General features: G+C 63.2%; 123 protein-coding genes, 1 tRNA gene and 1 pseudogene (2 of these 125 cut by a window edge). 50 read left to right on the forward strand and 75 right to left on the reverse strand.

Translation table 11 applies throughout. The annotated features are described in order from the left end of the window. The 3 genes from QUH67_RS33945 to QUH67_RS33955 all read left to right on the forward strand — a co-directional run. Positions 1-965, forward strand: partial view of a TonB-dependent receptor domain-containing protein gene (locus tag QUH67_RS33945; RefSeq protein ID WP_300944368.1) — the 3' end only. It extends 1,321 nt beyond the left edge of the window; 965 of the gene's 2,286 nt are visible here — the last part of the coding sequence; its start codon lies off the left edge, out of view; it ends in the stop codon at positions 963-965. A 279-nt stretch (positions 966-1,244) separates the two neighbouring features. Continuing rightward, on the forward strand, positions 1,245-1,481 hold the full coding sequence (locus QUH67_RS33950) for a hypothetical protein (protein ID WP_300944370.1): 237 nt from the start codon (positions 1,245-1,247) through the stop codon (positions 1,479-1,481). Positions 1,482-1,487: 6 nt separating this feature from the next. Then, on the forward strand, positions 1,488-1,778 hold the full coding sequence (locus QUH67_RS33955; protein ID WP_300944372.1) for a hypothetical protein: 291 nt from the start codon (positions 1,488-1,490) through the stop codon (positions 1,776-1,778). A gap of 102 nt (positions 1,779-1,880) precedes the next feature. Here the strand turns inward: QUH67_RS33955 and QUH67_RS33960 are convergent, their stop codons facing one another. Then, positions 1,881-2,123 carry a hypothetical protein gene (locus QUH67_RS33960; protein ID WP_300944374.1) on the reverse strand — a complete coding sequence of 81 codons (243 nt, stop codon included), beginning with the start codon at positions 2,121-2,123 and terminating at the stop codon, positions 1,881-1,883. A 105-nt stretch (positions 2,124-2,228) separates the two neighbouring features. Here QUH67_RS33960 and QUH67_RS33965 point away from each other — a divergent pair, with 105 nt between their 5' ends. After that, positions 2,229-2,447, forward strand: a complete 219-nt coding sequence (locus QUH67_RS33965) for a hypothetical protein (RefSeq protein ID WP_300948320.1) — start codon at positions 2,229-2,231, stop codon at positions 2,445-2,447. 37 nt (positions 2,448-2,484) lie between these two features. Here the strand turns inward: QUH67_RS33965 and QUH67_RS33970 are convergent, their stop codons facing one another. Then, positions 2,485-3,378: a TauD/TfdA dioxygenase family protein gene (locus QUH67_RS33970; protein WP_300944376.1), complete on the reverse strand. Its 894-nt coding sequence runs from the start codon at positions 3,376-3,378 to the stop codon at positions 2,485-2,487. A 209-nt stretch (positions 3,379-3,587) separates the two neighbouring features. Continuing rightward, a complete protein-coding gene (gene ispG / locus QUH67_RS33975; protein ID WP_300944378.1) occupies positions 3,588-4,874 on the reverse strand; it encodes a flavodoxin-dependent (E)-4-hydroxy-3-methylbut-2-enyl-diphosphate synthase in 1,287 nt (428 codons plus the stop codon). Between the two features lie 265 nt (positions 4,875-5,139). Between ispG and QUH67_RS33980 the strand changes: the two genes are divergently transcribed. Continuing rightward, complete coding sequence (locus QUH67_RS33980) at positions 5,140-6,015, forward strand: sulfurtransferase (RefSeq protein ID WP_300944380.1); 876 nt, start codon at positions 5,140-5,142, stop codon at positions 6,013-6,015. A gap of 47 nt (positions 6,016-6,062) precedes the next feature. Here QUH67_RS33980 and QUH67_RS33985 read toward each other — a convergent pair whose 3' ends face one another. Both QUH67_RS33985 and QUH67_RS33990 read right to left on the reverse strand, forming a co-directional pair. Further along, positions 6,063-6,989 carry a DMT family transporter gene (locus QUH67_RS33985; protein WP_300944382.1) on the reverse strand — a complete coding sequence of 309 codons (927 nt, stop codon included), beginning with the start codon at positions 6,987-6,989 and terminating at the stop codon, positions 6,063-6,065. Between the two features lie 31 nt (positions 6,990-7,020). Further along, positions 7,021-7,506, reverse strand: coding sequence for a Fur family transcriptional regulator (locus QUH67_RS33990; protein WP_300944384.1), 486 nt, complete (start codon positions 7,504-7,506; stop codon positions 7,021-7,023). Positions 7,507-7,654: 148 nt separating this feature from the next. On the opposite strand from QUH67_RS33990, the gene QUH67_RS33995 reads away from it, so the two are divergent. From QUH67_RS33995 to QUH67_RS34005, 3 genes are read left to right on the forward strand one after another with little or no spacing between them, the layout of a single operon-like run. After that, positions 7,655-8,149: a MarR family winged helix-turn-helix transcriptional regulator gene (locus QUH67_RS33995; protein WP_300944386.1), complete on the forward strand. Its 495-nt coding sequence runs from the start codon at positions 7,655-7,657 to the stop codon at positions 8,147-8,149. Then, positions 8,142-9,299, forward strand: a complete 1,158-nt coding sequence (locus QUH67_RS34000) for an HlyD family secretion protein (protein ID WP_300944387.1) — start codon at positions 8,142-8,144, stop codon at positions 9,297-9,299. The genes QUH67_RS33995 and QUH67_RS34000 overlap by 8 nt, the downstream gene beginning before the upstream one ends. A gap of 5 nt (positions 9,300-9,304) precedes the next feature. Further along, complete coding sequence (locus tag QUH67_RS34005; RefSeq protein ID WP_300944389.1) at positions 9,305-10,864, forward strand: MDR family MFS transporter; 1,560 nt, start codon at positions 9,305-9,307, stop codon at positions 10,862-10,864. Positions 10,865-10,867: 3 nt separating this feature from the next. Here QUH67_RS34005 and QUH67_RS34010 read toward each other — a convergent pair whose 3' ends face one another. From QUH67_RS34010 to pcaF, 4 genes are all read right to left on the reverse strand, one after another. Next, entirely contained in the window at positions 10,868-11,728 is an 861-nt protein-coding gene (locus QUH67_RS34010) for a shikimate dehydrogenase (protein ID WP_300944390.1), read from the reverse strand. A gap of 191 nt (positions 11,729-11,919) precedes the next feature. Continuing rightward, positions 11,920-12,522: a protocatechuate 3,4-dioxygenase subunit alpha gene (gene pcaG, locus QUH67_RS34015; RefSeq protein ID WP_300944391.1), complete on the reverse strand. Its 603-nt coding sequence runs from the start codon at positions 12,520-12,522 to the stop codon at positions 11,920-11,922. Beyond that, on the reverse strand, positions 12,523-13,224 hold the full coding sequence (gene pcaH, locus QUH67_RS34020) for a protocatechuate 3,4-dioxygenase subunit beta (RefSeq protein WP_300944392.1): 702 nt from the start codon (positions 13,222-13,224) through the stop codon (positions 12,523-12,525). It lies immediately after the preceding gene. A 212-nt stretch (positions 13,225-13,436) separates the two neighbouring features. Then, positions 13,437-14,645 carry a 3-oxoadipyl-CoA thiolase gene (gene pcaF / locus QUH67_RS34025; protein WP_300944393.1) on the reverse strand — a complete coding sequence of 403 codons (1,209 nt, stop codon included), beginning with the start codon at positions 14,643-14,645 and terminating at the stop codon, positions 13,437-13,439. A gap of 236 nt (positions 14,646-14,881) precedes the next feature. On the opposite strand from pcaF, the gene mutS reads away from it, so the two are divergent. Further along, positions 14,882-17,617, forward strand: a complete 2,736-nt coding sequence (mutS, locus tag QUH67_RS34030) for a DNA mismatch repair protein MutS (RefSeq protein ID WP_300944394.1) — start codon at positions 14,882-14,884, stop codon at positions 17,615-17,617. Between the two features lie 16 nt (positions 17,618-17,633). Here the strand turns inward: mutS and QUH67_RS34035 are convergent, their stop codons facing one another. From QUH67_RS34035 to QUH67_RS34060, 6 genes are all read right to left on the reverse strand, one after another. Then, complete coding sequence (locus QUH67_RS34035) at positions 17,634-18,341, reverse strand: hypothetical protein (RefSeq protein ID WP_300944396.1); 708 nt, start codon at positions 18,339-18,341, stop codon at positions 17,634-17,636. A gap of 56 nt (positions 18,342-18,397) precedes the next feature. Next, positions 18,398-19,207, reverse strand: a complete 810-nt coding sequence (locus QUH67_RS34040) for a hypothetical protein (RefSeq protein ID WP_300944397.1) — start codon at positions 19,205-19,207, stop codon at positions 18,398-18,400. Positions 19,208-19,347: 140 nt separating this feature from the next. Further along, positions 19,348-19,860, reverse strand: coding sequence for an OsmC family protein (locus QUH67_RS34045; protein ID WP_300944398.1), 513 nt, complete (start codon positions 19,858-19,860; stop codon positions 19,348-19,350). Positions 19,861-19,917: 57 nt separating this feature from the next. Next, entirely contained in the window at positions 19,918-20,703 is a 786-nt protein-coding gene (locus QUH67_RS34050) for an ABC transporter ATP-binding protein (RefSeq protein WP_300944400.1), read from the reverse strand. Then, positions 20,703-21,554 (reverse strand): ABC transporter permease, encoded by an 852-nt coding sequence (locus QUH67_RS34055; RefSeq protein ID WP_300944401.1) that lies wholly within the window; start codon positions 21,552-21,554, stop codon positions 20,703-20,705. The genes QUH67_RS34050 and QUH67_RS34055 overlap by 1 nt, the downstream gene beginning before the upstream one ends. 193 nt (positions 21,555-21,747) lie before the next feature. Beyond that, positions 21,748-22,722 carry an aliphatic sulfonate ABC transporter substrate-binding protein gene (locus tag QUH67_RS34060; protein WP_300944403.1) on the reverse strand — a complete coding sequence of 325 codons (975 nt, stop codon included), beginning with the start codon at positions 22,720-22,722 and terminating at the stop codon, positions 21,748-21,750. Positions 22,723-22,917: 195 nt separating this feature from the next. Here QUH67_RS34060 and QUH67_RS34065 point away from each other — a divergent pair, with 195 nt between their 5' ends. Next, positions 22,918-25,713 (forward strand): [protein-PII] uridylyltransferase, encoded by a 2,796-nt coding sequence (locus QUH67_RS34065; RefSeq protein WP_300944405.1) that lies wholly within the window; start codon positions 22,918-22,920, stop codon positions 25,711-25,713. Between the two features lie 58 nt (positions 25,714-25,771). On the opposite strand, the gene QUH67_RS34070 is transcribed toward QUH67_RS34065, so the two are convergent. Then, positions 25,772-26,281, reverse strand: coding sequence for a methylated-DNA--[protein]-cysteine S-methyltransferase (locus QUH67_RS34070; RefSeq protein WP_300944406.1), 510 nt, complete (start codon positions 26,279-26,281; stop codon positions 25,772-25,774). Between the two features lie 261 nt (positions 26,282-26,542). On the opposite strand from QUH67_RS34070, the gene QUH67_RS34075 reads away from it, so the two are divergent. The 3 genes from QUH67_RS34075 to QUH67_RS34085 all read left to right on the forward strand — a co-directional run bounded on the left by QUH67_RS34075 (position 26,543) and on the right by QUH67_RS34085 (position 31,188). Next, complete coding sequence (locus tag QUH67_RS34075; RefSeq protein WP_300944407.1) at positions 26,543-27,769, forward strand: ABC transporter substrate-binding protein; 1,227 nt, start codon at positions 26,543-26,545, stop codon at positions 27,767-27,769. A 243-nt stretch (positions 27,770-28,012) separates the two neighbouring features. Next, positions 28,013-29,710, forward strand: coding sequence for a hypothetical protein (locus QUH67_RS34080; RefSeq protein ID WP_300944408.1), 1,698 nt, complete (start codon positions 28,013-28,015; stop codon positions 29,708-29,710). 251 nt (positions 29,711-29,961) lie between these two features. Further along, complete coding sequence (locus tag QUH67_RS34085; RefSeq protein WP_300944409.1) at positions 29,962-31,188, forward strand: ABC transporter substrate-binding protein; 1,227 nt, start codon at positions 29,962-29,964, stop codon at positions 31,186-31,188. A gap of 162 nt (positions 31,189-31,350) precedes the next feature. On the opposite strand, the gene QUH67_RS34090 is transcribed toward QUH67_RS34085, so the two are convergent. Then, entirely contained in the window at positions 31,351-31,776 is a 426-nt protein-coding gene (locus tag QUH67_RS34090) for a DUF1330 domain-containing protein (RefSeq protein ID WP_300944411.1), read from the reverse strand. Between the two features lie 146 nt (positions 31,777-31,922). Between QUH67_RS34090 and QUH67_RS34095 the strand changes: the two genes are divergently transcribed. Beyond that, positions 31,923-34,160: a transglycosylase domain-containing protein gene (locus tag QUH67_RS34095; protein WP_300948274.1), complete on the forward strand. Its 2,238-nt coding sequence runs from the start codon at positions 31,923-31,925 to the stop codon at positions 34,158-34,160. Between the two features lie 25 nt (positions 34,161-34,185). Here the strand turns inward: QUH67_RS34095 and QUH67_RS34100 are convergent, their stop codons facing one another. From QUH67_RS34100 to QUH67_RS34120, 5 genes are all read right to left on the reverse strand, one after another. Further along, positions 34,186-36,975, reverse strand: coding sequence for a bifunctional diguanylate cyclase/phosphodiesterase (locus QUH67_RS34100; protein ID WP_300944413.1), 2,790 nt, complete (start codon positions 36,973-36,975; stop codon positions 34,186-34,188). Between the two features lie 285 nt (positions 36,976-37,260). Continuing rightward, positions 37,261-38,082, reverse strand: coding sequence for a M48 family metallopeptidase (locus tag QUH67_RS34105; RefSeq protein WP_407080383.1), 822 nt, complete (start codon positions 38,080-38,082; stop codon positions 37,261-37,263). A gap of 226 nt (positions 38,083-38,308) precedes the next feature. Further along, a complete protein-coding gene (locus QUH67_RS34110; protein ID WP_300944415.1) occupies positions 38,309-39,637 on the reverse strand; it encodes a polyhydroxyalkanoate depolymerase in 1,329 nt (442 codons plus the stop codon). Positions 39,638-39,762: 125 nt separating this feature from the next. Then, positions 39,763-40,593 (reverse strand): ABC transporter permease, encoded by an 831-nt coding sequence (locus QUH67_RS34115; RefSeq protein ID WP_300944417.1) that lies wholly within the window; start codon positions 40,591-40,593, stop codon positions 39,763-39,765. Beyond that, positions 40,590-41,384 carry an ABC transporter ATP-binding protein gene (locus QUH67_RS34120; protein WP_300944419.1) on the reverse strand — a complete coding sequence of 265 codons (795 nt, stop codon included), beginning with the start codon at positions 41,382-41,384 and terminating at the stop codon, positions 40,590-40,592. The genes QUH67_RS34115 and QUH67_RS34120 overlap by 4 nt, the downstream gene beginning before the upstream one ends. 228 nt (positions 41,385-41,612) lie before the next feature. On the opposite strand from QUH67_RS34120, the gene QUH67_RS34125 reads away from it, so the two are divergent. Together QUH67_RS34125 and QUH67_RS34130 are read left to right on the forward strand one after the other, a co-directional pair. Next, positions 41,613-42,938, forward strand: coding sequence for an ActS/PrrB/RegB family redox-sensitive histidine kinase (locus tag QUH67_RS34125; RefSeq protein ID WP_300944421.1), 1,326 nt, complete (start codon positions 41,613-41,615; stop codon positions 42,936-42,938). Between the two features lie 98 nt (positions 42,939-43,036). Continuing rightward, positions 43,037-43,591, forward strand: coding sequence for an ActR/PrrA/RegA family redox response regulator transcription factor (locus QUH67_RS34130; RefSeq protein WP_300944423.1), 555 nt, complete (start codon positions 43,037-43,039; stop codon positions 43,589-43,591). A gap of 236 nt (positions 43,592-43,827) precedes the next feature. Here QUH67_RS34130 and QUH67_RS34135 read toward each other — a convergent pair whose 3' ends face one another. Further along, positions 43,828-44,313: an MmcB family DNA repair protein gene (locus QUH67_RS34135; protein ID WP_300944424.1), complete on the reverse strand. Its 486-nt coding sequence runs from the start codon at positions 44,311-44,313 to the stop codon at positions 43,828-43,830. A gap of 168 nt (positions 44,314-44,481) precedes the next feature. Here QUH67_RS34135 and QUH67_RS34140 point away from each other — a divergent pair, with 168 nt between their 5' ends. After that, positions 44,482-45,606 carry a vWA domain-containing protein gene (locus QUH67_RS34140; RefSeq protein WP_300944426.1) on the forward strand — a complete coding sequence of 375 codons (1,125 nt, stop codon included), beginning with the start codon at positions 44,482-44,484 and terminating at the stop codon, positions 45,604-45,606. A gap of 76 nt (positions 45,607-45,682) precedes the next feature. On the opposite strand, the gene QUH67_RS34145 is transcribed toward QUH67_RS34140, so the two are convergent. Continuing rightward, positions 45,683-46,513, reverse strand: coding sequence for an RMD1 family protein (locus QUH67_RS34145; RefSeq protein ID WP_300944428.1), 831 nt, complete (start codon positions 46,511-46,513; stop codon positions 45,683-45,685). 157 nt (positions 46,514-46,670) lie between these two features. Here QUH67_RS34145 and QUH67_RS34150 point away from each other — a divergent pair, with 157 nt between their 5' ends. Continuing rightward, positions 46,671-47,351 (forward strand): MBL fold metallo-hydrolase, encoded by a 681-nt coding sequence (locus QUH67_RS34150; protein WP_300944429.1) that lies wholly within the window; start codon positions 46,671-46,673, stop codon positions 47,349-47,351. A 35-nt stretch (positions 47,352-47,386) separates the two neighbouring features. Here QUH67_RS34150 and QUH67_RS34155 read toward each other — a convergent pair whose 3' ends face one another. Both QUH67_RS34155 and QUH67_RS34160 read right to left on the reverse strand, forming a co-directional pair. Beyond that, positions 47,387-48,604, reverse strand: coding sequence for an extracellular catalytic domain type 1 short-chain-length polyhydroxyalkanoate depolymerase (locus tag QUH67_RS34155; protein WP_300944431.1), 1,218 nt, complete (start codon positions 48,602-48,604; stop codon positions 47,387-47,389). A 183-nt stretch (positions 48,605-48,787) separates the two neighbouring features. Beyond that, positions 48,788-49,492: a VOC family protein gene (locus QUH67_RS34160; protein ID WP_300944433.1), complete on the reverse strand. Its 705-nt coding sequence runs from the start codon at positions 49,490-49,492 to the stop codon at positions 48,788-48,790. Positions 49,493-49,660: 168 nt separating this feature from the next. On the opposite strand from QUH67_RS34160, the gene QUH67_RS34165 reads away from it, so the two are divergent. The 4 genes from QUH67_RS34165 (at position 49,661) to QUH67_RS34180 (ending at position 55,992) form a co-directional block, all read left to right on the forward strand. Continuing rightward, positions 49,661-50,902, forward strand: coding sequence for an LLM class flavin-dependent oxidoreductase (locus QUH67_RS34165; RefSeq protein ID WP_300944434.1), 1,242 nt, complete (start codon positions 49,661-49,663; stop codon positions 50,900-50,902). A 303-nt stretch (positions 50,903-51,205) separates the two neighbouring features. Beyond that, positions 51,206-52,582, forward strand: coding sequence for a cytochrome P450 (locus tag QUH67_RS34170; RefSeq protein ID WP_300944436.1), 1,377 nt, complete (start codon positions 51,206-51,208; stop codon positions 52,580-52,582). Positions 52,583-53,031: 449 nt separating this feature from the next. Beyond that, positions 53,032-53,994: a sensor histidine kinase gene (locus QUH67_RS34175; RefSeq protein ID WP_300944438.1), complete on the forward strand. Its 963-nt coding sequence runs from the start codon at positions 53,032-53,034 to the stop codon at positions 53,992-53,994. A gap of 219 nt (positions 53,995-54,213) precedes the next feature. Beyond that, positions 54,214-55,992, forward strand: coding sequence for a putative bifunctional diguanylate cyclase/phosphodiesterase (locus QUH67_RS34180; RefSeq protein ID WP_300944439.1), 1,779 nt, complete (start codon positions 54,214-54,216; stop codon positions 55,990-55,992). Positions 55,993-56,124: 132 nt separating this feature from the next. On the opposite strand, the gene QUH67_RS34185 is transcribed toward QUH67_RS34180, so the two are convergent. Together QUH67_RS34185 and QUH67_RS34190 are read right to left on the reverse strand one after the other, a co-directional pair. After that, positions 56,125-57,990 carry a patatin-like phospholipase family protein gene (locus QUH67_RS34185; RefSeq protein ID WP_300944441.1) on the reverse strand — a complete coding sequence of 622 codons (1,866 nt, stop codon included), beginning with the start codon at positions 57,988-57,990 and terminating at the stop codon, positions 56,125-56,127. Between the two features lie 176 nt (positions 57,991-58,166). Continuing rightward, positions 58,167-59,246 (reverse strand): LLM class flavin-dependent oxidoreductase, encoded by a 1,080-nt coding sequence (locus QUH67_RS34190; protein ID WP_300944443.1) that lies wholly within the window; start codon positions 59,244-59,246, stop codon positions 58,167-58,169. Positions 59,247-59,418: 172 nt separating this feature from the next. On the opposite strand from QUH67_RS34190, the gene QUH67_RS34195 reads away from it, so the two are divergent. Further along, complete coding sequence (locus tag QUH67_RS34195) at positions 59,419-59,826, forward strand: YccF domain-containing protein (RefSeq protein ID WP_300944445.1); 408 nt, start codon at positions 59,419-59,421, stop codon at positions 59,824-59,826. Between the two features lie 18 nt (positions 59,827-59,844). Here the strand turns inward: QUH67_RS34195 and QUH67_RS34200 are convergent, their stop codons facing one another. Then, a complete protein-coding gene (locus QUH67_RS34200; RefSeq protein ID WP_300944447.1) occupies positions 59,845-60,315 on the reverse strand; it encodes a universal stress protein in 471 nt (156 codons plus the stop codon). Between the two features lie 171 nt (positions 60,316-60,486). Between QUH67_RS34200 and QUH67_RS34205 the strand changes: the two genes are divergently transcribed. From QUH67_RS34205 to ygfZ, 3 genes are all read left to right on the forward strand, one after another. Further along, a tRNA-Arg gene (locus QUH67_RS34205) sits at positions 60,487-60,563 on the forward strand. A 580-nt stretch (positions 60,564-61,143) separates the two neighbouring features. Continuing rightward, positions 61,144-61,896 carry a hypothetical protein gene (locus tag QUH67_RS34210; protein ID WP_300944449.1) on the forward strand — a complete coding sequence of 251 codons (753 nt, stop codon included), beginning with the start codon at positions 61,144-61,146 and terminating at the stop codon, positions 61,894-61,896. A gap of 28 nt (positions 61,897-61,924) precedes the next feature. After that, positions 61,925-62,830: a CAF17-like 4Fe-4S cluster assembly/insertion protein YgfZ gene (gene ygfZ / locus QUH67_RS34215; protein WP_300944450.1), complete on the forward strand. Its 906-nt coding sequence runs from the start codon at positions 61,925-61,927 to the stop codon at positions 62,828-62,830. Here the strand turns inward: ygfZ and QUH67_RS34220 are convergent. Next, positions 62,827-63,177: an antibiotic biosynthesis monooxygenase family protein gene (locus QUH67_RS34220; RefSeq protein WP_300944452.1), complete on the reverse strand. Its 351-nt coding sequence runs from the start codon at positions 63,175-63,177 to the stop codon at positions 62,827-62,829. The two genes, ygfZ and QUH67_RS34220, sit on opposite strands and share 4 nt — an antisense overlap. A 21-nt stretch (positions 63,178-63,198) precedes the next feature. Then, positions 63,199-64,131 carry a ModD protein gene (gene modD, locus QUH67_RS34225; RefSeq protein WP_300944454.1) on the reverse strand — a complete coding sequence of 311 codons (933 nt, stop codon included), beginning with the start codon at positions 64,129-64,131 and terminating at the stop codon, positions 63,199-63,201. Between the two features lie 200 nt (positions 64,132-64,331). On the opposite strand from modD, the gene modA reads away from it, so the two are divergent. The 6 genes and pseudogenes from modA to QUH67_RS34255 all read left to right on the forward strand — a co-directional run bounded on the left by modA (position 64,332) and on the right by QUH67_RS34255 (position 69,186). Then, entirely contained in the window at positions 64,332-65,093 is a 762-nt protein-coding gene (gene modA, locus QUH67_RS34230; protein ID WP_300944456.1) for a molybdate ABC transporter substrate-binding protein, read from the forward strand. Between the two features lie 5 nt (positions 65,094-65,098). Then, positions 65,099-65,785, forward strand: coding sequence for a molybdate ABC transporter permease subunit (modB, locus tag QUH67_RS34235; protein WP_300944458.1), 687 nt, complete (start codon positions 65,099-65,101; stop codon positions 65,783-65,785). After that, positions 65,782-66,897: pseudogene (gene modC, locus QUH67_RS34240) on the forward strand (molybdenum ABC transporter ATP-binding protein); the annotation flags it as partial. The gene modB and the pseudogene modC, both read left to right, overlap by 4 nt. A 147-nt stretch (positions 66,898-67,044) precedes the next feature. Next, positions 67,045-67,662 (forward strand): DUF2478 domain-containing protein, encoded by a 618-nt coding sequence (locus QUH67_RS34245; RefSeq protein WP_300948275.1) that lies wholly within the window; start codon positions 67,045-67,047, stop codon positions 67,660-67,662. Positions 67,663-68,079: 417 nt separating this feature from the next. Then, positions 68,080-68,634 (forward strand): peroxiredoxin, encoded by a 555-nt coding sequence (locus QUH67_RS34250; RefSeq protein WP_300944459.1) that lies wholly within the window; start codon positions 68,080-68,082, stop codon positions 68,632-68,634. 6 nt (positions 68,635-68,640) lie between these two features. Next, entirely contained in the window at positions 68,641-69,186 is a 546-nt protein-coding gene (locus QUH67_RS34255) for a carboxymuconolactone decarboxylase family protein (protein ID WP_300944461.1), read from the forward strand. A 54-nt stretch (positions 69,187-69,240) separates the two neighbouring features. Here the strand turns inward: QUH67_RS34255 and QUH67_RS35080 are convergent, their stop codons facing one another. The 11 genes from QUH67_RS35080 to nifH all read right to left on the reverse strand — a co-directional run bounded on the left by QUH67_RS35080 (position 69,241) and on the right by nifH (position 78,337). Further along, complete coding sequence (locus tag QUH67_RS35080) at positions 69,241-69,486, reverse strand: (2Fe-2S)-binding protein (RefSeq protein WP_407080384.1); 246 nt, start codon at positions 69,484-69,486, stop codon at positions 69,241-69,243. 133 nt (positions 69,487-69,619) lie between these two features. Then, the gene (locus QUH67_RS34265; RefSeq protein ID WP_300944463.1) at positions 69,620-69,916 is read right to left on the reverse strand and encodes a ferredoxin family protein; all 297 of its coding nucleotides are present in this window, start codon (positions 69,914-69,916) and stop codon (positions 69,620-69,622) included. A 46-nt stretch (positions 69,917-69,962) separates the two neighbouring features. Then, positions 69,963-71,270, reverse strand: a complete 1,308-nt coding sequence (locus QUH67_RS34270) for an FAD-dependent oxidoreductase (RefSeq protein ID WP_300944465.1) — start codon at positions 71,268-71,270, stop codon at positions 69,963-69,965. An 11-nt stretch (positions 71,271-71,281) separates the two neighbouring features. Then, the gene (locus tag QUH67_RS34275; RefSeq protein WP_300944467.1) at positions 71,282-72,385 is read right to left on the reverse strand and encodes an electron transfer flavoprotein subunit alpha/FixB family protein; all 1,104 of its coding nucleotides are present in this window, start codon (positions 72,383-72,385) and stop codon (positions 71,282-71,284) included. A gap of 24 nt (positions 72,386-72,409) precedes the next feature. Beyond that, positions 72,410-73,255, reverse strand: a complete 846-nt coding sequence (locus QUH67_RS34280) for an electron transfer flavoprotein subunit beta/FixA family protein (RefSeq protein ID WP_300944469.1) — start codon at positions 73,253-73,255, stop codon at positions 72,410-72,412. 279 nt (positions 73,256-73,534) lie between these two features. Further along, positions 73,535-73,867, reverse strand: coding sequence for a nitrogenase stabilizing/protective protein NifW (gene nifW / locus QUH67_RS34285; RefSeq protein WP_300944470.1), 333 nt, complete (start codon positions 73,865-73,867; stop codon positions 73,535-73,537). Positions 73,868-73,878: 11 nt separating this feature from the next. Next, a complete protein-coding gene (gene cysE / locus QUH67_RS34290; protein ID WP_300944472.1) occupies positions 73,879-74,667 on the reverse strand; it encodes a serine O-acetyltransferase in 789 nt (262 codons plus the stop codon). Positions 74,668-74,675: 8 nt separating this feature from the next. Further along, positions 74,676-75,836 carry a homocitrate synthase gene (gene nifV, locus QUH67_RS34295; RefSeq protein ID WP_300944474.1) on the reverse strand — a complete coding sequence of 387 codons (1,161 nt, stop codon included), beginning with the start codon at positions 75,834-75,836 and terminating at the stop codon, positions 74,676-74,678. A gap of 195 nt (positions 75,837-76,031) precedes the next feature. Further along, positions 76,032-76,535 carry a Fur family transcriptional regulator Irr gene (irr, locus tag QUH67_RS34300; RefSeq protein WP_300944476.1) on the reverse strand — a complete coding sequence of 168 codons (504 nt, stop codon included), beginning with the start codon at positions 76,533-76,535 and terminating at the stop codon, positions 76,032-76,034. Beyond that, positions 76,526-77,221, reverse strand: coding sequence for a nitrogen fixation protein NifQ (locus tag QUH67_RS34305; protein WP_300948276.1), 696 nt, complete (start codon positions 77,219-77,221; stop codon positions 76,526-76,528). Before QUH67_RS34305 ends, irr begins: the two co-directional genes overlap by 10 nt. A gap of 213 nt (positions 77,222-77,434) precedes the next feature. Further along, positions 77,435-78,337: a nitrogenase iron protein gene (gene nifH / locus QUH67_RS34310; protein ID WP_212422966.1), complete on the reverse strand. Its 903-nt coding sequence runs from the start codon at positions 78,335-78,337 to the stop codon at positions 77,435-77,437. Between the two features lie 440 nt (positions 78,338-78,777). On the opposite strand from nifH, the gene QUH67_RS34315 reads away from it, so the two are divergent. The 4 genes from QUH67_RS34315 to QUH67_RS34330 all read left to right on the forward strand — a co-directional run bounded on the left by QUH67_RS34315 (position 78,778) and on the right by QUH67_RS34330 (position 82,092). Beyond that, on the forward strand, positions 78,778-79,212 hold the full coding sequence (locus tag QUH67_RS34315; protein ID WP_300944482.1) for a response regulator: 435 nt from the start codon (positions 78,778-78,780) through the stop codon (positions 79,210-79,212). Positions 79,213-79,223: 11 nt separating this feature from the next. Next, positions 79,224-79,661: an ArsC/Spx/MgsR family protein gene (locus QUH67_RS34320; RefSeq protein WP_300944483.1), complete on the forward strand. Its 438-nt coding sequence runs from the start codon at positions 79,224-79,226 to the stop codon at positions 79,659-79,661. Next, entirely contained in the window at positions 79,658-81,304 is a 1,647-nt protein-coding gene (locus tag QUH67_RS34325) for a nitroreductase family protein (RefSeq protein ID WP_300944484.1), read from the forward strand. Before QUH67_RS34320 ends, QUH67_RS34325 begins: the two co-directional genes overlap by 4 nt. A 71-nt stretch (positions 81,305-81,375) precedes the next feature. Continuing rightward, positions 81,376-82,092, forward strand: coding sequence for an ankyrin repeat domain-containing protein (locus QUH67_RS34330; protein ID WP_300944485.1), 717 nt, complete (start codon positions 81,376-81,378; stop codon positions 82,090-82,092). Here the strand turns inward: QUH67_RS34330 and QUH67_RS34335 are convergent. The 3 genes from QUH67_RS34335 to QUH67_RS34345 are packed head-to-tail and all read right to left on the reverse strand — an operon-like array spanning position 82,070 to position 83,056. Continuing rightward, on the reverse strand, positions 82,070-82,435 hold the full coding sequence (locus QUH67_RS34335) for a (2Fe-2S) ferredoxin domain-containing protein (RefSeq protein WP_300944487.1): 366 nt from the start codon (positions 82,433-82,435) through the stop codon (positions 82,070-82,072). The two genes, QUH67_RS34330 and QUH67_RS34335, sit on opposite strands and share 23 nt — an antisense overlap. Beyond that, on the reverse strand, positions 82,432-82,767 hold the full coding sequence (gene grxD / locus QUH67_RS34340; RefSeq protein ID WP_407080385.1) for a Grx4 family monothiol glutaredoxin: 336 nt from the start codon (positions 82,765-82,767) through the stop codon (positions 82,432-82,434). Before grxD ends, QUH67_RS34335 begins: the two co-directional genes overlap by 4 nt. Before the next feature lie 55 nt (positions 82,768-82,822). Then, positions 82,823-83,056 carry a BolA family transcriptional regulator gene (locus QUH67_RS34345; protein ID WP_300948278.1) on the reverse strand — a complete coding sequence of 78 codons (234 nt, stop codon included), beginning with the start codon at positions 83,054-83,056 and terminating at the stop codon, positions 82,823-82,825. 352 nt (positions 83,057-83,408) lie between these two features. On the opposite strand from QUH67_RS34345, the gene QUH67_RS34350 reads away from it, so the two are divergent. From QUH67_RS34350 to QUH67_RS34380, 7 genes are all read left to right on the forward strand, one after another. Then, positions 83,409-84,257 carry a xanthine dehydrogenase gene (locus QUH67_RS34350; protein ID WP_300944489.1) on the forward strand — a complete coding sequence of 283 codons (849 nt, stop codon included), beginning with the start codon at positions 83,409-83,411 and terminating at the stop codon, positions 84,255-84,257. Between the two features lie 38 nt (positions 84,258-84,295). Continuing rightward, complete coding sequence (locus QUH67_RS34355) at positions 84,296-84,775, forward strand: hypothetical protein (RefSeq protein WP_300944491.1); 480 nt, start codon at positions 84,296-84,298, stop codon at positions 84,773-84,775. Between the two features lie 108 nt (positions 84,776-84,883). Continuing rightward, entirely contained in the window at positions 84,884-85,237 is a 354-nt protein-coding gene (locus tag QUH67_RS34360) for a DUF59 domain-containing protein (RefSeq protein ID WP_300948279.1), read from the forward strand. Between the two features lie 41 nt (positions 85,238-85,278). Further along, positions 85,279-86,049 carry a dienelactone hydrolase family protein gene (locus QUH67_RS34365; protein WP_300944493.1) on the forward strand — a complete coding sequence of 257 codons (771 nt, stop codon included), beginning with the start codon at positions 85,279-85,281 and terminating at the stop codon, positions 86,047-86,049. Between the two features lie 96 nt (positions 86,050-86,145). Beyond that, positions 86,146-86,475: a hypothetical protein gene (locus tag QUH67_RS34370; RefSeq protein WP_300944495.1), complete on the forward strand. Its 330-nt coding sequence runs from the start codon at positions 86,146-86,148 to the stop codon at positions 86,473-86,475. A gap of 63 nt (positions 86,476-86,538) precedes the next feature. Then, the gene (locus tag QUH67_RS34375) at positions 86,539-86,784 is read left to right on the forward strand and encodes a hypothetical protein (protein ID WP_300944497.1); all 246 of its coding nucleotides are present in this window, start codon (positions 86,539-86,541) and stop codon (positions 86,782-86,784) included. A gap of 30 nt (positions 86,785-86,814) precedes the next feature. Beyond that, positions 86,815-87,054 (forward strand): hypothetical protein, encoded by a 240-nt coding sequence (locus QUH67_RS34380; RefSeq protein WP_300944499.1) that lies wholly within the window; start codon positions 86,815-86,817, stop codon positions 87,052-87,054. A 42-nt stretch (positions 87,055-87,096) separates the two neighbouring features. Here QUH67_RS34380 and QUH67_RS34385 read toward each other — a convergent pair whose 3' ends face one another. Genes QUH67_RS34385 through QUH67_RS34405 form a run of 5 tightly spaced genes read right to left on the reverse strand, consistent with a single transcriptional unit; the run spans position 87,097 to position 88,919 of the window. After that, on the reverse strand, positions 87,097-87,525 hold the full coding sequence (locus tag QUH67_RS34385; protein WP_300944501.1) for a group II truncated hemoglobin: 429 nt from the start codon (positions 87,523-87,525) through the stop codon (positions 87,097-87,099). A 48-nt stretch (positions 87,526-87,573) separates the two neighbouring features. Beyond that, the gene (locus QUH67_RS34390) at positions 87,574-87,741 is read right to left on the reverse strand and encodes a hypothetical protein (RefSeq protein ID WP_212422978.1); all 168 of its coding nucleotides are present in this window, start codon (positions 87,739-87,741) and stop codon (positions 87,574-87,576) included. Then, positions 87,738-88,070 (reverse strand): DUF6156 family protein, encoded by a 333-nt coding sequence (locus QUH67_RS34395; protein ID WP_300944504.1) that lies wholly within the window; start codon positions 88,068-88,070, stop codon positions 87,738-87,740. Before QUH67_RS34395 ends, QUH67_RS34390 begins: the two co-directional genes overlap by 4 nt. Before the next feature lie 36 nt (positions 88,071-88,106). Next, on the reverse strand, positions 88,107-88,556 hold the full coding sequence (locus tag QUH67_RS34400) for a Rieske (2Fe-2S) protein (protein ID WP_300944506.1): 450 nt from the start codon (positions 88,554-88,556) through the stop codon (positions 88,107-88,109). A gap of 54 nt (positions 88,557-88,610) precedes the next feature. After that, positions 88,611-88,919, reverse strand: coding sequence for a hypothetical protein (locus QUH67_RS34405; protein ID WP_300944508.1), 309 nt, complete (start codon positions 88,917-88,919; stop codon positions 88,611-88,613). A 161-nt stretch (positions 88,920-89,080) separates the two neighbouring features. Between QUH67_RS34405 and QUH67_RS34410 the strand changes: the two genes are divergently transcribed. Together QUH67_RS34410 and QUH67_RS34415 are read left to right on the forward strand one after the other, a co-directional pair. Next, positions 89,081-89,743, forward strand: coding sequence for a glutathione S-transferase family protein (locus QUH67_RS34410; protein WP_300948280.1), 663 nt, complete (start codon positions 89,081-89,083; stop codon positions 89,741-89,743). An 80-nt stretch (positions 89,744-89,823) separates the two neighbouring features. After that, positions 89,824-90,099 carry an aldehyde dehydrogenase gene (locus tag QUH67_RS34415; RefSeq protein ID WP_300944510.1) on the forward strand — a complete coding sequence of 92 codons (276 nt, stop codon included), beginning with the start codon at positions 89,824-89,826 and terminating at the stop codon, positions 90,097-90,099. Between the two features lie 54 nt (positions 90,100-90,153). Here QUH67_RS34415 and QUH67_RS34420 read toward each other — a convergent pair whose 3' ends face one another. The 19 genes from QUH67_RS34420 to QUH67_RS34510 all read right to left on the reverse strand — a co-directional run bounded on the left by QUH67_RS34420 (position 90,154) and on the right by QUH67_RS34510 (position 102,248). Next, the gene (locus QUH67_RS34420; protein ID WP_300944512.1) at positions 90,154-90,378 is read right to left on the reverse strand and encodes a hypothetical protein; all 225 of its coding nucleotides are present in this window, start codon (positions 90,376-90,378) and stop codon (positions 90,154-90,156) included. 9 nt (positions 90,379-90,387) lie between these two features. Beyond that, positions 90,388-90,696 carry a 2Fe-2S iron-sulfur cluster-binding protein gene (locus tag QUH67_RS34425; protein ID WP_300944514.1) on the reverse strand — a complete coding sequence of 103 codons (309 nt, stop codon included), beginning with the start codon at positions 90,694-90,696 and terminating at the stop codon, positions 90,388-90,390. A 27-nt stretch (positions 90,697-90,723) separates the two neighbouring features. After that, on the reverse strand, positions 90,724-91,935 hold the full coding sequence (locus QUH67_RS34430; RefSeq protein WP_300944516.1) for a DegT/DnrJ/EryC1/StrS family aminotransferase: 1,212 nt from the start codon (positions 91,933-91,935) through the stop codon (positions 90,724-90,726). Further along, positions 91,932-92,201: a DUF6129 family protein gene (locus QUH67_RS34435; protein WP_300944518.1), complete on the reverse strand. Its 270-nt coding sequence runs from the start codon at positions 92,199-92,201 to the stop codon at positions 91,932-91,934. The genes QUH67_RS34430 and QUH67_RS34435 overlap by 4 nt, the downstream gene beginning before the upstream one ends. 61 nt (positions 92,202-92,262) lie before the next feature. Further along, entirely contained in the window at positions 92,263-92,622 is a 360-nt protein-coding gene (locus QUH67_RS34440; RefSeq protein ID WP_300944520.1) for a DUF3024 domain-containing protein, read from the reverse strand. Positions 92,623-92,635: 13 nt separating this feature from the next. Then, the gene (locus QUH67_RS34445) at positions 92,636-92,875 is read right to left on the reverse strand and encodes a nitrogen fixation protein NifZ (RefSeq protein WP_300948281.1); all 240 of its coding nucleotides are present in this window, start codon (positions 92,873-92,875) and stop codon (positions 92,636-92,638) included. Then, positions 92,875-93,195, reverse strand: coding sequence for a nitrogen fixation protein NifZ (locus QUH67_RS34450; protein ID WP_300944522.1), 321 nt, complete (start codon positions 93,193-93,195; stop codon positions 92,875-92,877). The genes QUH67_RS34445 and QUH67_RS34450 overlap by 1 nt, the downstream gene beginning before the upstream one ends. Then, positions 93,192-93,965, reverse strand: coding sequence for a 4Fe4S-binding leucine-rich repeat protein (locus QUH67_RS34455; RefSeq protein WP_300948282.1), 774 nt, complete (start codon positions 93,963-93,965; stop codon positions 93,192-93,194). Before QUH67_RS34455 ends, QUH67_RS34450 begins: the two co-directional genes overlap by 4 nt. Continuing rightward, a complete protein-coding gene (locus QUH67_RS34460) occupies positions 93,955-94,491 on the reverse strand; it encodes a hypothetical protein (RefSeq protein WP_300948283.1) in 537 nt (178 codons plus the stop codon). The genes QUH67_RS34455 and QUH67_RS34460 overlap by 11 nt, the downstream gene beginning before the upstream one ends. A gap of 16 nt (positions 94,492-94,507) precedes the next feature. Continuing rightward, positions 94,508-94,816 carry a HesB/IscA family protein gene (locus QUH67_RS34465; protein WP_300944524.1) on the reverse strand — a complete coding sequence of 103 codons (309 nt, stop codon included), beginning with the start codon at positions 94,814-94,816 and terminating at the stop codon, positions 94,508-94,510. 12 nt (positions 94,817-94,828) lie between these two features. After that, complete coding sequence (locus QUH67_RS34470) at positions 94,829-95,053, reverse strand: YfhL family 4Fe-4S dicluster ferredoxin (RefSeq protein WP_300944526.1); 225 nt, start codon at positions 95,051-95,053, stop codon at positions 94,829-94,831. A gap of 34 nt (positions 95,054-95,087) precedes the next feature. Beyond that, on the reverse strand, positions 95,088-96,647 hold the full coding sequence (gene nifB / locus QUH67_RS34475) for a nitrogenase cofactor biosynthesis protein NifB (protein ID WP_300944528.1): 1,560 nt from the start codon (positions 96,645-96,647) through the stop codon (positions 95,088-95,090). Between the two features lie 312 nt (positions 96,648-96,959). Next, on the reverse strand, positions 96,960-97,829 hold the full coding sequence (locus QUH67_RS34480) for an SIR2 family NAD-dependent protein deacylase (RefSeq protein ID WP_300944530.1): 870 nt from the start codon (positions 97,827-97,829) through the stop codon (positions 96,960-96,962). After that, positions 97,829-98,050, reverse strand: coding sequence for a putative nitrogen fixation protein NifT (gene nifT / locus QUH67_RS34485; RefSeq protein WP_300944532.1), 222 nt, complete (start codon positions 98,048-98,050; stop codon positions 97,829-97,831). Before nifT ends, QUH67_RS34480 begins: the two co-directional genes overlap by 1 nt. Then, positions 98,047-99,255 (reverse strand): cysteine desulfurase NifS, encoded by a 1,209-nt coding sequence (nifS, locus tag QUH67_RS34490; protein WP_300944534.1) that lies wholly within the window; start codon positions 99,253-99,255, stop codon positions 98,047-98,049. Before nifS ends, nifT begins: the two co-directional genes overlap by 4 nt. A 12-nt stretch (positions 99,256-99,267) precedes the next feature. Continuing rightward, positions 99,268-99,558, reverse strand: coding sequence for a NifU family protein (locus QUH67_RS34495; RefSeq protein ID WP_300944536.1), 291 nt, complete (start codon positions 99,556-99,558; stop codon positions 99,268-99,270). Between the two features lie 46 nt (positions 99,559-99,604). Beyond that, positions 99,605-99,925, reverse strand: a complete 321-nt coding sequence (locus QUH67_RS34500; RefSeq protein ID WP_300944538.1) for a HesB/IscA family protein — start codon at positions 99,923-99,925, stop codon at positions 99,605-99,607. Between the two features lie 82 nt (positions 99,926-100,007). Further along, a complete protein-coding gene (locus QUH67_RS34505; protein WP_300944540.1) occupies positions 100,008-101,786 on the reverse strand; it encodes an ATP-binding protein in 1,779 nt (592 codons plus the stop codon). A gap of 159 nt (positions 101,787-101,945) precedes the next feature. Further along, positions 101,946-102,248, reverse strand: coding sequence for a hypothetical protein (locus QUH67_RS34510; protein ID WP_300944542.1), 303 nt, complete (start codon positions 102,246-102,248; stop codon positions 101,946-101,948). A gap of 249 nt (positions 102,249-102,497) precedes the next feature. Here QUH67_RS34510 and QUH67_RS34515 point away from each other — a divergent pair, with 249 nt between their 5' ends. Then, positions 102,498-103,109 (forward strand): hypothetical protein, encoded by a 612-nt coding sequence (locus QUH67_RS34515; RefSeq protein ID WP_300944544.1) that lies wholly within the window; start codon positions 102,498-102,500, stop codon positions 103,107-103,109. Between the two features lie 15 nt (positions 103,110-103,124). Here QUH67_RS34515 and QUH67_RS34520 read toward each other — a convergent pair whose 3' ends face one another. Together QUH67_RS34520 and QUH67_RS34525 are read right to left on the reverse strand one after the other, a co-directional pair. Further along, a complete protein-coding gene (locus QUH67_RS34520; protein WP_300948284.1) occupies positions 103,125-103,526 on the reverse strand; it encodes a Rieske (2Fe-2S) protein in 402 nt (133 codons plus the stop codon). An 11-nt stretch (positions 103,527-103,537) separates the two neighbouring features. Then, positions 103,538-105,172 (reverse strand): flavin monoamine oxidase family protein, encoded by a 1,635-nt coding sequence (locus QUH67_RS34525; protein WP_300944546.1) that lies wholly within the window; start codon positions 105,170-105,172, stop codon positions 103,538-103,540. Between the two features lie 155 nt (positions 105,173-105,327). Here QUH67_RS34525 and QUH67_RS34530 point away from each other — a divergent pair, with 155 nt between their 5' ends. From QUH67_RS34530 to QUH67_RS34545, 4 genes are all read left to right on the forward strand, one after another. Continuing rightward, a complete protein-coding gene (locus QUH67_RS34530; protein WP_300944548.1) occupies positions 105,328-105,783 on the forward strand; it encodes a hypothetical protein in 456 nt (151 codons plus the stop codon). Positions 105,784-105,851: 68 nt separating this feature from the next. Then, a complete protein-coding gene (locus tag QUH67_RS34535; protein WP_300944550.1) occupies positions 105,852-106,709 on the forward strand; it encodes a sulfurtransferase in 858 nt (285 codons plus the stop codon). A gap of 28 nt (positions 106,710-106,737) precedes the next feature. Continuing rightward, on the forward strand, positions 106,738-107,001 hold the full coding sequence (locus tag QUH67_RS34540) for a hypothetical protein (RefSeq protein WP_300944552.1): 264 nt from the start codon (positions 106,738-106,740) through the stop codon (positions 106,999-107,001). 2 nt (positions 107,002-107,003) lie between these two features. Then, positions 107,004-107,321 (forward strand): hypothetical protein, encoded by a 318-nt coding sequence (locus QUH67_RS34545; RefSeq protein ID WP_300944554.1) that lies wholly within the window; start codon positions 107,004-107,006, stop codon positions 107,319-107,321. A gap of 50 nt (positions 107,322-107,371) precedes the next feature. On the opposite strand, the gene hspQ is transcribed toward QUH67_RS34545, so the two are convergent. The 4 genes in view from hspQ to QUH67_RS34565 are tightly spaced (at most 52 nt apart) and all read right to left on the reverse strand, a layout consistent with a single transcriptional unit that may run on beyond the window. Next, positions 107,372-107,704, reverse strand: coding sequence for a heat shock protein HspQ (gene hspQ, locus QUH67_RS34550; protein WP_300944555.1), 333 nt, complete (start codon positions 107,702-107,704; stop codon positions 107,372-107,374). Between the two features lie 52 nt (positions 107,705-107,756). Beyond that, a complete protein-coding gene (gene fdxB / locus QUH67_RS34555; protein WP_300944557.1) occupies positions 107,757-108,056 on the reverse strand; it encodes a ferredoxin III, nif-specific in 300 nt (99 codons plus the stop codon). Positions 108,057-108,074: 18 nt separating this feature from the next. After that, positions 108,075-108,275 (reverse strand): CCE_0567 family metalloprotein, encoded by a 201-nt coding sequence (locus tag QUH67_RS34560; RefSeq protein WP_300944559.1) that lies wholly within the window; start codon positions 108,273-108,275, stop codon positions 108,075-108,077. An 8-nt stretch (positions 108,276-108,283) separates the two neighbouring features. Further along, positions 108,284-108,569, reverse strand: partial view of a NifX-associated nitrogen fixation protein gene (locus QUH67_RS34565; RefSeq protein WP_300944561.1) — the 3' portion only. It continues 185 nt past the right edge of the window; the window shows 286 of its 471 coding nt (coding positions 186-471); its start codon lies off the right edge, out of view — the gene reads right to left on this strand; its stop codon occupies positions 108,284-108,286.

Genomic DNA, 108,569 nt, shown 5'->3' on the forward strand with positions numbered 1-108,569 from the left:
CCTACGATCTGTCGCAACAGACCGTGGCCGGCTATTGGCAACAAACCCTGGGGCTGTTGCCGACGACTGATTTCTCCTACGGCGCCAGAGTGCAGAACACCAGCCTCAGTGCCCGGGATCGGTACGACCCCACTGCGCCTGGTTGTGCCGCATTCTTCGCTTGCGACATCCAGGCTTCCCCGCTGAATAGCAACGAAACCCAATACGCGCTGCACGCCGGCCTCGAGCATCGCTTCAATGAGGTGTTCTCGGTATTCGGCCGCGCCGCACGCGCGTTCCGAACCCCGACCGTCGACGAGCGCGTCGCCTCCGGCCCGGCGTTCGGGCCGCCGCCTTTCTTCCCGCCGATTGCCGGCGATTTCGGGCTGAAGACACAGACCTCGCACGACATCGAAGGCGGCCTCCGCGTCAAGACCGGCGGGTTCCAGATGCAGACCAGCATCTACAACATGGATCTCGAAAACGAGATCCAGTTCAATCCGGTATTGTTTTTCAACACCAACCTCAACACGACCCGCCGCTACGGCTCGGAGACCAGTGCTTCGCTACGCGTGACCGACGCGGTTTTGCTGCGGGGCGGCATGGCCTACACAAGGGCCGTGTTTCGTGAGGGAGATTTTGCCGGCAAGGACGTGCCGCTGGTGTCGCGCTACACCGCCAACGGCGGCGTGACCTGGAACATCTGGCAGAATTATCTCGTGTTAGACGCCACGGTGCGCGCCTGGAGCGAGCGCGCCATGGATAACGACCAGGCCAACACCCAGCGCCGTATCCCCGCGAGCGCAACCGTCGATCTGAAACTGAGCGGTGCTTACGATCGCTTCTTCTGGTCAGCCGCCGTCATCAATTTGTTCGACGCGCCGTACTACGACTACGCCATCGCCAGCACGTTCACGCCCGGCCGTTTTGCGGCCTATCCGTTGCCGGGACGTACCTACATGCTGAGGGCCGGCGCGACGTTCTGATCCAGGTCGCCGGCCGCGGGAAGAGAACCGCCATTCGATCCTGCTCGATCTCGGCTTCGGCGCGCCACGCGGAGTTTGGCGTTGGCCGGCGACCGTTACGGCCGCTTCGACCAGGCTCGCTCCTGACGAGACCGACGAAGCGGCCCTTCACCATGAAAGCTGATTCGACAAGAAACCGGGCCGTTTTCGACCGAAAATAACATTCTCTGTTGCCCGATCCGTGGTAAACCCGCCGTCGGGACCGCTCGACGATATCTGTCGTGATTTCAGAGGTATGACATGGACGATCAACCGAAGAGCGCCGCCGAAATGAAGGAAATCCGGCTCAATCGCAAACGCACCCAGGAGGTCGAGGGCGTCAAGGCGATGGCCGAGATCGCCGCGGCCGACGTCGCGATCCGAAAGAGAACCGAGAAATTGCGCGCCCTGCGCCTCGCCAAGGAAGCGGCCGACCGCGAAAATCCGCCGCCGCCGGTGGTGAAAAAGGCGAGGGCCAAGGCTGCGAAAAAAGGCTGACCTGAAATGACGAAAGAGGACAGAGACCGCGCCCAGGCCCGCGCCGACAAGGCCGCAAGGGCCGCCGAGGACGCAAAATCCGGCAAAGCGGAGCGTGACGCCTCCGCCAAGGCCGTGCTCGACAACATGGCGAAGCTGAAGGCGTTGCGGCTGGCGCGCGAGGCCATCGAACCGCAACGTGCGCCCGCCGCGAAAGCTGCAAGGAAACCTTCCTCCGCCGCGAAGCGCGCGAACGAGAAGCCGGTGGCATTGTCCGACTGGCTGGCGAGCCAGCAGAACGGCGGACGGCGGACCTGAGACAAGGCTTGTAAAGAGTGTCCGTCATCCCCTGGCAAAGCGCGAAGTGCTTCTTCGCGCTCGCTGCCGGGACGATGAGGAAAAACCAAGATACCGGCAGCGTTATCCCGGTCCCGGCCAATCGATCATCGAGCGCGTCTTGTTCTCGGCGTCGTAGACCTGAACCTGCAGCATCTGAAACTTGTTCTTCAGCGCCATGCCGGCCTCTTCGGCGGCCTCGACCGTGTCATGATGCGATTTGAAATGACCGTCCACGACCAGTGAGTAACCGGTGGTCGGCGCCTTGTCGGCGCGGATGGCTTTGCGCGGCTGCGGTTCTTCTGCCGCAGGGCGGGGCTTCTTCATGCTGGCTCCGTGTGAAAGCCCTTTTGGACAGAACGCCGCAAAAAGGGCGGGAAAGTCTTTGTGGCCGGCGCTAACATGCCGGCCCAACGCGATCGGATTGAGGTCATGCCGATACTCCGAATCGGCATGCAGGGCAACGCCGATTCATCCGACAGAAGAAGGCATCAGATGGGCGGAATGGGCAGGAAGAACGAACCTCCGAAGAAGGGCGTCGACAAGCCGAAGAAGCCGGATCACGTGCCGGCGGAGGACGATGAATACGAGGACGGCGACATCGCGACGCCGAAGCGGGACCGCGATGGCAATGACGACGAGCCGTTGTGACGGATGGCGTGTGGCGCCTGCCAATCCTGCGGCCGAACTACACCGGCCGCTCGCCCTTCACGGTCACGCGCGTACCTGACCGTGTGTGCGGCCAGTAATCCCACATCGCGCGGTGCTGGGCGCAGCGGTTGTCCCAGAAGGCGACGGCGTTTTCGGTCCAGCGAAAGCGGCACTGGAACAGCGGGTTCTCCGCGTGCTGGTAGAGATAGGCCAGCATGGCGTCGCTCTCGTCGCGCGGGATGCCTGATATGAAGCGCGTGAAGCCGCGGTTGACGTAGAGCGCCTTCTTGCCCGTGACGGGATGCGTGCGCACGACGGGATGTTCGGCGCGCGGATATTCCACCCGGTCGGCGACGCCGTAATTGGCGTAGAGCCCGCGATAGGTCTGCTCACCGTCGTGCAGCGCCGTGAGCCCGTCGAGATAGGTCTTCATCCGGTCCGACAGCGCTTCATAGGCCGCATACATGTTGGCGAACAGCGTGTCGCCGCCGCGCGGCGGGCACTGCCTGATGTAGAGGATCGATCCCATCGGCGGCTCGACGTCGCAGGACACGTCCGAGTGCCAGCCCTCGCCATTGGCGCGCGGCGAATCCTTGTCGGCATGGATCTTCATCAGCGCCGGATCGCCCTCGTTCGGCGCGGCCGGGTGCACGTGCAACTCGCCGAACTTGCGGCCGAAGGCGAGATGCTGCTGTGGGGTGATGTGCTGATCGCGAAAGAAGATCACGAGATTTTCGGCGAGCGCGCGATGGATCTCGTCCATCTGGCGGTTGGAGCGTCCGTCCTCCGAGACGAGCTTGCCGATATCGACGCCGGAGATCTCCGCGCCGATGATCGGCGTCAGCTTTTCGACACCGATGGTTTCGTACGGGTCCGAATCGCCTGCGACGTGGCGATAACGCGGGCCTTGTTTGCCGGACAGCGAAGACATCGGCTTTCTCCCAATCGTTCTTGATTGGGAGACATCGTAGACCAGACGATCCGGAGCGCAATACGGGCCGCAGCCGAAACGTCAGCGGTTGACGTTGCTGGCCTTCTGGCGGTTCGCCAGTCAGGGAACTCGCGATACAGCACATCGTTGCGGTTAACCGGCGGCCTGACGCAGCGCCAGTTGGTGATGATGGGGAAGCGGAAGTCGGCCTACTCCGCCGCGGAGGTCTCAGGCGTCTTGGCGCCTTTGCCATAACGCTGGTCGATATAATCGATCACCAGCGCCTTGAAGTCGGCTGCGATCGAAGGCCCGCGCAACGTGCGGAATTTCTTGCCGTCGACGAACACCGGCGCGGCCGGCGCTTCGCCGGTGCCAGGCAGGGAGATGCCGATATTGGCGTGCTTGGATTCGCCGGGGCCGTTGACGATGCAGCCCATGACCGCGACGTTGAGCGTCTCGACGCCGGGATACTGCGTCTTCCAGCCCGGCATTTCCTCGCGGATGAAATCCTGGATCGAGCGCGCCAGTTCCTGGAACGTCGTAGAGGTGGTGCGGCCGCAGCCGGGGCACGCCGCGACCAGCGGCACGAAGGTGCGGAAGCCCATGGTCTGCAAAAGTTCCTGCGCGACCTGAACTTCCAGCGTGCGGTCGCCGCCGGGCTCGGGCGTCAGCGAAATACGGATGGTATCGCCGATGCCGTCCTGCAGCAGGATGCCGAGCGCCGCGGACGACGCCACGATTCCCTTCGAGCCCATGCCGGCCTCGGTGAGGCCGAGATGGATCGCGTAGTCCGAACGCGAAGCGAGCGTCTGATAGACGGCGATCAGGTCCTGCACGGCGGAAACCTTTGCCGACAGGATCATCTTGTTCTTGGGCATGCCGAGTTCTTGCGCCCGCGCCGCGGACAGCAGCGCCGACTGCACCATGGCTTCGCGCGTCACCGCGCGGGCGTCGCGCGGAGTCGGTGAGGCCGTGTTCTCGTCCATCAGCTTGGTCAGCAGTTCCTGATCGAGCGAGCCCCAGTTGGCGCCGATGCGGACCGCCTTGTTGTTCTTGTTCGCGATCTCGATGATGTCGGCGAACTGCGTGTCGCGCTTGTTCTTGAAGCCGACATTGCCGGGATTGATGCGGTACTTGTCGAGCGCCTCGGCGCAGGCCGGGTATTCAGCGAGCAGCTTGTGGCCGATGTAATGGAAGTCGCCGATCAAGGGCGTGGTGATGCCGCGCTTGCGCAGGCCGTCGCGAATGTGCGGAACGGCGGCCGCCGCCTCCTCGCGGTCGACGGTGATGCGCACCATCTCCGAGCCGGCGCGCGACAGCGCCGCGACCTGCGTGATCGTGCCTTCGATATCGGCGGTGTCGGTGTTGGTCATCGACTGGACGACGATCGGCGCCCCCCCGCCAACGGCAACGTTGCCGACCATCACCTGGGTGGTTTGATGCCGGGCCCTGGGGCCGGCGATGTCGTCCTGCGGGATCATTTCGGGCTTGTTCATGGGGTCTCGAATATCAGGTTTTGGTGACATTCACCAAGGGGGCAGCGAAAGCGCAGTGCGCCCCGTCACAGATGGATTTTTATGGCCTATATTCAATAGCTTAAGCCGACCATCGCGACCAGCGGCAAGACGGCGGACCTCGTCTTTTCGTTAACCGCTATATTGGACAGGAATCGCCGAATTGAAAGGGCGGGCATGCTTCCCGGACGCCTTTTCATCGACCCGCCAGAGCCCTAGCATGCCCCGAAAATAACGGGAGGCGACCATGCCGGGGCGTAACGAGCTGATTTCCACCGCGGAACTCGCCGAGATCCTGGGTCAACCCGATCTACGCCTGTTCGATTGCACCACCTATCTCGAACCCGCCCCCGAAGGTTCCAGCCAGCCTTATCTTGCCGTGCCCGGGCGCCACACGTTCGAAGCCGGGCATATTCCCGGCGCAGACTTTCTCGATCTGCAGGGCGAGTTCTCCGACCCCGATACGGCGCTGCGCTTCATGATGCCGGATGCCGCGTTTCTCGAACGCGCGTTCGGCCGCCACGGCGTCGCCAATGCAAGCCGTGTCGTGCTCTACAGCATTGGCACGCCGATGTGGGCGACGCGGTTCTGGTGGATGCTCGCCTCGCTCGGTTTCGACAACGCCGCCGTGCTCGATGGCGGTCTCGACAAATGGAAGCTGGAGGGCCGCCCGCTCGACACCGGACCGGCCAAGGGATACCCGCCGGCGACATTCACCGCCAAACCCAGAGACGGATTTTTCGTCGACAAACACCAGACGCTCGCGGCGACGTCGGAGCGCGGCAGCGTCGTCGTCAACGCGCTCGGTCCGCAATTCCACAAGGGCCTCGAGCCCAGCCGCTACGGCCGGCCCGGCCGCGTGCCCGGCAGCTGCAACGTCTCGGCGGCGACACTGCTCGATCCCACGACCAAGGCGTTCATCCCGCTCAGTGAAGCAGAAGCCAAATTCAAGGCGCAGGGGATCACCAAGGACAAGCGCGTGATCGCGTATTGCGGCGGCGGCATCTCGGCAACCGTCGACCTGTTCCTGCTGCACCGGCTCGGCTACGACAAGCTGACGCTTTACGACGGCTCGATGGGCGAGTGGGCCAAGGATACCGAGCTGCCGATCGAGACGGGATAGGCTCTCATTTTCTCCACCCGCCCCTTGAGGGGGCGGGGTGAGCAAACTCACACCGGGTCCGGCATGACCTTCGGGTCCGGCTTGTTCACGAGATAGAGCCCCGCGATCACCAATAGCGCTGCGACGCCGAAGGCGACCGTCAGCGTGTCGTGCATGATGAAATAGGCGGCGACGACGCCGAACAGCGGCGTGATGAAAGTGAAGGACGACAATTTGCTCGGCGAATACCGTTTGATCAGCGCGAACCAGATCACGAAGGTGCAGCCCACGACCCAGATCGCCTGGTACGCCAATAGCGCGATCGACAGCGCACTGGGCATGTGGGTGATCTTTTCGCCGAAAAGCCACGACGCGCAACCCAGGATCGGAATCGATATCGCGACCTGGTAGCCGAGTGCCTTTTCCGGCGCCGCATTGCGCAATTTGGTGCCCTTGGCGATCAGCGTGGTGGCGCCCCATAGCGCGCCGCCGGCGACGATCAGCAGGTCGCCCAGCAACACCTTCGCATCCACGTTCGGCTGCGGCACGCCGATCGCGAGCGCGACACCCGTAAAACTCAATCCGAGACCGCTCCACTGCAGCAGGCTCAGGCGCTCACCGAGAAACTGATAGGAGCCGAGCGCGACGAAAAACGGCGCGCTGTAAAGAAAAACCGCTGCGCGCGACGCGGACGTAAACACCAGCCCGGTGAAGATCAGCACGAACTCGATACCGAAAAGCGTGCCGGCGACGAGGCCCGGCACCAGCGAACCGTCGGGTTCGAAGAATTTCACCCCGCGCAGCCAGCCGGCGAACAGCATGACCGGCAGCGCGCCGGCAGAACGGATCAGCGCCTGCAGCATCGGCGGCACATCGGGCAGCGCGAGCTTTACCGCGATCTGGTTAAAGCCCCAGCTCAGGCACAGCATCAGTACCAGGGCAATGGCGCCCGCGGAGAGCCCACGCCCGGAATGTTCTGCTTGCTGGGAAGACATCTATCCTCGTGGCCGGCCTGCCGCCGTGTTGTTATTTCTGACAGTGCGCGCAGGTGCCGGCGATCTCGACCACCGAAAGTTTTGGAGCAAATCCGAAGGCGCGCGCCGCCGCATTGAGGCTCTGCGCCACCGGCGCGGCAGGGATTTCTCCGACCGAGCCGCAATGGTCGCAGATCAGAAACGCGACCATCGAGGTTTCGTCATGGTCGTGCGCGCAAGCGAGGAAGGCGTTGCGGCTCTCGATCCGGTGGACGAGGCCGTTTTCCATCAAAAAATCCAGCGCGCGGTAGACCGTGATCGGCGCCGGCCGCGGCATCGATTTGGCGAGTTCGTCGATCACCTCATAGGCGCCGAGCGGGCGGTGGCTCGACAGCAGCGCCTGCAGCACCTGGCGCCGGATCGGGGTGAATTTCTGGGTTCGCCGGGCGCAGACTTCTTCCGCATGCGCCATTGCGTCCGCGGCGCAGCGGCCGTGATCGTGGTCGGGCGCAGGAAATGTCGGCCTGGTCGGGGTCATCTGACGCGCTTGTAGCAGTTTAGCCGTTCGGGGGCCAATCCCAAAGCCCGGCCGCCTCCCGGTTCCCCAGCCATGTGCTGGAAGCGGATCAGGCCATTGTTAACGCGCCATGCCATAGTCATAAGCAAGCTTATTATATGGCAAGCTTATGGAGGCGAGGCCGGTGCGCGGTTCTGTGGATATCAACTTCCTGTTTACCCTCGGCGAGGTGCAGCGGATGGTGCGCGCCTATGCCGACCGCCAGGCGGCGCGCTACGGCATCACCCGCGCGCAATGGGCGGTGCTGGCCAAGGTCGAACGCACCGAGGGCCTGAAGCAGTCGGAACTCGCCGAACAGATGGAGATGCAGCCGATCACGCTGACGCGGCTGATCGACAGGCTCTGCGACAATGGCTGGATCGAACGCCGCGGTGACGAGAAAGACCGCCGCGTCAACCGCCTCTATCTGCGCAAGGCCGCGCGCCCCCTGCTCGGCAAGCTCGCCGGGCTGCGCTCCGAATTGACCGCGACCGCGCTCGACGGCATCAACCCCGCCGACGCCCACCGTCTTCTCGAACAACTCGACCTGATCAAGGAGAACGTTCGCAACGCGATCCAGAATCCGGCGAACGAACCACCGCGAAAGGAACAGCGTTATGGCTGATCCCGTGCTCAAATTCCCGCCCGAACAGAAGGTGACGCCGTCGCAGCCGAAAGCCGCAGAACCGCGGCACCGGCTGGTGGCCGGCCTTCGGCGCTACCGCCGCTTTCTTTTGCTGGTGGCGCTGCCGCTGCTCGCGCTGGTGGCCGGCGTGACGTTCTATCTCAATGGCGGCCGCTACGTGACCACCGACGACGCCTATGTCGGTGCGCAAAAGATCCTGATCACGCCCGACATCTCCGGCAAGATCGAGAAAGTCGTGGTGAAGGAGGGCCAGCAGGTCAACCCCGGCGACGTTCTGTTCGAGATCGATCCGGTGCCGTTCCGCCTCGCCGTCGCGCAGGCGAAGGCCAACCTCGCGCAAGCCAACGTCACCTATGACAATCTGGTTGCCGACCTCAAGATCTACGGCCAGATGGCCGAGCTTTCGCAGCAGGGCATGGATCTCAAAAAGCGCGATGTCGATCGCAAGTCGTCGCTGGTGAAGAACAACTTCGGCTCACAGCTCGACCTCGACAACGCGTCCACCGCGCTCGTCACCGCGAGCGCGCAGTACCAGTTGCTGCAGCAGAAGATCGCCACTGCCAGGGCGCAGCTGCTGGGCAACCCCGAGCTGCCGATCGCCGAATTCCCACCCTTTGCCCAGGCCAAGGCGGCGCTCGACCAGGCCCAGCGCAACCTCGACCACACGGTGATGCGCGCGCCGATGGCCGGCATCGCGACACAAGTCGAGCAGATTCAGCTCGGCCGCTTCGTGACCGCCGGCATGGCGGTGTTCAGCATCATCGACACTTCCAATCCGTGGGTCGATGCCAATCCGAAGGAGTCGGATTTTACCCATGTCGCGGTGGGCCAGACCGTCACGATTGAGGTCGATGCGTTTCCCAATCATGTGTTCAAGGGCACGATCGGTTCGCTCTCGCCCGGCACCGGCGCGCAGTTTGCGATCCTGCCGCCCCAGAACGCGTCGGGCAATTTCGTGAAAGTGGTGCAACGCGTGCCGGTGCGGATCTATTTCGACAAGAACGACAAGTTCGTCCGCAAGCTGAAGGCCGGCATGAGCGTCTACGCCACGATCGACACCAACCATCGCCGCTCGCTGGCCGCCCTGCTCGGCCTGACGCCGGCGGTGGCGAACCACGATCCTGAGTAGACCGCATGGCCACGCCGGACGCACCAACGGCTGCCGTTCCGGGCCTTCGCCGGAATATGGTGACGATTTGCGCCATGACCGCGACGATCATGCAGGCGCTCGATACGACCATTGCCAACGTCGCGCTGCCCTATATGCAGGGCACGCTGTCGGCCTCGCAGGACCAGATCAACTGGGTGCTGACCTCCTATATCGTCGCCGCCGCGATCATGACCGCACCGGTGGGCTGGATCGCCAACCGCTTCGGCCGCAAACGCATCTTCATCATCTGCTCGGCCGGCTTCACCATTGCGTCGGTGATGTGCGGGCTGGCGCAGGACATCACCCAGATGGTGCTGTTTCGACTGCTGCAGGGCGTGTTCGGCGCAGCGCTGGTGCCGCTGTCGCAGGCCGTGATGCTCGATTCCTACACGCTGCAGGAACGCGCGAAGGCGATGGCGATCTGGGGCATGGGCGTGATGATGGGGCCGATCATGGGCCCGTCGCTCGGCGCCTGGCTGACCGAGACCTATTCCTGGCACTGGGTGTTCTTCGTCAACCTGCCGTTCGGCGTCATCACCGTGCTCGGCCTCATGATCTTCATGGACGAAACGAAGAAGGACGCCGCGCTGCGCTTCGACTGGTTCGGCTTCACCGCGCTGGCGGTCGCGATCGGCGCGCTGCAGCTCGCGCTCGATCGCGGCGAGCAGCTCGACTGGCTGGAATCCAACGAGATCATCGCCGAGTTCATCGTCTCCGCCATCGGCTTCTACTACTTCCTGGCACATTCGCTGACCGCGCAGCGTCCATTCATTCAGTTTGCGCTGTTCAAGGACAGGAATTTCGTCGGCGGCTGCGTGTTCATGGCCGTGATGGGGCTGGTGCTGTTCTCGACCATGGCGCTGTCGTCGCCGTTCCTGCAGAACGTAATCGGCTATCCGATCATCACGGCCGGCCTGCTGCTGGCGACCCGCGGCTGCGGCACGTTCGTGGCGATGATGCTGGTCGGCCGCCTGATGCGTTATATCGAGGCTCGCACGCTGATCATCTCGGGCCTCAGCATCACCACCATGTCGCTGTTCTACATGACCGGCTGGACCGACCAGACCGGCGTCACCGAAATCGTGGTCATCAGCGTGGTGCAGGGTTTTGGCTTCGGCCTGGTGTTCGTGCCGCTCTCCACCGTTGCGTTCCTGACGCTGCCCAATCATCTGCGCACCGACGGCACCTCGATGCTGACGCTGATGCGCAACGTCGCCAGCTCGATCGGGATTTCGCTCGTCATCGCGCAGCTGACGCAGGGCACGCGCCACACCTACGCGATCTTGTCGGAGAATATCAATCCGTTCAATCATGCCCTGCAGATGCCGAACGTGCGCGGCATGATCGATCTTGCGACCGACCAGGGCCGCGCCGTGGCTGATATGCTGGTCAAGGTGCAGGCGCAGATCATCGCATTCTCGCACGACTACCAGATGGTGATGATCTTCACCGCCTGCGCGATCCCGCTTGCCATCATGATCGGCTCGACCAAGGCCGCCCTGCGCGCACAGTCGGCGGCGCCCGATCATGCGGTGATCGAGTAGCCGTCACCTGGCGGCGTATCGGCTTGCCATCGCAGCGTCGAACGCTGTGCCGATGGCGTCAACCGGCGGCTTCAAGCCGGTGAACAGCTCGAAGGCATCCGCGGCCTGGTAGATCGCAAGCTCGCGACCGGTCATGACCGTGGCGCCTCGTTCCCTTGCTGCCGTCAGCAGCGGCGTCCATAGCGGCGTATAGACCGCGTCGGCGACCCAGAGGTCGCGATGCAGCAGCGCTTCCGGCACGGCCATGCCGCGATCGGGCAGCATGCCGACCGGCGTTGCGTTGACCACGCCGGCCGCGCCCTGCAACGCGCCGGCGACATCGTCGGATACCCGCGTTTGCAGACGGCCGCGCAATTGCAGCGCCAGCGCTTCGGCCTTGGCGCGATCGGCATCGAAAATGCCGAGTTCGGCGACGCCGAGACTAGCCAGCGCGAATGCGATCGCCTTGCCGACGCCGCCGGCTCCGATCAGCGCGACGGCGCCGCGAGACGTGACGACGCCCATCTCGTAGATCGCGCGCTCAAAACCCGAGGTGTCGGTGTTGTGGCCGATCAGCCGTCCGTCGCGCACGACGACGGTGTTGACCGCGCCGATATCGCGCGCCCGCGCCGACATCTCGTCGAGCAACGGGATCACGGCCTCCTTGTAGGGAAAGGTGACGTTGACGCCGGCGAAGCCGAGGCGCCTGACGCCGTCGAGCAGCGCGCGCAGGGTTGCCGGATCGGCGCCGGCGACCTCGATCAGCTGATAGTGGCAGCGCACACCGAGCGCCTCGGCCGCCCTCTCGTGCATCGCCGGCGCGGCGGATGCTGCGATCGGCGCGCCGATCAGCCCGGTCAGGAATTTGGCAGGCGTGGTGATCAAGGCACGGCTTTCGGACTTCACCCGCCCTTTGAGGGGGCGGGTCGACTCACATGGAGCGCAGCGCCATGTGAGTCGGGGTGGGGACAGTCCCTCCACTCGGGCGCGGTCGGACGTGGAGAGACCGTCACCCCACCTCGCCGCGCGTTGCGCGTCGATCCTCCCCCTCCAGGAAAGGATAAGAAAAACGCCGGTCAGACGTCGAAGAACACCGTCTCTTTGTCGCCCTGCAGATGGATGTCGAAACGGTAGACCGCCTTATCGCCCGGCTGCCGCGTTGCGATCAGCGTGGCGCGTCGGTCGGCGGGCACCAGTGCCAGCACCGGATCGGCGGCGTTGGCCGCATCGCCGTCGAAATAAATCCGCGAATAGAGATGCAGCAGCATGCCACGGGCGTAGATCGCGATCACGATATGCGGCGCCTGCGGCTTGCCGTCGGGATCGGGCACGCTGCCCGGCTTGATGGTGTCGAAGGCGTACCCGCCCTTCGCGTCGGTGCCGACGCGGCCGAATCCCTTGAACGACGAGTTCGGGATGGCGCGCTTGTCCTGCGGATCGGAGAAGCGGCCCTGCGCGTCCGCCTGCCAGACCTCCAGCATGCAATCGACGACGGGCGCGCCGTCGCCGTCGAACACCGTACCCTCGACGCGGATGCGCTCGCCCGATGCATCCGGGGTGGCGAGGTTGTTGCCGAAGGCATCGTTCCAGTCATATTTGTCGCCCGGCGTCAGGCCGTAGGCGAAATAGGGACCGACGGTTTGCGACGGGGTGACCCCGTCCGGTTTGGTCTGTGACACTTACTTGGTCTCCATCGGCGTGGCATTGCGCCCGCGCAGCACAATGTCGAAGCGGTAGCACAGCGCCCAATCCGGCTTGGTGTTCTCCAGATCGAATGACGAGATCATCCGGTTGCGCGCCTTCTCATCGGTCACCGAATTGAAGATCGGATCGAACGGAAACAGCGGATCGCCGGGGAAATACATCTGCGTGACGAGACGCGATACGAAGGAATAGCCGAACACCGAGAAGTGGATGTGGGCCGGCCGCCAGGCGTTGTGATGATTGCCCCAGGGATACGCGCCCGGCTTGATGGTGACGAAGCGGTAGTAGCCTTTCTCATCCGTCTGCGCGCGGCCGGCACCCGTAAAGTTCGGATCGAGCGGCGCGGGATGCTGATCGACGACATGGACATAGCGGCCGCAGGAATTGGCCTGCCAAAGTTCGACCAGCGCATTCGGCACGCCGCGGCCGTCTTCATCGAGCACGTGGCCATGCACGATGATGCGCTCGCCGATCGGCTCAGCTTTGCCATGAACGGTGAGGTCGTGGTCGTGCTCGCGCACCGTTTCGTGGCCGTAGACCGGCCCGGTCAGCTCCGACAGCGTGTGCCGCATCGGGATCAACGGCTTGGTCGGCGAGCGCTTGACAGTGCTCTTGTAGGCGGGAGACAGCCGCGGGGGATGCGCCGCGAGGCTCTGCACTGGATAGACCAATGTCATGACTTATCCTCCCCTCGTCGCGCTCCGTTCAGGCGGCGCTGCCGATCATTATAGTATATAACTAATTTGGGAAAGGGCCGTTTTGCGGCACTCTCCTCCGTCATTCCGGGGCGCGCATAGCGCGAACCCGGAATCCATTTCTCAACTCGTTCTGTGGACAGTTGGATTCCGGGCTCGATGCTACGCATCGCCCCGGAATGACACTGCCAGCGTCAGTTGATCTTCTCGATGGCGACCGCAACGCCCTGGCCGACGCCGACGCACATGGTTGCCAAGGCAAGCTTCCCACCCCGCTTCTCCATGCCGTGCACCGCCGTCAGCGCCAGCCGCGCGCCGCTCATGCCGAGCGGATGGCCCAGCGCAATCGCGCCGCCATGCGGGTTGACGAAGTCGGCGTCGTCCTTGACGCCCAGTTGCCGCAGACAGGCTATGCCCTGCGAGGCAAAGGCTTCATTGAGCTCGATCAAATCGAAATCGGAGATCTTGATGCCGAGCCGCTCCATCAGCTTCCTGGTCGCCGGCACCGGGCCAATGCCCATGATACGCGGCGGCACCGCCGCCGACGCCAGCCCGAGGATGCGCGCCCGCGGGGTCAGCCCGTGCTTCTTCACAGCGGCCTCGGACGCCAGAATCATCGCCGCTGCACCGTCATTGACGCCCGACGCATTGCCTGCGGTGACCGTGCCGGGATTGCGCACGATCGGCTTCAATTTGGTCAGGCCTTCCAGCGTGGTCTCCGGGCGCGGATGCTCATCCTTGTCGACCGTGATCGGACCGGCCTTGCCGCCCGGCACCGAGACGGGCGTGATTTCCTCGGCGAAATAACCCGAAGCGATCGCAGCGCCCGCGCGCTGCTGCGAGCGGATCGCCATCGCGTCCTGGTCGGCCCGCGAGACCTGGAATTCCTCGGCGACGTTCTCGCCGGTCTCCGGCATCGCGTCGACGCCATACTGCGCCTTCATCAGGGGGTTGATGAAGCGCCAGCCGATGGTGGTGTCGTAGATCTCGGCCGAGCGCGCGAACGCCTCGGGCGCCTTGCCCATCACGAACGGCGCGCGGGTCATCGACTCGACGCCGCCGGCAATCGCGAAATCGATCTCGCCGGAGCGGATCGCGCGGCCCGCAGCGCCGACCGCATCGAGGCCGGAGGCGCAGAGGCGATTGAGGGTCTGCCCGGGAACCGTTTCCGGCATGCCCGCCAGCAGCAGCGCCATCCGCGCCACGTTGCGGTTGTCCTCGCCGGCCTGGTTGGCGCAGCCGAAAAACACCTCATCGACGGCGGCCCAGTCGAGGCCGGGATGCTTCGCCATCAGCGCCTTGATCGGAACGGCGGCCAGATCGTCGGCGCGCACCTTGGCGAGCGAGCCGCCGAAACGGCCGATCGGGGTCCGGACGGCATCGCAAATGAACACATCACGCATCAAATCTCTCCCTGAATGCCGCGCGTTAGGCGTTGTTCCGCTGGGTTGATGGCGAGTTTTAGGAGCGCGCCCGCCGCAGGTCAATTGAGGCATCGCTCCCGGACGGAGCTTTCGCGGGAGGTCCGCCATGCCTTCAACGCTGATGTGATCAACAGCCGGCGGCGGGACGTGGAAAACTCTGACAATGCGGGCAAGTGAATAGGACCCGGCGACGAAATTTTGTAGTTTGCGGCGCAATGACGATCCAGCAATCCATCCCCGCCCCCGCACTGCCCGAAGCCACGCCGGCCGCTGACGCCCATTCGCGCGTCACGCCGATGATGGAACAGTACCTCGAGATCAAGGCCGCCCATCCGGGGTTACTGCTGTTCTACCGGATGGGCGATTTCTACGAGCTGTTCTTCGAGGATGCCGAGATCGCCTCCCGCACGCTCGGCATCGTGCTGACCAAGCGCGGCAAGCATCAGGGCATGGATATCCCGATGTGCGGCGTGCCGGTGGAGCGTTCCGAGGACTATCTGCACCGCCTGATCAATGCCGGCCATCGCGTGGCCGTATGCGAGCAGACCGAGAATCCGGCCGCCGCCCGCGCCCGCGGCAACAAGGGCCCGGTGGCCCGCGGCGTGGTGCGGCTGGTGACGCCGGGAACGTTGACTGAAGACACGCTGCTGGACGCGCGCACCAACAACTACCTGCTGGCGATTGCGCGCGCCCGCGGATCGAGCGGCGGCGACCGGGTGGGACTTGCCTGGATCGACATTTCGACGTCCGAGTTCATGGTCACGGAATGCGCGACCGCGGAACTGGCGGCGACGCTGGCGCGCATCAATCCCAATGAGGTGATCGTTACCGACACGCTGTATGGCGATGCCGAGCTGGGACCTTTGCTGCGCGAACTGCCCTCGGTGACGCCGCTGACCCGCGACGTCTTCGACGGCGCCACCGCGGAGCGGCGGCTGTGCGATTATTTCGCGGTCGCGACCATGGACGGCCTGGCCGCAATGTCGCGGCTGGAGGCGACCGCGTCGGCCGCCGCCGTCACCTATATCGATCGCACCCAGGTCGGTAAGCGCCCGCCGCTGTCGCCGCCCGCGCGCGAGGCCGCCGGCACCACGATGGCGATCGATCCCGCCACCCGCGCCAATCTCGAACTGACCCGCACGCTATCAGGCGAGCGGCGCGGATCGCTGCTCGATGCGATCGATTGCACGGTTACCGCGGCCGGCTCGCGGCTATTGGCGCAGCGCCTCGCCGCGCCGCTCACCGACAGCGCGGGCATCGCGCGACGGCTGGATGCGATTGCGACGTTCGTCGCCGACAGCGCAGCGCGCGACGATGTCCGGACCACACTCAAGGCCGCGCCCGACATGTCGCGCGCACTGGCGCGGCTGTCGGTCGGACGCGGCGGACCGCGCGACCTGGCCGGCCTGCGCGACGGCATCCTCGCGGCAGATCAGGCGCTGGCCCGACTCGCGCAGCTCGAAACGCCGCCGCCGGAAATCGCGGCCGTGATGGAGGCGCTGCGCCGGCCCTCGCGCGAGCTCGCCCGCGAGTTCGAACGCGCGCTGGCCGAGCAACTGCCGCTGATCAAACGCGACGGCGGCTTCATCAGTGAAGGTTATGAGCCTGCGTTGGACGAAAGCCGGAACCTGCGCGATGCCTCGCGCCTCGTCGTCGCCGCGATGCAGGCGCGCTATGCCGAGGATACCGGCATCAAGGCGCTGAAGATCCGGCACAACAACGTGCTGGGCTATTTCGTCGAGGTGACCGCCCAGCACGGCGACAAATTGATGGCGCCGCCGCTGAATGCGACCTTCATCCATCGCCAGACGCTGGCGGGGCAGGTTCGCTTCACCACCGCCGAACTCGGCGAGATCGAAGCCAAGATCGCCAACGCCGGCGACCGCGCGCTCAATCTGGAGCTGGAAATCTTCGAGCGGCTCTGCGCGATGGCGCTTGCCGCCAGCGACGATCTGCGCAGCGCGGCGCATGCCTTCGCGATGCTCGACGTCGCCACATCGCTGGCGAAACTCGCCGTCGACGATAATTACGTCCGGCCCGAGGTCGATGGCTCGCTGGGCTTCGCCGTCGAAGGCGGCCGGCATCCAGTGGTCGAACAAGCGCTGAAGCGCGACGGCCAGCCGTTCATTGCGAATGCCTGCGATCTCTCCCCCGGCCCCGCGCAGAAATCCGGACAGATCTGGCTGATCACCGGCCCGAACATGGCGGGTAAATCGACCTTCCTGCGCCAGAATGCGCTTATCGCGCTGCTGGCGCAGATCGGCTCCTACGTGCCCGCCTCGAAGGCGCGGATCGGCGTCATCGACCGCCTGTTCAGCCGCGTCGGCGCGGCGGACGATCTCGCGCGCGGACGATCGACCTTCATGGTCGAGATGGTCGAGACCGCCGTCATCCTCAATCAAGCCAGCGAGCGTTCGCTGGTCATCCTCGACGAGATCGGCCGCGGCACCGCCACCTTCGACGGGCTGTCGATCGCCTGGGCCGCGATCGAGCATTTGCATGAAGCCAACCGCTGCCGCGCCCTGTTCGCCACTCACTATCACGAACTGACCGCGCTTTCCGCCAAACTGCCGCGAATGTTCAACGCCACGGTGCGGGTCAAGGAGTGGCAGGGCGACGTCGTGTTCCTGCACGAGGTGCTCCCCGGCTCGGCCGACCGCTCCTACGGCATCCAGGTTGCGAAACTCGCAGGGCTTCCGCCGGCGGTGATCGCCCGCGCCAAGTCGGTGCTGGCGAAACTCGAGGCCCAGGACCGCGGCCAGACGGCGCGGGCGCTCGCCGATGACCTGCCGCTGTTCGCCGTTCCCTCCCGCGCCGCCGCCGAGGCCGCGCCACCGAGCGAGGCGGAGAAGTTGATGGAAGCGGTGAAGGCGCTGCACCCCGACGAGATGTCGCCGCGCGAGGCGCTGGAGGCGCTGTATGCGCTGAAGGCGAAGCTGCCGAAGGGGTGACGGCCGTAGCCCGCCCTCACCCGGCAAAGGGCTGTATCAATTTCAGCGTCGCCGCGAAGCGGATGCTGCGCTTTCCGACGAGCGCGGTCGCCTCGATCTCGGCACCATCGGCGCTGCAGCGGCCCGAAAAACCGATGCCGACCTCGTGGCCGCCGAACAGCGGATGCTCGTCCTTGGCCGGGGTATGTTCCTGGTTGACGAACTCGCCCTTCCAGCGGCCGTTCGAAGAGCTGTAGGCGCCGAGATAATAGAAGAACGCGTCGCCGCCGAGGATGCGGCCGTCCTTCAGCAGCATCACGCCGGTCTGCCCGCCGGCGAGGCCGTCCAGCATCCGGATGTCGATCGAGTAAAGCCCACTGACGATGCCGCCCTCGCCGACCGGACCCGGAGGCGGGATATCGTCGTTGCCGAGCGGCGTCATGACGGCACAGAACACCGAGCCAGCGTCTTCGAGGACGTTGCCTGCGAAGTGCCATACATCGCCCTGCGGCCTGCCGCGTATGTTGATGGTGACCGCGTCGGCGCTGACCAGGTTTCTCCGATGCGGCGATGGGCTGTGTCGCCGGGTTCGCAGCCTGGCAACGATCTCGCCGTCGATATCGTCGTAGGTTCCGAAATGCGCGAAGGCCGTATTGCCGCCGAGCATGGTTCCGGCACGGGCATACAGCACGCTGCGGCCGGTGCCGCCGCTGATGTCGTATTCGACCTTGTATAATCCCTCCACCGCGCGCCCCGGCTGTGTTGCGTGGCCAGTTTAGCGGGTCTCGCTCTCGGTCACCATCAAACTTGCGAGCCGGCATGTGCGGCCTTCCTGCGCCCGAGCCACCACAGGCCCAGGTTCCATACCACACACGTCGCCAGCGCCAGGCTGAGCCCGATCGCCGACCCGAATTGCAGCGCCGCGCCATGCAGAACGGCAATCGCGATGCCGAGGCCGATCAGGCCCCAGGCGCTGTTGGCGAGCACGGCGGCAGTCGGCGGACCGCCGATGCGGGGATGCAGGATCAGCATCATGGAAGTGAACACGATCGGGAACAGCGCGATCATGCCGCTGACCTTGGGCCCCACCCAGGCCGACGTCGTCACCACCGTCGCCACCAGTGTCGCGACCAGCGATGCGCGCAGCGGGATGTCGTACCAGCGCCGCCGGATCGGCGGCATTTTGGCGTGGCGGTAGCGTGCCAGCAGCGGCACGCAGATGACGTAGGCGATGACGTTCACGATGAGGCCGCCCGCCAGCGACCATGGCACCGCGCGGATGACCGCCGCGAGGCCGAACCATACGACGACCGCCGAGAGGCAGCTGACCAGCGCGCCATGACGCTGCGCCAGCACGACGTAAGTCAGTCCGAGGAAAATCGTTGCGGCGTTGATCGGCAGGCTCGCCAGCGCGCCCTCGGCGATGAAGGCGGCATCGTGATCGAGCGCGAGGAACACATAGGACGGCCCTGCCGAGATCGGCAGCGTCGCGATCAGCGCGCCGATCACAGGGCCAGATCGTTCAGTGACGATGGAGGCCGTCACCACGAACGCGGCTGTGATCGCCATGCGTAAGGCCAGAACGAGGACGAAGGCGAGTTCGGGGGACATCTATCCGTCGTCCCTGCGAACGCAGGGACCCATACGCCGCGGCTTCTCGATTTTGGGAGGCGTGGGCTGACACTTCCCGCACCCATGGACTTCGGTGGCTATGGATCCCTGCGTTCGCAGGGACGACACCGAATTGGGGCTTACACCCGCTTCATCGTCACCGAAACCTTCGGGCCGTTCTTGATGGTCTGGTAGACCACGCAATAGCGTTCGGTGAGTTTGAGCAGCAGGTCGAGCTTTTCCTGCGACGCGTCGGTATCAACTTCGAAGCGCAGGCGAATTTCCTCGAATCCGACCGGGGCCTCCTTGGCGACGCCGAGCGTGCCGCGAAAATCGAGATCGCCTTCGGCAATGACACTGCCGGTCTTGAGCGGCACCTCGACGGCGGTGGCGACCGACTTCAGCGTGACGCCCGCGCAGGCGACCAGAGCTTCCAGCAGCATGTCGCCGGAGCACAGTTCAAGGCCGGAGCCGCCGGTAGCCGGATGAAGCCCGGCGATCGCCAGCGCGCGGCCGGTCTCGACCTTGCAGGTGAGGCCGTCAGTATTGTCGATAGAGCCCTTCGCTTTGAGGGTAATGACCGCAGCCGAAGGATCGGTCTTATAGCGTTCCTTGATCGGGGCCTGCATCGCGCGAAGTTCGGCGGCATCCATCTTCGTCTCCCGGCTGTTATTTTTGCCAGCCGGATGTAGTTGGAAATTGTCCCGCTGTCACCACCACATCGCTTCGCCGGCCACGGTTTTTGGGTCGGCATCGGGCACGTTGCGGTCGAGCGAGCGATCGAGCGAGGTCAGCACGTGACGCTTAAAATTATCAAATAATGGCGAACTTCTGTCGCGGGGCCGGGTCAGGTTGATCCGGATCGACTCGAACAGCCGCCCCGGACGCGGCCGCATCACCAGCACGCGGTCCGCAAGTGCCACGGCCTCGTCGACGTCATGCGTCACCAGAACAAGGGTCGGCCGCGTGTCGTTCCAGAGATCGAGCAGATGGTCCTGCAGATCGCGTCGCGTGAAGGCGTCGAGCGCGGAGAAAGGCTCGTCAAGCAGCAGCACTTCCGGCTGCGGCACCAGCGCGCGTGCGATCGCCACCCGCTGCGCCTGCCCACCGGAGAGTTCGCGCGGCCAGGCCTTTGCCTTGTCGGCGAGCCCGACCCGGGCCAGCGCGCGCGAAACTTTCTCGCGCCGCGCTTCCGCCGGCAGGTCCGACAGACCAAAACCGATGTTGTCGGCGACGCTGAGCCAGGGCAGCAACCGCGGCTCCTGGAAGATGATGCCGATCTTGGCGTGCGGCGCGGTGATCGTCGTGTTGTCCAGCGTCACCGTGCCCGTCGAGGCGCGGTCGAGGCCGGCGATGGCGCGCAGCAGCGTCGATTTTCCGCAGCCCGAGCCGCCGATGATGGCGACGATCTCGCCGGGCTTGATCTCGGCGGAAAACCGTTCCAGCGCGTGGACGCCGTTCGGATAGGTCTTGCCGACTTGCTCCAGCGCCAGCATCAGGCGGCTCCGCTTTGGCGGCCGAACGCGTCCTGCCAGCGCAGCAGCGGCGCGGTGGCGAGTTCGATCAGCCAGTCGGTGGTCTTGCCGAGCACCGCGAAGATCACGATCGCAGCGACGATCTGAGCCGGTTTTCCGAGCTGCTGGCCGTCGATCAGGAGATAGCCGAGGCCTTCGGAGGCGCCCATGAATTCGGCGGCGACGACGAACATCCAGCCGAGGCCGAGGCCGACGCGCAGCGCGACGACATAGGCCGGCAGGACGGCCGGCAACAGGATGCGGCGGATCATCGCCGGACCGGACAGGCGGAAGATGCGGCCGACCTCGACGATCTTGCGATCGACCGAAAGGATCGCGCCCATCACGCCGAGATAGACCGGAAAGAACACCCCGACCGCGATCAGCGCGACCTTCGACGTCTCGAAAATGCCGAGCCACAGGATGAACAGCGGCACCCAGGCGATCGAGGGGATCGCACGCAGCGCCTGCACCGTCGGATCGAGCAATTGGCGCGCCAGGCCCCAATAGCCGGAGATCGCGCCAAGTATGGTTCCGGCGGCAACGCCGAGGCCGAAGCCGGCGGCCACCCGCGTCACCGTCGCCGTGATATGACGCGACAGCTCGCCGCTCTTCGCCAGCTCCATAACGGTTGCGAAGATTTTGGTCGGCGGCGGCACCAGCCGGCCGTTGGAATAGCCGAGCCCGACCCAGATTTCCCAGACGATGGCGAGCCCGACCGGCAGCAACAGCCCGAGCGCCGGCCGCGCATAGCGGCGCAGCCGCGACGGCGATGACGACGCGGCGATCGCATCGGGGCGTTCCAGCGCGGGGATTTCGACACTCATGGTCATAGCAAGAACGCTTCTCGCACGGGATTGCAAGGTCGCGGATATGCCGCGTCCCTATCCATTCGTCGTCCCCGCGAAGGCGGGGACCCATAGCCACCGGCTTGGTGTTGAATAAAGGTGATAGCCATCGAGAACCACAATGACGGCCGTGGCGTATGGGCCCGGCCTTCGCCGGGACGAGGGCAATGCGCTTCCCTCAATTCGTCGGCAGCGGGACCTGGTCGTCGATCAGCGCATCCAGGGTCGCCTTGACGTCGACCTTGGCGTCGACCACGCCGGCCTGCTGCAACGCGAGACCGGCGGCGAGGATGGAGGCGCGCTGCGGGGCACCGATGCGGCTGTGGGTCAGTTCGGTACGCTCCTTGAGCTGCTTGTCAACGACGGCCTCGGGCAGTTTGGTCACGCCGATGAAGGTCTTCTTCAGGTCGTCGTAATTGGCCAGCGAATACTTGCGCGCCTCCTCGTATACCGCGAGCACGCGGCGGACGGCGTCGGGATGATCCTTCAAAAACTGCTCGCGCACATTGAGGATACCCCAGGTATTGGCGTCGGCCTTGCGGAAGAACAGCTTTGCCCCCTCCTCGACTTCGGCCTGGGCCATCATCGGATCGAGCCCGGCCCAAGCATCGACGTCGCCCCGGATCAGCGCGGTCTTGCCGTCGGCGTGCTGCAGCAGCACCGGCGTGATGTCTTTTTCGGTCAAACCAGCATCGAGCAGCGCGCGCACCAGGAAGATGTGCGGATCGGTGCCGCGGGTCACCGCGACGCGCTTGCCCTTGAGGTCCACGACGTTTGCGACCTTGGAATCCTTTGCAGTCACCAGCGCGGTCCATTCTGGGCGCGAATAGACATAGATCGACTTGATCGGATTGCCGTTGATCCTGGCGACCAGCGCCGCCGAGCCGGCGGTCGAACCGAAATCGATCGAGCCGGCGTTGAGGAATTCGAGCGCCTTGTTGGAGCCGGCGGATTGCACCCAGACGACGTTGATGCTGTCCTTGGCGAATTCCTTCTCCAGGAGACCCTTCTGCTTGAGCACCATGGAGACCGGGTTGTAGGTCGCCCAGTCGATTCGAATCTCCTTGAGTGCGTCGGCGGCAAAGGCCGCGCCGGGCAGCAAGGTTGAGACCGCAATGATGGCGGCCAACGCGCGCCGTGAAATTCTGGACATGGAGCCGCTCCCGATCAAATGAAAATCATCATTGTTTTTCAACATGTTAGTCTGTCAGGCAACGAGAAAATACATGCCCGCAATGCGCCTCCCTGAGGACGAATTTCCCTTATCGATCCGGAAACGAGCATAGATGCCCTGCCGGCCCACAATCATCAGTGACAGCCCCCGCGCGGTCCGATATCGGGATGGATGATGGACAACCTCGTGACTGACGACCGCCCCGGGGCGGATGAACGTTTCGAGACCGCGCGGATCACCGCAGCGGTCGATGCGCTGGCGGAAAAAAATTCCGGCCGCGAGGACGTGTTTCGCTCCGCTCTGGCGCAACTGCTGAAGGCCGAGATGATCGCGGCGCGCGCCACCGCGCAGGCCATTCTGCTGAAGGACCGCAATGGCCGCCGCTGCGCGGAACGGCTCTGCTTCATGCAGGACGAGATCATCCGCATCCTCTATTCGGCGGCAACGCGGCATCTCTATCGCTCGCACGTGCCCTCCGGCGCCGAGCGCATGGCAGTCGTCGCCACCGGCGGCTATGGCCGCGGCCTGATGGCGCCGGAGTCCGACATCGATCTGCTGTTCATCCTGCCCTACAAGCAGACCGCCTGGGGCGAACAGGTCGCCGAAGCCATTCTCTATTGCCTGTGGGACATGGGCCTGAAGGTCGGCCACGCCACGCGCTCGGTCGACGAATGCATCCGCCAGGCGCGCGGCGACATGACGATCCGCACCGCGATCCTGGAGACGCGGTTTTTGACCGGCGACCAGCCGCTGTACGATGAACTGGTAGAGCGGTTCGACAAGGAGGTGGTGCAGGGCACGGCCTCTGAGTTCGTCACCGCCAAGCTCGCCGAACGCGAGGAACGCCATCGCCGGGGCGGACAATCGCGCTATCTGGTCGAGCCCAACGTCAAGGACGGCAAGGGCGGCCTGCGCGACCTGCATACGCTGTTCTGGATCGCCAAGTATGTGTATCGCGTGCGCGAGACCAGCGAACTGGTCGATCGCGGCGTGTTCGACGCGCAGGAATACCGGATCTTCCGCCGCTGCGCCGACTTCCTGTGGTCGGTGCGCTGCAACCTGCATTTCGTCTCGGGGCGCGCCGAGGAGCGGCTGTCGTTCGACATGCAGCGCGAGATCGCAGTAAGGCTTGGCTATACGACGCATCCCGGCATGCAGGATGTCGAGCGCTTCATGAAGCACTACTTCCTGATCGCCAAGGACGTCGGCGACCTGACCGCGATCCTGTGCGCCAAGCTGGAGGACGAACAGGCCAAGCCGGCACCGGTGCTGAGCCGGATGGTGGCGCGGCTGCGGCCGGGCGTGCAGCGGCGGCGGGTGCCCGAAAGCGATGACTTCATCATCGACAACAACCGCATCAATCTCGCCGCACCCGACGTCTTCAAGCACGATCCGGTCAATTTGATCCGGATCTTCCGGCTGGCGCAGAAGAACAACCTCGCTTTCCACCCCGACGCGATGCGCACGGTGACGCGCTCGCTCAAGCTGGTGAATTCCCAGCTACGCGAGAACCCGGAAGCCAACCGGCTGTTCATGGAGATCCTGACCTCCGACAATGCCGAGATCGTGCTGCGGCGCATGAACGAGACCGGCGTGCTCGGCCACTTCATCCGCGCCTTCGGCAAGATCGTGTCGATGATGCAGTTCAACATGTACCACCATTACACGGTGGACGAGCATCTGATCCGCTGCATCGGCCATCTGCAGGAGATCGAGCGCGGCGGCAACGACGAATTCATCGTAGCCTCCGACCTGTTCCGCAAGATCCAGCCCGAACATCGCGCGGTGATCTACATCACGACGCTTCTGCACGACGTCGCCAAGGGCCGGCCCGAGGACCACTCGATCGGCGGCGCCCGGGTAGCGCGTCGGCTGTGTCCGCGGCTCGGCTTCAACGCCGCCGACACCGAACTCGTGGCGTGGCTGATCGAAGAACACCTGACGATGTCAACGGTGGCGCAGTCGCGCGACCTCTCCGACCGCAAGACGATCGAGAACTTTGCCGCCGTCGTGCAATCGGTCGAGCAGATGAAGCTGTTGACCATCCTGACCACCGCCGACATCCGCGGCGTCGGCCCCGGCGTCTGGAACGGCTGGAAGGCGCAGTTGCTGCGCACGCTATATTACGAAACCGAGCCGGTGCTGACCGGCGGCTTCTCGGAAGTGAACCGCGCGCGACGCATCGCGGTGGCGCAATCCGAATTCCGCGCTGCGTTCAACGAGTGGCCGGAAGCCGAGCTCAACGCCTATATCGGGCGGCACTACCCGGCCTACTGGCTCAAGGTCGACCTGCAGCGAAAAATCCGTCAGGCCCGTTTCATCCGCGCCAGCGAGCAGGCCGCCGAAAAGCTTGCAATCAATGTCGGCTTCGACGAGGCGCGCGCCGTCACCGAGCTGACGATTTTGGCGACCGACCATCCGTGGCTGCTGTCGATCATCGCGGGGGCCTGCGCCTCGGCCGGCGCCAACATCGTCGATGCGCAGATCTACACCACGACCGACGGCCGCGCGCTCGACACCATCGCGATCTCGAGGGAATACGACCGCGACGAGGACGAGGGACGTCGCGCCACCCGCATCGGCGAGATGATCGAACAGGTACTGGAAGGCAAGCTGCGGCTGCCCGAAGTGGTGGCGCGCAAGGCGGGCAACCGCGGCAAGGTTCGCGCTTTCGTGGTCGAACCGGAGGTTACCATCAACAACCAATGGTCGGAACGCTACACCGTGATCGAGGTCTCCGGCCTCGACCGCCCCGGCCTGCTGTATCAGCTGACGACCGCGATTTCAAAGCTCAACCTCAACATTGCCTCCGCCCATGTCGCGACCTTCGGCGAACGCGCCCGCGACGTGTTCTACGTCACCGACCTGCTCGGCGCCCAGATCAACGCGCCGACCCGGCAGGCCGCGATCAAGAGCGCGCTGCTTCACCTGCTGTCGACCGACGACAACGTCGCGCAGCCGGCGGCGTAGGTCTCTGTCATTCCGGGCTCACGCCAAGAGGCGCGCCCCGGAATGACGGAAACGTCTGTCAGATCTCCACGCCCTCGTGCCTTAACAGCCAGCGCTTGCGCTCGAGCCCGCCGCCATACTTCACCAGCGAACCGCTGCTGCCGATCAGACGGTGGCACGGCAGCACCACGCTGATCGGGTTCGAGCCGTTGGCGTGGCCGACGGCACGGACGGCGCGCGGCATTTCCAGCCGGGCGGCGAGCCCGCCGTAGCTCAGCGTGGTGCCGGCAGGGATTCCTGGCAGCGCATGCCAGACCTTTTGCTGGAACGGCGTGCCGCCGACGCGCCATTCGATTCCCGCAAGGCGGTCGATGTCGCCCTTGAAATAGCCGGTCAATGCGGCGCGTAACTCGCGCGGCGCCCGCGCGTCCTTCAGCGCCATAGCGCCATATTGCAGGCGCAGCAACCGCCGCATGCGCGGCTCATAGTCCTCCCAATCCAGCGCGCGCAGCAGGCCGTCGGCATCGGTGACCAATAGCGCCGTCCCGATCGGCGTCGGCAGGCGGTCGAGGTCAAAACTTTCCGGCATCGTGATTCCCTGGAAAATATCGGCACGCGCTGCGCATTTTTCACGCCCGCCGTGCTAGCGTCCACCCGGATTCCGCTGCCCGTGCAGGCAGCGCCCGCCGCGCTCGCCTTGGTCCTGCTCTGGCTGGCCTGACGGCTCACCTTTCCGTCACCACCTTGCCTTGCCAAATCCGTTCCGCCACACTTGCCGGCAACGATGACGGTCGGCCCTCCGAACCGATGGGCCGGCACGATCACCGGTCAACACAGCGGAGGCAGCGACATGAGAAGCGGCGTTTTTCATCTGCTTGCGGGTACGGCGGTTGCAGTTGCACTAGCGGCGACACCTGCCAGCGCACAGAAAAAATACGACACCGGCGCCAGCGATACCGAGATCAAGATCGGCCAGACCGTGCCGTTCTCGGGCCCGGCGTCGGCCTATGCCGGCATCGGCAAGACCCAGGCCGCCTATTTCAAGATGATCAATGAACAGGGCGGCATCAATGGCCGCAAGCTCAATCTGATCCAGTATGACGACGCCTATTCGCCGCCAAAGGCGGTCGAGCAGGTACGCAAGCTGGTCGAGAGCGACGAGGTGCTGTTCACCTTCCAGATCATCGGCACGCCCTCGAACGCCGCCGTACAGAAATATCTCAACGCCAAGAAGGTGCCGCAGCTGCTGGCCGCGACCGGCGCCTCGAAATTCACCGACCCTAAGAATTTTCCGTGGACCATGGGCTTCAATCCCAACTACCAGTCCGAGGGACGGATCTACGCCAAATACATTCTGCAAAATCATCCCAACGCCAAGATCGGCATTCTCTACCAGAACGACGATCTCGGCCGCGACTACCTCACCGGCCTGAAAGAGGGGCTGGGCGCCAAGGCCGCCTCGATGATCGTCGCCGAGACTTCCTATGAGCTGACCGATCCGACCATCGACTCGCAGATCGTCAAGCTGAAGGCCGCCGGCGCCGACCTGCTCTATAACGCCTCGACGCCGAAATTCGCCGCGCAGGCGATCAAGAAGGTCGCCGACCTCGGCTGGAAGCCGGTTCACATCCTCGACATCAATGCGAGCCCGGTGTCGGCGACGCTGAAGCCCGCGGGCCTCGACATTTCCAAGGACATCATCTCGACCAACTACGGCAAGGATCCCGGCGATCCGCAATGGAAGGACGACCCCGGCATCAAGGCCTACTTCGCCTTCATGGACAAATATTATCCGGAAGGCGACAAGCTCAACACCGTCAACACCTACGGCTATTCGACCGCGGAACTGCTGGTCACGATCCTGCGGCAATGCGGCGACGACCTGACCCGTGAAAACATCATGAAGCAGGCCGCCAATTTGAAGAACGTCACCGGCAGCCTGTCACTCCCGGGCATGGTCACCAACACCTCGCCGACCGATTACCGCATCAACAAGCAGATGCAGATGATGAAATTCAACGGCGAGCGCTGGGAGCTGTTCGGGCCGATCATCGAGGACACCGGACCGAGCGGTTAGAAATAGCTCCGGGCATCTTCAAAGGGCGATGGTTGGCGCTTTGCGACGCCAGCCATTGCATTTTTTATGCAGTCTACTGGTCGCCTCCAGCCTTAATCGCGGCTTAACGCGCGTCCGCGTCCTGCGCGATCTGCGGTAGCAGATGTCTAACAATGTCCGCGCGATGAGATCGCACCACCCGTACTTGTATTCTACCGTATGATATCCTTTATCGGGATGCGTCACCGATGGAAGCGAAGCGGCATGAACAATTCACGAGCGGCGTTACGCATCGCACGCTGGCAATTGCTGTTCACTCGGGCGATTACGGCCACGATGTTTTCATTGGGCGCTGCGGAGGCCAAGTCGAGTTACTGCGTCCGCCCCGTTCCTGTCGTGGCTGCCTCCGACGCCGCTGATCTAGCTCGCAAGCTCGATTCGCAGGAGCCCCTCCCCAAGACGCCCAATATTTTCTCGCTGGCCAACGGAGCGCGGTATCCGCTCGCGTATCATCCGCACACGGTCGGTAGGCTCGACGGTGGGAAGTATAATCACGACCTCTATTGGTCGTTTTCGGAAAATTACGAACTGGTGGGGCCTCGCAACATGCTTGGTGCGAGCCCTCCTGCCGCCGTGGGGCGATCCGGGAGATCGCTTCTACTGGGAGGATCCTACCAGCTTGTCGATTCCCACAGGCTACAGTCGCGACATTCGCTGCTTGAGCAGGACGAAAAGGGGGCTATCGCGGAGGTTGACCCCAGCCTGCAGACGCGGCTCGGCGACCCGTTCTTCGTTACCTGGAGCACTGTTCTCGACGGCTTTGTGCTCTCGGCAACCAAGTGGCGCCTGCAGCACGCCTCGGAACAGGGCAGGCGCCCAACCGTATTCGCTCCGCCGGACATGGTCGGTAATTCCACCACCTATCTTCTCCAAGGCGGTGCGCTTGTGGAACTGCCGGCCGAAGATATGCGGCTGAGCGTCGTAACCGACCTGCCAGGTTTGGGCGTGACGGCCTTGCTGGATGGGCGCTCGCTTACAATCCTCACACCGCAGCATGCAGCGACCAAGGTCGCGGATTTGGATCGTGGCCGCTTTGGCGGCTTCAATGCGATCCACGAAACGCGCGACAAGGGGTGGCTCTATGTCGTCGGTGACGACTATGAAAATGCGGTGCATGTCGAGCAGGCAGACGGCCGATGGCGGGCCACGGCCATCGTGCAGATCGTTGAAGACAGCCCACCCAGCGACGTGTGGGACAGGGTCATTCGATGGCTGTTCGGCATTCATAGCCGCGAACAGCCGCGCGACAAGGTGTCCACGATCCGTCGCGCCAGTAGCTGCGGGCGATATAGCACCGCCGCGAGGCGCATGTTCTTTTGCGGCCAAAACGCGTTCACGTACGAGGTGACAGAGGAACTGCGCGCAGGAAAGATCGCTCCCCTGCCCGGCGGCTTGAAGACATTCCTTGGCGATGCCGACAGCCTTGGACTCGCCCTGTTTATCGACGCCGGTCATCGTCTATCCGGCTATGACGGCGAGCAAGTGCATACCATTGCCAAGGCCGACTTCAAGACTGCGATGGTCTACGACGTAGCCAAACTCGGGCGATCGTTCCTCGTGTCGTCAAGCACCCTTTTTGAGGTCCGCGCGGACGATGGCAAATACAGGCTCGTGAAGCTGGCAGATATCGACGAGCGCGGCCCCGTTCCGGTTTATGCGGCGCCGGACGGCGCCGACGTTCTGGTTTTCGGAAGAACCGGCGTTTATCAGGTCGGGGATGGCGCCTTGGTGCAGATCTGGTCGGGCGCGGATCGAGGCACGATAGAACCCTATGGCAACACACCGCCGACCGACGTCGCGGGATGGGGCGGCCTGTTGTTTACCACGCACAAAGGGCACGAGATAGGCTTCCATCTTTTGCAGCCCTGTCCGGACCCCACCGCTGACACACAGAAGAGATAACGCCACACGGAGAGCGGTGGCATCGGGTTATGTTATCCGTGCGGCACGAATACCGGCGCCGCTTATCCCTGCCTTGCGACCGCGCTTGCACCCTACTTTCGTCGACCGAATCCGCTCACCAATTCAGCATTGCTCATCTTGCGTTGCAGCAAGCGATCCGCCACTATCATGGCAGCGACGATAGCCGTGCGGCCGGACCGGCCTGCGGCACGATCAGCGCCAATCATAAACACATGAGGGAACACAGTATAATGAGGAAGGGTATTTTCCATCTGGCCACCGGCGCGGCGCTCGCGTTGGCGCTCTCGGTCTCGACGGCTTCCGCGCAGAAGAAATACGACACCGGCGCGACCGATACCGAGATCAAGATCGGCCAGACCAATCCATTCTCCGGGCCGGCCTCCGCCTATGCCACGATCGGCAAGACCCAGGCCGCCTATATCAAGATGATCAACGACCAGGGCGGCGTGAACGGCCGCAAGATCAATCTGATCCAGTATGACGACGCCTATTCGCCGCCGAAAGCGGTCGAGCAGGTCCGCAAGCTGGTCGAGAGCGACGAGGTGCTGCTCACGTTCCAGCTGCTCGGCACGCCCTCGAACGCCGCCGTCCAGAAATATCTCAATGCCAAGAAAGTGCCGCAGCTGTTCGCCGCCACCGGCGCCTCGAAGTTCACCGACCCGAAGAATTTTCCGTGGACGATGGGCTTCAACCCCAACTACTTCGTCGAAGGGCGCATCTACGGCCAGTACATCATCAAGGAACATCCGAACGCCAAGATCGGCGTGCTCTACCAGAATGACGACCTCGGCAAGGATTACCTGAACGGCATCAAGGCCGGACTCGGCGATAAAGCCGCGAAGATGATCGTGGCGGAAGCGTCCTACGAAGTCGCCGATCCGACCATCGATTCGCAGATCCTCAAGATCAGGGATGCCGGCGCGGACCTGTTTTTCTCGGCGACCACGCCCAAGCAGGCGGCGCAGGCGATCAAGAAGATCTATGAGCTGAACTGGAAGCCGGTGCACATCCTCGACATCAACGCCACCTCGGTCGGCGCCGTGATGAAGCCGGCGGGGCTCGAGGCCTCCAAGGGCGTGATCAGCGTCAACTACGGCAAGGATCCGCTCGATCCGACCTGGAAGGACGATCCGGGCATGAAGAAGTATTTCGAGTTCATGGCAAAATACTATCCGGACGGCGACAAGGATTCGAGCTTCAACTCCTACGGCTACTCGACCACGCAGTTGCTGATCCACGTACTCAAGGCGTGCGGCGACAATCTGACCCGCGAGAACGTCATGAAGGTGGCGACCAGCCTCAAGAATGTCGAGCTCGATCTGAACCTCCCGGGCATTGTCGCCAACACCACGCCGGACGATTATCGCGTCAACAAGCAGTTGCAGATGATGAAGTTCAACGGCGAGCGTTGGGAACTGTTCGGCCCGATCCTCGAGGACAAGGGCCCGGCGGGCTAGGCCCGGCGACCCAATCGAAACGATCGGCGGAAGAAGCGGTCGGCGGTCTCTTCGGAGGCCGCCGATTTTTCGTAGGATGGGTAGAGCGCAGCGAAACGCATCAATTCGTTGCGCGGAGAGATGATGGGTATCGCTTCGCTCCACCCATCCTACGACACCGTCTTACTCCGGTATCTCCCCGAACGTCTTTCCGATCGGCAATACCGCATGCCGGATCAGGCGCGAATCCTCCACCGCGGCCTGGCGGTGTTTCACGGCTTCCCGGTAGACCGGATCGCGGATCATCTCGGCGAACGCGGCGACACTTGGGTATTCGGCGATGAAGCAATGGTCCCAGCGTTCCTCCGGCGGCCCGATCAGCATCAGCTCGAACCGGCCCTGCCAGACGATGCGGCCGCCGAGCCGTTCGAACACCGGGCCGCTGTCGCGCCCATAGGCGGCGTAGGCCTCCGCACCGGTCGCCTTCCGGCCGTCGGGATAGGCGGCCTCGGCGCGTAGCCGCACCAGATTGAGCATGTGGATCGGCCCCGGCCGGTCATTGGCGCGGAATTGCGCAAACACCTCCTTGGTCGGATCGATGTGGCCCATGGCGAAAATTCCTCCTGGTGCATGCCATACTTTACCAATCCTAACACGCGCCGCCCCACCTCCTAATCCCGCGTTAACCTTTTCGTAACCGACCCTTAAACAGCCCCCCGTAATTTGCGGCGGGGCTGGTGCGAGCGGCGTTTGTGATGGCGTGGGGACGGAAAAAGAGCGGCGGACGCCAGGAGCCGCGGTTCGGGCTTCCGGCAGCACTCGCCGAACTGCGCCTCTCTCCGGAGGATCGTATCCCGGCCGCCTCGGACGACGACGAGAGGCCGAAGAAGCCAGTGGCCAAGCGCAAGCCCGAAGAGGACGACGACGAGCCGCCGCGGCGCGAGCGCAAGCCGCCCGCGCCCAAGAACAGCGCCAAGAGCGGCGCCAAGCGGCGCGCAAAATCGCGCGGCCGGTTCCGCTTCGGCCGGCTGATCTACTGGGGCGCAGTGCTCGGCCTGTGGGCGGCGATCGCGGTCGTCGGCGTCGTGATCTGGGTCGGCGCGCATCTGCCGGCGATCCAGTCACTGGAAATCCCAAAACGGCCGCCGACCATCCAGATCGTGGGCCTTGATGGCAGCCTGCTGGCATCACGCGGCGAAGCGCCCGGCTCCAATGTCGCGCTGAAGGATCTGCCGCCCTATCTGCCGAACGCTTTCATCGCCATCGAAGACCGCCGCTTCCATGCGCATTACGGCATCGACCCCGTCGGCATCGCGCGCGCCGTGGTCGCCAACATCTCGCATCGCGGCGTCTCGCAAGGCGGCTCGACGCTGACGCAGCAGCTCGCAAAAAACCTGTTCCTGACCCAGGAACGCACCATGGCGCGCAAGCTGCAGGAATTAGAGCTCGCGCTGTGGCTGGAGCGCAAGCATTCCAAGAACGAAATCCTCGAGCTCTACCTCAACCGCGTCTATTTCGGCTCCGGCGCCTATGGCGTCGAGGCCGCGGCGCAGCGTTATTTCGGCAAACCCGCCAAGAACGTCACGATCGCGGAGGCCGCGATGCTGGCAGGCCTCGTCAAATCACCGTCGCGGCTGGCGCCGAACCGCAATCCGGAAGGCGCGGAAGCGCGGGCGCAAATCGTGCTCGCGGCGATGGTGGAGGCCAAGTTCATCAGCGATGCGCAGGCAAAAGCCTCGATCGGCCACGCCGCCTACAAGGTGAAGCCGGCCGGCGCCGGCACGCTCAATTACGTCGCCGACTGGATCGGCGAGGTGCTCGACGACCTGGTCGGCCAGATCGACCAGAGCATCGTGGTCGAAACCACGATCGATCCGAAACTGCAAAGCGTGGCGGAAGCCGCCATCATCGACGAACTGGCGGCCAAGAGCGTGAAATTCAACGTCTCACAGGGCGCGCTGGTGGCGATGACGCCGGAGGGCGCGGTGCGCGCCATGGTCGGCGGGCGGAACTATGCTGACAGCCAGTATAACCGCGCGGTGACGGCCAAGCGACAGCCCGGCTCGGCGTTCAAGCCGTTCATCTACCTCACCGCGATCGAAGGCGGCCTGACGCCGGAAACCATCCGCCAGGACGCGCCGCTCGACCTGAAGGGCTGGCGGCCGGAGAACTACACCCATGAATATTTCGGCGCGGTGACGCTGACGCAGGCGCTGGCGATGTCGCTCAACACGGTCGCCGTGCGGCTTGGCCTCGAGGTCGGGCCGAAGAACGTGGTGCGGACCGCGCACCGGCTCGGCATCTCGTCGAAACTCGAGGCCAATCCCTCGATCGCGCTCGGCACCTCGGAAGTCTCGGTCATCGAACTGGTCGGCGCCTACGCGCCGTTCGCCAATGGCGGCCTCGGCGTCTCCCCGCACGTCGTGACCAGGATCCGCACGAATGAAGGCAAGCTGCTCTACGCCCGGCAACCGGACCAGCTCAGTCCGGTGATCGGTCCGCAGCACGTCGCGATGATGAACAGAATGATGCAGGAGACCCTGCTCTCCGGCACCGCGCGCAAGGCGGAGATTCCAGGCTGGATGGCCGCCGGCAAGACCGGCACCAGCCAGGATTTCCGTGACGCCTGGTTCATCGGCTACACCGCGAACCTCGTCACCGGCGTCTGGCTCGGCAATGACGACAATTCGCCGACCAAGAAGGCGACCGGCGGCGGCCTGCCGGTGGAAGTGTGGACCCGCTTCATGCGCACGGCGCACCAGGGCGTTGCTGTGGCGACCCTGCCGAATTCACAGCGCGGCGGCTTCATGTCGAACCTGTTCCAGACGGCGTCGCAAGCCAGCCCGCCGCCTCCGCCATCCGCGCCGGCGTCGCCAGGTGCGTATCGACCGCCATCGACGCGCACTTCCGCGCCGCCGCCCAATCCAAATGCGCGTCCCGAGCCGGACGCCGGACTGGATGGCTGGCTGGTGGATCGGTTGTTCGGAAGGTAGCCCAGGCCTAACCCGGCCCTCGCGCTCAGGCCGTGTCGGCAATCCGCCGGCGATCAGGCGTCAGCATGGCCTGGATATCAGCAGCCGGCAGCGGTTTGCTGAACAGATAGCCCTGCATTTCCGTGCATTCGAGCCCGCGCAACGCGTCGAGCTGCGCTTCGGTTTCGACGCCCTCGGCAGTCGTCGTCATGTGGCGCGCGGCGGCGATGTTGACAATCGCCCGCACGATACAGGCCGACCCGTCCGGCTCGGCGACTTCCTTGATAAAGCAACGGTCGATCTTGATCTTGTCGAACGGGAAGCGCTGCAGATAACTCAGCGACGAGTAGCCCGTGCCGAAATCGTCCAGCGCGATGCGGACGCCAAGTCCCCGCAGGTAATAGAGCATGGCAAGCGCTGCGTCGTCATCGCGAATGAGAACCGCTTCGGTGATCTCCAGTTCCAGCCGCCGGGCCGGCAGGCCCGAATTCGCCAACGCCGCCGCGACCTTGAGCGAAAACGCCGGGTTGCGGAACTGGACCGGCGAGACGTTGACGGCCACCCTGACGTCGTCAGGCCAGGAAGCCGCTTCCGAACAGGCCTTGTTCAACACCCAATCGCCGAGTTCGTTGATCATTCCGGTATCCTCGGCCACCGGGATGAATTCGACCGGCGAGATCATGCCGCGCAGCGGGTGACGCCAGCGCAGCAGGGCCTCGCAACCTGTCACCCTGGTATCGCCGATGTTGACCAGCGGCTGATAGACGATCTCAAACCCGCCGTCGGCGATCGCCTGCCGGAGATCCAGCTCCAGCATGCGCAGGGCGTGCATGCGGGCACCCATGCCCGGTTCGAAGAAGCGATAGGTCCGGCGCCCGTCGGCCTTGGCCTCATACATGGCCAAATCGGCGTTCTTGAGCAAATGATCGAGATCGGTGCCTTCCTGCGGCGCCCGTGCGATCCCGATGCTGGCGTCGGTCGTCAAGAGATGCCCGAAGCACTCATAGGGCTCCCGGATCGCCTGGTAGATTCGGGTGATCAGGTCCATGGTGTCGGCTGGCCGTTCGATCGCGGCCTGGATGATCGCGAATTCGTCGCCGCCCAGCCGGGCGACGACATCGCCGGCCGCGACACAGGAGCCCAGTCGACCGGCCACGGCCTTGAGGAGTTCATCCCCCACGGGGTGTCCGAGCGAATCGTTGATGCGCTTGAATTCATCGATATCGATATACAGCACGGCCAGTTGCCGGCCGGGCGAGAGGTTCTTCAGCTCATGGTCAAGGCGTTCGCGGAATAGCACGCGGTTCGGCAGATCGGTCAGCGCATCGTAATGCGCCATGTGCGCAATGCGGTTCTCGACCCGCTTGCGTTCGGTGATATCCTCCACCGTGGCAACCCAGCCGCCGCCCTCGATCCCCTTGCCGACGATCTGGATCGACCGCCCATCCGACATGGTCGATACGATCGGTGAATGGTTTCCGGCGGCGATGTTGCGGAGGAAGGTCGTGCGGTATTCCTCGACGTCGGTGTCGAGCGAGCCGGTTTCCCTGCGATGCGCGATCGCCTCGCGGAAGGTACAACCGGGTTTGACGATCAGCGGCGACATGCCCAGCATTTTCGTGAATTGCCGGTTGCAGATCACGACGCGTTCCGAAGCATCGTAGAGGATCAGCCCCTGCGCCATGTTGTTCACGGCGACGTCGAGACGTTGCTTCTCGAGCGCCTCCAGTTCCTGCGCCTGCCGCAGTTTTTGATTGAGCTCCTCGATGTCGCGACGCTGCAGTTCGAGCGACGAGGCCGTATGGTTCAGGACAGTCATCAGGCTGCCGAATTCGCCGCCGGGATAGGGCGGCGCGACACGCGCCGTGAGATCGCCGGCGCCCAGGCGCTGTGCCATCTTCGCGATACGTCCGATCTGCGAGCGGATGCCGAATTCGGCGAACAGGCCCACGCCGACAAACAGCACGATCGACAGAATCGCGAGCGCGCCCATGTCTTCGGCAAGACGCCGCTCTGCGGCTGCGACAAGCTCGGACTTCGAACGGCCCAGCAGCACATGCAACCCGACGCCCCCGACGGCAATCGTATGGGCCGTTGCCCAGACTTCGGCGTCCCCACCATGACGCGCCAGCTCTCTGGTGGTGGCGGCGCTTTCCAGCGCAAGCCGGTGCCGGGCAGAATTTGCGATAGAAGCGCCGGCCTGTTCCTCGGCCCGATGCGGCGCCGGCGACCGAACGAAAATGGTGCCCTTGTCATCAACCAGCAGAAACTCGACACCCGGCGGCAAGTTCTGGAGCTGATCCTTCATCAGCCGGTTGAGGTCGAGCGAAGCCAGCAGGACAAACCGCAATTGCCGCGATTCGTCGTAGGCGGGATAGGCAATCTGGAGCACGGCCGCCCCGGTCAGCCGGCCGAATGCCGGCTCGATCGCCACCGTATCGGGGTTTTTCAGCGCACGCTGAAAGTAGCCGCGATCGCGCAAGTCGAGGACCCGCCCGGTGTTAAGGGAGTCGCAGAACAGGCTGCCATCGGGCTTGATGGTCAGGATGCCGGTAAAATCGGGGTTCTTCTCGAGAACTTCGGTGAGAAATTTCGAGCAGGCAGCCTTGTCGCGGCTGTCGAGGTCACGCGCCCGGGACAGACCGAAATGGAGCTGGGTCGTCCCTTGGACCTTGGCGTCGATGCTCGTCGCAATGCCGCGCGCGGTCGTCGCCAGGCCGCTGACCGCAGCCGAGATCTCTTTGCTTCGATCCTGGTAATATCGTTCGCCGACAAGAATGGCCGGCACGAGCAGGGTTCCAAGGATCAGTAGCAGCAGCCGGACGCGGATACTCATGGCGGGCACACCCGTGGTTTGGGTGACCCCGAACCCGTCAATTACGCAAAATCGCCTCGACGCGATCGATACGTCGAGACCATCATCTGGCCGCCGTCATGCATGAAACGGTGGCCATCTCAATGACACAGGCTACCCGTCGATTGATCTCCGGCCCGTTAATTTGCAGGCCCGTAACTCTACGGAGAAGGCGCGCGACAACGACGCTGAACGCATCGGTTCGGCGCGAGCGTTCTTTTATGGCCGGATGAGTTGCCACGGCGCGGGATAGACCGGGCCGAAGTCCTAGTCTTCGACCCCGTAGCGATGCAGATCGTTGCCGTGGGTATCGAGCCAACGCTTGGCGCGCTCGACATGGCTGCAGATGCGGGCGCAGACCCGCCAGAACCGCGGCGAGTGGTTCATCTCGACAAGATGCGCCACTTCATGGGCGGCGAGATAGTCCAGCACAAAGGGCGGCGCGAGGATCAGCCGCCAGGAATAGGACAGCGATCCGGCCGAGGTGCACGATCCCCAGCGGCTCGACTGGTCGCGGATCGACACCCGCCGCACCCGCACGCCGAGTTCGGCCGCATAGGCCAGCGAGGCCTTGTGCAGGTCCTTGCGCGCTTCGCGCTTGAGAAAGTCGTGGACACGTCGGTCCATGTGCTCGACGTCGCCGGCCACGCACAGTATTTTGTCGCCGCTGTCGCGGGTTTCAGTCCACACCGTGCCGCGCTCGCCGGCGCGATGCACGATTTTGTGTGGCACGCCGCGCAACGGGATGACCGTTCCAGCCTGGAATGGTGCAGCCTTCGGCAAGCGGCCGAGACGCGCGGCGATCCAGCCGCCATGAAGCCGCGCAAAGTCCCTGGCTTCCACGAGCGTGCCGCGCGGCGGCATGGTCAGGATGGCTTCGCGGTCGGTGGGATGGATGCGCAACGTGTATCGCCGCGCGCGGCGATGCCGGCGCAGCCTGATCGCAAACACTTGCGAGCCGTGCTTGACCAAAATGGTCGCGGGTTCGGCGGGCCGCCGATAAAGGAGGGCGCGAGTAGCCATGTCTTGGAGTCCGGGGAGTAGGAGTTCGCCCGGATTCTGCCATATCCGACGCCAAGGGAATCTCATTGAAATTGCTCGGCGGAAAAACAAATCATTTGCCCAATATACAGGGGCTTAACGCCAAATGACCCCTACCGGCAGGGGCTGGAACCTTAATTTTCTGATGGAACCGGGGGCCAAAAACGCCCTCAAGGAGTGAGTCTGAACTCACCCCTTGATTCGGCCCAAAACGGGAATGTTTGAATCTATTCAGCGGCTTATCGGGACCCCCGATTCCCGGGCCCCGTCGGCATTATTCGGCCGCCGAAACCAGTTTCGGCTTGGTACTGGCCGCCGTCATCATGAAATCGGAGATCCGCGGAACAATCTCCGAGCGGAATCGCGATCCGTTGAACACGCCGTAATGTCCGACGCCCTTCTGGACGTAATGCACGCGACGATGTTCCGGAATCGCAGGACAAAGCGCGTGTGTCGCTTCGGTTTGGCCAATTCCCGAGATGTCGTCGTTCTCGCCTTCCACCGTCATCAGCGCCACGCGGCGGATTTGCGACGGATCGACCGGCTTGCCGCGATGAGTCATCTCGCCTTTCGGCAGAAGGTGCTTCACGAACACGACATCAACGGTCTGCAGGTAATACTCCGCCGTCAGATCCATCACCGCGAGGTATTCATCGTAGAACTCGCGGTGCTTGTCGACCATGTCGCCGTCGCCCTTCACCAGATTGTTGAACAGGGCCTTGTGCGCATCGGTGTGGCGATCGAGATTCATGGTGATGAAGCCCGAAAGCTGCAGGAATCCCGGATAGACGTCGCGCATCACGCCGGGATGCGGGAACGGCACCTTGGTGATGACATGGTTGCGGAACCATTCGATGCCGCGCTCCGCCGCCAGATTGTTCACCGAGGTCGGATTGCGGCGGGTATCGATCGGGCCGCCCATCAGCGTCATCGACAGCGGCACGAAGGGATCGCGCGCGGCTTCCATCACGGACACCGCCGCTACCACCGGCACCGAAGGCTGGCACACCGCGATCACATGCATGTTGCCGCCGAGCGTCTGCAGCATCTCGATGACGTAATCGACATAGTCGTCGAGATCGAAGCGGCCCTCGGTGAGCGGGACCATGCGCGCGTCGGTCCAGTCGGTGATGTAGACTTCATGCGTTGGCAGGAACGCCTCGACCGTGCCGCGCAGCAGCGTCGCGTAATGGCCGGACATCGGCGCCACGATCAGCACCCGCGGCTGCGGGTTGCGCAGCGGCCGGGTCAGCTTGCGATCGAAATGCAGCAGTCGGCAGAACGGCTTTTCCCAGATCGAGCGGACTTCGACCGGCGTGCGAACGCCGTTGACCTCGGTGGTATCGAGACCCCATTCCGGCTTGCCGTAGCGGCGGGTGGTACGTTCGAACAGCTCGCAGCCAGCGGCGATCGATTTGCCGAACTGGGTATGCGACCAGGGATTCAACGGATTCTGAAACAATATCTTGGTCGCGTCGGTCACCGCGCGTGCCGGGTTGAGCGACGCGTGGCCCATTTCGTACATCCAGTACATCGGCGTCGTGAGCGCCGGACTGCCTTCGGCTACCAGGGGCGGTGCGCCGCCAAACTCACCAATGGGCATGTTTTTCTGACCTCTGTTTGCGTCGCAGCATAGTGCAGAATGCGTAATAATGCGTCAATGGATCGATTGGTGACGCAGGCCGGCCAAACGGTCCAAAAACCCGGAAAAGCACGGGAATTCGCGACTTATTCACCACCACCGAGCAAAGACCCGTGGTGCTTGGCGCTGCGTAAAAGAGCAAGGAAGCTGGCAAAGGAGGCAGCGAACAGCACCGCATTGATGCCGAGCGACCAGAGCATCAGGTCGGCCCTGAACACATGGTCGATCAGCAGCGACCGCATCCCTTCGAACACGTAGGTCGGCGGCAGCATCCAGGCGATGGCTTGCAACCAGCCGGGCAGCACCGAGACCGGATAATAGACGCAGGCCAGCGGCATCAGGCCGAACATCAGCGTCCATACGATGCTCTCGGCGCCGAGGCCGTTACGCAGCACCAGGCCGGAAACGAAAATCCCGACCGACCAGCTGGTGAAGATCAGGTTGCAGAAGAACGCAATCAGCGGCAGCCCGATCGCGAAGAAATTGAAATCGAAGAAGAACAGCGCCAGCAGCGTCATCGGGATCACGCCGATCGCGAGCCGGATCAGGCTCATGATCATCAGCGAGATCAGGAATTCGATCGGCTTTAGCGGGCTCATCATCAGGTTGCCGAGGTTGCGCGCCCACATTTCCTCGAGAAACGAGATCGAAAAGCCGAGCTGGCCACGGAACAGGATGTCCCACAGGATGACCGCGCCGATCAGCGTGCCACCGGCGCGCGCGAAGAAACTGTCGTTCTGCGCGATGTAGTTCTGCAGGAAACCCCAGGTGATGATCTGCAGCGCCGGCCAGTAGATCAGCTCCAATAGCCGCGGCCACGACGACATCAGGAGATACCAGTAGCGCAGCACCATGGCGTGGATGCGGTGCGCGGAAATCCCGCGATGATTGGCGTTCCTGAGCGCGATGGGGGTCATGGCGCGGCCTCCCGCACCCGCCCGCGCGCGACGTCGAGGAACACCTCTTCCAGCGTCGCCCGGTTATAGCGCACCAGGATCTGGTCGGGGCTGTCGTCGTCCTCGATCCGGCCGCGCTTCATGATGATGACGCGGTCGCACAGCCGCTCCACTTCCAGCATGTTGTGCGACGCCAGCAGGATGGTGGCGTCATGGGCCTTGCGGTAATCCTGCAAATGCTGCCGTACCCAGTCCGCCGTATCCGGATCGAGTGAGGCCGTCGGCTCGTCGAGCAGCAGCAACTCCGGCTGGTTGATCAGGGCCTTCGCCAGCGCGACACGGGTTTTCTGCCCGGCCGAGAGTTTGCCATTTGCGCGGTCGAGGAAATCCTTGAGGTCGAGATCGGCGGCAAGCTGGTCGATGCGCTCGCGCAAATTCTCCACCGCATAGAGCTTGCCGAAGATCGTCAGGTTCTGCCGCACCGTGAGCCGCATCGGCATGTCGACATAGGGGCTCTCGAAATTCATCCGGTCGAGCACCTCGGCGCTCTGCTCGGGCATCGGATGGCCCAGCACCTGGACGCGGCCGGATGTCGGCAGCACCAGTCCCATGATCATCGCAATGGTCGTGGTCTTGCCGGCGCCGTTGCCGCCGAGCAGCCCGGTGATGCTGCCGCGCGCGATCCGGAACGAGACGTCGTCCACCGCACGGTTGGTCTTGTAGAGTTTTATCAGGTGCGCGACGTCGATCGCGGCGGAGCTTTCCGGCCCGGCCCCGGCCGGCTGCGCTGGCGTGGCGTCGCTGTTGACCATTTCGGGACGTTCATTGGGCCATCGGGGCTGATAGTGCAAGGCTTTGTCCCCTGGGCAGCAGACGGGCTTTCATCCTTCGAGACGGCGCGTTCGCGCCTCCTCAGGGTGAGGTCAGAGAACCTCATGGTGAGGAGCCGCGAAGCGGCGTCTCGAACCATGCAGGCCCCCTTACCAACCGAATGACCCCGCCAATTTGTGATCGCGCCCCCACGCAGCTAAACTCGCGCCATGTCCGACTTCGCCGACTCCGATTTCCGCCTGCCGCAGCGCTATGTCCGCCTCGACACCATTCTCCGGCTGCGCTGGCTGGCGGCGCTCGGTCAGCTCACCGCGATCTTCATCGTGGCGCAGGGGCTGGAATTCGACTTTTCCGTCGTTGGCTGCGTCGCCGTCGTCGGCGTCTCGGCGCTGCTCAATCTCGCACTGCAGATCGCCTTCAACCCGATGCAGCGGCTGGAACCGTTCCATGCCGCGGGACTGCTGGCGCTCAACATCGTCGAGTTGGCGGCGCTGCTGTTCCTGACCGGGGGATTGCAGAACCCGTTCTCGTTCCTGTTCCTCGCCCCGGTCCTGATCTCGGCGACGGTGCTTCCGCTCCGCCTGACGATCGGGCTCGGCCTGCTCGCCGTCGCCTGCGCCTCGGCGCTGGTGTTCTTTCATCTGCCGCTGCCCTGGGACAGCGAAGACCCGCTGGTGCTGCCGCCGATCTACCTGCTCGGGGTCTGGTTCTCGATCGTGCTCGCGATCGGCGTCACCAGCCTCTATGCGTCGCAGGCCGCCGAGGAAGCGCGAAAGCTCTCCGATGCGCTGGCAGCAACCGAACTGGTACTGACGCGCGAGCAGCATCTGACCCAGATCGACGGGCTGGCAGCTGCCGCCGCGCATGAACTCGGCACGCCGCTGGCGACCATCTTCCTGATTTCGCGCGAACTGGAAAAGACCATCGATGCCGACAACCCGATGGCATCCGACATGAAAACGTTGCGCGAGCAGGCGCAGCGCTGCCGCGACATCCTGGCCAAGATAACCCAATTGTCCTCTTCCGGCGCGCCGTTCGACCGCATGAAGCTGTCGACGCTGATCGAGGAAGCGGTGGCGCCGCACCGCGATTTCGGCGTCGCCATCAAGGTGCGGCTAGCTGTCGCAGCCACGCGCGAACCGGTCGTCGCGCGTAACCCGGCCGTCCTCTACGGCGTCGGAAACATCCTGGAAAACGCCGTCGATTTCGCCCGGACCACGGTGGAAGTGAACGCCTGGTGGAACGCGGATACGGTCGAGATCGTCATTTCCGACGACGGGCCAGGCATCGCGCCCGACATGCTGAAGCGGATCGGGGAACCCTATTTATCAAGGCGCCGCAGCGCCGATGAGGCTCATCGCGAACGCACCGGGCTGGGCCTTGGCGTGTTCATTGCCCGCACGCTGCTGGAGCGCACCGGTGCCCGGGTATCGTTCTCGAACCGGACCTTTCCCGATCACGGCGCCGTGGTGCAGATCGTCTGGCCACGCGCCCGCTTCGAGGCCGAGGAAAAGCCGGGCCAGCCGGCGGATTGAGGTAAGGCAGGACAGGACACCGCAGGGCCTTGGCAGTGCAATATGGCCACGCCATATGCTCTACTGCCTATAAATCGCAACCCCATGGGGACCCTGTCTTGAACGCCATCGCCGAACTGACCGATCTTGCCGACCGCTCGCTGCTGATCGTGGAAGACGACAAGCCGTTTCTGGAGCGGCTGTCGCGCGCAATGGAAACCCGAGGTTTCGCCGTCACGTCATGCGACACAGTGGCTGACGGACTGGCGCAGATCAACAAGGCCGCGCCGGCCTTCGCCGTGGTCGACCTGCGGCTCGGCGACGGCAATGGCCTCGACGTGGTCTCGGCGCTGAAGCGCAAGCGGCCGGAAGCTCGCGCCATCGTGCTGACCGGCTACGGCAACATTGCCACCGCCGTGACCGCGGTGAAGATGGGCGCGGTGGATTATCTCTCCAAGCCCGCCGACGCCGACGACGTGGTCGCGGCTTTGCTTGCCAGTGGCACCGACAAATCCGAACTGCCGTCGAACCCGATGTCGGCGGATCGCGTGCGCTGGGAACACATCCAGCGCATCTACGAAATGTGCAACCGCAACGTCTCGGAAACCGCGCGCCGGCTCAACATGCACCGGCGGACGCTGCAGCGGATTCTGGCGAAACGCGCACCTCGGTAGTCGTTTTGCTTCACCCGCCCCTTGAGGGGGCGGGTCGGCTCGTATTGAGCGAAGCGAAATGCGAGACGGGGTGGGGTGATTTCTCCACTCGGGCACTGTTCGATGCGGAGAGACCATCGCCCCACAGCCAACAGAGCATGCGTGGAGAGCCTGTCACCCCGCCCCGCCGCGCGTTTGCACGCGCGTCGACCCGCCCCCTCGAGGGGCGGGTGAAGAACCTGCACTCGTAGCAGCTTTTAAAACTCCCCATGCCCCTGCGGATCGACCAGGCGGTTGATCCGTTGCGCCGCCGCCATCGCAAACCGCACCGTCATGGATTTGCGCGTCGCGGCCGGCAAGCGATGCTCCGGCGCTTCGCAGTGCAGATGCGCGCCGTAGGCGTCGGCAATGATCAATCCGGCGTCTTCGGGAAAAATCTCGCAGGGCAGATCCTGCGTGAAGGCGAAGAACAGCCGGTCGCAATGCATCCGGTAGTCCGGCCATTTCTGGTCGGCGCGCAAATCCTCCAGTGACGATTTGATCTCGACGATCCAGATTTCGCCCTTGTCGTTCAGCGCCACCAGGTCGGCGCGCCGCCCCGAAGGCAGCGGCAATTCGCTGATGCAGGAGAAGCCGAGCGAGCGCAGCAGCCGCGCCGTGCCGCGCGCGATCGCCAGCGCCGTCTCCGACTGGCGGCGGTCCAGTGGCGGCACGATGCTGATCTGGCGGACGGATGATTCCATGTCGTGAACCCTATCCGATTTCATTGCGACCACGAAGCAGCGATGCCAAGTCCGGCATGAAGCCGGCCATAAATTTGTTCGTAGCCAGCCTTTTTTGTGACCTCGATGCACCGCGAAGCCAAGGGACATCCTGCTTCCGAGGGACAAGACGCTGGAGGAGATCCAACGATGCCGCGCATCGCACCATCCGCCTTTGCCTTTGCCTTGGCCCTCACCGCCCTGTCGCTGTCATCCAGCCTGTCATCGGCCATCGCAAAGCCTGCCGTCGAAGTGGCTTTCGTGCTCGACACCACCGGTTCGATGGGCGCCCTGATCGACGGCGCCAAGCGCAAGATCTGGTCGATCGCGACCGCGATCGTCGATTCCAATCCCGACGCCGACATCCGCATGGGCCTGATCGCCTATCGCGACATCGGCGACGAATACGTCACCCAGAAGGTCGACCTCACCACCGACATCCAGGATCTCTACGCCCGCCTGCTCGAACTGAAAGCGCGCGGCGGCGGCGACTGGCCGGAAAGCGTCAACGAAGCGCTCGATGTCGCCGTCAACAAGCTGCAATGGACATCCGGCGGCGATGCCAGGCGGATTGTGTTCCTGGTCGGCGACGCGCCGCCGCACATGGATTACGCGCAGGACACCAAATATCCGGTCACGCTCAAAGTGGCCAAGCAGAGAGACATCATCGTCAACGCGGTGCTGGCCGGCGACGCCCGCGACACCGAACGGGTATGGCGCGATATCGCGCAGAACGGCAACGGCCGCTTCATCCCGATCCCGCAGGACGGCGGCCAGGTCGTCGTCATCGAGACGCCCTATGACGAGGAGATCATCATCCTGCAGCGCGAAATCAACGGCACGGTGATCCCCTACGGATCGAAACAGCTGCAGAAGCGCACCGAGGGCAAGACCAAGCAATTGTCCGAGGTGGCCGCCGCCGCGCCCGCGCAGGCTTCCGAGATGGCGAGCTATATCAACAAGCGCTCCAAGGCGACGTCGGAGGCCGTCACCGGCGAAGGCGATCTCGTCGCCGACGTGTTTGCCGGCCGCAGCAAGCTCTCCACCATCAAGGAGGAAGAGCTGCCCGACAATCTGCGTGCCCTGAAGCCCGAGCAGCGCAGCGAGGAAGTCGACAAGCAGATGAACCAGCGCAAGGCGCTCAACGAAAAGCTCTCGGCGCTGGTGGCCAAGCGCGACAAATACGTCGCCGACCAGCGCACCAAGGCGCCGCCGAAGGCGTCGTCGTTCGACCGCGTCGTCGAAGATACTCTGAGGGCGCAGATCAAGCGGTAAGCCAGCTGCATTCCATCAACGCGTGGTCCCGGCCTTGGGCCGGGACCACAAGAGTTGGTGGCCGGGACAACGTAGCTTAAACGTGCCGACCCACGGCGAGTTGATAGATCGTGATGATCACCTCGAACAGGATCAGCAGCACAATAATCACTTCGAGCCGTAGCGAACGTCGCGTATCGATGATGTCGGTCAGCACCTGCGCGCTCTCGGCGATCACGGCGAGCTTGCGGTTCAGCGATTCCGCGCGCTCCTTGAGTTCGTACTCGTCCTCCAGGCGGGCATACAGCCGCTCCAGATGGGCCTTGTCCCAGAGCACGTCGGGTTTCTCTTCCACTTCCACCGGACCCGACACCCGGTGCCGCACCAGCAGCGCGTTGCCGATATTTTTCAGGATCGAGCGGCGGCTGCCGCGCATCCGACCGCTGCGCGAAAGTTCGCGCGCGAAAGGTTCGGTGGTATCGAAGACGCTGGCCACCTCGCGTTCATGCCGCGCCAGCACGACGCTCTTCGCCAGTGCCTCGCCGATCAGGATCAGCCGCTCGGGCGAAAGGCTTTGCAGGCAGATCGGTCCGCCGGGCGGGATCTGGTCCTCCCGTTCCGGAGCCAGCTCGATGATGGCGATTTCCTCGTCACGTCGCTCAGACTTCCCCGTCATGCGATGTTCGAGCCCGCGAAGGAATTCCTCCTCTTCCAGCGCATTCAGCCCGATCAGGACCACCACGCCGTAGCGGAAGAGTATGGCGACGCCATTCGCATTGACGCGAAACGCGAGCGGTGTCGTGGAAAGGACATCGCCACGTTCGAGACCCGACGTATTGAGGCGCTCGCTGACGAACAAGGCGCGGGCCGTGATGCGAATTCCGCCGGGCGGCGATTTGGAGGAATGGTCTTTGGAGAGCTGGTCCATGAACGGTACATCCCGGCCGAAATCGCGATCTGACCGGTGCGATTTCCGGCGCTCGCCACTAGATACAAGTCCGCGGAACTCTATCACGGCCGGAGTCCGGCCACATATCGTTCCCGCCCGTGTTGACCCCTTCTCAAGGTGGAATATTGTGCCTGCCATGGATGACAAAACCGAGACCCAGGCTGGAAACCAGGCCAAAGCCGGCGCGATGATCGTGCCAGTGACGCTGTTCGAGCAGAATTGCACCATCATCTGGCACGAGCCTTCCAAGAAGGCCGTGGTGATCGACCCCGGCGGGGACGTTCCGAAGATTCTGGAGGCGATCAAGCAGACCGGCGTCACGGTGGAGAAAATCTGGCTTACCCACGGCCACATCGACCATGTCGGCGGCGCCGCCGAGCTGCGCGATGCGCTGCAGGTCAAGATCGAGGGTCCGCATATCGCCGACAAATACCTGCTCGATAACGTCGTGAGCAGCGGCGAGCGCTTCGGCATGACCGGTGTGCGCAACTTCGGACCGGACCGCTGGCTCGACGAGGGCGATCAGGTCTCGATCGGCGATCTCACCTTCGACATCCTGCACTGCCCCGGCCACTCGCCGGGCAGCGTGGTGTTCTTCAACAAGGAATTGCGCTTTGCCCATGTCGGCGACGTCTTGTTCAACGGCTCAGTCGGGCGCACGGATTTGCCCGGCGGCAGCCACGCCACGCTGATCAGCTCCATCAAGGACAAGCTGCTGCCGCTCGGCGACGATGTCGGCTTCATCTGCGGCCATGGCGCCGGCTCCAGCATCGGCCAGGAGCGGATGACCAATCCGTTCATCACCGGCGAGATGTGAGCTGAAAGCTGCCGCCCGACGGGAAAGACGTCAGGTTACTTCATCAATCCTGCCGCGGTGAGCGCGCGGGTGATGACGCCGCCGACGTCGATGCCGCGACGCCTCGGTTCGTGCGGCACCGGCTTGGTCTGGCGAACGGGCTTGTGCGTTTTCGACCAGAGCGTAGCGGCCAGAACGGACGACTGCAGCGACTCGGTCGCAGCGGATGGGACGATCTTGGAGGCCACCGCTGCTTCGACCGTCTCGTCCGTCTGAATGACGCGGGCGGTGAGGCCGAAAAAACTGGCGATGTGATAGGACGACGAGATTCCCGCTTCGATCAGGAATGCGCCTTCCGCACCGTAGGGCTCGTCATTGCCGGCGAGGCCCAGCGGCGTGCCATGAGCCATATCGGTAATGGTGTAGGACTCGACGACGGTCTCGCCGTCGGCATTCCACCACACCTCGCGCGGATGGCCGTCGACATCGGCGACCGACATCGGCGCGGACGGCAGGCCATGGACATCAAGCCATTGCTTGACGATCTCGTTGGCGTTGCCGGGATTCACGGTGCGATCGGCGCTGCCGTGCCACACCGACACTTTCGGCCACGGCCCCTTGTGCTTGGAGGCCTTGCGCACGAGATCGCCCAGTTTGTCGGCGGGACGCGATGTCGACTGCATCATGCCGCCGAGCGCCTCGCGAACATTGCTGGCGATGCCATAGGGAAGGCCGGCGATGATCGCGCCGCCTGCGAACACTTCCGGATAGACGGCCAACATCACCGACGTCATCGCGCCGCCGGCAGAAAGGCCGGTGATATGGATGCGGCCGGGATCGATCTTGTGATCGGCCACCATGCGCGCGACCATCTGCCGGATCGAGGCGGCCTCGCCGCGGCCGCGCGCGACATCGCCCGGATTGAACCAGTTGAAGCAGGTGTTGGCGTTGTTGGCGGACTGCTGTTCGGGCATCAGCAACGCAAAGCCGTAGCGCCGCGCAAGCGTCGACCAGCCGGCGCCGAAATCGTATGCCGCCGCGGTCTGGCCGCAGCCATGCAGCACGACGACCAGCGCAGGCGCGCGCGGCAGCGGCTCCGGCACATAGGCGAACATCTTGAGCGCACCAGGGTTGGTGCCAAACTCGCTGATCTCAACCAGCGGACTGCGCCCCGCGGGCGGGGCGCTTCTGCCGTAAATTCCCATTCCCAAACCATTGAACCCATTCAGCTTTGGGAAATGGCGGAAGAATTCGACGTTCTTCGCGAGCGACAAAGATGGCTCCTGGGGCGGTTGATTGATCTGGCTAACGGTACTCCGACCAGATAGTTGCTGCACTGCAAAATAAAAAGGCCGTGCACTGTCATTCCCCACAATCAAATTTCGGCAATTGACGTTAATTTGTCATCCGACGCCGCGCATCCATGTCAGGAATGCGGCGCAGCCATGATCGACAGGTTAAACATCGCTCGACGGATCCAGCGATCCGGTCAGCGAGGCGCGCTGCGACAGCTCGATCCAGTTGCCATCGGGGTCGCGCACCATCGAAATCCTCGCCGTGCTACCCAACGTGACGGGCGCGCGCGCCTCACGGCCGCCATGGGCCAGCACGTAAGCGTGCTCGCGATCGACTTCAAAGACCTGGAAGGTAATGTAGCGCCATCCCTTGCCCTCGAACGCGGCATCATCGGGCGCATCCGCCGCCTGTTCGACGATGAGCACCGTATCGCCTGCGAGAAAGGTTGCCGCGCCATCGATGGCCTTTCCTTCCGGCAAGCCAAGCGCCGTGCTGTAGAAGCGGCGATGCGCCTCGACGTCACGCACGCTCAGGCGGATGCCAATGCGTTCGACTCCGAACGTCCCCTTCGGCACCAGCGTGACGCGATTGCCTTCCGGATCGGTCATCGGCTTCGGCGCGGCGACATCGTCGCGCGCAATCAGCAGCTCGCGATAGCCGGAGGGCGGATTATCCGGCAGCGTCTCATAGACCTGGTTGATCTTCAGGATCGAGCCGCAGAGATCGTGGCGGTGCTGCTTGTAGCCGCGGCGGATCGGCTGGGTGTAATCGAACGGCAGGCCAATCTCGTTCTGCCAGAACGCCAGCGCGGCCGGCGCGTCGTTCGTGGCGAAGCCGATATCGATGCGGGGTTTTGCGAGCTTCATCGCGGCCTTCCGTAGCGGGAGGGTAATTTCGGGCTGACGGTAAGACAGCGGCTTCCGCGCGACAACCATGCGCTGGCGGCGGGGTTCTCAGCATTGCCTTGCCCTGCCCCACCCCGTACCTTGGCGGCGAGCAATCCCAAAAGAACAATATTTTTCGGAGAGAAACCCATGGCACGCCTGAAATTCGGAGCCTTTCTCGCCCCGCATCACCCGATCGGCGAGAATCCGCTGCTCCAGTTCCGCCGCGACCTCGACTTCGTCGAGCAGATCGACACGCTCGGCTATGACGAGTTCTGGTGCGGCGAGCATCACTCGTCGGGCTGGGAAATGATCGCCTCGCCGGAAATGTTTCTGGCCGCCGCCGGCGAACGCACCAAGCGCATCAAGCTCGGCACCGGCGTGGTCTCGCTGCCCTATCACCATCCCTACAACGTCGCGCAGCGCATGGTTCAGCTCGACTGGATGACCGGCGGCCGCGCCCTCTTCGGCTCCGGACCGGGCGCACTGGCGTCGGATGCGCATACGCTCGGTATCGATCCGATGACGCAGCGCGACCGCCAGGACGAGGCGATCGCGATCATCCGCCGCCTGTTCAAGGGCGAGCGGGTCACAGCGAAGAGCGACTGGTTCACCATGCAGGACGCCGCGCTGCAGCTGTTGCCGCTGCAGGAGGACATGCCGTTCGTGGTGGCCTCGCAGATCTCGCCGTCGGGCATGACGCTGGCCGGCAAATACGGCATCGGCATCATCTCGCTCGGCTCGATGTCGACGCAGGGCCTGATGGCGCTGCCGACTCAATGGAGCTTCGCCGAGGATGCCGCCAAGAAGGCCGGTACGACGGTCAGCCGCTCCGACTGGCGCGTGCTGCTCTCCTGGCATATTGCCGAAACCCGCGAACAGGCGCAGCGCGAGGCCGGCCAGGGCCTGATGCGCTGGCACAATGAATATACGGTCCGCACGCTGCAGCGGCCGGGGGTGGAGCCGTTCACGTCGCCCGAGGACGCGGTGGAGAAAACCGCGGGCGGCGAGAACGCCGCCTCGACCATCGGCACGCCCGATGACCTGGTTAAAACCATCAAAAACCTGATCCATGTCTCCGGCGGCGTCGGCGCCATCATCGGCTTCGTGCATGACTGGGCCAACCCGGAGAACACCCGCCGGAGCTGGGACATGGTGGCGCGCTACGTGATTCCGGAAATCAACGGCTACGTCGCAAAACTGCGCGAATCGCAAAAATTCCTGATCGAGAACCGCGCGGTGTTCGAGCGCGCGGGCCAGGCCGTGATGGCCAAGATCATGGAAAACGAAAAGGCCGCCGCGGCGCTGCCGCTCACCGGTCCCGGCCGGGTCGCGATCCCGACCGTCAACGCGCCTGACCTGCAGAAGGAAGCAGCCAAACGTAAGGCGTAATCGTAAAACGTCGCGCTGTCATTCCGGGGCGGTCCGAAGAACCGAACCCGGAATGACGATCCGGCAGTGAAACCATCTGCTTCCCCGAGACATTTCGGCACGGTTTCCGCGCCGCGCCCAGATCGCCGGCAAGCCGAATCGACGGCCGCGAGACATCGCGTCACACGCCCGCGCCATGGGCTGTCATGACACAAGGCCTTATACATGAATGTCTTCGGCCGCGTCGCGCCATTCGGTCCGCGACAAAGCCGCCAAGTCGTGGGATAAAATCCGCGATTGCGCGATACAACCGGAGCAAGTGCCATGTCGATGCAGAGCGTCGCCTCTCCCGTCTACAGCTTCACCCCACCACGGCGCAATTCGCTGACCCATATTCCGGGTGACGAGGGCTGGCCCTTCATCGGCAAGACGCTGGAAGTGCTGGCCGACCCCAAGGGGCAGGTCGAGCGGCAATCGAAGAAATACGGTCTGGTCTATCGCAGCCATCTGTTCGGCGAGACCAGTCTCGTACTGCTCGGGCCCGAGGCCAATGAGTTGGTGTTGTTCGATCAGGCCAAGCAGTTCTCGTCGACGCTCGGCTGGGGCCGGATCCTCGGGCTGCTGTTCCCGCGCGGGCTGATGCTGCTCGATTTCGAGGAGCATCGCGTGCACCGCCGCGCGCTGTCGGTGGCGTTCAAGTCCGGGCCGATGAAATCCTATCTGGGCGAACTCGATACCGGCATCGCGGCGCGGGTGGCGCAATGGAAGGCAAAGCCTGGGCCGATGCTGTTCTACCCCGCGATGAAGCAGCTCACGCTCGACCTTGCGGCGACGTCGTTCCTCGGCGCCGGCATCGGGCCGGAAGTGGATGAAATCACCGATGCCTTCGTCGATATGGTAGCCGCCTCCGTCGCCGTGATCCGGAAACCCCTCCCCGGCACGCCGATGGCACGCGGCGTCAAGGGCCGCAAGCGCATCGTCGCCTATTTCTCCGAGCAGATACCGCTCCGCCGGGCCAGGGGCGGCGGCGACGACCTGTTCTCGCAGCTTTGCCATGCGACCCACGAGGACGGCGCCCTGCTCTCGACGCAGGACATCGTCGATCACATGAGTTTCCTGATGATGGCCGCCCACGACACGCTGACCTCGTCGCTGACGTCGTTCGTAGGCGAACTGGCCGCGCATCCGGAATGGCAGCAAAAGCTGCGCGGCGAAGTCGCCTCGCTCGATCTCGCCGCCGACGCACCGATGAACTTCGATCATCTTGAAGCCATGAAGCTCACCGAAATGGCCTTCAAGGAAGCGCTGCGGCTCAAGCCGCCGGTGCCCTCGATGCCGCGCCGCTCCATCAAGGATTTTACCTTCAAGGGCTACGCAATTCCGGCCGGCAGCATGGTCGGCATCAATCCGCTGTTCACGCATCACATGCCCGACATCTGGCCCGAGCCGGAAAAGTTCGATCCGCTGCGCTTCACCGACGAGGCCCAACGCCACCGCCACCGCTTCGCCTGGGTGCCCTATGGCGGCGGCGCGCATATGTGCCTCGGCCTGCACTTTGCCTATATGCAAGCAAAGTGCTTTGCGCGGCATTTCCTGCAGAACCTCGAAGTGTCGCTGGAGCCCGGCTACAAGCCGGACTGGCAGATCTGGCCGATTCCGAAACCGCGAGATGGGCTGCGGGTGGTGTTGAAGGCGGTGTGACGTACGAGTTTCGTAGATTCGGGAAAGCGTGGCCTGCCCACCCCGGGAGCGTCGTTTATTGTCTTACCCGCCCCTCGAGGGGGCGGGTCGGCTCACATCGTGCGCAGCGCTATGTGCGCCGGGGCGGGGTGACAGTCTCTCAACTCGGGCGCTGTTAGAGAGACCGTCACCTCACCTTGGTTCGCATAATGCGAACCGATCCACGAGCGAGCTTCGCTCGTCTCGGACCCCTCCAGCGGGGGATGAAGGTCAGCGAGCTCTCCTTTCGCTGGTTCGCCGCGATCGGTTTCATCGATGTTCCCGCCACGCGGACAACAAGCAAGCGCGCCGGTTCCAGCGTGATCGCCTGCACGCGGTCGCTTTGCTGCCATCAAGAACCCGGAAATCTCCCGTTTTCGATATGCTTGGTCATATTTTGGATTCGCTGATCACGTGAAGTGACAATCCCGATGAAGAAATTGACCGAAGAGTTCCGTCGCGGTTGGCAAGGCATTTCCCAGCCTTCGCCGCTTTTCAGTGCGGGCTTCGCAGCCGGCTGTCTCGTTTTGTCGACGATCGCGCGCTGGGGAGTTGCCCAGATCCGTCCCGACGTGTTCTTCACCCCTTACTTCCCGGCGGTGTTCTTTGCCGCCGCCGTCGGCGGCGCCCGGATGGGGATCGCGACCGCGATCGCCGGAGGGCTGCTCGGCGTCACCATCAATTTCAGCAACGCCACCGTCGACACCGCGCGGCTTGCGCTGCTTGCGATATTCTGGGCGGTGTGCGGCTTCGCGGTCTGGGGCGTCGAGAATTACCGGACCATCGTCGCCCAACAGCGTGAGAATGCGAAGCGGCTGATCGAGGAGGAGGAATACCGCAAACTGCTGATCGCGGAATTGCAGCATCGGCTCAAGAACAAGACATCGACGATCCACGCGGTGCTGCACCAGATCCTGCAGGATCAGCCGCACATCTGGGACAGCATCGATCGCCGGCTCCGCGCGCTGTCGGCGACCGACGACCTGATCGCGCGGCTGGACGGCAACGGCTGCGACATCAAGGACATGCTTCATTCCGAGCTCGGACCATACGGCCATGTCCGGTTCAACTTGAACGGCGATCCGCTGTTCCTGCCGGCGAAGCTCGCCGTGAGCCTGGCTTTGATCTTTCACGAACTTGCGACCAACGCCGGCAAATACGGCGCGTTCTCCTCGGCGCGCGGGCTGTTGCAAGTATCGTGGACGGTGTCCGAAGACAGACTCAACGTCACCTGGGATGAAACGGAAGGGCCGGCCGTCGAAAACGTCGGCCCGTCCGGGTTCGGCACCAAGCTGTTGCAATCGGCGCTTCGCGCCTTCGACGGCGGGACGGATATCCGTTATCTCAAGACCGGCGTGCATTGCACGATGCAATGCCGGCTTCCGGCGAGCTAACGTGTCCTTTTGGTAAAGCTTCGTCGCTTTTTCCAACATGTCGGCGGCAAAACATCTGAACCGTCATTCACCTCGAGGGCCACCTTCTTCGCCGACATTGACATTCTGTTAATGACGATCAAGCCCGATATCCCTGAAAACGGCGACTTCTAGCGTTGTCCCGGTTTTTCGTGGTTCCACTTAACCAATGCTACAATCGACTTTGCCAAGCTCCACGGCATGCATAGTTCGAAAAAGCACGACTTTCAGGCGGCTGCGCCCCAGATTTGCAACGAAAGCAATCTTGAATCTGAATTGAGCATCCTGCGCGATGTCTTCAGGCTGCTTCCGGCCGGCGTTACGGTTCAGGACGAGCACGGCGAGTTCGTGTTGATGAACGATGCCGCAACGGCCCTGCTGGGGACCGCCGTTGCGGTCCCGTCGGCCTCGCAACCCGGTGATCGCCGCGATGCCTACCTCGAACTGCTGCGCAGCGGCCGACCCGCCGTGCTGGAGGAAGCGATTACCCGCGGCTCGTCCAAGCAGGTGTTTCTCACCTCGCACCGGCCGGTCCAGGTCGCCGGACGCAATTTGCTGATTTCGAGCTCGACCGACATCACCGAACAGAAGTCGTTCGAAGACCATCTGTTTCGCTCCGCCTATTACGACGAACTCACCGGCCTGCCGACGCGGCGCGTGATCGAACATCGCGTCAACAGCCTGCTGAAGTACGACAACGGCCAAGGTCGCTTCGCGCTGGCGTTTCTCGACATCGACAATTTCAAGCACATCAACGACTATTACGGACACCCGGTCGGCGACAAGCTGCTGGTGGAGATGTCCAAGCGGCTTGGCCTCGACCTGCGCGACTCCGACATCCTGTCGCGGATCAGCGGTGACGAATTCGTGCTGCTGCTCAACCCGATCCAGAACGACGCCGAGGTCGAGGAATATATCGATTTCATCCTGCAGCGGCTGAAGGCGCCGTTCTTCATCGACGGATCCGAGATATTCGCCTCGACCTCGATCGGCGTCAGCCTGTATCCCGAGCATGGCCGCAGCTACGAGGTGCTGCGCCAGAACGCCGACATCGCGATGTACCGCGTCAAGAACGCCAGCAAGGGCGCCGCGGCGTTCTTCAATGCCAGCATGGAGCGCGAGGCGCTGGCGCGGATGAAGATCGAGCAGTCGCTGCGGCAGGCGATCCTGGAGAAGCGCTTCTGCTGCGCCTTCCAGCCCAAGGTCGACATCCGCACCCAGGAGGTGAAGGGTGTGGAAGCGCTGGTGCGCCTGCGCGACGACGAGGGCGTGATCCAGGCCCCGAGCACCTTCATCAACCTGGCCACCGAACTCGGTCTGATCGACGAGCTGACCCATCTGGTGCTCGCGGAGATCGTCAAGTCGATCGACCTGATCGACGAGACGTTCGGTCCCGAAACCACGATCAGCATCAACGTCGCGGCCACGCAGGCCGGCAATCCAAAATTCATGCGGCCATTTGCCGAGGCGCTTGAAGCCACCGGATTTCCAAAGCGCTTCATGATCGAAGTGACGGAAGACGCCTTCGTCACCAAGACGCATTTCCAGGACGAGATCCTGCCGATCTTCCGCAAACTCGGCGTCAAGATCTCGATCGACGATTTCGGCATCGGCTATTCATCGCTGTCGGCGCTGGCCGACATAACTGCCGACGAGATCAAGATCGACCGCTCCTTCATCACCGACATTCACAAGCGGCCGCGCAGCCAGGGCATCCTGCGGGCGATCGAGTCCCTGAGCGAGGCGCTCGGCATGACGGTGATCGCCGAAGGCCTCGAAAGCTTCGAGGAACTGGCCTACCTGCAGGCCGCGACCAAGATCCGTTACGCCCAGGGCTACTACTTCTCCAAGCCGATCTTCCTGGAAGACCTCAAGCTGGCGACGGCCCCGCGCGCCAGCGAAGCGCGCGCCAGCCTGGCGAGCAGGCTGGCAGAGGAAAGCCGCCCGGCCTATTCGCGCGTCAGCGGCTATCGTCGTTGAGACCAACGGGCACGATTCGGCCGCGCCGTCGTGCAGGGGGTAATGGCGAGCCAGCCATCAGGCCGTAGCTTATGACGTTCGCGATGCCGCGCTCGCAACCCGAACTCTGACGAAAAGCGCGGGGCTACCCGTTCAGCGCAAGGCGGTTGCCGGTCGTGCGGTTGGCGGCGGTGACAGCCTTACCTGACGCCGCTCCAGCGCCCCGGCGCCGAGGATCGCCTGGATCGCCGAACTTTCCCCCGCCTCCAATGCCGTGATCGCTTCTTTGGCCCAGCCGTAGGACGCTTCGAAGATTTCGGTGTGACGGTCGAAATCCGTCACGTCGACGCCGTCCGGCGACGGCGGCCGCATCACCATGTCGAACGGCCCGACCGGCAGCGTATCGTAGCGCTGGTGCGCCACGAGACTCCGCCACAACACGTTCACGGCGCTTGGCGCCGCCGGCAGCAGCTTCTTGCGGAACGGCGTCAGCATCGCGGCGATCAGTTCGAACCGTCCCGGCAACGCGGCATAATCGACATCGAACATCTCGGCCGCCGGCTCGCCGAAATGCACGACCAGATTGGGACCGCTCTTGAGCTGATGCATCGAGGTCAGCGGCACATTGTCGATCAGGCAGCCGTCGACCAGCATCGCCCCCTCCGGCGTGTAGAACGGCGGCAGCAGGCCAGGGATCGCGCTCGATGCGCGCACCGCCTGCCACAGCAGTCCGGTGCGGATCAGTTCGAGATTGTGGGTCGAAAGATTGGTCGCGACCGCTGCAAACGGCCGCCAGCAATCCTCGATCCGGCATTCGGCGCCGTACTGATGGGCAAGCGCGCGATCGAACGATTTGTGATCCAGCAGCGAATAGCGCGGCCAGGTTGGCCGCCGGAAGCTTCGGGCCTTGACGAAGATTTCGTGTGTGCCCTGCTCGAGATGCTCGGCCTCGAGGTTCTTGGCAAACCCGGCCGCCATGGCGGAGCCGACGCTGGTGCCGACGAAGATATCGAACTGCACGCCGCGTTCGCGAAACGCCTTGTAGATTCCGACATGCGCGGTGCCAAAACTCCCGCCGCCGGCGGCGACGAAGCCGATTGCCCGGCCGCACAGGAAGCGGACCAGGCTGTCGATATCGATCTGGTCTTCGAGGGCGACGTGGTGATGCATGAAGGCCGGCAGCCGCGCCAGCCAGGCCGCGGTGCCGGAGACTTCGCCGCTGCGACGGTCGTGAATGCGGACGAGGCGCCGGGCCGAAACGGAATGAACTTCGCAGGCAAAGGACTCGATCTCCGTCAGCGCGGCGGCGGGCGCCTCGCCGAGGCACGCGAACACCACCATGTCGGCCTGCCGTATCGCCTTGCGCGTCCATGGCGAGGCGTCGCGGCCGCCGAGATACACCACCAGCGGCGCGGTATGTTCGAGCTTGTTGAGCCATTCGGTGACGTCGTGCGCATCGAGCGCGCGGCCGGGAAACATCGCCTGCAGGCGGTCGGCATCGACAATCTCGGCCTCGATTGCAGCCAGCCCTTCACGCATCCGGCGATCGAACGCGGCCGGCAGCGGCGCCACGCCGCCATCGATCAGCGCCACGGTGCGCGCCTTCGGTGACGCGGGGAACGGCGCGATGCGCGCGGTTTCCTTGGCGAAGCGCCGCGCCAGCGCAGCCAGCAGCGCCTCGACGATGGCGGGGGCTTCCTCGACGAGCTTCTGATACGCCGGACGCGTCAATGCCAGCACGCTGGTATCGCGAATCGCGACGACGTCAGCCGTGCGCGGACCATTGGCGAAGAAGCCGATCTCGCCGACCAGCTCGCCGGCGCGGAGCTCGGCGATCGGCTCACTGTAGCCGGTCTTGCGCACCGCGAGCGCGCCGTGCAGCACCAGGAACACCGCATCCGACGGCCCGCCTTGCGCGACCAGCATTTGCCCGCGCACCAGATCCCGGCGGACCATGGCGTTGAGCACCCTCAGCCGCTGCTCGGCGCTGAGCGTTCGAAACAGCGCGAACTCCTCCAAGGCGGAGCTCCACGCAAGTCCCGAACTCGATCCACTCATTTGGTGCACCCGGTTGAAACCGCGTGACTTTAGCGTCCAGCCCTGTCAGCCGCGAGCGATATCACGGCCACTGCCGAGCGCACCGCAGCAATACCGCGCGGGCGCAGTGCAACATGAGCGGCGAATCGGGCCCGGCCTTAGGCCGCCCACCGGTTGCGATTCTTCTCGGCGAGAATTGGCCGGATCAGCCGGCCAAAGCGCTCGGCCTCCTCGTCATGCAGATAGCCGGACAGGCAGAACGAATGGCAGCCGGCATCGATGAACTGCTGCAGCGTATCGGCGCATTGGACGGGATTGCCGACGACGGCGATGCCGGCGCCGGGACGGACTTTCGTAATGCCGGTCCACAGATGCGGCAGCAGCAGGTCGCCATGCTCGCGGGCCAGCTGCTGCACGCGCATGTTGGCTTCCGATTTGTTGTAAAGCGTCTTCATGTCCTGCTTCTGCCGCTCGGTCGCGTGGCGCACCAGTTGATCGGCGGCCTCCCAGGCGTCAGCCTCATTCTCGCGGCAGATCACCTGCAGCCGCATGCCGAAGCCGATGTCGTCTTCGCGGCCATGCGCACGCGCCATCTGTCGGATCTCGGCGATGTTGGAGGCGATCTTTTCCGGCAGGTCGCCCCAGAACAGATGGACGTCGGAATGTTTCGCCGACAATTCCCAGGCCTGGCGCGAGCCGCCGCCGAGATAGAATTTTGGGAACGGCTGCTGATGCGGGCGCGGCCGGATGTGCGCGCCGGCCAATTTGTGAAACTTGCCTTCAAAATTCAGCGGGCCACGCGTCGTCCACAGCGCTTTCAGGATCGAGACTTCCTCTTCCATCAATTCGTAGCGCTGCTCCTTCGGATAGCGCACGCCCTCGCCTTCGACCTCGCTCTCATTCTGGCCGGCGATCAGGTTGATGCAGATGCGACCACCCGACATCTGGTCGAAGGTCGAGATCATCTTCGCCAGCAGCACCGGATTGATGTAGCCGGGCCTTGCCGCGATCAGCGGCTTGATCGATGACGACCGCGCCGCCATGAACGCGCCTGATATCCACGCCTCCCAGCATGTCGAGCCGACCGGAATCAAGAGATATTCAAAGCCGGCCGCTTCCGCCGCCTGCACCACCCGATCGCATAGTTCGGGCGAGCCCGGAATCTGCGCATCCACCAGGCCATAGGCGGTGGTGTCACCGTGCGTGGGCAGATACCAGCCGAATTCGAGCGGACGCATAATAGCCTCTTCCGTTGCGCGCTTGCCGGCGCGTCTGTGCTTGACCGGCGTCAAAGCCGTCGGGTGGAAGCAGTCTAGCGTCCAAACAGCGCGCCGCAATCGGGTTGAACCGCGGCGTCGGCGACACTATTTCGATCTCGTTCACGTGTGCGCCATGATGGAGATATCAGGAATGTCCCCGGTCTCGTTGCTGCTCAATATCATCTGGATCGTGCTCGGCGGCGCGTGGATGGCGTTCGGCTGGCTGGTCGCCGCCGTCGTCATGGCGATCACGATCGTCGGCATTCCCTGGGCGCGGGCGGCGTTCAACATCGCCGCCTATACCCTGTTCCCGTTCGGCTTCACCGCGGTCTCGCGCGACGCCTACACCGGCATGGAGGATATCGGCACCGGGCCGCTCGGGGTGATCGGCAACATCATCTGGCTGGTGCTCGCGGGATGGTGGCTGGCGCTCGGGCACCTGATCACGGCCGTATTGCTGGCCGTGACCATCATCGGCATTCCCTTTGCCTGGGCCCACCTCAAGCTTGCCGGGATCGCGCTGTGGCCGATCGGCAAGATCATCGTTCCGGCGACGTGATGGTCGGATTGGCTCGATTCAGGCCGCCGTTTCCGCCGGCTTCAGCCGTTCGAACTCGGCGTCGCTGATGTCGGTCTGGGCCACCAGCACGCTGCAGCGCAGCCGCTTGACCAGATAGCTGCCGATCGAGCCGAACCAGCGCGCCAGCGCCCCTTGCGGGCGATGGCCGACGACCACGAGATGGGCGCCGATTTCCTCGGCGACCTCGGCGATCTTCTGGCCGGCATCGCCGACCTCGAGCCGCGCGGTCGGCGTGAAGCCCAACGCCTTCAGCCGCTCGGTGCCCTCGTTCAGGATGGCCTTGTAGTCCTCGGTCTGCAGCTCGATCGGGATCGTGAGCCCGGCCTCCGGCGTCATGATCGAGGAAACCTCGACGACGGCAAGCAGAAACACCTCGGAACGGCAAAGTTGTGCGAGCTTTGCGCCCTCCCGCAAGGCGCGCCGCCCCTCCACCGAACCATCATAGGCGAGAAGAACCTTCTTATACATCGGACGTCCCCATCGATGGCGAGAAGATTAATGTGCCAAGAGTACCACCAATTGACGGGAATGGAGGGGAATTTTGTGTCCGGAACGGACTTCGTTGGTCGGCCTCCGCCTTCCTGGCCCCGAGAAGGGCCGTTGCCCCTGCCCGGCCAATCGGCTAAATGAGGCGGGCAAGCACCCGTAGCTCAGCTGGATAGAGCGTTGCCCTCCGAAGGCAAAGGTCACACGTTCGAATCGTGTCGGGTGCGCCATTCTGCGATTTTTCATGAAGGCGTTGCCGGCGACCCGCAAGCGCCGAGGGATCGTCTGGTCGAATCAATCGCAAGGCAAGGGCATCCGTCTGCATCGGCGGGACAGGGCTTGCCATCGCCACCGGCCACCGCATCGACGACCAGATCGCCGCGCTGCATCTGCATCAAACCCCGGGACCGATTCGATCCACGTCAACGCGTCGCGCTCGCGATCAAGGTCAAGGGCGGCGCCCTGCTGCGCCACCCGTCGTCACATCACCCGCTAGCGCGGGCCGGCAACCACGATTGGCAGCTCGCGCGGCGGCCATACGGGCCGCCGCTGCCGCATCGTCTTCATCCTCTCGGCTGGCGCCGCTGGCGGCTTTCTCCATCTGTGACGCGTTGCAGATGGAGCGCGAGGGGTCGGGAAGAAATCCGATGGGCCTGCAAGCGATCCTCATGATCGAGAGCATCAGTACCTGCGGTCTTGGCATTCGTCTTGCTGGAGTGACGGTGAAACCTCCTCATGCATTCGGCGTGTCGGAGTTGCATCATCATTTGCGCGAAGCCCGACAAGGCAAGGCGATCGGCAGAGCAAGTCATGACGGATATGGCGGAACTGAAGAAGAGGAAAGTGCCGCTCAATCTGGCGATCGTGCACGTCGACCCGGACGCCTTTATCGCGAATTTCATGGGCTGGCTGGAAATCACCGCCTTCATCACGGCGCAGCGGGCCGGCGAAGCTCCCGCCCTTGCCGGCGCCGAGATCCCAGCACTGTCGCCGCAACAGTTGCGAAAGGGCGGCGTGCATGATGTCGGCAACGACGCCATCGTTGCCTTCTGCATGACGGCCGCGATGAAGGCGGACAAGGCGGCAGTGGACAAGGTGGAAGGCGCCCTGGTGGATAGCATGGGGAAGGAATTCCCCGGCTCGTTCGGCCTGTGGCATTTCAAGGCCCAGATCGATGCGCCGGTCACACTCGATGACTTCGTGGGTCAGGCCGGCAAGAAAATGCTGCTGGGCGATATTCCCCCGCCGCCGCTGCGCGCCAAGGAGAACTGGAATACAGGGTTGCGCTTCTTCGAGAAGGCGCGCAAATCCAATTTCGTCCACGAGATCATGTACCCGCTGGCCAACTGGACGCGGGTCCGCTGGACCGAAACCCTGGAGAAGGGCGTCGCCTTCCTCCAGCACATCGAAGACAATGTCCCGGTCCTGCGCGCGGTGCTGGACGACCCGCGCAACGATCAGCCCTTCATCGCCAATGCACTGCTCAACCTGGCCCCCGCAGTGGATATGGAGTTGACCGAGGAATATCAGGGATTTCTGCGGTCCCTGGCACGCCGGAATTAGCATCCCCGCGAGGGCAGATGAGGCGATCATGACCCATTCCCTGAATGTTGCCGTCTTGCCCGATCGCCGCGTCGTGGCCATCGGCGGGGCAGACCGCGTCAAGTTTCTGCAAGGGCTGATGACCAACGATATCCGGCGGCTGGCCGCCGACCGGGCGCTTTATGGCGGCTTTCTCACGGGACAGGGCAAGTTGCTCTATGACGCCTTCGCGATTGCAGATGGCGAGCGCATCCTGATCGACATCGCCGCCAATCTTGCCGGGGATCTCGTCAAACGCCTGATCAGCTTCAAGCTGCGCGCGGCGGTGGAGATCGGCGAGACGGCGCCCGCGCTTGCCGTGGCGGCGGCGTGGGGGCCCGGCGCCGCCACGAAACTCGAACTGGAATCAACCGAGGGCGCCGCGGGCAACCGCACCTTTGCCGAGCCCCATCATGCGTTCGTCGATCCGCGGATCGCAGACTTGGGGGTAAGGCTGATTTATCCGGCGGATTTTGCGATGGCGACAAAGCTCACTCCCTTTGGCTTCGTCGCGGCTACGGTGGCAGACTATACCGCGCACCGGCTGTCACTCGGCATCGCCGATACCGCCGAGATCGGCGGCGAGGTCTGCTATCCGCTGGAGGCCAATTTCGAAATGCTTCACGGGGTCGACTTCAAGAAGGGTTGTTACGTCGGTCAGGAGTTGACCGCCCGCATGAAGTTCCGGGGCATCCAGCGCAAGCGCATCTTGCCGGTCAGCGGCGCAGCCGCGTTGCCGGAAGCCGGTACATCGGTGACGAGCGATGGAACCGAACTTGGACCGCTGATCGCCGCCTCCGGAACGCAGGGTCTGGCCCTGTTGCGCCTCGATCGTCTGGACGACAAGAAAGAGGGAGCGATCCGCGCCCGGGACGTGCAGCTCAGTATCGGTTGGCCGAACTGGCTTCCCCGCTAGAAAACCGCGGCAACACTCACGTTGCCGGCCGCTGCCTTGCCGGCCGTTTGGCGCACGTCGAAACCTTCGAATTGAGGAGGCCCCAGATACAGCGGCTTGGTGTTGCCGGCCCGTTGGTGCGCGGCCCGGAACGCCTCTGATTTCGTCCACGCTTCAAAAGCGTCGCGGCTCTGCCACACCGTGTGGGAGGCATAGAGCGTATGATCCTCGGCCTCCGGACCTCGGAGCAAATGAAATTCGACGAAGCCCGGCACCTTTTCGAGATGACTGTCGCGGGAAAGCCAGACCTGTTCGAAGTCCGCTTCGGATCCTTTTGCCACACGGAAACGATTCATCGCAATAAACATTGGCCTACCTCGAATACAGCTCTACTGATCCGCCGAGGATGGGCAGATCCGCACCTGAACATCGCACGGCCGCGCCATATACGGCGACGAGGTCACCACGACATCGGCTCCCGCTTGCGCATAAGCCGCAACATTTCCCGCGTGAATGCCGCCGGCAACCGCAACGACGGGCCGTGATCGCCCGATTGCGGCCATCCGCGCCACGAGCATGGTGACTTGAGCCGGCGTGAACTTCTCCGCCTGGATGACATCGAAGCCGACCGAAGCTGCAACGATCGCCGCCTCCAGCGTGTTCACCTCGATGACCAGTCGTTTCTCTGGCGCAGCACGCCGCAACCGCTCGACCAGTCCCACGAAAGGCTCCTTGCCGAGAAACGCCTGGTGCTCCGGAAACACCAGCACCGTCTCCGACAACCCGAGCCGATGCATCACCGCCCCGCCTGCCCTCACCGCAGCGACTGCAAAGCGTTTGGTGCCGGGAACGTTCTTGCGCGTACAGGCCACCGCCATGTTGGGCGCGACAGCCGTCGCCGCGGCGACGACCGCATGCGCCTCCGTCGCAACGCCGGACCAGATCTCGATCAGTGTTTGCGCCACCTTCCAGCTCCGCAGCAACGCCGCGGCCGGGCCGTGCGCGGTCAGGATCGGCGATCCCGCCGCGAGCGCGGAGCCGGAGGACGCAAACAGTTCCACCCGGCAGCCGGCAAGCTCGATGATCGCAGCCGCATCCTCCGCCAGCGCCAGCACCATCGCGTCGCGGGCGGAGAACTGCATGGTACCGGCGGCTGCACCAATCCCGAGCGCCTCCGTCGTCAGGTCGCCGTAGGGAACATCGTCTGCAAGAAGCGCTTCGAGCTCCGCGCGCGACGCAACGGTCGGCGCGGGCCAAAGTGGCGGCGCGGCGACGAAGGCCGCCGGCGGCGGGGTCGGACGTAACTTCGCAGGGCTGCTCATGTGTCATGTCCTATTGAAGACATCATTGTCAGGACCGCGACAACGACAGGCGGGATCAACCGGGTTCACACCAAAACAGCCCGATCGAATGGCTAATAAGCAATCCCCGGACCAAGCGCAGTGCGGCATGGCGCTTGCTGAGATGACGACGCCGGAGCCGAAGGCGACGGACGGCGCTGAAGAGGAATCAGGAGATCACGATGCGGTTGTCCAAGTCAGTTCGCTTAGCTATCGGTATTGCGACCTGGGTTCTCACATCCACCAACCTGCCGGCGGCCCAAACGAATGTGGCCGTCGCGGCCAACTTCACCGAAGTTGCCAAGGAGATCGCAGCTGCCTTCAAGGCAAAGACCGGTCACGAGGCCGTACTGAGTTTCGGTGCCAGCGGACAGTTCTACACCCAGATTACGCAAGGCGCGCCGTTCCAGGTCCTTCTCTCCGCTGACGATGCGCGACCGAAGAAGCTGATCGACGACGGACTGGCGGTGCCCGGCAGCAATTTTACCTATGCCGTCGGTAAGCTCGTGCTGTGGAGCAAGACGCCCGGCCTGGTGAAAGGCGAAGAAACCCTCAAGGCCGCTTCATTCGCGAAATTGGCGATCATCAATCCGGTCGCGGCGCCCTACGGCGCGGCGGCGGTCGAGACGATGAAATTCCTCAAAGTGTACGATGCGCTGAAGCCAAAGATCGTCGAAGGGGCCACCGTCATACAGGCCTTCCAGTTCGTTGAAACCGGCAATGCCGAACTTGGTTTCGTTGCGCTGTCGCAGCTCGTGGGCAGCGATGCCGGTTCGCGCTGGCTGGTTCCGCAGGAATTCTATTCACCAATCCGTCAGGACGCGGTGCTGCTGAAAACCGGAGCTGCGAACGAGGCCGCGACCGGCTTCATCGCCTTCATCAGGAGTCCGGAAGCACGCTCCATCATCGAGAAATATGGCTACGTCCTCGACGGACAGAGCTGAACGGCATGAATGGTCTGCCGCCCGAGCTCTGGCAATCGGTCTGGCTCACCGTCGAGCTGGCGGCGATCACCACCATCATCCTGCTCGTGGTCGCCACGCCGCTTGCCTGGTGGCTGGCGCGAACGAAGGCCTGGTGGGCCGAAGCGATCGCAACGGTCATCGCGTTGCCGCTGGTGCTGCCGCCGACCGTGCTCGGTTTCTATCTGCTCGTGACGCTCGGCCCTAACGGGCCGGGTGGCTGGATCGCGAGCCTGTGGGGCGGACGTACGCTGGCCTTCACCTTTGAAGGCCTCGTCATCGGATCGGTGCTCTACTCGATGCCATTCGTGGTACAGCCGATCCGCAACGCGTTCGCGGCGATCGGCGACCGGCCACTGGAGGTCGCGGCGACGTTGCGCTCGTCGCCCTGGCGGGCATTCTGGACGGTAGCGGTGCCACAGGCACGGCCTGGCTTCCTCACCGGCGCGGTGCTCGGCTTCGCCCATACCGTCGGGGAATTCGGTCTGGTGCTGATGATCGGCGGCAACATCCCGGGCCAAACCAAGGTGCTGTCGGTGGCGATCTACGACTATGTCGAGGCGTCGCGCTGGCATGAGGCCAACATCCTGGCAGGCGGCATGGTGATCTTCGCCTTCGCAGTGATCCTGACGATGACCTTGATCGACAAGCGCAGCGCGGCGGTCCGGCCATGACCGCGAAACAACCCGCGCCCCAGCCGGGAAAGATTCAGACCGAATTCCGCGGCAGCCTCGGGCACTTCTCGCTGGACGCCAGCTTCGTCGTGCCGGCACGGGGCGTGACAGCGATATTCGGCGCTTCCGGCAGCGGCAAAACCACCGTCGCGCGCTGTCTCGCCGGCCTGCATCACCTGCCCGGGAGTTTCTGCGCCGTCGATGGCGATATCTGGCAGGACGGTGCGACCTTCCGAAAGACCCATCAGCGTCCGATCGGCTACGTGTTTCAGGAAGCAAGCCTGTTCTCGCATCTGACGGTCAGACGCAATTTGCTTTACGGGGCCCCCAAAAACGTCCAGACGTCGGGCCACAACGGCATCGGCTTCGACGAGGTCATCGAGCTGCTCGGCCTGGTTCAAATGCTCGACCGGTCACCGCATAACCTGTCAGGCGGTGAACGCCAACGGGTCGCGATCGGACGCGCCTTGCTGTCGCAGCCAAAACTGCTGCTGATGGACGAGCCGCTGTCGGCGCTGGACCTGACCACCAAGAGTGAAATCCTCCCCTTCCTCGAGCGGCTGCACGCGCGGCTTTCGCTTCCGGTGTTTTACATCAGCCACGATATGTCGGAGATCGAACGGCTCGCCGATCACCTGGTCCTGATGCAGCACGGCAAAGTCGTCGGCGCGGGGCCGCTGCAACTCCTGCAAAGCGATCCCTCACTGCCGCTCGCCGGCGCCCGCGACGCGGCCGTCAGCCTGGAGGCGGCGGTGGAGGCGCATGACAGCGGCTACGGACTGCTGACACTGCGCGTCGCCGGCGGACGCCTGCTGGTGCCGGCGCCGCCGATCGCCGCAGGAAAACCGCAACGGGTGCGAATTGCAGCGAGCGATGTCTCGATTGCCCGCACGGCTCCCGACGCCAGCTCGATCCTCAACCTCATGCCGGCGCGCATCGTCTCGAATTCGCCGCTCGGGCATGGCGAGGTCGTCGTCGTGCTTGCCCTGGGAACGGACGGCTGCGGCGCCCGATTGCTGGCGAGGATCACGCGTCGATCGTGGGACCAACTTGGTCTTGCCGAAGCCATGAGTGTCTTCGCGCAGGTGAAGGGCGTTTCGCTGGTAGCCGGGCCGCACAGGGCAGACGACCAGGCCGCTGCGGCAGGTATGGCGGTTGTGGGATCGGCGATCGAGAGCGCCCTGTTGCCGGATCCCGCCACGCCGACCGCTAAGACAAATGGAACGAAACATTCCGGCAGCCACTTCATGAGCCGCGCCATGACCGCTGATGTTGATGACTTCAGTCCGACGCATCATCTCGCTGCGGTTCTCTACCGGCCGGAAGATGACGTTGACGCGCTGCTGGCCGAATTCGCCGATACCCTTCTGCGCGACGGCGAACGCGTCGGCGGCATCGTGCAGCGAAACCTCAAGGACGATGCTGGCCGGTCAGCCGGTATGCTTGTCGTCGATCTCCTGACCGGCCGGGAGATTTCGATCTGCCAGCCGCTCGGGCGCGGTGCCACCGCATGCAAGCTCGACCCTGCCGGTCTTGCCGAAGCCTCTCTTGCGGTTTCGCGCGCCATCGCGGGAGATGCTACCCTCATCATCGTCAACAAGTTCTCCAAGCAGGAAGCGGCCGGTCACGGCCTGCGCAGCGAACTCGCCGAGGCGATCATCGCCGGCGGGCCAGTGCTGACGGCCGTGCCGGAAAAATGCCTCGACGCCTGGAGGGAGTTTACCGGCGATCGCAGCACAATCCTGCCATGCGCTCCACACGTGGTTGCGGATTGGTGGCGTGAGGTATCGGCACAAAGAGCCGGCGCCCGCACCGTCCTGGGTGGAGCGGCGGCCCCTTCTGCGCCTGTTGCCCCATCATCACATCCGACGATTTGATCACAAGCCGAAACACCGTCGCCGAACTTCAGGGTAAGTTCGGCGACCGCCTCGTTGACGATCGAGGACGTCACCGTGATTGCCGAGTCGGGTTCGACAGGCGATTTCGATCTTGACGCGATCGGTCGTCGATCCCTTGGTCACCGCCACGACCCCACCCGGAAGATCATTGCGTACATCGATTTGAATTTGTGCAGTCCTTGCTTTTCGATCGCCGTTACGTCGTCCCGTTTCATTTCTTATTGCAGACGATTGTCGAACCAAGCTAGTTCAAGCATCAGACAGAGCGACATACGAAGCTGGTTGTCGTGCCTATGACAATTATGCGACGCGTTGCGGGTTCGTCGGTGGCACATCGCTTGCTTCATCCGAATGTGGCCCTGCCAAGAAAAACTAACATCTCATGGAGTTCTAAGAATGCTCGGAATTGGAGACAAACTGCCGTCCTTTGAGGTTGTCGGCGTCAAGCCGGCCTTCCACCAGCAGGAAGAAAAAGGGCAGAGCGCTTTCGAGCCGCTGACAGACGCCAGCTTTCCCGGAAAGTGGAAAATCATCTTCTTCTATCCAAAGGATTTCACCTTCGTCTGCCCGACGGAGATCGCCGAGTTCGCGCGGTTGTCGAAGGATTTTGCCGACCGTGACGCCGTCGTGCTCGGCGGCTCGACCGACAACGAATTCTGCAAGCTCGCCTGGCGCCGCGAGCATAAAGACCTGCATCACCTGCCGATTTGGCAGTTTGCCGACTCCAAAGGCTCGCTGGTGGATGGCCTCGGCGTGCGCTCGCCGGACGGCGTCGCCTATCGCTATACGTTCATTGTCGATCCAGATAACGTGATCCAACATGTCTATGCGACCAACCTCAATGTGGGCCGCAGCCCGAAGGACACCCTGCGCGTCCTCGACGCGCTGCAGACCGATGAGTTGTGTCCCTGCAACCGCGAAGTCGGCGGCGCAACCCTCAAGGTGGCGTGATACATTATGTCGATCGACGCCCTGAAAGACAGCATTCCGGATTTCGCCAAGGACGTCAGACTCAATCTGACGTCGATGGCGTCGGATGAAACGCTGGATATGCAGACGAAATACGGGCTTTTCCTCGCCTGCGCGATCGCGACCCGCAATCCGGCCGTGATATCGGCGATGGAGGCAGTGGCGGCTGAAATGCTCACGCCGGCGGCTATCGCAGCGGCCAAGTCGGCCGCTTCGGTCATGGCGATGAACAACATCTATTACAGGTTCATCCACCTCGCCTCGAACAAGGAATATGCGACGATGCCGGCGCGGTTGCGCATGAACGTCATCGCCAATCCCGGCGTCGACAAGGCCGACTTCGAGCTGTGGTCCCTGGCGGTATCTGCGATCAACGGCTGCGGCGCCTGCATCGACGCCCACGAGAAGATCCTGAATGAAGCCGGCGTCGCCGCGACGACGATCCAGACCGCCGTCCGTTTTGCCGCAATCATCCAGTCGGTCGCGGTGGCGATCGAAGCGAGCGCAATGACGCCGGCGGAGGCCGCCGAGTAATCAAATATCTCGCGATGCCGCGCCGGTGCCGGTACACCAGCCGGTGCCGGTGCGCTACAGGGCCACGACCGTTTGATCCGGCTGGCCCGCACCATGCGTAACGCCGCATGGCAATCCCGAGTGACAATCCCTGTCGCAGCTCTCCATGATTTTCCGGATCGTCGCGACGCAACGACCGCATTCGACCCGGCATCCCAGACAGCCGTAGACCTGGTGGGTCGTGCGCGGCACCTCATCCCTCCCATTCACCGCCGAGCGGACGTCGTGGTCAGTCAGGACATTGCAGGAGCAGACGATCATGGCGGGTAAAGATCCTGACTTCACATAGTCGCGTCACAACGCGCATTCCAACCCTGATGCCTTGGCCATCGTGCGGGTGCCCAAGCCGGTCATATCCTGGACCGCAGTCACGGGCTGCCCGCTCCCCTTTGCCTCACCCGAACTTGAACAGAACGCCATAGCCGCCCCGGGGGTAGCTCCACTCGATGTCGCCGCCTGGTTCACCGATCACCCGGCAGGTACCACACTCGACGCAGCCATCGACGGTGACCTCCACCTGTCCCTTGTCGTTGAGTTCGTAGCATCGCGCCGGGCAGGCCTTGAGCAGGGTGAGCAGCGCCGGCGTCGGCACGGCGTGCGGCCGTACCTTGATGTGAGCGCGGCCCGCATCGACCAAATAGCGGTTGTAGAACAGCTTGTCTTCGACGCGCACAGCCAGTTCCGTCGTCATGTTCGATCTCCACCGTTAGAGCCGCATTCAAAAGTCGCCACTGCCGTCACCGCCATGCCCGAGCGAGGCGGTACGCGTCGCCGAACAGGCCCGTCCATGACCGCGCTTTGACGAACGATCGCAGCGTGGTCTTTTCTTTGTCGATTTTGGGCGTCCCGTCGACGCGCACAAAATTCTGCATCGCCTTGGAGACGAGCTGCGGATAGGTCAGGAAGAAGTTCTGCGACTGGATATGCATCAGCTGCGGCATATCCTTGTATTTCTTGAGATCCTTGATGACGAAGGAATCGTCCAGCATTTTCTTGTAGAGCGCCAGGTTTTCCTTCGTCATTGGATCCTTGCGCGACTTGACCTGGAAAATCGCCTCGGCGGCGATGCGGCCGGAAGTCATGGCCAGATTGGATCCCTCGCGATGGATGGCATTGTTGAGTTGGGCGGCGTCGCCGACCACGACCCAGCCTTCGCCGTAGAGCTGCGGGATCGCGTTGTAGCCGCCTTCCGGAATGAGGTGTGCGGAATATTCCTTCACCTCGGAACCCTCGATCAGCGGCGCCACCGAGGGATGATGCTTGAACCGCTCGAGCAGGCCGTAGGGCGTTTCTCCGGTCTTCTGGAAGTCGGCCACGAGGCATCCGATGCCGAGCGATACGCACTCCTTGTTGGCGTAGATGAACCCCATGCCGGTCATGCCGCGCGAGATGGTGCCCGCCGCCTCGATCACGGTGCCTTCATCGCCCTTGAGGTTGAAGCGGGCTTCGATGGTCTCGCGCGGCAGGAAGTGCATCTCCTTGACCGCCAGCGCGACATTATCGGGCTTCGGCCTCTCCCGCAGGTCGGCCCGCGTGCCGAGCAACCCGTTCACGCCCTCCGCCAGCACGACCACATCGGCGTGCACCTCACCGTCGTGCCGGTCGGTGCGCACTCCGATCACCCGGCCGTAGGCATCTTGCACCAATTCAGTCACGGTGGTTTCGCACAGGACCGTCGCGCCGGCTTCCCGCACCTTGCCGGAGAACCATTTGTCGAACTGTGCACGAATGATGGTGTATCGGTTGGGGCGCTCCTCGTTGAAATCGTCGGAGCGATAGTGCAGCCCGACATGGGCGCGGTCGTCCATCATCCAGAAGCGCTGCTCGACCAGATGACGTTCGAGCGGCGCATCCTCCCGGAAATCCGGGATCAGCTTCTCCAGCATATCTGCATAGAGAATTGCGCCCTGGACGTTCTTTGAACCGGAATATTCGCCCCGTTCGAGCTGCAGCACCTTCAGGCCGCGCTGGGCCAGCGTCAGCGCGGCGGCGTTGCCCGCCATCCCGGCGCCGACGACGATCGCATCGAATCTTTCCTCGATCATGGCACGCTCCTCTAGCTGGCGATCCGGTCGCGCGCATGCGGCGAGAGGCGTGCGCGGAACGCTTCGGTCAATGCCGGCAACAGCCGGATCGCATCGGTGATGATTCCGACATGGGCGAAATCGAATATCGGCGCGTTCTTGTCGGTATTGATCGCGACGATGAGATCGGCGCCCTCCACCCCGACCCGATGCTGGATGGCACCGGAGATTCCGGCGGCGATGTACAGCCGCGGGCGGATCGTCTTGCCGGTCTGGCCGATCTGCCGATCGGATGTCACCCAGCCCTTCTGCACCAGCGGGCGCGAGCAGCCATATTCCGCACCGAGCACGGACGCGAGCTGACGTACCAGCTGAAAATTCTCCGGTGATCCGAGCCCGAGCCCGCCTGCGACCACGACGTCGGCATAGGCTAGATTCGACTTGGCGGATTCGCGGTCGGGCAGAAATGACAGCACCTTGGTGACGATGTCGTCTTCGACGAGACCGAGCGGATGGACGATGATACGGCCGGCTTCACGCTCGACCCGTTCGGGCATCGGCATCACGCGCGGGCGCACTGTGGCCATCTGCGGTCGATAGTTCAGCGTATAGATCGTGCACATCAAGGAGCCGCCGAAGGTCGGCCGGGTCGCGGCCAGCGAGCCGTCGGCATCGACATCGAGCGCCGTGCAGTCCGCAGTCAACCCGGTCAGCAGCGTCGTCGCCACCGAGCCGGCGAGGTCCCGGCCGAGCGTGGTGGCACCGAGCAGCAGGATTTCCGGCTTGTAGGTATTGACGACGTCGGTCAGGGCCTTGGTGTAGGACTCGTTGCGATAGTCGGTGAGCAGGTCGTCGGCAACGACGTAGGCAAGATCGGCGCCGTAGCAGAATGCCTCGGCGGCCGCCTGCCGTGTCGCCTCGCCCTCGGGTCCGATCACCACCGCGGCAAGATCGACCTTGAGCTTGTTGGCGAGCTGGCGGCCGGCGCCCAGCAATTCCCACGACACCGGGTGGACCTGGCCGCGCTCCTGCTCGACGAACACCCAGACGTGCTTGTAGCCCTTGAAGTGATCCGGCAGCTCCTTCTTGGTCGCTGCGCGGCCTGCCGGGGTCGGTGTTTTCGCGGGTTCGCTCATCGGCTCGGCTCCCGTATCAATCCGTTAGAATCCGCGCGCCAGCGTAACGAGCTCGGCTTCGAGCTTGGGCTGCCGCTTGAATATCTCTTCGATCAGTGCCTCGGCGGGCGGCCGGCTACCGACGTCAATCAGCGCCGCCTTCTCGGCGCGCGGCGGCGGAGCGAACACCTTCTTCACGATGGTCGGTGAGCCCCGCAGCCCGCACTTCGCGATGTCTTCGACGCCCGCATCCTGCGCGCTCCATTTGACGATGGTGGCGCGCGCGGCCCGCAACGCATCTTTCATTGCCCCGCGCCGGATCTCGTTGGTCGCCTCCAGCATGGTGATCAGGCAGGGCAGCCGGGTGCGCAGGATCTGTACGCCGCCCTCCGACCGCCGTTCGGCCTCGATGGTGCGCGCGTCCAGATCGAGCGCGCCGATCTTGGCGACGTAAGTCAGCTGCAGAAGGTCGAGGCGCTTGGCGATGCCGGGACCCACCTGGGCGGTATCGCCATCAATCGTCTGCTTGCCCGTGAAGATGATGTCCGGCGTGCCGTAGGTCTCGCCGATCTTGCGGATGGCGGTGGCGAGCGCATAGGTCGTCGCCAGCGTGTCGGCGCCGGCGAAGAAGCGATCGGTCAGCAGCACGGCACGATCGGCTCCGAACGTCAGCGCCTTGCGCAGACTGTCCTCCGCCGAGGGCGGCCCCATCGTCAGCACGGTAACCTCGCCGCCGAACTTGTCGCGCAGTTCGAGGGCTGCTTCGAGCGCGAACAGATCGTAGGGGTTGATGATGGTCGGCACCCCCTGGCGCATGATCGTGTTGGTCACCGGATGAACCCGGATCTGCGCTGAATCCGGAACCTGCTTGATGCAGACGACGATGTGCATTGCGGTTGCTCCGAGCCTGCCTGATGGCTTCGACAAGCAAATAGCAAGGGCCGTACCAATCCCGGCCGCAGCAAAATATCGACGCTAAGACAATGAGTTGGGGAAACGGGGCGCATTCGCGGCCGAAAGCCATTCTGCGATCGCTGACAAGGACAATTCCGACACGTCGCAAACACGACAGCACTATGCGACCAGACAAGGCGGAACGAACGGCAAAGCAGTTCGCCGCCGCGCGCCGGCGCGGCAAGCTCGCCGATCCAACCCGAACCTGCGGCAGAATTACTTGAGCGTGGTGAGAGGCACGAACACGGGAGGCTTCGGCGGCGCCACCGCATCCTTCAGGACCTTGAACACGCGCTGGTCCAGCGGCGACGACGCGAGGAAATCGGCATAGGCCTGCTCGAGCACGGCCTTGCAGCGTTCGGCCACGACCGCATCCGGCTGCCCGGTGAAATCCTCACTCACCAGATATTGCCCCATGCGCCTTAGAATGTGCAGCCGCACCACGTTGACATGCTTGGGGTCATATTCAACGCCGAGCAACGCGAAGAAGTCTTCGGCCGAAGACGCCTTGTTCAGTTGCTCGAGCACGCCGACGGCTGCTTCACTCATGTCGTTCTCCTTCAAGCCTGCTCCACGGCACGAGGGGCCGGGGTTGGGTGCGTCTGCGCCTGCATGGGTGCGTTGCCATCGCGCTGGCGCTTCTGGACATATGCAAGCCGTGCCTCAAGGAATTCAACGCGATCCAGCAGGATGGAGATCGCCTCTCCGACCGGGTCCGGCATCAAATGGTGATCAAGATCGATACGACCGACCGAGCGCCGGTGGCTGAGTTCCGGCCGCACCACCCTGGCCGGAATGCCGACCACGGTGACTTCCGGCGGCGTGCTCTCGATCACGACCGAATTGGCGCCGACCCGCGTTCCCCGCCCCACGGTGATCGGTCCAAGTATCTTGGCGCCGGCACCGACGACGACGCCATCCTCCAGGCTGGGGTGGCGCTTGCCCGGCGACCACGATGTGCCGCCAAGCGTCACGCCGTGATACAGCGTGACGTCATTGCCGACCTCGGCGGTCTCGCCGATGACGACGCAAGCCCCATGATCGATGAAGAACCGATGGCCTATGGTGGCGGCTGGATGGATGTCGACATTGGAGAGGAAACGGCCCAGCCAGGACAGCAGCCGCGCCGGAAATCTCCAGCCGGCGCCCCATAGACGATGCGCAATGCGATACCAGATCAGGGCGTGGACACCGGGATAGGTCAGCAGGGTTTCCAGCTCGCTGCGGGCAGCCGGATCACGCAGGCGCACGCAGCCGATATCTTCCCTGATCAGTTGCAGCAGCGACGGACGGCGAGGCCTCGTAATGGCCACAGCATCGCCAGCACGCGTGTCAATGGCATCGGACATGGGTGGCCTCATGCACAATTGGGAAGTCCCCCGTCGCATACCTCGCGCCAGATCAGCTTGACGGTTTCGCGCGCGACGGGACCCTTGTTGCGGACGGCGTGCTCGCGCACACGCGCGAGAATGCCGCGCAACTCGTCGGAACTCGCCGGCAAGTGCAGATCCGACAGCAGCGAGCTGATGGCCGACAGACCGGAGTGCTTGCCGATCACGATGCGGTTGGATCGGCCGAACAGCCGCGGATCGAGCGATTGGTAGGTGCGATGGTCCTTGAGCAATCCATCGACATGGATGCCGGACTCATGGGTAAAGACATGCTCGCCGACGATGGCCTTGTTGAGAGGAATGGTTCGCGCCGCGGCCGCAGCGACCACGCTCGCGACATTGCCCAGTTCGGACAGGACGACCCCGGTGTCCCGACCGTATAACTGCCTGAGCGCGACGGCGACCTCCTCGAGCGGCGCATTGCCGGCACGCTCGCCAAGCCCGATCACGGTGACGGAAGCATGCGTGGCGCCGGCCTTGATGGCGGCCAGCGTATTGGCGGTGGCGAGTCCGAGATCGTCATGGCCGTGAAACTCGAGCTCGAGATCGGTGGTCGCGCGCAAGGCCGCGATCAAATGGCGGCTGGCCTCCGGATCGAACACACTCAGCGTGTCGGCAATGCGAAACCGCCGCGCACCGGCCGCCTTTGCGGCGGCGATGATCTCGATCAGGAAATCGACATCCGCGCGCGACGAATCCTCGCCACCGACGGCGACGGCCAAGCCCCTGCCGCGGGCGTAGCCGACGACGCGCTTGACCATGTCAATCGCATTGGAGCGCTTGCCGCCGAGCTTGGCCGCGATCTGCACGTCGGAAACCGGCACGGAGACATTGACCATCGACACCCCCGCTTCGATGGCGGCATCGACGTCCTCGGTCCGCATCCGGCACCAGGCGATGGTCGTCAGCGGCAGCTCAGCCTCGACAATGGCGCGGATCGCGGCGATCTCCTCGCGTCCCATCGCCGGCGTGCCGGCCTCCAGTTCCGGGACACCGGCGCGGGCCAGCGCGCGTGCGATCGCAACCTTTTCTCCGGTCGTGAACGCCACGCCGGGCGCCTGCTCGCCGTCGCGGAGCGTCGTGTCATTGAGTACGATTGGCGGGAGCGGCGGCGGCTGATCGATCATTGGACCCTCACCACGATGGTGGCATCATCGGAGGATGACGATCGTCGCCGACGTTTCCCCTCGCATACGGGTAAGAGCAACCGTCGTGCCAGCGGCCGCCCCTCGCGTAGCTTATTGTAATTATGAAGCTTTCTTTGGTTTTGCGGATTGTCGCGATCCCGACAGCGTCGCAAATGCGACGCGCGATCAGGATTTTCAAACCTGCTTTCGGCGCAGATGGACAACGACGTCGACCCTCGAAATCTCGTAGCCCGGCAGCGGCTGCGGCAGCTGCTCGATCTCGACACCCGGCTCCGGCACGTCGAGCAGCCTGTCTTCGTGATCGACGTAAAAGTGGTGATGGGTCGTCGGGTTGGTATCGAAAAATGATTTCGATCCGTCGACACCGATCTGACGCAGCAGTCCGACGCCGGTGAGCTGCTTCAAGTTGTTGTATACCGTTGCCATCGATACCTGCAGATCAGCCTCGACCGCTTCGGCGTGAAGCATCTCAGCGGTGATGTGGCGCCCACCTTTGCCAAACAGAATGGCACCCAACATCATACGCTGGCGCGTCGGCCGCAGGCCGGCCCCGCGGAATAAACCGACACAGTCGTGTTCGCTGGCTTCCATCGCGGGTTTGGGCCGAACTTGCCTCCCTGCGTCGACAAATGGTTGCGGCCGATTGTCGATCCGTGGCGCTTTTGTCGTCATATCCATGCGTGCTGCTCCGCTGGCCAGGCGGGAGGCGCAGCTTCAAACGAACTGGCCAGCATGACCTCACGACGCCGGCCCGCCATCCGGCTCTCGCCGCTCTCGTCGCCGAAGCAGAGATCAAAGTCTTTGCATTCGGTGCAAACCGGGGTCGTACACATCACGAAGCCGTCGGACTCGCAGAGCGCCCGGTAAAAGAACCGCTTCCATTTCATGTTCTGCGTGTTCTTGGTGGCAATAGGAGCGAAGTGCCGGAACAGCAGGCGGGTCAATTCGGGGCGTTCGCGCAGGCCGAGATCTTCCCAAAGATGGTTCGGCTCCATCGCGCGTCGGGCGATCATCCCGGCAAGCCAGCGGCTGGTCTCGCTTTCGGTCGAGCGGTGCGCCAGCAGAAGATCGCGCACCATCGCGGTCTCGTCATCTTCCGCCCCGTGGGCATCCCTTCCCGCCAGCCCAAGGCCACAGGCTGCCGGAAACCAGTGCGCCATCAGACTGGCAAGATCCGCCGCCGTGAGCCCGGTTCGCTCGGCGATTGCACCATTCTCCATCGCGGCTACCGCCAGGATCGAGGCCAGCACATGCCGGTCGAAACTGAAATCATCGTCGATGACGGCGTCTGCCGGATGACAACCTGTCAGTATCCGGTAGGCCGCAACGCCGACCTCGCATTGTCGGTCACGCGGCGCATTCACCTGCTCCGGTGCGGGAAACGCCGGTGGCGCGTCGATCGTCGGTTCAAACGGTGGCGCTGCTAACACTGGCCGCTCCAAAGCCGATGGTCCTGCCCTTGCTTTCCTGCGTGTCACCGCCCGTGCGCGAATTCCGATCGCATCTCATTGAAGCGGATGCGGTTGGTAGAACCCGGCCCCTCCGCGGAGGGGCCGGGTCGTGTCGAACGAAGAGCCTCAGGCCGCGGCGATCGCCGCTTCGGCGGCGAGTTCGGCGGCGGTCTTGCCGACGATGGCCTCGTCGACCGGCTTCATGATGCCGTGCTCCATCAGCATGTCTTCGAGTTCGTCCATGGTGATCGGCGTCGGGATGATGCCTTTGCCGCCATTGTTGTGGATCTTCTCGGCGAGGCTGCGGTAGTGACCGGCCTGCACCGAATCCGGCGCGTATTCCAGCACCGTCATGCGGCGCAGCTCGGCGTGCTGCACGATGTTGTCGCGCGGCACGAAGTAGATCAGCTGGGTGCCGAGCTTCTTGGCCATGGCTTCGGCCAGCTCGAGTTCCTTGTCGGTCTGGCGCTCGTTGCAGACCAGGCCGCCGAGGCGCACGCCGCCGGAATTGGCGTATTTCAGAATGCCCTTGGAGATGTTGTTGGCGGCGTACATCGCCATCATCTCACCCGACATCACGATGTAGATTTCCTGCGCCTTGTTCTCGCGGATCGGCATCGCAAAGCCGCCGCAGACGACGTCGCCGAGCACGTCGTAGGAGACGTAGTCGATGTCTTCATAGGCGCCGTTTTCCTCGAGGAAATTGATCGAGGTGATGACGCCGCGGCCGGCGCAGCCGACGCCCGGCTCCGGACCGCCGGACTCCACGCAGCGGATGTCGCGATAGCCGACCTTCATGACCTCTTCGATCTCGAGGTCTTCGACGCTGCCGGCGGCCGCCGCCAGGCTGAGGATCGTGTCCTGCGCCTTGGCGTGCAGGATCAGGCGGGTCGAGTCCGCCTTGGGATCGCAGCCGACGATCAGGATCTTGTGACCCATCTCGGCCAGCGCCGCGAGCGTATTCTGCGAGGTCGTCGACTTGCCGATGCCGCCTTTGCCGTAAAACGCGATCTGTCGTAGTGCAGCCATTTTGTTCTCCATGAACCGATTGACAATGAATCCGTGCGTCCACGCCGGACTCGCTTCTGTTACCGAACCGGGCACATGGGTTACGGGAAGGAGCGCATCGCTCGTCAGGCGTCTGCGTGCACTCAGCCCTCACTCCTTGTTCCGTCCACTCAATAGCAACCGCCGTGCCACTCGACTAAGTGGATGATTCAGCTTCCAAAACACGCGACTTGCGGAGAACAGCACGATGTTTTGAACCTGACAGCGACGCCCCGGCTGTAAGGCGCCTGTTCGAAATCGGACAAGAATGAAAGCTGCCCGCACGCCCGGCGGCTTCGCCTTCGCTCCATATGCCGGTGCTGTCCGCGCAAACTCTCACGCAGATCCTGCGGAATGGAAATTGCTAGCAGTCCTGTCGGGCCGCACGGCGAGACATGGCTTGCAATCCACAGGAGGCTAGAATGCAGATCGGCGTTGAAACATCGAAGGCGGTTGACCAGCGGCGGGTGTTCGTCATCGACGAGGACGAGATCACGCGCGCCGCGTTGCAGTTCATGCTGCATGACGAAATCGAGACCCACGAACTGGCGAGTCCGGAAGAGGCTTATGAAAAAGGCATCGGCTGGCTCAAGCCCGATGTCGTGCTGCTCGGCGTCTCCTTCCTGCAGCAGAGGGGCGCCGCGCTGATCGGCGAATTACTGACAAGATTCCAGGGCGTGCGCATTCTCATTGTCTGCGACAAGTCCCAGGAAGCCACCGCCGTGGACGGCTTGAAGGCCGGCGCGCACGGCGCCCTGGTCAAGCCGCTCACGCTGGAGGCGGTTCGCAAGAAGGTCGATACCATCCTTGGCCGGGACGGCGCCGCACCGTTGGTCCAACTCAGCCTTCTCGCATAGGTTCAGCTGTCGTGGCGACGATCCTGTTCTACGAGAAGCCCGGGTGTGCGACGAATGCCCGCCAAAAGCGGATGCTCGAGGCCGCGGGCCACACCGTCATCGCCAAAAGCCTGCTCGCAGAACCATGGTCCGCCGAAGCATTGCGCGGATTCTTCGGGTCGACGCCGGTGGCCACGTGGTTCAATCCGGCGGCGCCGCGCATCAAGTCCGGCGAGATCGCACCTGGAGAACTTGATGCCGCGAGCGCCATCGCGTTGATGCTCAGCGATCCCCTGCTGATCCGGCGCCCGCTCGTGGAAGCGGACGGGCAGCGATGCGCGGGCTTCGACCGCGAGCCCGTCATTTCCTTGCTGGGGAATTCCCTGGGCCAGAACGTCGAAGCCTGCAGCCGGCCGGAAGCGACACCCTGTCCGGCCCCTCATCCGCAGCCGGCTTCTCCATCGCCATGAACGTCGCGGCAACACCGGCCTTGAGCGCCGCAGAAATCGTGTTCGCCTATCATGCGCGGACAAAGCACAGTCTCAAGCGTTATGCCGCCGGTCCGGAAACGCTCGATTGGGATACGCAGCCCAACCCGTTCCGCGAATTCGCCGGCTGTGCGCGAACCGACCTCGCACTCGGCGCTGAACGGCTGACGACAAGCTTTGCCGAAGCTTGCACGCCGGCCAGCGTCGGTCCGGCTGCCCTCACCATCGACTCCGTCGGCGCGCTGCTGGAGCTTTCCATGGGCCTCTCCGCCTGGAAAGAGTACGGGCCTGACCGCTGGGCGCTGCGCTGCAATCCATCGAGCGGCAATCTTCATCCCACTGAAGCCTACGTTATCTCCCGCAACGTGCCGGGCCTGGTCGACGGGCTGCATCATTATCTGAGCCGCGACCATGTCCTCGAACTGCGTTGCCGGAGCGGCCGCCGCGATGACGCACCGGCCCGGCTGTGGATCGGTCTTTCATCGGTACAATGGCGCGAAGCCTGGAAGTATGGCGAACGCGCCTTCCGCTATTGTCAGCTCGATGTCGGCCATGCCCTCGGCGCTTTCCGCTATGCCGCCGGCGCGCTGGGATGGCGCCCCACGCTGGTCGAGGATATCGGGAGCGCCGAACTCTCATCACTGATGGGCCTCGACCGCACCGAAGCTTTCTCCGGTGCCGAAGCGGAGGATGCTGAGCTTCTGATTGCGATCGAAGCTCCACCATCGAACCACGCGGTGGCGGAATACGGAGCGAGTGGCGTCAGGGATAGCAGCGAAGGCGATTGGATGGGGCGCGCGAATCTGCTCGATCCACGCCCGCTCTATCGCTGGCCTGTGATCGGGCAGGTGAGCGAGGCGACACAGGGTCGCGGCACCGGATCGCCATCCGACTTCCCGGACCATCCGCCGCTGTATCGGACGTCCGGAGTGCGCGCCACCGAAATCATTCTTGGCCGACGCAGCGCGCAGCGCTTCGACAGCAAATTCGCAATGAGCGCCGACGTCTTCCATCGTCTGCTGGATACGCTGCTCGATCGGCCGACCGCCCCTTGGGACGTCTGGAACTTTGCGCCACGCGTCCATCCGATCTTCTTCGTCCATCGGGTGGAAGGGCTCGAGCCTGGAGTCTATGCGTTACCGCGGCACCCGGCGGCGGCGCACGCTCTCCGCGAGCAACTCCGCCGCGATTTCGAGTGGACGACGCCAGCCGGGACGCCGGCGCATCTTCCCTTCGTCCGGCTGCTACGAACGGATTGCCGCGTCGTCGCCCGGACCATGAACTGCCACCAGGCAATTGCGAGCGACAGCTGCTTTGCGCTCAGCATGCTCTGCGAATTCGAACCCGTTGTTCGCGCCAGCGCTTGGCGCTATCGGCAACTGCATTGGGAAGCCGGACTTCTGGGACACGTTCTCTATCTGGAGGCCGAAGCCGCCGGGCTCCGCGGCACCGGCATCGGTTGCTATTTCGACGACGCCCTTCACGAGATCCTCGGAATCGCCGGCACGCAGTTTCAGGCGCTCTATCATTTCACCGTCGGACGCGCCCTGACGGACGACCGAATTTCGACTTTACCTGCCTATCCGGGCAGGCGAATGGAACCACCGAGGAACCCAACGGCATGAGACCGCGTACCCCGTTCCAGCGCATCGATGTCCGGAAGGCCGAGAACCTGCTCTCGCGCGCCGATCTCCTCGTGCTCGACGCCCGCGACGTCGGCGCCTTTGAAAAGTCGCATCTCACCGACGCGCAGCGCGTTTCGTCGCAAAACCTGTCCGCTCTTCTTAACGCAACAACCAGAACTCGGCCGATCCTGATCTACTGCTATCACGGCAATGCCAGCCGCGAATATGCGCAGATATTCTCCGATTTCGGTTTCTCCGAGGTCTACAGCCTCGACGGCGGATATGAAGCCTGGCGCGCCGGGCCGCCGGCGGATGATCGCATGGCAATCGACGCCGAATTGCGGCAATGGCTGGTCACACAGCACTTCGCTCCGGCCGACGTCAATGCCGTAGTCGCCAATGCTACGACACCGCTGATGATGGCCTCCCACCATGGCGATGGCGAGATCGTTCGCCTGCTGATCGCGGCGGGCGGGCGGGTAAATGCACGAAACGCCGATGGCAACAACGCGCTGTGGTTCGCCTGTGTCGGCGAGCATCCCGATGTGATCGACATGCTGGTCGAAGCCGGGATCGACATCGACAATGGAAATCACGATGGCGCGACACCGCTGATGTACGCTGCCTCGTCTGGCAAGGCCGCAATCGTCGCGCGTCTGCTTGCCAGGGGGGCCGACGCCTCCCTGGAGACGCCGGACGGTTTCTCGGCGCTTGACCTTGCACAGACCGTCGAGTGCCTCAAGCTTCTTCACCCGAGGCAACGCATCAGCGCCGCGTCAGAACCATGACCAGGCGATCCACGCGCCTGCCCTGCTTGAAGTGCTGTTCGACGATCTCGTCGATATCCTCCGGATTGGCTGGCCGATACCAGACGCCTTCGGGATAGATGACCATCAGCGGACCCGCCTTGCAGAAGCCGAGGCAGCCCGAGGCCGTGAACCCGACCTCGGCCAGCCCTTCCTTCTCGATCAACTTGCCAAGCCGGTCCCACAGCGGCTGAGCCCCGACCGCGCCGCAGCTTCCGCGCGGATGGCCCGGTGGACGCTGCGTATGGCAGGCAAAGACATGATGCTTGTAGACCTGTGGAAGCTCGAAGCTGGATGCGTCCGCGATGTCAGCCGTGTCGGTCATGGCTTGGCCGTCGCAATGCCCTTGTCGCTCAGCAACGCCGTGAGCTCGCCGGCCTGAAACATTTCCCGCACAATGTCAGCCCCGCCCAGGAATTCTCCCTTGACATAGAGCTGCGGGATCGTCGGCCAGTTCGAGAACGTCTTGATGCCTTCCCGAATTTGCGGATCGGAAAGCACGTCGACGCTTTTGAACGGCACCGCGAGGCTGGAGAGAATCTGCACCACGGATTTCGAAAACCCGCACTGCGGCGCGGCCGGGACACCCTTCATGAACAGCACGACGTCGCTGCTTGCGATCACATCCTTGATACGCTCGGCCGTTGAACTCATCATGTGTTTCTCCTCGATGATTCGTTATGCACGTTCCGCCGGATGCCGATGACACCCATTATTTTGGCACCGCAGTTTCAAGCGCGAGTGCATGGAGAGCTCCCCCCATCTGCCCCTGCAATGCCGCGTAGACCATCTGGTGCTGCTGGATCCTGCTCTTGCCCACGAAGGCCGCGGAAGTGACGCGGGCGCCGTAATGATCGCCGTCTCCCGCGAGGTCGACGACGACGACCTGCGCATCCGGGAAGGCCTGCTTGATGAAACGCTCGATGTCCGGTCCGGCCATTGCCATCGTATTCTCTCCTGCTGTGACGATCGATTCCATGCAAAGTCCAAACCACTCACACGGGCGCACCGGGATTCCCATCTTCGCAACCACAGCGCCGGAATAGATATCCAACTTCACGTTATGAAGAGACGGGCGGACTACGCGATGTCGGGTTTGCGACATACCAAAGCCGGCGCTGTTACAGACATGACGCACGTCGCCACGTGTTGAACACGCCCGGTCCGCGATACCAGGCCGGAATTCGTCACTTGGTCGACTATAGCGGCTTTGTATCTCTTCTATTCTTGCCCCGGTCTCCCCGGCCCGGCTCTTGCTTCAGGTGCGGCACCTGAAGGCAGCCATGAGAGCTCAAGGCATGCGGTTTGACACCCTTGATCGATTCGCAGTGATCCTCGGCACCAACGAGACTGCCTCGGCCGTCGCGGTCCTGCTTTGTCGCAAAGGCTACGGCGTCGTGCTGTCGCATGATCCGCTGCCGCCCGTGATCCGGCGGAAAATGGCTTTTCACGACGCCCTTTTCGAAGATGATGTCAGCGTTGCCGGCATTGCGGCGCAGCGTGCCGACACCGGTGCGGCAATTCGCACGAACCTCGGCCGGGCTCCCGGCGTGATCGTCACCGAACTTGGACTGCTCGATCTCATCGTGCTTCGCAGCCTCGACATTCTGATCGACGCACGGATGCAGAAATATCTCGCCACTCCCGATTTGCGTCGCCTCGCCCGATTGACGATCGGCCTCGGCCCCGGCTTTTGCGGCGGCGCCAATTGCGACGTCGCCATCGAAACGCGGCCGGACAAGGCGGGACAAATCATCCGGCATGGAGCGGCCGAGCCGCCCAATGGCGTTTCGCGCCGCCTTGGAAGCCATTGGGAAGAGCGCTTCGTCCGTTCGAAATTCTCCGGCCCATGGAAGACGGCGATCGAGATCGGTACGCGTGTTTTCAAGGATTACGTCGTCGGCCATCTCGGAAATGAACCGGTGCGCGCGCCCTTCGACGGGATATTGCGAGGGATCGTTCGCGACGGGACCGAAGTACCCGGGGGCGTCAAGCTTCTTGAAATCGATTCCCGCGGACGCAAGGCAAACTGGACCGGCATCGACAGCCGCGACCAGATCATCGCCAGCGCCGTGGCAACGGCCATCTCGGTTCACACGGCAAAGCCTTCCGAAAAATCCGGACAGGCGCTCCACCTCGTCAAGTGAACCTTTAGCGAGGCGCGTCGAATAACCCCGGGCATCCCATGACCGAGCTGTTGGCAGAACGCGATACGATAAATTTTGGAGATCTCCCCGAGGAGATCGACGCGCTGCTGCAGCAGGGCGTCGCGGTCTATCGTCAGGATCATGCACAGGCGGACCGTCTGTTCCGGCGAGCGCTGGCAGCGGCGCCGGCGCAGCTTCCGATCTATTTTTGCCTGTACAAGATTCATACCTACCAAGGCCATCTCGACGAAGCGAAAGCTGCCGCCGAGAGCGGGCTGAGCGAAGCCGCGAGCCAGGCAGGCTGGAATGCAGACTGGCGGCAATGGCAGCCGCAGCCTGTGATTCCTGACGGCCCAGGCCGTTTTGCGCTCTACACGTTGAAGGCGCTCGCTTTCATCCATCTGCGGCGGGACGAGCAGCATCAAGCCAACCAGATGCTCGCCGCGTTACGCCGCCTCGATCCCACGGGTGCCGTCGGGTGGCCGGTCGTCGCGGCGCTCGCCGAGGGCGTCGGTTGAGAAGCGGCCTGTGGCATCGACCTTGCAGAGAATGATTCTGCAGAGAGTGAGATGACGCGATGGTAGCAGGACGGAGGCGTACCGATGACCGTGTCGCATGATCGCGGGATGGATGTTGCCTCACCGACACTCGCGGCCGGCGATGGACAGTCGGCCGAAGGCGACCTGACCGAGCGCATCATCGCGGCGCTGCGGACGGTGCATGATCCCGAAATTCCGGTAAACATCTACGATCTCGGATTGATCTACCGTATCGCACCGAAGCAAACAGGCTTCGTCGAAATCGACATGACACTCACGGCGCCCGGCTGTCCCGTGGCCGGCGAAATGCTGAAATGGGTCGAGACGGCTGTCAGCGGCGTCGAAGGCATCAGCAGCGTGGATGTCCGCCTTGTGTTCGATCCGCCCTGGGACAAGTCGCGGATGTCGGAGGACGTGCAATTGGAATTAGGCCTGATCTGAAATCCGCTGTTACGGCAACAGAACCGAGAAACGAGGATACTATGATCGAGCTGACAGCCGGGGATGGACACAAGTTTTCCGCCTATCGCGCCGACCCGGACGGCACGCCCAAAGGCGCGGTCGTCGTCGTGCAGGATTTCTTCGGCATCAATCCGCAGATCCGAAAACTCGCGGACCAATTCGCCGCGAAGGGATATGTGGCCATCGCACCTTCACTTTTCGACTCCGTGAAAACGGACGTCACGCTGGACTACGATGATAGCGGCCTTGCCGAGGGAGTTGAGCTGACACAGCAGGTCGGAACCGAGCGTGCGATCGGTGACATTCAGGGGGCGGTCGATGCCGTCAAAGGCGCGGGCAAGGTAACGGTCATCGGGTATGGTTGGGGCGGATACCTGGCCTATCTCGCCGCCAACCGCGTCAATGGCGTCGCCTGTGCCGTTGGATATTACGGTGATGGAATCGTCGACGACTACCGTGAAAAACGCAAGGTGCCGACCTTGCTGCACTTCGGCGAAGACGATCGGCGGATTCCCTTTGAGGAGGTCGGCCAGTTCCGATCCCACCGGCCGGACGTCAGCGCGTTTTCCTATCCAGGCGCGTCGCATGCGTTCAACTGTGACGACCGGGACAGCTATCATGACGAGGCGGCCAAATCAGCGCTGGAGCGAACGCTGTTATGGATTTCCCAATATGTCGAGGGGCAGCCCCCGATCGCCCTTAAGAATGCGGGCGCCTACGCCCAGGCCAAGGTCGAGAAGAAGAAGAAAAAGAAAGAGGGTGCTGACGACCTCGGACCGCCGATGGCGTGATGGGACGGCAATGCCAAGTGAAGCGCTGACACATCGCTGCGACGGCGACCGCTCCCGGATCGTCGATCAGCGGACAGCCGTTGTGCAGGGAATGCGATGAGCGTCATCGAGCACGATTTTGGCAGTGAGGAGCGCAGGGCGGCTCGACGCCTGCGGACGCTGCTGGAGCTGGGCGCCTTGCACGAGGCTAACATTCGCAGCAATCCGCTGCCCTACCTGGAGCGGGCGAGCGAGCGAATCTTCCAGCTCGAGAAAATCCTGTTCGAGGCCGTTGAAGCGGCGACATCCCAATCGTCGCCGCCCATCTCATCCGAAATGATCCGCGTGAGCAAGGCGGAGTACGATCGCTATCTCGCCTGTCTTGCAATCATCGAGAACGGATTGGCCAGGCTCGTCTCGGATGCCGGAGATCCGCAATCTGCGTGAAGCAGCTGTATTGGTGACGATTCCGATCGCGGCAAATACAACCAAGAAGAGGAGAGCCTTTCGATGTCGATAGCAGCGGGCTTCTTTGTCGACTGGGACGGCAATGCGCGCTCAACGCTCGATCCGGGCAGCGGCTATCTTTGCGAGACCGATCCGGTGGCGCGCTACGTGGCCGTCACCACGAAGGGCGGCACATTGGTGCACGAGGGCACGTTCTACAAGAGCGTCGCGGATATCGAAAAGGCCGGCATCAAGGCTTCGCTCGTTCCGGGCGATCATCCCTGGGGCCGCCGGGAAGACGGATTTTAGCGATCGGAGACGACGGAAAGGAGAAAAGAGATGCTTCCAACCACCATTGTGATCGACGAGGCGCCGCGGTGCGTCGTGCGCCCGACCGACACCAAGGACCTCAATCGCTTCATCCGCAATGGCAAAGCCTATCTGCTCGCCGACAACCCCGACGGCAAGATCACCCATCGCAGCGCGGACGACGTCGAAGCCGCCAGGTGGCGCAATGCGCTGGCGCTGCACAAAGCCTGGGGCGGCGCCGAAGAGGAGTTTTTCGGAACGCCGCTCTGATCGCGGCGAGAGACGGTGACCGCAGCCGTCCTGCTGTGCGCTTCAGGGACGCGCGGTCCCCGCATCGTGGGGATTGCCGGCCTGATTGCGCATCCAGTCGGCGAGCTTGGTCAGCGCAACGTCGAGCTCTTGCCGCGCGCCATCGTCGGCGACCGTCTCCGCGAGCGCGCCCCGCATGCAGAGCAGCCACGCGTCGCGCTCGGCATTGCCGATCGCAAATCCCATGTGCCGCTGCCGCAACCGCGGGTGGCCTTTTTCGGGAGAATAGAGCTTCGGTCCGCCCGTCCATTCGCTCAAATACCGCTTGAGGACGTTCTTGACCGACCCGAGATCCGGCGCATGCATGGTCCTGATCGTCCTGGCTTCGGGCAGCGTATCCATCTTTCCGTAAAACGCTTCCACCAGCCGATCGATCGTGACCGCCCCACCGATCCGTTCGAACATCGATACGCCCGTTGCGACCTCAGACATCTTTCACTCCGCGGGTGCCGCATCGTGCGGCGAAGATCGACCACAACGTCATTCGTCCATGCTCGGCAGCAGGATCACTTCAGCCGGCGCGCCCGCCCCTTGCTCCTCGATGAAATCGAGTCCGGCAACAAGCGACAACCCGCCACCGCTCTCCATCAGGACAACCGCGTCCTTCGGCATCTTCAGCAGCGCTTCCAGCAAGCCAGCGACCGTCATGAGCCTTCCTGTCCGGCAATTCCTGCCACCTTCATGGGACCCGCCGCATTGTCGAAGATCAATTCGGCCGGCTCTTCATCCAGCATCACGATTTCAGCACGCCTCAGGACACCGTTGTCGTGATATTCGTAGCGGTGCGACAATTCAACCTCGCCATAGACGACCTTGTCGAAGCCGCTCAACGTTCCGGCCTTGCTGAAATAGGCGCGAATGAAGGTATTTCGATGCGAGAGTCCCTCAGCCGGGATCGGGTTCACGAGGTTGAACGGCAACTTCACACCGCTGTAGGAGACGAAAAACCGACATTCCTGATTCACATCGCTCGTCATACAAGCCCCCCGATTGCGCGCATTGCCGGGCTTCCGTCAATCCGGATGGATCATGATTTCCATGGTGTCGTCGAGTTCATCGAACGGATTGGGCGTCCCGTCATCCTCGACCAGCGCAACGCCGCAGAGGCAGACGTCACCATCGACGACGGCGAGCGCGATCGGCTCCAGGCTCCGGTCCTTGCACGGTCCATCGATGCACAGCCCGGTATCGATCTCGAAGACGGAACCATGCCTGCCGCATTTCAGGAATGTCCGGTCCGGCGTGAAGAAGTTTCCTTCCCCGAAATTCAGCCAGATGCCTTCGTGCGGGCAGGAATTGACATACCCGACATAGCCGTTGGCGTGGGTCCGAACGATGACAATGGGGAACGGCCGGCTCTCCCCGGCGTCGTTGATACGCGACAGGCTGAAGGCCCGGGCGTCGCCCCGTTCGATGCTGTCGGCGGCGCAAACGGCGAAGACCTCAATTTTCGTTGACGACATCCCTTGACCCCGTTGCACGGAGGGCACGCCTTGCGTACTGCGCCCTCCCATTTCTCAGAGAGCTGAAAGCGTCCGCACTCCCTTGAGCGTTGGATAGTTTTCTCGAAGGATTCTCTCTAGTTTCCGGCACAGGCTGTTGTCGGACGCGGCGCCCGGACCGACAAAGTCCGTTCCCTGCTCCCATATCTCGAAGAAGCAATGCAGCGCGTCCTCATAGGCGGCGTCCGGCACGGTGCTGATGTCGTGCAACCGTGCGATCCCGTCAGCCGAGACTTCGAGCCGCCAACTCCGGTCGTCTTCGACGGACGCGAGCAACGCGCTGATGTCCGCAGCGGTCCAGTCGCTCTTGAGATCAATCGCCATACCCTGCCTTGTCGGAAAGACGACATTGCTGTCGGACTCGTCCCGTCGACGGGTCCGCAGCGCTTCATTGCCCCGATATTTGCATGAAGCGTGCCGAGCAGGCGCCGACGGGCGGACCGTTGCATTTCCTGAGACACCGAGAGGACCGATGAATGGCTGCGATGAAGCTCTACATGACCCCGGGTTCGTGTTCGACCGCGATCCACATCATCCTGGAAGAACTGGAAGAGGTCTTCGAGGCTTATGTCGTGAACCTGCCCGCCGGCGATCACTTCAGGCCTGACTATGTCGCGATCAATCCGAAATCGACCATTCCGACATTGGTGCGTCGCGACGGCACGTCGCTGACCGAAGTCACGGCCATTGCCTATTGGCTTGGTCGCACTCACCCCCGCGCCGGACTTTGGCCTGATGACGTTGAGAGCGAGTCCCGCCTGGTCGAAGCCATGGCCTACATCGCAGGGACCATCCACGGCCAGGGCTTCGCCAGAATTTTCGCCACCAATACGTTTGCCAGAAATCCGGCCGATTACGACTCGGTGCGGGAGCTCGGCCGCGACATCGTCGCCAAGGGCTTTGCCATCCTGAACGAGGCGATCGGGACAAGAGCCTATCTGGCGGCGGAATATTCGGTGGCTGACCCCATTCTCTTCTACGTCGCGTTCTGGGCCGACAAGACCGGCATCGCACTGCCCGAACACCTCGCCGCGCATTACATGCGAATGCTGGCACGTCCCGCGGTGCAGCGCGTGTTGCGCGAGGAAGGCTACAACACGGCTTCCCTGGGCAAGTCGTCAGGTCGCGAAGGGCGGGCCGGTGGCTAATCTAGCGCTTCGGCTCCGGCGCATGATTCTTGCAGAACCATGGGATCTCTGATCAAGCGAAAGGGAGCCCAGTGACGGAAATGATCGTAGTGGAAGAGCGTAACCAGGACGACATGTCGCGCAAGGCGGGCTGCTATCTCTATGCCGACACCAGACTGTGGCTCGAGGACGATCTGGTTCACCGCGGCGATGGACCTGCGGTGATTTCCCCCGACGGCGTCGAGCGCTGGTATATCAGGGGCAAGGATGTGACCCGCGACGTCAAGACGTTCTTCTTCCAGAACGAATGGCCGCTGCGGCTCGGCCTCGATACGGCAGAAAAAATGACCTTGTTCAAGGTACAGTTTCTCAAGTGAGCGGGTGGGCAGCCACGACGGAGATGCGCAAGGCAACTCCGTCGTGCGCACGCCTCACGCGGCGTTCGGCGTACTCTCGGCCTTGAAGGCGTCGACGGCGGCCCGCGTCAGACGAAACACGCCGCGGCCGCCGGCGAGCGGCTGGTAGGCGTTGCTGGCCCTGTCGCACAGCGCGTTGAACCAATCCTGCGGGCTGAGGGCCGGCGGCCGTTCGCTGATTTCGACGACGATTCCGTTCGGTGCGAAGCGCACGTGAATGAGAACACTCTGCGATTCCATCGTTCTCTCCTAGATCCCTGAGCCAAAGCCCAGCAGTTCGATCGTGATGTTCTCCGTGCCCAGCACCTTGGCCTGGCAGGCCAGCCGGGATTTGGAACCGACACCGACGATGGAATCGAGCCTCTCGTTTTCCTCGCGGGCCGTCTTCGACAGGCCCTTGCGGCCTTCCTGCACGAAGATATGACAGCTTCCGCATTTGGCCTGCCCTTCGCACTTGTGGAGAATGCCGATCTCCGCGCCGAGAAGCGCGGCCAGCAACGTCGTTCCCTCGCCAACCTCGATAGTCTTGCCTGCCGGCATGATGGTAAGTTGCGCCATGGATCCATTCCTCGTTTGTTGCACGTCCTAGTAGATTGCGGCACCTGCCCCGACATTGATCGAAGCGTCCTTCATCGTCCCCACGATGAATTCGATCTGATCTTCGGTCAGGTGGGTGTGGAAGGGCAGCGCGACCGCGCGATCCGCCACCTTCTCGGTGACGAAAAGGTCGCCGCGGCGATAGCCGAGCTCGAAATAGTGCCGCTGCAGATGAAGTGGATTGCTGTAGGCCGCAGCCTCGATCTGTTCGACACGAAGATCCTCCACGATCGCATCGCGGCTGGAGCGCGTAAAACGCGTCCCGAGATGAACGACGTAGAGAAACCAGTTCACCTCGGTTACGTCAGGGCCGACGTAAGGGTCCTTGATCCCCTCGAAGGACTGCACATGCCTGTAATAGAGATGCTGGATCAGCCGGCGGCGTTCCAATATCTCGTCCAGCCGCTGCAACTGCGCCAGGCCAAGCGAGGCCGAGATACTGCTCATCGCCGCCTGGTAGGGCGGCGTGGCGCTGACGACGACCGAGGCGCGCTCTTCCAGCCGGTGCGCGCGATGGCGCCGCAGTGCCACCGCGACGTCGATGTCATCCGTGACCACCATGCCGCCCTCACCACAGGTCAATGCGGAAGGCTGTGAGAAATCGAACACCGATGTGTCGCCGAACGATCCGACCAGGGCCCCCTGATATTTTGAGCCGATCGCTTCGGTGGAATCCTCGATCAACACCAGGCCATGCTTTTTCGCCACCGCACGCAGTCCCGACCACGCGGCGGGGTGGCCGTTATTGTTGCAGGCGACAATCGCGCGCGTGTTCGCGGTGATGCGGGCTTCGACCTTCTCCGGGACCAGCGTTCCCGCCCAGTAGTCGATATCGGCGAACACCGGCCTGGCCCCGGCGATGCTGATGGCATGCGCCGTCTCCCGAAATGAATAGGACGACGCGATGACCTCCTGTCCCGGACCAATTCCGTAAGCTCTCAGGGCAAACAGCAACCCAAGCGTTCCGCTCGGAACCGCAATCGCATATTTGCGCCCGACATAGGCGGCAAACGCCGCCTCAAAGGCCTCGACCGCAGGGCCGGAGGAAAGCCTCGGCGACCGCAGCGCCGCATCGACCGCGCCGATCTCAGCCAGCGTAATGTCCGGATCCGACAGCGCGATGAAGCTCTCGTCGACGCTGGCCACGACGACATCGTCGTCTTCGCGATCGGCATCCTGGATGGCGGCAAGCTCGGTCATGACGTCACATTCCTGTCCGCCAGAACGAGTCCACTCGCGCGCAGCGGATCCGACGTAATCTGAAGGCAGTGATCGCTGCGATCGACGAGATGAATTTCATAGCGCGGGTAGCTCCGGAACGGCATTTCGCTGACATCGTTGGCGTCGCACTTCGTCCAGGACAAATGTGGAAACCGGCGCCGCAACTCGGCAAAGACGCCCGCACCGACACCGGGATCGGACAGCACCCGATCGATTTCGTTCAGTTCGTCCGCGTCCAACGCCATTGCCGTTACTCTGTGTCAGGGGGTCGCCATATTCGCGGCGGCACTTTTCATTCATGCAAGTTCATTGCCAGAACATTCGATCAGGGTCCGCGTTCAATCGCTCAAGGGCCGTCGGCAGGCGATCGTGGGTGCTGTCGAGCTGCCATACGTCTTTCTTGTGGTCCTTGCGAAACAGCTGCCACCTCCCGTCATCGGCGTCATGCAACAGCAAAGCGACGTCGACGATGCCGCCGTCCCGGTCGATGTTCCTCGAACAGCACGGGCTCTCGATCCGATAACCACTGATCGTTGTCACCACGCTTGGCTTGACGTAGCGATATCGCTTGCGCGATATCAATGCGCGCTCGATCCGCTTGCGATCGAGATCGTTCGGATGGGCAAACGGCCTGACCACGGATTGACTCAGCGTCGCCGATAGCATCGCTCCTGCTCCTCTAGAGGGGACTGATCTCTTCTTCCAGACATCCGACGACAAGCCGCTCGCCGAATTCGACGAGATAGATCGGCAGGTTCGCTTCGGTCTGGGTGCCCACCTGGACAATTTCGCCGGTGTCGCCGACACCAACCAGCATGGCGTCGACCGGTTTGCCAGGGAACGATCCGTCATTGAAGAGGTCGATCAGCGCCTTCACGCGCTGGCCCCATTGATATTTCGGAATTCTTGGCTCGATCATCATGCCGTCGTTCCTCCCGGCAGCGGCAGGTCCGACATCTCGTCGCGGGCGATTGCGGGATCCAGTTCCTTGCGCTTCATCCCGACGCGGTTCCCGCTCTCCATGAACTCGACGCCGTAGATGTAGAACTGCTGCAGGAAAGTGCCGATGCTGACGACGTACCCTTCCTCGCCCTTTTTCGCGAGGATCTCGCCGATCTCCTTGCCGGCATAGGTACCGTCATTGCGAATGGTGCGCTTGGCTTTCACCTTTTCGCCGAAGCTGAAATAGGGCGGCGCTGAAAGCTCCACCACCTCGCTGTCACGAACGATGTTGCTCATGCCGGAAACTCCCCTAACCGCTCCTGTCTGCCGGTCGCGCGCGACCGCGCCATGTCCTGAACGAGCCCGTCGCTGTCAAACGCCAGTTCGGCGATCTCGCCGACCGCGATCCGGCTCGCCACTTCGTACCGCACGCGCCAATCGGGATCGTCGCGCAGGCGGGACAGCAGGTCCGACGTGAGACGTTGCGCGACCGCGAGCCTGACGCCGGCGTCGGGATCGTTCGTCATCCGCAGCAGCCAGTCGCGCGGGATGCGTTGCGCGACAACGCGACGAACCTCGGCCTCCTTGTCGTCGATCATGAGCGGGAGCAGGGACGGCGCGACGCGTCGCGCGACCACCAGGCGAACGTAGTAGTCCTCGTCCGTCATCATCGGCATCAGTTCGGCGTCGTCGAGCAAGGAAACGATCCGGATCCTGACCTCCCGATGGGCATCGTTCCGCAGCCGCAGCACGAGCCGCTTCGGCAGCCGCCGCGCAGCGTTCCAGCGCACGGTTTCATCGGGATCATCAAGCAGCCGCGGCAACAGGAACAGGCTGGCATGCTTGGCAGCAATTGCCCGGACCTCGAAATGAACATGCGCGATGTAGGAATTGGCCAGTCCCGGATTCGAGTTGAAAAACCGGTCGATTCGCCGGGCATAGCGATCGTGGACGCAGGCATGCTTCAGCCTACAGCCTCCGGCGCTTGACAGGCCGTGGTGGGCACAGCCGGCGCAATCAATCTCCTCCCCGCGCCAGTCCCGGGCCTCGTCGATGTCATCCGTCATCATCCTGCCCCATCCGTTCGAGGACCTCGAGCAGCACGCGCGCGCCCACCTTGTCGCTGGGGTCGAGTTCCAGGAGTTTGGCGACGGCCGCCCGGCCCTCCCCAAGATTGCCGAGCCGCATTTGCAAATAGGCGTAGCCTTTCAGGGTGAAGAGGTAGAAGCGCGGCAGCATGTTCTCGTAGCGACCGAACTCGGCATCGCCGGCCGTGACATGCTGCCAGTCCGGCGCGAGCCTGTTTTCACGCGCCGCCTTGGCCAGACACTCCTTTGCAACCGTCAACGCGTCGGCGAGACGCCCCTTGTAGAAATAGAAACGGTAGAGGCCGATCAGCACAGCCGCGTGCCCGGGCGCCAGCGCGTGGGCTTCGCGCAAGTGATGCTCGGCGACATCGTCCAGATGATAGGAAAGCCCGGCTTCCCACAGATGGAATTCCGCCTCCGGCGGAAGTCCGCCGCCGAGCAGCGCATTGGCCAGAACCGCCGCCTCCGTGACGGATTGCGGCTCACCTCGATCCGCAGGCCCCATCATCGGCGCCTCCCGTCTAATGGTTCGAGCAAGAAACCTGCTTCGGATCCTTGAACACCAGTCCGGTTTGCGCCGGGGTATCGGCGAAATCGATGGTGACGCCGTCGAGCAGGATCCGGCTCTCGGCCGGCAGGAACAGCTTGACGCCGTCGCGCTCGACCACCGCCTCGCCAGCCGCAGGCTCCCGGCGAACGCTGATATCGGCCGCCAATCCCGAGCAGCCGCCCGGGCTGACCGCGAGCCGGAAACCGCTCGATGCCTCCCCGTCGGCACGGATCATCATCCGAATGAATTTGGTGGCGGCCGGCGTAAGGGTGAAGTTCATCTGGCTTCTCCTTCAGGCCGGGACCTGATAACGCGGAAACGAATTGTCGATCACGCAGGTGTTGTCGACCGGGCAGACCGCCGCACATTGCGGGGCGTCGAAATGCCCGAGACATTCCGTGCATTTCTTCGGATCGATCACGAAGGTGCCGTTCTTCTCCGAGATCGCGACATTGGGACATTCCGGCTCGCAGGCCGAACAGCTCGTGCATTGTGACGATATGATCTTCAGCGCCATCGCTTACTCCTGAGGCTCATCGCGTTTCGTCTTTTCAGGCCGCGCTGATCAGCGCGCCCTGGCGGATCTCGGCATCGCCGCGCTCAACATGTTCGATCTCGCCGCTGTTGACCTTGTCGAGATAGGATTTGAACCAGGCGATCGCCGACTTTTCGATGAACTCATGGGCGAACTGGTCGACCGGCTCGATACCCGCCGTCAGCAAATCGGCCTTCGGACACCCACCGATCTTGGCCACGAACACCGCGTGGCAGTCGTTGATGGCGCGGATCACCGTCTCGAGGCTTTCCTCGTCGCCGAAGCCACCCTGGCAGTAGAGGTCGACACGGCGGTGTCCGACGAACTTCGCGCCCGCGGTCGAGAGCTCATAGACCTGGAACTCCTTGGCGTGACCGAAGTGCTCGTTGATCAAGCCGGAGCCCTTGGTCGCAACGGCGACCAGCAGCTTGATATCGCTCATTTCGCCCGCGAGCGTGGAGAGTTCCTCCTGCTTCGCCGCGACCTTGGCGACGCGCTCCTCTTCCACCTTGGCCTGATAGGCCTTGCGGGTGTCGAGATCGTAGTTCACCTCCATCGCCATGATCTTGTCGGTGGTGAACTCCGCGCTGCGGTCCTCGCCGAGCAGGCCGACCGCGTCGGCACGGCACTGCCGGCAATGCCGCATCATGTTCATCTCGCCTTCGCAGCTATCCTGCAGCGCCTTCAGCTCCTGCGCCGTCGGGCCTCGCTGGCCGGTCAGGCCGAATACGGTGCCGTGCTCGGGGGCCGAAATCAGCGGCATGATGTTGTGCAGGAACGCGCCGCGGGATTTCACGGCCTTGTTGACTTCGACAAGGTGCTTGTCGTTGATGCCGGGGATCATCACCGAATTGACCTTGCAGAGAATGCCGCGCTCGGTGAGCATCTCGAGTCCCTGCAACTGCCGGTCGGTCAGCAGCTTGGCGGCCTCGACGCCGGTGTAGCGCTTGTGCTTCCAGAACACCCACGGATAGATCTTCGCGCCGATCTCGGGATCGACCATGTTGATGGTGATGGTGACGTGATCGACGTTGAAGCCGGCAATGGTGTCGACGTGATCAGGCAGCGCGAGGCCGTTGGTCGACAGGCAGAGCTTGATGTCAGGCGCGGTCTTGGCGATCAGTTCGAAGGTCTTGAAGGTCTTTTCCGGATTGGCGAGCGGGTCGCCCGGGCCGGCGATGCCGAGCACCGTCATCTGCGGAATGGTTGATGCGACCGCCAGCACCTTCTTGGCCGCCTGCTCCGGGGTGAGCTTCTCGCTGACCACGCCCGGACGCGATTCATTGGCACAATCGTATTTGCGATTGCAGTAGTTGCACTGGATGTTGCAGGCCGGCGCGACAGCCACATGCATGCGTGCATAGTGATGATGGGCTTCCTCGCTGTAGCAGGGATGGTTCTTGACCTTCTCCCAGATCTCGGTCGGCAAATCCCCCTGCCCCGCGGCCGATCCGCAGCTCGCCTTGCCGCTGCCGCCACTCGTACCGCAACCCTTGTGCTCGGCAATCGCCTGCATCACTTCTCCGACTTTCGCGGCGCTTGGGACGGCGGTACCTTCGTGTATTGAAGCCTGCATGTGCGATCCTCGCTGCTTGCCAAATCCAAAAGATCCGAAACGAATGAGCTGCAGGACAATTAGCAACTCGCGTGCCATCGCCGAGCCGACGACAACTTCGCACTATTTCAACGAGTTAAGGAAAGAGCGGCGGCTGTCGCGTTGCCAACAGGCGACGGCGGAGCGTTTCGAAATATGTTAGAAACGTTACAGACTGGGTGTTTGCCGGCGGGACACACCAATCGGACTGCTCCGGCCGCCGATTGAGAAGCGCAGGCAGCTCCGGAAGCGTCGCGCCGCCCGAAGCTGGAAGCCATCGTCCAAGTGAAGCGTTCAACCGGCCGCCGTCAGAATTTCCACGGCCTCTGCCAGCGGAACGGCGATCGGCGTCAGGCCCTGGCTGATCAGAAACCGCAGCTCGTTCTTGCTCAGCGTCTTGGGTTCGACAATCGCGTAGTGCGTCGCCGCCGACCGCTTCGTGACCTGGCGAGCATAGGTCCGGAGCAACTGATCATTGAAGCGACAGCCGATGAAAACAAAACTCCGCTCGGTGCGGCGATCCTTCACGACATCCGGAATCGGCGTCTGGATGTCGATCTCCGTCAGCACCTCGACATAGTCGGCGTCGGAAATCAGGAAATTCTTCGCCGGTGCGACGCTCCCGTGCGGCTTGTACAGCAGGGTGGTCCAGCCGTTTGCCGCCGCGCGGTCCGACTCCACGCCGGCGGCATCGTAGAACCGATACCAGCGGTCTTCGCCGATCCCTGCGCGGGTGATGCCCTGGACCTCGCCCCAATCGCTGCGTTCACCGAGTGCCGCGCGCATGGCGCCGTCATACCAGGTATCGACGATCATCGGCAGGCGCAGCGAGGCCAGATAGCGATGCAGGGCCGTCGGCTCCACCGGCGATGCGAATGCCTCCGACATCAAGGCCGTGACGGTGGACCTGTGCTTCATGCTTTCGATATGTTGCGCAGCCGCCCAGGCATTGCCCTTGGCGCGCCGCGGCAACGCGACCTTGATCCCGAAGAACGCGGCGAGCGCTTCCGGATTTACCGGGACGGCGGCCTTCGAGAACTCGGCGATTCCCGGGCCGAGATACGGGACGATCGTTCCCGCGCGCAGTCCCGCGGCAACCCGCTTCAACGACGTCTCGGCGTCGGCACGGGTCATGAAATCCAACTGGGGAACCGGGGCGTTCATCACTCTTCACTTTCCTGGCCGCGCTTGCGGGCGTTGACCGTGATGGGGAGCGAGGTGCCCGCCGCCATTTCCGGCAGATCGAGGACCCAGCCATTGGCGATACGGATCCAGCCGCCCCACAGCGATTCGTGTTCGGATTCCACGATCGGCTCCTCGAGATCCTTTTTCGGCACGTAGATCGAAAGCCCCGTCTCCGGAGAACGGCGAATCATCACTTTCATAGGGTCAGCTCCGTGGATCGGGATGGGTTCGCCGTGACATGCCCGCGCTCTTGCCATGAGGGTGACAGCGCCCTCAATTTGGCAACGATCTCCGGCAGCAGATTCAGCACGTAGACAACGTCATCGATGGTGTTGTCGCGTGACAACGAAAACCTGATGGCGCCGCGCAGCGCCGTCGTCGGTACATTCATCGCGCGCAGCACGTGCGACGGCTCCATCGAGCCGGATGCGCAGGCCGAGCCCAGGGACGCGGCTATACCGGCCCGGTTCAAATGATGAATGATGGCCTCACCTTCGAGATGCTCGAAAGCGACGTTGCAGGTGTTCGACAACCTGTTCTCGGTGTCGCCCAACACCATGCAATCGCCGATCTGGAGAATGCCCCGTTCGAGACGGTCGCGCAGGATATGAACGCCGCCCTGCTCGTCCTGCAACTGCGCCAACGCCAGTTCGGCGGCTTTTCCCAATCCGACGATCCCGGGCACGTTCTCGGTGCCGCCGCGACGCCGGCGCTCCTGAGGGCCGCCGCGAACCAGCGGATTGAACTTCGTGCCCTTGCGCAGATAGAGCGCCCCGATGCCCTTCGGGCCGTGCAGCTTGTGTCCCGACAGCGACAGCATGTCGATCCCGGTCGCCTTCAGATCGAGCGGGATCTTGCCGACCGCCTGCACCGCATCGACATGGAACAGTGCCCCGGCCTCATGCGCCATCGTGGCCAGTCGATCGACCGGGAACAGCGTTCCGGTCTCGTTGTTGGCCCACATCACCGATGCGAGTGCGGTGCGTGGCCCAAGCGCCTGCCTAAACGCTTCGAGATCGAGACGGCCCTGCGCATCGACGCCGATCAAATGCGTCCTGATACCGCGTGACGACGCGAGGTACTCCACCAGCGAAAGAACGGCGGGGTGCTCGACGGCCGTCGTGACGATCTCGTCACGTCCGTCCTGCGTATCCAGCGCCGACAGGATCGCGGCATTGTTCGATTCGGTGCCCCCCGACGTGAACACGATTTCGTGGTCGAAGGCCGTCCCAAGCAGCGCCTGCAGGCTGCTGCGCGCCCGCTTTACCGCGCCTGCGACTTCACTGCCGAAGGCGTGAGCCGACGAGGCATTTCCGAACTGTTCCGAAAAATACGGCAGCATCGCCGCAACGACGGCCGGGTCCGTGCGCGTCGTCGCGTTGTTGTCGAAATAGATCGGCCGCACGGAACGCCTCTTTCAATGTCGCGCCTTCGCCGCTCCTGCGACCGGGATCAGGCGCACGAACTCGCCGAGCCTTTCCACCAGGCGCGCCTGGATGCCCTCGAGCGTGGCGCTACTCAACTTGCAGAAGACGCAGGCGCCCGTGAGCTTGACCATGATCTTGTTGCCGTCGATCTCGATCAACTGGCAGTCGCCGCCGTCCCGCTGCAGGTTCGGTCGGATTTCCTCAATCACCGCCTTGATGATCTCGGCGCGATCCATCTCCGCGGCCGGCGATTGCTTCGAATGTTCGGTTTCAATCAGCATGATCTCGATTTCTTTCCGTTGGCCGGATTCAACACCGTCGGCTGGTTCAGCCGAACGATTTTCCGCAGGAGCAGCTGTTCTTCGCGTTCGGGTTTTCGAAGGTGAAGCCCGACCCCTCAAGGGCAATCACGAAGTCGATCGTGGTCCCTGCAAGGTAGTCGTGGCTCTTGTTGTCGACGAAGACCCGCACGCCGTCGCGCTCGATCACGGTGTCGTCGGGGTCGACCTCGTCGACCAGGCCCAGCATGTATTTGAAACCGGCGCAGCCGCCCGCCTCGACCATGATGCGCAAGCCGTCGACCGGCTTGTTGGCCGTGGCGATCGCGTTGCGCACCGCGTTCAGCGCACTATCCGTCAGATTGATCATTGCTCGCCCTCGTTGCTGGGTCCGTTGAGCAATGAGTTGGCAAGACTTATGCCATACAGCAATCAATTGATAATGTTGCGCTTTACAGCTTTGCGGCTGTCGCCTTTGCAACGCGTGTCAGGTTTCCGACATGGCGGCTTTGCGCCGCCGGCGGACACTCGGGGGCCGACGGCGGCCTCAGATCGATGCCGCGGAATATCGCGCAGCGCTCGAACACCTCCAGGGTCGGAGGCACCTTCCTGTGTTGGCAATATTTGGCGACGAGCTTTGCCAGCCCCTTGATGTCGCGGCCTGACGTGCCCGGGAAAGTCCCGACCAGGGCGTCGAGCAACGGGGCATCGACCGCGAGCCCGAATTGCTCGGTCATGACGCTCCAGATCTTCCGGCGCGCCTCGTCGTCCGGCGGCATGAACTTGATCAACGCGATGCAGCGCGAGACGATCGCCTCATCGATATCATCGATGCGGTTCGTGGTCAGAAACAGCAGGCCATTGAAATATTCCAGCACCCGCAGGAACACGCCCACGACGGCGTTCATCGTGATGTCATCGTCCCGGCGCTTGATATAGACGTCCGCCTCGTCGATCAGCATGACTGCGCCCCAGCGCTGCGCCCGCATCAACGCGTCCTTGAGCGCGCTTTCCATGGCGGCAACGTTAAGCCCGAGCTGGCCGGAATGAACCCGGTAAAGCGGTCGCTGGATGATTTCGGCATAGACCTCCGCCGTCAGCGTCTTGCCGACCCCGGGCGGCCCCGCGCACAACACCGTCGTGCCTCCGGATTTTCCGGCGACGATGTCGTCCATCAGGACATCCATTTCGGCGGTGAGGATGTCGATGAGATCGGTCTGCTCCTCGGGCAGGATCAGCTTTTGCTTCAGATCGGGCTGATAGGCATAGGGCGTCATGTCGGCGACATGAACCCAAACATGATGGTGTAGTTCGAGATGAAACATCAGCATGTAGGGATGTACCGGCATCCTGCAGAACAAGCCTCCCGGAATCGCGGCCCTGGATTGCTCGACCTCGACTTCGGCATCATAGAGATTGCTCTTGGCGGCCTTTCTCAGATATTGGCCAAGGATATCCCCGGTCACATCGAGTGTCAGCGCGCGCGTGCTCAGGATGCTTTCATCATTGACGAGGCGCCCCAGACCGCCGCCCGACGACAACACGACGACGTCCTTGCGTGACCAATCCGTGTCCCGATGAGACGAATTCGGATCTTCCGCAAAGAAGCCGGTGCCGCTCCCTGAGAACTGGTGACCATACTGTCCCCGCCAGGCGAAATAGCGGCTTTCGGTGTCGTCATAGGCCGCGATCAATTCAGGCGTTTCCTTCAGGAACCCCTTTGCCGCGAAGATTTCGGGCACCGTCTTTCCGACGATGTCACCGGCTGAAATCCTGAGCGTCGTCGACGTGATCGTGCCTTTGGCGTTGGCCTTCAGCTCGATAAAGACCCGGCCGGTCTCGTCATTCGAAGGCGGCGTAAAGTCGAGCCGCGTGACGACGTATGGCAGCGGCCTGCTGGCGACGCTGGCGGTGAACATCCAGCCCCGGATCGCATCGGCGACCAGATAGCGCGCGATCGCGGGCAGCACGGATTCCAGGTCCGCGGCCGCGAACCTGACGCCGCGTTCGCTGAAGGCCCGCTGAAGGGTCACGATCTGGGCCGAGCGGACCTGCATATCGGGTCCGGCCTGGTGGTAGAGATCCTTCAGAAACCCGAGTTCGGCGTCGGAAAGCTGACGGAATGCGACCTCCACCCTGTCGCCGAAGCGAAGTTGCTCCCTGAGCGAGGCCAGCCCCGGAAAGCTTGCGACCATCGCTTCGAAGTAAGGCCGCTCGATCTGAAGCTTCATCGCCGTTCACCGGTTGGGATCAAGGGCCGAACCGGAGACTTTCGATGCAGATCTCGTCGTACATGACGCAGGTTCAGCCTCGAACGCAGCGGAGCGGTCGCACCCGGGTGAAGCAAAAACCCTGCCGAAGCCGGAAGCGGCGCATTCCATCCAGAGGAGCTAGTGGCGCTCCTGAACACCGTCGTGAACGGCAAACTGGACATTGCCCTGGCGCCAGGAAAACGCACCATTCGGATCGCTGACGTCAATGCTGCGCTCGGGGATCAGCCGGTCGCAGAGCATGACGATGATGTCCTGTAGCGGCGCGCTGGTGTCGTTCTCCTCGGTCATGCGATCGATCGAGATTTCGCCGCCTTCCATGCCGTCCGCCTCGATGTGGACGATGAAAATCTCCTCGTGTCCGGCAATACCGTGCGCCGTGACCCTGAAGGTCTCACCCTTGTATTCAAACTCCCGTACCATTTGGCTCCTCCCTTTCCACTTTTTTTGTTCGCGTCGCGAGGTCCGGGGACCCCGGCGCTGAAGCGCGGCGATCTTTAGGATTGTCGAAATCGAGGGTCAAGCTTTCCGAAGCGAAACGGACACTGCGCGTAAAGGATGAAATGTCGGCTTTGCGACAAAAGCGAACCGGCAGACAATTTGCATTGCTGTGCCGTGCCGCGCCAGATCGCCGGCATTGTATGACATCGCAGGAAATCGGAGAGGCTTGCCATGACGACGATCGAGATGACCGCGCCGACCATCGAGAAGACTGCCTTGGGCCGGCTTGATCGGGAGGGGCGCCTGCTCAACGCCGTCCTCAAGAGTGCGACGAAGAAGCCTGGACGGTTTGGCTTCCGCGGCGACATCGCTCTCAAATTCCAGGCGCAGCTCGCCGACGAAAAGCGTCCGCCGGAGTTCTCGATCGAGCAGGTTCTGACAATCGCCCAGGATGGCGAGAGCACTATCCCGGTCATGGCCGGCTATCTGCATTCCTTTGCCTATCTGGAGGTGGCGTCGGAAGTGCTGGATGGCCTGCTCAGTCCGAGCGGGACCTACTTCATGTTCTGCAACAACATCGATCTGCTGGCGAAATACCGCGTCACCCTTCGAGGTATCACCTTCCATGTTCTGCCCTGCGACGAATCGACTGTCTGGAAGGAAATGATGGACCTGATGAGCATCGACAAGAACGACGTCAAGAAGCTCGATACCGCAGGCAAGCTTGACTACCTGCTCGATGCGGCAACCGGCTTCGAGGGTAAGTATGACGTCATTACCTTCGAGGACGGTCTGGCCCGGATGGAGCCGGTGAAGAACCGAAACGAAAATCGTCCGGTCTGATTAGGCAACTCGCGGTTACGCCTCCTCGCCGGGAAGGACTTCATCGTCCTCGACCAGCGTCACGCCGGTCACGCAGATGTCGTCATCGAGGACCGTCACGGCGACCGGCGTGAGGCTGCGGCCCTTGCAAGGGCCGTCCACGCAGATGCCGGTGCCGAGTTCGAACAATGCGCCGTGCTTGCCGCACATCAGGCGGATGCCGTTCGGATCCAGAAACTGGTTACGCTCCCAATCCAGATTCACCCCGTCATGCGGGCATTTGTTGATATAGCCGAAGACCTGGCGGCCCCAGCGGACCACCAGGATCGGCCAGGGCCGCATGGCGCCGTCTTCGACAATCATGAGCTGGAAACCCCTCGCCTGCTGGCTCGGGATATCGCTCATCCTGCAGATTGCGTAGGCCACGTTGGCTTCCATCTTTCCCTCGTTCATGACGATGCGTCCGTGAATCTCGTTGCCTCAGCCCGCTGCTCGCGCGCCCGCGCCTTGGTCAGCAGCAACCGGTTGGCCGCGAGCGAAAATTCCAGCCAGGCGGCGGCGATGTCGCGCAGGATCGCCTGCAGGTATTCCCTGGACAAATGATGCTCGTCCGGAAAATTTGACAGCGCGCAGGATGACCGGTTGAAAGCAACGACATCGTCGAGCACGGACTTCATGACGTCGCCGAACGGCTGCTGCACCGCCGGCGTCAGCGACGAACGACCGCGTTCGACCGTGACCACGTCGACATCGAACTCCAGCTCGCCGAGTACCGCGAGCGCATTGTCGAAGACATCTTCCATCGATTCAAGAATGGCGCGCTGCGTGAGTTGCTCACGCTCCTGGGCGGCAAGGCTGCGATGAAGGCGATGGCGATAGTCGTCGAAGGCCGCATCTCCCTGCGCGGCAACCCAGGCACCGAAGCGGGCGAGACTCGCCGCGTTGATCGAGCCGGCATTGCCGAGCGCGGCGCCGGAATAGGCCGCCCCCTTCTCTTGAGCCGCCTTGCGTTTGAGCGAAAGATCGATCCGCCGTGCCGCCTCCAGCGCACCTTCCAGATGGCCGGCCCCGCGCGAAGCGGTTTCCGATCCGCCCAGATAGAGCTTTCCGTTCCAATACACCCGCCGCAGCATCGGATTTGCGGTACCGACATGTTCGGTCTGCGCGGAGGTTCGGTCGAATTCACTGCAGGTATGGGGCTCCGTCGCCCAATCCTGATAATGCTGCTCGCCATGTTCAAGCGCGGCCCCGAAGAGCTGTACCATCTGATTGTCGATCAGCAGCGGAAGACCGGCGCTGAAACTTGCGCGCAGTTCAGGTGACAAGGCCAGGAACCCGCCGAGAGCGGCCCTTTCCGGGTCGCCATCACACGCGTCGAAGATTTCGCCGAGCACCGCCTGTTCGTGAGTCACGAAGGCATTGCCGGAATGTCCGGCCTCGCGCCAGTAAGCGCGATCATAGGCAACGACCACCTTGGCGTGGGCTGCCATCCACGTCTGGGTGCTACGCATCGCTTCGCGCGTGGCCTCGTCGAGACCGGGTCCGAAGCGAACATGCTGTTCGAGCAGCCGCGGCGGGATCGCGAGCACGACATGACGCGCCCGCACCTCGACGACGGTGCCGCCGGCCGCGAATGTCAGGACGACATGATCTCCACCATCGCTGACGCTGTTCAGCACATGGTTGAGACGCAGCATGTTTGGCGGCCAATCAGCAGCGAGACGATCGACAAGCTGCGCCATGCCGCCTCGCAGACGACGGGCGCCATCGTGAAGCCGTTTCCCGTCAATGCGGTCGAAGCTCTTTTCGGGGTCGTTGAGATGCAGTACGGAACCATCGTCGTGCTGACGAATGTCGGTGAGCCCCAGTTCGGCGACCAGGCTCTTCATCAATGGCTGCGTGTCCGGCCAGAACCAGGTTGGACCGAGATCCACCGTCAGTTCCGATCCGGCAGTGGCCGACAGGATGCGGCCGCCGAGCCGTCCCCGCGCCTCGAACAAGCCGACGGCCAGGCCTTGCCGGTGCAGGCTTCTCGCCAGCACGACACCACACAACCCACCACCAATGATCGCAGCGTCCAACATCGACCGGCCTGCACATGTTGCTACCACCCGCGCTCTGCAAGATTCGCGCAACATTCGATCGAGGCTGACGTAACAGGAGATTTGCCCGACTTCCCAAGCAACTGGCACAAAACTTGATAATTCCATACGCGACGCCCTTGCGTATGGAGATTGGCATGAATGTCACATCGGATTTCGTCGGCTGTTCCCAGGATGAGCTGAAAGCCCTGCTCGATGGCGGCACGCTCACGGTCTACTCGGTCGCCCGCCCGACCACCGCAGATAAACCCGTCGAGCGTAGCGGCACGTTGGCCACGTTCACCTTCGCCTCGCCGGCCTTCGGCGCTGCGTCGGACGGTTTTGAAACCCCCAACTTCGCCGCAAATCCCGTCGCGGCGAGCAGCGTCGGGACGCCGGGATTCGCCCGCGCCCGCAAGGCGGACGGCACCGTCATTGCCGATTTTTCAGCGGGGCCCGGCGATCGCGAGATCAAGTTCAGCGAGGTGTCATTCTCGCAAGGCGCACCAGTGAAACTCACCGCCTTCAAGTTCATCGCGGAGGGAGGATGGCCGGAGCGACCTGAATATTACGACACCCGCCCACGCCCGGGCTATCCGATGCCGACAACATAACGCCGAAACCCGGCCAGATGTCTCTTTGGCGACGATTGTCGCGTTTCTGACATGGAGATCATTTCGAGATGAGCTATGCAAATCCTGAAGCGCTGGTAAGCACCGATTGGCTCGCCGAGCATCTGACGGACTCCAACATCCGGATCCTCGATTGCACCTGGCATCATACCAGCACCAATCTCGATGGACGAACACAGTACCGGGGCCGCCATCTTCCGGGTTCGGTGCATTTCGACATTGATCACGTGGCCGACAAGTCCAGCCCGCTGCCACACATGCTTCCCGGCGCGGCCGATTTTGCCAAGAAGGTCGGGCTGCTTGGGATCGGCGACGGCGATCGGGTCGTGGTTTATGATCGGCTGTATGGCGGGGCCGCCGCGGCACGGGCCTGGTGGATGTTTCGGGTCTTCGGTTACGAAAACGTCGCGATGCTCAATGGCGGCTATGGCAAATGGACCAAGGAAAAGAAGCCCACGGACATGTCGGCGGTGCGGCCGGAACAGAAATCATTTTCGGCGTCGTACAATCCCGCGCTGGTGCGCACCCTGGCCGAAATGAGGGAAAACCTCATCACCGCCGCGGCACAGGTCGTCGATGCGCGCGGGCCCGGCAAATTTGACGGCACCCAGGAAGACGTCTTCCCGTTCAGAAAACTTGGCCACATCCCGAATGCCACGAATATTCCATGGGCCGATCTGATCGATCCCGACACCGGCGAACTTGTTGCCGCGGATGCGCTCGCCGCGCGCTTCACCGCGGCCGGGATTGATCTTGACCGGCCGATCGTGACGACCTGCGCTTCCGGCATCATATCCTGCGTGACCGCCCTCGGTCTCTATCTGCTCGGACGCACGAACGTCGCCGTCTATGACGGGTCCTGGGCGGAATGGGGCATGGCCGACGATACGCCGGCCGTCGCCGCGTGAGAACGTCGCCGGATGGAGGCATGCGTTCATGAGCACAGATCTGGCATCGGCCACTTCGATGGCGGAAGGCGAGGAATACGAACTTCTCGCCGGCGAGGATGGCACATCGTTCATCCTGCGCTCGAAGGTCGATTTTCTCGCCGCGCATTTGCGGGGCGAGGATGCAGCACGCTTTCGAGCCGACTATGACTCTATCAGGCTGCAATTTCCGGACTGGAAGCCGGACCAGACGCTCGCCCAACTCTGGGACCAGGGCGGATACAGCTGGCTCGCATCGAAGGAGGCGGATTGATCATGGCAACGACGCTGGTAAAGACCACGCAGGACGGCCGAAAGCTGGAAGTGATCGGATTGGCGATATGCCTCGACGGACAACTCGAGGCGTTTGAACTGGTCGAGGTCAAGATGCATCCCAACAAGCGCGCGATCTGGACGGTCATGCCCGAGGCCACACACATGGCAGGCAGGGTGGCGCTGACCCGCGAGCAGGCCGAGATCGTAACCGCGGCCTTCCGAGAGGCCGAAGCGGAGATTCTCGCCAGCCCCGTGGCCATCAACGAACGCTTCCGCATTGCGGCAATGTGGAAGGCGCGCGAGCAAGGGATCGAATAGGCCGGCTTGCATTCGCCGGATGAACGCGGCCCGGGCGCTGTCGGACGAAGTCAGTTCATCGTCACATTGCGCCGGCGATAACACCCCTTCTCGTCACGCTCGAACAGACTATCCAGCTCTGGATGGCTGACCGGTTCGTCGGATCCGTCCGGCATCAAATTCTGCTCGGAGATATAGGCGACGCAGGGATTTTGGCCGCTTTCGGCGAACAGATAATAAAACGGCTGGTCCTTGCGCGAGCGCGCCTCGACCAGGATCGTCTCATACGTTCGATTGCAGTCGGCAAACTCCGGGTCGACATCGAACACGACGCCGCGGAACTGATACATCCGGTGACGGATGACCTGGCCGATGCCGAATTTGGCGATAGCCGTTTTGCTCATGACCGACCGGACGCGCGCTCGATGCGATCTTCCCATTGCTATTGCCGCCCCGTCAGCCCACGGAAGCCGGCGCCGGACCGTGGGTCTGGCAATTGGTCGGGCACACGCGGGCGCAGGCGCCGCAGCCGATGCACGCCCCATCGTCGTTCATCACCATGATCTTCTTTTCAATCTCGTCGTCCTCATCGTCGTCGAGCGCGACGAGTTCCCCGTCTTCGCTGAGGCCCTTGAGCGTCATCACATCGCGGCCGCAAACCTTGAAGCAGCGACCGCAGCCGATGCATTTCTTCTCGTCGATAGCGAGCAGATAGGCTGGGTTCCAGTCGCGACCGTCGCGGGTTGCATTGGTCATGGTACAAATGCCCTTGTGCTAGGCTGATTCGAGGCTCTTGAGCACCGCACGCTTTTGCTCGAGCTCGGCGAAGGCATCATAGGCCTGCTGGGCCACGGTCAGAATCGTCTGCCATTGCAGCGGCAGTTCCTCGGACAGGTCATGCAAGTTCATCTTGGCCTGCGTCGCCTTGGCGGACAGTTTCTTGATTTCGGCCTTTAACGTTTCCAGATCACTCATGGCTCACCTCAATAATCCGCGACGGGCCTGAACTTCTCGATCATCTCGACGCCGGCCTTGACATATTTATCGCCCTCTTCCGCCAGCTTGCCGAGATTGTCGAAGCCGAAGCGATGCACGTCGCGCAACTGCTTGTTGACGACGATCAACCGCCCGCCGATCAGGACCATGCGGCCAAAGCCCTCATGGCTCATCTTCAGCATCGGCGAAATCATCACGCCGGTGGCGCGCTCGATCGAAAGCGCCACCGCGTTGAAGAACAATTCCATCCGCCAGATGGTTTCCGGATCGGGG

It is taken from the genome of Bradyrhizobium roseum (genome assembly GCF_030413175.1).
GTDB lineage: Bacteria > Pseudomonadota > Alphaproteobacteria > Rhizobiales > Xanthobacteraceae > Bradyrhizobium > Bradyrhizobium roseum.

Bases quoted from the DNA above. Each gene is read 5' to 3' on its own strand.
- QUH67_RS33950 (WP_300944370.1), top strand. From the start codon at position 1,245: ATGGACGATCAACCGAAGAGCGCCGCCGAAATGAAGGAAATCCGGCTC.
- QUH67_RS33955 (WP_300944372.1), top strand. From the start codon at position 1,488: ATGACGAAAGAGGACAGAGACCGCGCCCAGGCCCGCGCCGACAAGGCC.
- QUH67_RS33960 (WP_300944374.1), bottom strand. From the start codon at position 2,123: ATGAAGAAGCCCCGCCCTGCGGCAGAAGAACCGCAGCCGCGCAAAGCC.
- QUH67_RS33965 (WP_300948320.1), top strand. From the start codon at position 2,229: ATGCCGATACTCCGAATCGGCATGCAGGGCAACGCCGATTCATCCGAC.
- QUH67_RS33970 (WP_300944376.1), bottom strand. From the start codon at position 3,378: ATGTCTTCGCTGTCCGGCAAACAAGGCCCGCGTTATCGCCACGTCGCA.
- ispG (WP_300944378.1), bottom strand. From the start codon at position 4,874: ATGAACAAGCCCGAAATGATCCCGCAGGACGACATCGCCGGCCCCAGG.
- QUH67_RS33980 (WP_300944380.1), top strand. From the start codon at position 5,140: ATGCCGGGGCGTAACGAGCTGATTTCCACCGCGGAACTCGCCGAGATC.
- QUH67_RS33985 (WP_300944382.1), bottom strand. From the start codon at position 6,989: ATGTCTTCCCAGCAAGCAGAACATTCCGGGCGTGGGCTCTCCGCGGGC.
- QUH67_RS33990 (WP_300944384.1), bottom strand. From the start codon at position 7,506: ATGACCCCGACCAGGCCGACATTTCCTGCGCCCGACCACGATCACGGC.
- QUH67_RS33995 (WP_300944386.1), top strand. From the start codon at position 7,655: ATGGAGGCGAGGCCGGTGCGCGGTTCTGTGGATATCAACTTCCTGTTT.
- QUH67_RS34000 (WP_300944387.1), top strand. From the start codon at position 8,142: ATGGCTGATCCCGTGCTCAAATTCCCGCCCGAACAGAAGGTGACGCCG.
- QUH67_RS34005 (WP_300944389.1), top strand. From the start codon at position 9,305: ATGGCCACGCCGGACGCACCAACGGCTGCCGTTCCGGGCCTTCGCCGG.
- pcaH (WP_300944392.1), bottom strand. From the start codon at position 13,224: ATGACATTGGTCTATCCAGTGCAGAGCCTCGCGGCGCATCCCCCGCGG.
- pcaF (WP_300944393.1), bottom strand. From the start codon at position 14,645: ATGCGTGATGTGTTCATTTGCGATGCCGTCCGGACCCCGATCGGCCGT.
- mutS (WP_300944394.1), top strand. From the start codon at position 14,882: ATGACGATCCAGCAATCCATCCCCGCCCCCGCACTGCCCGAAGCCACG.
- QUH67_RS34040 (WP_300944397.1), bottom strand. From the start codon at position 19,207: ATGTCCCCCGAACTCGCCTTCGTCCTCGTTCTGGCCTTACGCATGGCG.
- QUH67_RS34045 (WP_300944398.1), bottom strand. From the start codon at position 19,860: ATGGATGCCGCCGAACTTCGCGCGATGCAGGCCCCGATCAAGGAACGC.
- QUH67_RS34050 (WP_300944400.1), bottom strand. From the start codon at position 20,703: ATGCTGGCGCTGGAGCAAGTCGGCAAGACCTATCCGAACGGCGTCCAC.
- QUH67_RS34055 (WP_300944401.1), bottom strand. From the start codon at position 21,554: ATGACCATGAGTGTCGAAATCCCCGCGCTGGAACGCCCCGATGCGATC.
- QUH67_RS34060 (WP_300944403.1), bottom strand. From the start codon at position 22,722: ATGTCCAGAATTTCACGGCGCGCGTTGGCCGCCATCATTGCGGTCTCA.
- QUH67_RS34065 (WP_300944405.1), top strand. From the start codon at position 22,918: ATGGACAACCTCGTGACTGACGACCGCCCCGGGGCGGATGAACGTTTC.
- QUH67_RS34070 (WP_300944406.1), bottom strand. From the start codon at position 26,281: ATGCCGGAAAGTTTTGACCTCGACCGCCTGCCGACGCCGATCGGGACG.
- QUH67_RS34075 (WP_300944407.1), top strand. From the start codon at position 26,543: ATGAGAAGCGGCGTTTTTCATCTGCTTGCGGGTACGGCGGTTGCAGTT.
- QUH67_RS34080 (WP_300944408.1), top strand. From the start codon at position 28,013: ATGAACAATTCACGAGCGGCGTTACGCATCGCACGCTGGCAATTGCTG.
- QUH67_RS34085 (WP_300944409.1), top strand. From the start codon at position 29,962: ATGAGGAAGGGTATTTTCCATCTGGCCACCGGCGCGGCGCTCGCGTTG.
- QUH67_RS34090 (WP_300944411.1), bottom strand. From the start codon at position 31,776: ATGGGCCACATCGATCCGACCAAGGAGGTGTTTGCGCAATTCCGCGCC.
- QUH67_RS34095 (WP_300948274.1), top strand. From the start codon at position 31,923: ATGGCGTGGGGACGGAAAAAGAGCGGCGGACGCCAGGAGCCGCGGTTC.
- QUH67_RS34100 (WP_300944413.1), bottom strand. From the start codon at position 36,975: ATGAGTATCCGCGTCCGGCTGCTGCTACTGATCCTTGGAACCCTGCTC.
- QUH67_RS34105 (WP_407080383.1), bottom strand. From the start codon at position 38,082: ATGAGATTCCCTTGGCGTCGGATATGGCAGAATCCGGGCGAACTCCTA.
- QUH67_RS34110 (WP_300944415.1), bottom strand. From the start codon at position 39,637: ATGCCCATTGGTGAGTTTGGCGGCGCACCGCCCCTGGTAGCCGAAGGC.
- QUH67_RS34115 (WP_300944417.1), bottom strand. From the start codon at position 40,593: ATGACCCCCATCGCGCTCAGGAACGCCAATCATCGCGGGATTTCCGCG.
- QUH67_RS34120 (WP_300944419.1), bottom strand. From the start codon at position 41,384: ATGGTCAACAGCGACGCCACGCCAGCGCAGCCGGCCGGGGCCGGGCCG.
- QUH67_RS34125 (WP_300944421.1), top strand. From the start codon at position 41,613: ATGTCCGACTTCGCCGACTCCGATTTCCGCCTGCCGCAGCGCTATGTC.
- QUH67_RS34135 (WP_300944424.1), bottom strand. From the start codon at position 44,313: ATGGAATCATCCGTCCGCCAGATCAGCATCGTGCCGCCACTGGACCGC.
- QUH67_RS34140 (WP_300944426.1), top strand. From the start codon at position 44,482: ATGCCGCGCATCGCACCATCCGCCTTTGCCTTTGCCTTGGCCCTCACC.
- QUH67_RS34145 (WP_300944428.1), bottom strand. From the start codon at position 46,513: ATGGACCAGCTCTCCAAAGACCATTCCTCCAAATCGCCGCCCGGCGGA.
- QUH67_RS34150 (WP_300944429.1), top strand. From the start codon at position 46,671: ATGGATGACAAAACCGAGACCCAGGCTGGAAACCAGGCCAAAGCCGGC.
- QUH67_RS34160 (WP_300944433.1), bottom strand. From the start codon at position 49,492: ATGAAGCTCGCAAAACCCCGCATCGATATCGGCTTCGCCACGAACGAC.
- QUH67_RS34165 (WP_300944434.1), top strand. From the start codon at position 49,661: ATGGCACGCCTGAAATTCGGAGCCTTTCTCGCCCCGCATCACCCGATC.
- QUH67_RS34170 (WP_300944436.1), top strand. From the start codon at position 51,206: ATGTCGATGCAGAGCGTCGCCTCTCCCGTCTACAGCTTCACCCCACCA.
- QUH67_RS34175 (WP_300944438.1), top strand. From the start codon at position 53,032: ATGAAGAAATTGACCGAAGAGTTCCGTCGCGGTTGGCAAGGCATTTCC.
- QUH67_RS34180 (WP_300944439.1), top strand. From the start codon at position 54,214: ATGCATAGTTCGAAAAAGCACGACTTTCAGGCGGCTGCGCCCCAGATT.
- QUH67_RS34190 (WP_300944443.1), bottom strand. From the start codon at position 59,246: ATGCGTCCGCTCGAATTCGGCTGGTATCTGCCCACGCACGGTGACACC.
- QUH67_RS34195 (WP_300944445.1), top strand. From the start codon at position 59,419: ATGTCCCCGGTCTCGTTGCTGCTCAATATCATCTGGATCGTGCTCGGC.
- QUH67_RS34200 (WP_300944447.1), bottom strand. From the start codon at position 60,315: ATGTATAAGAAGGTTCTTCTCGCCTATGATGGTTCGGTGGAGGGGCGG.
- QUH67_RS34210 (WP_300944449.1), top strand. From the start codon at position 61,144: ATGACGGATATGGCGGAACTGAAGAAGAGGAAAGTGCCGCTCAATCTG.
- ygfZ (WP_300944450.1), top strand. From the start codon at position 61,925: ATGACCCATTCCCTGAATGTTGCCGTCTTGCCCGATCGCCGCGTCGTG.
- QUH67_RS34220 (WP_300944452.1), bottom strand. From the start codon at position 63,177: ATGTTTATTGCGATGAATCGTTTCCGTGTGGCAAAAGGATCCGAAGCG.
- modD (WP_300944454.1), bottom strand. From the start codon at position 64,131: ATGAGCAGCCCTGCGAAGTTACGTCCGACCCCGCCGCCGGCGGCCTTC.
- modA (WP_300944456.1), top strand. From the start codon at position 64,332: ATGCGGTTGTCCAAGTCAGTTCGCTTAGCTATCGGTATTGCGACCTGG.
- modB (WP_300944458.1), top strand. From the start codon at position 65,099: ATGAATGGTCTGCCGCCCGAGCTCTGGCAATCGGTCTGGCTCACCGTC.
- QUH67_RS34245 (WP_300948275.1), top strand. From the start codon at position 67,045: ATGACCGCTGATGTTGATGACTTCAGTCCGACGCATCATCTCGCTGCG.
- QUH67_RS34250 (WP_300944459.1), top strand. From the start codon at position 68,080: ATGCTCGGAATTGGAGACAAACTGCCGTCCTTTGAGGTTGTCGGCGTC.
- QUH67_RS34255 (WP_300944461.1), top strand. From the start codon at position 68,641: ATGTCGATCGACGCCCTGAAAGACAGCATTCCGGATTTCGCCAAGGAC.
- QUH67_RS35080 (WP_407080384.1), bottom strand. From the start codon at position 69,486: ATGATCGTCTGCTCCTGCAATGTCCTGACTGACCACGACGTCCGCTCG.
- QUH67_RS34265 (WP_300944463.1), bottom strand. From the start codon at position 69,916: ATGACGACGGAACTGGCTGTGCGCGTCGAAGACAAGCTGTTCTACAAC.
- QUH67_RS34270 (WP_300944465.1), bottom strand. From the start codon at position 71,270: ATGATCGAGGAAAGATTCGATGCGATCGTCGTCGGCGCCGGGATGGCG.
- QUH67_RS34275 (WP_300944467.1), bottom strand. From the start codon at position 72,385: ATGAGCGAACCCGCGAAAACACCGACCCCGGCAGGCCGCGCAGCGACC.
- QUH67_RS34280 (WP_300944469.1), bottom strand. From the start codon at position 73,255: ATGCACATCGTCGTCTGCATCAAGCAGGTTCCGGATTCAGCGCAGATC.
- nifW (WP_300944470.1), bottom strand. From the start codon at position 73,867: ATGAGTGAAGCAGCCGTCGGCGTGCTCGAGCAACTGAACAAGGCGTCT.
- cysE (WP_300944472.1), bottom strand. From the start codon at position 74,667: ATGTCCGATGCCATTGACACGCGTGCTGGCGATGCTGTGGCCATTACG.
- nifV (WP_300944474.1), bottom strand. From the start codon at position 75,836: ATGATCGATCAGCCGCCGCCGCTCCCGCCAATCGTACTCAATGACACG.
- irr (WP_300944476.1), bottom strand. From the start codon at position 76,535: ATGGATATGACGACAAAAGCGCCACGGATCGACAATCGGCCGCAACCA.
- nifH (WP_212422966.1), bottom strand. From the start codon at position 78,337: ATGGCTGCACTACGACAGATCGCGTTTTACGGCAAAGGCGGCATCGGC.
- QUH67_RS34315 (WP_300944482.1), top strand. From the start codon at position 78,778: ATGCAGATCGGCGTTGAAACATCGAAGGCGGTTGACCAGCGGCGGGTG.
- QUH67_RS34325 (WP_300944484.1), top strand. From the start codon at position 79,658: ATGAACGTCGCGGCAACACCGGCCTTGAGCGCCGCAGAAATCGTGTTC.
- QUH67_RS34335 (WP_300944487.1), bottom strand. From the start codon at position 82,435: ATGACCGACACGGCTGACATCGCGGACGCATCCAGCTTCGAGCTTCCA.
- grxD (WP_407080385.1), bottom strand. From the start codon at position 82,767: ATGATGAGTTCAACGGCCGAGCGTATCAAGGATGTGATCGCAAGCAGC.
- QUH67_RS34345 (WP_300948278.1), bottom strand. From the start codon at position 83,056: ATGGCAATGGCCGGACCGGACATCGAGCGTTTCATCAAGCAGGCCTTC.
- QUH67_RS34350 (WP_300944489.1), top strand. From the start codon at position 83,409: ATGCGGTTTGACACCCTTGATCGATTCGCAGTGATCCTCGGCACCAAC.
- QUH67_RS34355 (WP_300944491.1), top strand. From the start codon at position 84,296: ATGACCGAGCTGTTGGCAGAACGCGATACGATAAATTTTGGAGATCTC.
- QUH67_RS34360 (WP_300948279.1), top strand. From the start codon at position 84,884: ATGGATGTTGCCTCACCGACACTCGCGGCCGGCGATGGACAGTCGGCC.
- QUH67_RS34365 (WP_300944493.1), top strand. From the start codon at position 85,279: ATGATCGAGCTGACAGCCGGGGATGGACACAAGTTTTCCGCCTATCGC.
- QUH67_RS34370 (WP_300944495.1), top strand. From the start codon at position 86,146: ATGAGCGTCATCGAGCACGATTTTGGCAGTGAGGAGCGCAGGGCGGCT.
- QUH67_RS34375 (WP_300944497.1), top strand. From the start codon at position 86,539: ATGTCGATAGCAGCGGGCTTCTTTGTCGACTGGGACGGCAATGCGCGC.
- QUH67_RS34380 (WP_300944499.1), top strand. From the start codon at position 86,815: ATGCTTCCAACCACCATTGTGATCGACGAGGCGCCGCGGTGCGTCGTG.
- QUH67_RS34385 (WP_300944501.1), bottom strand. From the start codon at position 87,525: ATGTCTGAGGTCGCAACGGGCGTATCGATGTTCGAACGGATCGGTGGG.
- QUH67_RS34390 (WP_212422978.1), bottom strand. From the start codon at position 87,741: ATGACGGTCGCTGGCTTGCTGGAAGCGCTGCTGAAGATGCCGAAGGAC.
- QUH67_RS34395 (WP_300944504.1), bottom strand. From the start codon at position 88,070: ATGACGAGCGATGTGAATCAGGAATGTCGGTTTTTCGTCTCCTACAGC.
- QUH67_RS34400 (WP_300944506.1), bottom strand. From the start codon at position 88,556: ATGTCGTCAACGAAAATTGAGGTCTTCGCCGTTTGCGCCGCCGACAGC.
- QUH67_RS34405 (WP_300944508.1), bottom strand. From the start codon at position 88,919: ATGGCGATTGATCTCAAGAGCGACTGGACCGCTGCGGACATCAGCGCG.
- QUH67_RS34410 (WP_300948280.1), top strand. From the start codon at position 89,081: ATGAAGCTCTACATGACCCCGGGTTCGTGTTCGACCGCGATCCACATC.
- QUH67_RS34415 (WP_300944510.1), top strand. From the start codon at position 89,824: ATGATCGTAGTGGAAGAGCGTAACCAGGACGACATGTCGCGCAAGGCG.
- QUH67_RS34420 (WP_300944512.1), bottom strand. From the start codon at position 90,378: ATGGAATCGCAGAGTGTTCTCATTCACGTGCGCTTCGCACCGAACGGA.
- QUH67_RS34425 (WP_300944514.1), bottom strand. From the start codon at position 90,696: ATGGCGCAACTTACCATCATGCCGGCAGGCAAGACTATCGAGGTTGGC.
- QUH67_RS34430 (WP_300944516.1), bottom strand. From the start codon at position 91,935: ATGACCGAGCTTGCCGCCATCCAGGATGCCGATCGCGAAGACGACGAT.
- QUH67_RS34435 (WP_300944518.1), bottom strand. From the start codon at position 92,201: ATGGCGTTGGACGCGGACGAACTGAACGAAATCGATCGGGTGCTGTCC.
- QUH67_RS34440 (WP_300944520.1), bottom strand. From the start codon at position 92,622: ATGCTATCGGCGACGCTGAGTCAATCCGTGGTCAGGCCGTTTGCCCAT.
- QUH67_RS34445 (WP_300948281.1), bottom strand. From the start codon at position 92,875: ATGATCGAGCCAAGAATTCCGAAATATCAATGGGGCCAGCGCGTGAAG.
- QUH67_RS34450 (WP_300944522.1), bottom strand. From the start codon at position 93,195: ATGAGCAACATCGTTCGTGACAGCGAGGTGGTGGAGCTTTCAGCGCCG.
- QUH67_RS34455 (WP_300948282.1), bottom strand. From the start codon at position 93,965: ATGACGGATGACATCGACGAGGCCCGGGACTGGCGCGGGGAGGAGATT.
- QUH67_RS34460 (WP_300948283.1), bottom strand. From the start codon at position 94,491: ATGGGGCCTGCGGATCGAGGTGAGCCGCAATCCGTCACGGAGGCGGCG.
- QUH67_RS34465 (WP_300944524.1), bottom strand. From the start codon at position 94,816: ATGAACTTCACCCTTACGCCGGCCGCCACCAAATTCATTCGGATGATG.
- QUH67_RS34470 (WP_300944526.1), bottom strand. From the start codon at position 95,053: ATGGCGCTGAAGATCATATCGTCACAATGCACGAGCTGTTCGGCCTGC.
- nifB (WP_300944528.1), bottom strand. From the start codon at position 96,647: ATGCAGGCTTCAATACACGAAGGTACCGCCGTCCCAAGCGCCGCGAAA.
- QUH67_RS34480 (WP_300944530.1), bottom strand. From the start codon at position 97,829: ATGAACGCCCCGGTTCCCCAGTTGGATTTCATGACCCGTGCCGACGCC.
- nifT (WP_300944532.1), bottom strand. From the start codon at position 98,050: ATGAAAGTGATGATTCGCCGTTCTCCGGAGACGGGGCTTTCGATCTAC.
- QUH67_RS34495 (WP_300944536.1), bottom strand. From the start codon at position 99,558: ATGCTGATTGAAACCGAACATTCGAAGCAATCGCCGGCCGCGGAGATG.
- QUH67_RS34500 (WP_300944538.1), bottom strand. From the start codon at position 99,925: ATGATCAATCTGACGGATAGTGCGCTGAACGCGGTGCGCAACGCGATC.
- QUH67_RS34505 (WP_300944540.1), bottom strand. From the start codon at position 101,786: ATGAAGCTTCAGATCGAGCGGCCTTACTTCGAAGCGATGGTCGCAAGC.
- QUH67_RS34510 (WP_300944542.1), bottom strand. From the start codon at position 102,248: ATGGTACGGGAGTTTGAATACAAGGGTGAGACCTTCAGGGTCACGGCG.
- QUH67_RS34515 (WP_300944544.1), top strand. From the start codon at position 102,498: ATGACGACGATCGAGATGACCGCGCCGACCATCGAGAAGACTGCCTTG.
- QUH67_RS34520 (WP_300948284.1), bottom strand. From the start codon at position 103,526: ATGGAAGCCAACGTGGCCTACGCAATCTGCAGGATGAGCGATATCCCG.
- QUH67_RS34525 (WP_300944546.1), bottom strand. From the start codon at position 105,172: ATGTTGGACGCTGCGATCATTGGTGGTGGGTTGTGTGGTGTCGTGCTG.
- QUH67_RS34530 (WP_300944548.1), top strand. From the start codon at position 105,328: ATGAATGTCACATCGGATTTCGTCGGCTGTTCCCAGGATGAGCTGAAA.
- QUH67_RS34535 (WP_300944550.1), top strand. From the start codon at position 105,852: ATGAGCTATGCAAATCCTGAAGCGCTGGTAAGCACCGATTGGCTCGCC.
- QUH67_RS34540 (WP_300944552.1), top strand. From the start codon at position 106,738: ATGAGCACAGATCTGGCATCGGCCACTTCGATGGCGGAAGGCGAGGAA.
- QUH67_RS34545 (WP_300944554.1), top strand. From the start codon at position 107,004: ATGGCAACGACGCTGGTAAAGACCACGCAGGACGGCCGAAAGCTGGAA.
- hspQ (WP_300944555.1), bottom strand. From the start codon at position 107,704: ATGAGCAAAACGGCTATCGCCAAATTCGGCATCGGCCAGGTCATCCGT.
- fdxB (WP_300944557.1), bottom strand. From the start codon at position 108,056: ATGACCAATGCAACCCGCGACGGTCGCGACTGGAACCCAGCCTATCTG.
- QUH67_RS34560 (WP_300944559.1), bottom strand. From the start codon at position 108,275: ATGAGTGATCTGGAAACGTTAAAGGCCGAAATCAAGAAACTGTCCGCC.